Genomic DNA, 113,861 nt, shown 5'->3' on the forward strand with positions numbered 1-113,861 from the left:
GCGTATTCCCGAGCTGGCAGGTATCCGTGACGTGACCGATCACACCGATACCACGAACGCCTACTACCGCTGAGCGTATCCGGCAGATGCCAAAAAGAGCGTGGTCGCATGAGCTAGGTTTACTAACCTGCCAGCGCTAAACGTCGCTCTTGATAGCGAATAGCCATCCCACTATTGGGGTGGCTTTTTTGGTTGGGCCGGGTCATTGGCAGGCGGCGTGAGTGCTTCTGGTAGTGCCGCCAACTGAGCTTGCAAGGACGCCATACGCTGCCATAGCTGTTCTTGCCACTGATCGCTATCGCGTGCTTGTTGTTGCTGTGCCTCTAATGCCTGATTCGCCCTGTCCAGCGCTACCTGCAGTTCTCTGCGCTGCGTTTGTAGCTCGGCATTGTGGCGCTCGAGCTCTGCCAAGCGCTGCTGCTGAGAGGCGCTTTCCTGCTGATAGCGATGTAGTTCATCGGTCACCTGCCGAACCTCTTTGGATAGCGCTTCTGCTCGCTCTTCCCGCTGCTGTAGACGCTTTTGCAGCACTTTCTCTTCTTGTGCCCGCTCTTGACGCAGCGTGTCCAATAACGCCATCAATTTGCCTTCTGACGCCTCATTGCGCTGTTCCTCTTGGGCCAAGCGCTGCTCCCAGGCAGTTTGCTGCGCGGCCTGTTGCTCACTAAAACGCTGCTGATCCGCTTTGAGAGTTTGCTGGGCTTGCTCGAATTGCCCTCGATAGTGGCTAACTTCTTCAGCGGCTTTCTCTGCCTGCTGCTGCCAGTGACGTTCATGGGTCTGGCTTTCGCCCAGGTCACGCTGAAGCACCTCCAGGCGTAGTTCAATGTGGCGAAGGTGCTCGGCCAGGGCGCTCTCACGCTGTTCGGCATTGGCAGCCTGTTGACGTGCTTCGGCCGCTTCTTGCTGCGCGCCCTCCACCTGACGATTGGCCTCTTCTCGGTAGTGCACTAGGGCTTGGTAGGCCGACTCTTGCGCTTCCCGCCATAGCTCACTGGCTACATTGACGACGACTTCTGGTACCCCTTTGGGAGGCGGTACATCGCGATTTTGCTCACGCTCGGTGCGCCATTGCCGGAAGTGTTCGCTGATGGTGGTAAAACTGCCGGTGCCAAGCACTTCGCGGATACGCTGCACGCTGGGGGCGTCCCCTTGAGCAAGCAGCGTGTCGATTGCTTGCTGAACGTCACTGTACTGAACTCCGTTGCGCGCCATGGCGTCCTCCTCATGCGTTGAGTGGCGTTACTTGAGGGGCATTGTCCTGTCTTTGTGAGAAAAAAACAATTATTACGTAAAACATAAAACGTAATATTATTTATTTAATAACAGTAAAATTCAAGATTACGCTCATTATCTTGAATTTATAACGCTGTAACGCCACACTGCTCACAGCGATATAGACCACGGCTAGCAAGGAGCCAGCATGCCCCCTTCAATGACTCGATTTGGCCCGGACGAGCACGCACCCATTGGTGCGGAGACTGGCATCAGCGATAAGCGGGAGGGGAGTCACTGGCCAGCGAGCCAACGAGCGCTGTCTCCTCATCTGCGTTCACGAATCGAAGCGGACAACGACCACCAGGCCGTGCTGCTGTGGTTAACGGAGTATCGAGACAGCCCACAAACACTCAAAAGCTACCGGCGAGAAGCCGAACGACTGCTGCTTTGGCTAGCCAGCCAGGATAAACGGCTGCCCGATATGAACCGTGAATTACTGCGCCAGTTCGAAGCTTTTCTAGAGAACCCGCAGCCCCGGGCAGTATGGGTGGGGCCTTCAAAACCCCGAGAGCATCCTGAGTGGCGGCCGTTTAGAAACGGTCTTTCTCCCACGAGTCGTCGGCAGAGCCTGATCATTCTGCAGGGCTTGTTTAGCTGGCTGGTGGAGGCCGGCTGGGTAGGGCACAACCCCTTTGCGCTGATGCGCGACAAAGCGCGGCGAATGAACAATCAGGGGCAGCGCATAGAGCGCTATCTGGAGCAGCCGCTATGGGCTTGGTTGTGGCAGTGGCTAAACCAGCCGAGCCATAGCAATGACGCACGGCTCGTTTATGAGGGTGCCCGAAGACGGTTTATCTTTAGCTTTGCCTACCTACTAGCGCCACGAGTTAGCGAGATGGCCAATGCTCAAATGAGTGACTTTCACGAAGTCGAAGGTCGCTGGTGGTGGCGCGTGATAGGGAAGGGCAGTAAGCAAGCCCGCATACCCGTGCCCGTGGACATGCTCGAAAGCCTGCAAACCTGGCGAGAAGCGCTGGGTCTCGTATCATTGCCAGGCTATCACGAGCCAACCCCGGTGATTCGCGCGCTGGATAAGCGCAGAGGTATAAGCGACAACCAGCTTTACCGATTGATCAAAGAGACGTTGGCCAACGCTGCTGACGCACTCGAAGAGAAGGGCGGCAAGCCTGCTTATGTCGAGGCGCTTCGGCGAGCAACGCCTCACTGGCTGAGGCATACGGCGATTACCCACCAAGCGCAATCAGGCGTTAGCTTACGCTACTTGGCGGAAAGCGCCCGCCACGCCAAGCTGGATACCACCCGTCGCTATTTACACACCGAAGCCGACGAGTGGCATCACGAGCAGCAGCGACACCGCTTGAAAACGCCCCCAAAAAAACGGGCTGAACCGTTATAATAGCGGCTATAAAGACTCATCAACCCAAAGGATACGCCATGGCGACTTCAGGCGCAGAGCTAGCCCAGCAGGAGCTGGTGGAAGAGTTCGAGATGTTCGATAACTGGATGGACCGCTATCAATACATCATCGATATGGGCAAGCAGCTTCCTGACTTTCCCGAAGAGCGGCGAACCGACGAGTTCAAAATTCAGGGCTGCCAATCCAATGTATGGATGTGCCATGAACAGGCGGGTGACAAGCTCGTGTTTAAAGCGACCTCGGATGCGGCCATTGTCTCTGGACTGATCGCCGTGCTGCTACGCATCTATAGCGAGCGTACGCCAGAAGAGATCAGTCAGACCGAGCCGCATTTCTTGAAAGACTTGGGGCTTGATAAACATCTTTCGCCAACGCGCAGTAATGGCTTACACGCGATGCTAGAGCGTATTTATCAAGTAGCCAAGCAGTGATAAACGAGGAGCACGCGATTAGTGATGGCCGCAGGTCGAGCAGCAGCGCTTTGACGTTTGCTCCTGATCATCACGGCATAACGCTTCGCTGCGCCCACCGGGTACCGGATCCATGCCCCCTGGATGGCCAGGGTGGCATTTTACGATGCGCTTGGCGGCCATCCAGCCTCCTTTGATCGGACCATGCACCTGGAGCGCTTCGATGGCGTAGGCAGAGCAGCTTGGCCAAAAGCGGCACCGCGGGCCCAATAATGGGCTGAGAGTGTATTGGTAGATGCGTATGCAGCCCACCAATATGGCGGTCAGTAATCTATGACAGCCTCGCTGCAGGAGCCGCCATACGTTTTTCACGGTGTTTTTTTACCGTAAAGCGTTGCCGGATCGATCATCGGCTCGCTGGTGATCTTTGCGCCGTCTGCCCCTAACGAGACATAGAAACAGCTGCGACGTCCAGTGTGACAGGCAGGCCCCGTTTGATCGACCTGTACGAGCAGCGTATCGCCGTCACAGTCCAGCGCCGCGTTAATGAGGCGCTGTTGTTGGCCCGAGGTTTCGCCTTTGCGCCAAAGCTTCTGGCGCGAGCGCGAGTAGTAGCATACTCGCTGCGTGGTCAACGTCTCCTCAAGGGCTTCGCGGTTCATCCATGCCATCATCAGCACCTCTTTGGTATCGTGCTGCTGGGCGATGGCGGGGATTAGGCCATCTTCGTTGAATTGGACAGCATCTAACAGTGTGGCCAATGAGGGCAAGCTATCGGTGGGTGAGGCGGACTCTAGCGCCTTGAAAAATTGCTTGGGAGTCATTGAGTCAAGTTGAGACATTAGGCATTACTCGCTGTTCGGCACGCTTGGCACAAACCCTGAAGCTCGATGGTTTGACGCTCGACGTTGAAGCCTTGGCGCTTTGCCAGGGCCGCAAGCTGATCGCTGATTTCATCCAAGTGCAGCTCTTCGACGTAACCACATTGACGGCAGATGAGCAGCTGGAAGCCGTGGGTATGCTCAGGGCAGGCGCAGGCGACATACGCATTCTGCGATTCGATACGGTGCACCAACCCCTGCTCGATAAGAAATTCCAGCGCGCGGTAGACGGTGGGCGGGCGAGCGGCAGCGTGCTCCGTAGAAAGCTGGTCCAGCAGGTCATACGCTTTCAGCCCTCCGCCATGCTCTGCGATGAGCTCAAGCACCCTGCGGCGTATCGGGGTGAACCGAACACCGCGGGTGTGGCACTGAGATTCTGCTTGCTGCAATAGCGTATTGGCTTCTGTCATTGGATCACTCGTTGGGCATTAGACAAGCAGTCTACGCCGTTGCCGAAGGTGTGTCAGGGGTATCGACCAGCTCGCTCTTGCGCGCAAAGTGGTGCTGGGCAAACGCGACACGCTTGGCCACCGGGACGTTGTCGGGTTGACGCTCGATGAGATCCAAGCGACGGCGCAAGCCTTCGCCGTTGGTCATCTGAATCGCCAAGCCGGGTCGGGCATTGAGCTCCAGCAGCATTGGTCCGTGTTGACGATCCAACACCATATCGGTCCCCAGGTAGCCAAGGCCGGTCATCTCGTAGCAGCCCGCCGCTAGGTGCAGCAGTGTTTCCCACTGGGGTACGACCAGACTGGCCAAGTCGTGCCCCGTATCGGGATGGCTGTAACAAGGACGGTCGAACTGCACGCCACGCAGCGCTGCCCCGGTGGCAATGTTCAACCCCACGCCGACGGCGCCTTGGTGAAGATTCGCTTTACCATCGGAGGCGGCGGTGGAGAGGCGCATCATCGCCATGACTGGGTAACCCTTGAAGACGATGACGCGAATATCGGGAACGCCTTCGTAGGTATACTCCAATAAGCTCTCTTCGAAATTGATCAGCGTTTCGATCACGGCCACGTCGGGTGAACCACCAAGCGAATACAACCCCGAGAGGAGGTTGGAGACGTGACGTTCGATATCGCTGATCGTTAGGCTCGCACCGCTGGGTTTGTAGAACAAACCATTCTCTACTTTCTCGATGACCAAAATACCTTTGCCACCGCTCCCTTTGGCAGGCTTGATCACGAATCCCGCATGGCCATCTAGCATTTCGCTAATGTGTTGAACACCAAACTGTGTCGTGACCGTGCCAATCAGCTCAGGGGTGGTAATGCCGTACTGCTGAGCCAGCAGTTTCGTCTTTAACTTATCATCCACCAGCGGATAGAGCCGACGTGCGTTATACCGCCCTATGTAGCGAATGTTACGCCGGTTCATACCCACGATGCCTTTATCCCGAAGACGGGTAGGCCACGTCCAGTTTTTCAGCCAACTCATGACGGCTTCTCGTCTTCGGTGATGGGTTTGAAACGGCGCAACTCCAGCAGGCGATAGCCGGTGTAATTACCCAGCAGCAGAATGAATGCCATCAAGATGAGCTGCACGCCCAGGAAGTTGAACGTGATATGGCGTACCCACGGGTTGTTCATTGCCAGGAAAGCCAACACGGCGGTCAGCAGGCTACCACCGCCCTGGATTAGCACCTGCTTGGGCCCTTCCTCCTCCCAAAGGATCGACATCCGCTCGATGGTCCACGCTAGGATGATCATCGGGAAGAACGTGACCGTCAATCCGGCACTCAGACCCATACGGTAGGCCAGCACAGTGAAGATCGAGATGATCGCGATGACCGTAATGATGACCGCCGATACCCTCGCCACCAACAGCAAATTCAAGTAAGAAAGGTAGTTACGGATGATCAAGCCAACGGCGACGATCAGCAAGAATCCAATCAAACCGGTGAGCAGCGTCGTTTGAATGAAGGCCAGCGCAATCAGTACCGGCATGAACGTGCCCGATGTCTTTACGCCCACCAGCACACGTAGGAACACCACGACCAGCGCGCCAATCGGTATCAAAAGGATAGTTTGGAACAGCGCTTGCTCTTCTAATGGTAGGCTGTGAATCGAGAAATTCAGCAGCGTATCGTCCGAGTAGTGGTTACGGACCGCCGCGGATGCTGGCTGATAATGGGTCAACATCGAGAACGATACGCGAGAGTTAGTGCCACCTTGAACTTCGAGTACGGCACGACCACCGGTTTCCCACAGCAGCAGGTTATCAGGCTGTCCCTGCTCGCCAGTGGCAGGGTTGAACAGCGCCCACTCTTCGGCGGTTTGGTCGAACACTTGAATCCAACTACTCAGCGTTTGGCGGCGGCGACCGTCCTCGAGGAGCAAACCGCTGACTTCTCTTGCCTGCACGCCTGCCTGATTCAAAAGGCGAACGATCAGCGCGGAAGGCTGCATCTGAGTTAGCAGCAAGCGGGCGTTTTCACCTTGTCGCTCGCCATTGATATCCAAGATAAGTTCACGAGCGAACGTGGCGTTATTGGCGCTACGCCCCCAGGCGCGCTCGATTAGCTGGTTGGCCGCCGTGTCGTAGGGGCTTTCCCAGGGAGTGACGGCTGGAATGCCGGGCGGCGTTTGTACGGGCGCACGCGAATCAGGGGATACCAGCATCTGCACGGAGTAATAAAGTTGCTGGCTGCCTGCTGCCTCACGGATGGTCCACTGGGCTTGCCGACCCAGCTCATCCGCCTGATAGGCAAGCCCATAACCGGATGAGGCGGTGTTTTCAGTCAGTACGCGAAACCCGGCCTGGTGAGATGGCAACGCCAAATCGACCTGCACTGGACCATTTTGTGCGTTGAAGTTAATGACTGCTTCAATTTCCCACACTTGGCGCTGTTCTCCTGGAAACCAGGGAATCTCGAACTGTAAATGGCGATGCACGCTGGCGACGATCCCGACCAGCAGTAGTAACCCAACGATAAAATAAAACGGCAACCGGGACATGGTGATTCCTTTCAGCGTAAAGCGGCAGGGGAGTGGTATTACTCTTCGGTATCGTCTTGATCGGCCGCTTCATCGTCAGCCGCTTCTTCAGAGGGCTCACCACCTGGAAATTCCGGGCGGTCATGCAGATACGTTTCGGCCACATCGATCGTGGCAATATCCATCATGAAGCGACGACCCAGTAGCACCGGGTAATCCAAATGCGTACGGTCGTTCAAGGTGAATTCGACATTTTCGCGGATGGGGCCCAATGTCATGAGTAGAGAAATGACAGGACGGGACTCTTCGCCAGAAGCCTGCACGATTTTGACGCGTCGCTCGATAGGCGCCTCGATCCACTCATCGCGCACTTGATCGACGACGACGTCGTCATCATTGAGCGCTAACTTGAAACGCACCCAGTCTTCACCGTCACGCTCAAAACGCGTGATGTCAGCGGCAGACAGGGAAGAGGTGTTGGCCCCTGAGTCCACCCGAGCCTTCAGATAAGTACCAATGCTGGGTAATCCCACCCATTCGCTGCGTCCCAGCAGCGTTTTGTTGTCTGCAGGCTCTGTGACACTGCACTCTTCACGTATGATGACGGGCTCTTCACCGCGTGCTTCCAAGCTCGCAATATCTTGGCGCATTAGCCGCAACAAGCTGCCTACCTCGCGAACGTCGGCCGTTAGCACCTGCTGCTGACTACTCTGCTGTTCATGCAATTGCGTCGTCGCTTCACAACGTTGTGAAAGGGACGCTTCAAGTTCAAGGATGCGGTTATTGAACGAGGCCTCGCTCAACGGCGGCGGTTCATTCGACTCTGGCTGTGTCACTGCGCAGCCTGCAAACGACATTGACAAACCGGCCATTAGCCATAAAACACCTGAGCGCATAACGAGGGATATCCTTGGACAGTAAGAGCACGAATGATAAGGAGAAGGCAGTCCGCTTGTCCAACATGGTAGCGGTTTTTCATCAGACCATTTCACTTGATTTAACATAATATATATTATGCGAACTGCGGATAACGTCTAGGATGGCATAGCGCTAACGACATCTATTGAACCGCCATATTTTCTCCTACAATAACTATACACTTCGACATTGATATCAAGGATTTCCTCAATGAAACTCTCACGAAAGCGCCTGCGTGCCTTCTTGCTCGTATCTAGTGTTGTGCTGCTTACTGGCTGTACCAGCGTCAACATCGAGGAGTATGCTGATACCGCCCCCCGCTTAGACATTGCGGAGTACTTTACGGGCCAAACTCGCGCTTGGGGAATGGTGCAAGACTACTCAGGTGAAGTACAGCGGCGTTTTACAGTCGATATCACGGGTACTTTCGAGGGCGACACGCTAACGCTAGATGAAGCCTTCGTATTTTCCGATGGTGAAACCGACCAGCGCGTTTGGGAATTCGAGCGTGTCGACGAGCACCGCTGGATTGGTACCGCCAATGACGTCGAGGGCCAAGTCGATGCCCGGCAATATGGCCACGCGTTTCACATGCGCTACCCACTCGACATCGACGTGGGAGGACGTACGCTCAGTTTCACCATGGATGACTGGATGTACCTTCAGCCCGACGGGCGACTCATTAACCGCACCGCCATGCGCAAATTTGGCCTGACACTGGGAGAAATAACGCTCGTATTCGAACAAGTCGACCGCTAGGCAGCCATTAAAAAAGCAGCTTGGCGGCACGCCAAGCTGCTTTCACTAGCGACATCAAAGCAAGAGTTTATTCATCAGCAGGCGCGTAAGAGCCATCTTCACGATGAACTTCGTTGCCAGTGATCGGCGGCGTGAAAACACAGGCCAGATGCATCGTCTTATGGGCACGCAGCAGGTGTTCATCGTGCTGATCCAGTATATAGATATCGCCTGGTTTGATGGGCCAAATTTTGCCATCCGCCAGGGTTTCTACCTCGCCCTCCCCTTCGATGCAGTAAACGGACTCGTAATGATGCTTGTAGTGAATATGCGTCTCGGTGCCTTCGAAAATACGCGTGATGTGGAACGAGAAGTTTCCGCCATCGTTGGCCAGCACGAGACGGGTGCTATCCCAGTTGCCGTTTTCCGCGGTGACTAGGCGGTCCGTTTGACGAGCTTCTTCAATATTACGAACGATCATATAACGTGCTCCGTTGCATGGCAGCCCGTACAGGCTGCCCGTTCCTATTCAAGGACGTAATGGCGTTAGGACGGTTAGACTAACGCTCAACTACGCGCTAATGACAGTCTTAACTGACGTTTCCAGAATATCCAGTGCTTCCAACAAGTCTGCGTCGGTAATGGTGAGCGGACATAGGCACTTCACGACTTCCCCGTCTTGACCGCTGGTTTCAATGATCAGGCCATGTTCGAAGGCCGTGCTGGTAATCTTATCGGCGATATCACCCGACACGACATCGATACCGCGCATCAAACCGCGACCGCGCTCAGTTGCCGGCATGCCGTTTTCAGTCAGCAGTGCCGCTAGCTTCTGAAAACGCTCTTCAACGATACGCGCCTTACGCTGCACGTCACGCTCGAAGGTATCGTTCGACCAATATTTTTTCAGCGCTGCAGTCGCCGTCACCATGGCTAGGTTAAAGCCGCGGAAAGTTCCGTTGTACTGACCGGGCTTCCACTTATCCAGTTCAGGACGCATCAACACATGAGCAAATGGCAGTCCAAAGCCCGACAGCGATTTCGAATTGGTTACGATATCCGGCGTGATACCTGCATGCTCGAAGCTGAAGAATTTACCCGTACGGCCACACCCTGCCTGGATGTCATCGACGATCAATAGAATATCGTGGGCGTGGCAAATGCCCTCCAAGCGCTTGAGCCAATCCAGACCGGCAACGTTGATGCCGCCCTCGCCTTGCACGGTTTCGACGATGACACCTGCAGGAATGTCCAAACCGCCTGACTTGTCATTCAGCAGTTTCTCAAAATAGTCCAATGTGTCCGCGTGCTCGCCCATGTAGCCATCGAACGGCAGGAAGCTGGCACCTTGGGTGGGAATCCCCCCGGTAGCTTCACGGAACTTGCGGTTGCCGGTGGTAGCCAGTGCGCCCATGGTCACGCCGTGGAAGCCGTTGGTGAAGGTCACAATGTTATGGCGACCTTTAGCAACACGCGCCAAGCGGATGGCTGCCTCAACGGCGTTCGTGCCCGTCGGACCTGGCAGATGCACTTTGTAATCGAGCCCGCGGGGCTTGAGGATCACGTTCTCCAGTGTTTCCAGATAATCGCGTTTGGCACTGGTCCACATATCCAAGCCGTGAACCACACCGTCACTGGACAGGTAGTCAATCATGGCTTCTTTTAGGTGCGGATTGTTGTGGCCGTAGTTCAGCGTGCCGGCACCGGCCAGAAAGTCGATATACTCTCGGCCATTTTCATCGGTCAAACGTGCATTCTGTGCCTTCGTAAAAACAACGGGAAACGAACGTGAGTAGGTACGAACGTTGGATTCCATGCGTTCGAGTGTCTGGGTCTGCATTTGCGACCTCCATATCAGTGTTGTGAGCCAAGCGAGAAAAGCAGCTAGGTCAACACGAGCGGGAAAACGCTCGCTCAAGACGACAGATCAAATATGGTTCGTCTGAAACGGCCCGATGCGGACGAGGTTTTCCGGGTCGTGCTCTCCACCTAACTGCTCAGTGGAGAAGTATTCCCGGCTATTGAGGGGAGCCTGCCAGCGCGCTGCCAAGCGTCGAAACAGCCCCCAAGAAGCCTGGTTATCAGGTGTGATGGTGGTTTCGAGGTGGTGGACATCATCCAGTTCGGGGCGCGACATGATGGCTTCTACCAAACGGCGTGCTAACCCCGTTCCACGCGCTTTCTCACCCACCGCTACTTGCCATAAGAAATAGGTATCTGGCGCGTTGTCTTTGACATAACCCGAAACGAATCCCACGACTTCGCCCTCTTCATTGGTGGCAACGGCGCAGGTATCTCGGAACTGGGTCGCCAGCAACAGGTACGCATAGGCTGAGTTCACGTCGAGCGGTGGACACGCTTTGATCAATTCGTAAATGCCCCAACCGTCGTCGGCATTAGGCTTACGAATAAACAGTGGCATTTCTGCATGGCCTACCACGGCGTCTGCAACGGTAGGTCGAGCCAGCTCGGCAGAGGGTGTAAACGGCTTGATGGGCGTACTCATGGTTATGCTTCGCTGTAGCGAATTTGAGTTTCATTATAACAGCTGATTATGAGCAATTCAAAAGCCATATTATTCATCTCCCTACTTTCCATAAATTTTGGTTATCAAACAGGCCGACTCCCACGCCTGCTCTTGGCGAGATCACTCAATGAGTTTAGATCAGGCTGACCGCTACGCGAGACAAAAAAGGCGAGCCGATGCTCGCCTTGCATAAGCAAAAGGCCGTTCAATAACGGGAGGGAGTGCGCATGGTCACGAACTCCTCTGCTCCGGTGGGATGGATGCCAACGGTAAGGTCAAAATCTTCTTTGGTCAGCCCAGCGCGTACCGCGATGGCGATACCTTGAATCAATTCACCGGCCTCCTCGCCCACCATATGGGCACCTACGACTACGTCGCTGGCGTCATCGACGATAAGTTTCATCAGCATGCGTTCCTGACTTCCGGAAAGCGTATGCTTCATGGCTCTAAAATCGGTACGGTAGACGCGGATTTTATCGAATTTTTCCCTTGCAGCCTCTTCCGAAAGTCCCACAGTGCCAATGTTAGGATGGCAAAAAACGGCGGTGGGGATGGTGTCGTAATTCAACGGCCTTGGCGCTTTTTGGTGGAAGTGAATGTCTACTAATTGCATGGCTTCTGCCAGCGCTACCGGCGTCAATTCAGGCCCCTCGATCAGATCTCCCAAGGCGAGAATCGAAGGCACCGTGGTTTCATAACGCTCATTGACCGGCAGTTTGCCATCACCATTTAATGTGATACCCAACGACTCGACGCCCAGACCGGTCACGTTGGCTTGGCGGCCAGTGGCCGCCAAAACGGCATCTACTTCCAGCGTTTCACCCGTGGTGAGTGCCACTTGCAGCGCGCCGTTCGACTGTTCGATACGCGCAATGTTGGCAGCAAAATGTAATTTCACACCTTTCTTAGCCATCTCGTCTCGGGTGAATTCTCGTACTTCCTGATCGAAGCCTTTCAAAAAAAGATCGCCTCGATAAATCAGGTGCGTCTCACTACCTAAACCGTTAAAAATGCTCGCAAACTCAACGGCGATATAGCCGCCCCCCAGCACCAAAAAACGCTCGGGGAAGGTTTCCAGGTCGAATATCTGGTTGGAGGTCAAGGCAAGGTCGCTGCCAGGGAACTCAGGCACCCAAGGCCAGCCGCCGGTGGCCAGCAAAATCTTGTCGGCACTGATGCTGACGTCGCCCTCGGCATTGGACAAAGTAACCGTATGCGGATCGGTCACCCGGGCGCGCGCGTTGAAGAGCGTCACCCCTGCTCCCTCCAACATGCGCTGATAGATACCGTTGAGTCGTTTGATCTCGCTGGTTTTGTTGTCTCTCAGAGTCGGCCAATCAAAGGTTGCAGGGGATGGCAGCTGCCAGCCAAACCCCGCTGCGTCATCGAAACTGTCATGAAAGTGTGCCGCATATGAATAGAGCTTCTTGGGCACGCAGCCCACGTTCACACAGGTGCCTCCTAAGTAACGATCTTCTGCAATCGCCACGCGAGCTCCAGCCGCCGCCGCCATACGTGCCGCGCGAACGCCGCCGGAGCCTGCGCCAATCACGAATAAATCGAAGTCATATGCAGCCTCTGCTGACATGGTTATCTCCTGTCCTCTGCCGAACTTACCACGGTTGGGTAAGCGCTAATAAGATTGACCTTGCGGGCAAGGGAGGTTAAAAACGCCTTCCTTAGTTTGTTAACAACAGTTTGTTAACAACGCCGTTGGCCCCCGAATAAACTCAACTAACAATGCCGCCTGGAGATTGGATGCCTCATCGAATTGCAACGCTGCTAGAGAACAACCGCACATGGGCTGAGCGCATGCGCAAAGAGGATCCGGACTTTTTCAAACGGTTGGAGAACCAACAATCCCCAGACTATTTATGGATCGGCTGCTCGGATAGTCGCGTACCGGCCAACCAGATCATTGCTCTGCCGCCTGGCGAAGTGTTCGTTCACCGTAACGTCGCCAACCTGCTTCACCATACCGATATGAACGCGCTCTCGGTGGTCCAGTACGCAGTCGATGTGCTCAACGTGCGCCATATCATGATCGTGGGCCACTACGGGTGTGGCGGCATCAAAGCAGCCGTGACCGGCGGAGAATGCGGGGTGGTGGACTACTGGCTACACTCGGTCCGCGAACAGTACACACGCCATCGTGACACCCTGGAGCATCTGCCGTTAGAGGAGCAGATCGACCGCATGTGTGAGCTAAACGTCAACGCCCAGGTCAGTAGCCTATGCCGGACGAAAATCTTGCAGCGAGCTTGGCAACGCGGCCAGTCGATCTCGGTACACGGCTGGGTATATGGCTTGAGCGACGGCCGCGTCAAAGACTTGAACTGTACGGTCAGTGGCCTCGATCAAGTCGAAACGCTGTATCGCATCGACCGTGTTCAGCCTAGCGACTGATGGCGATTTTCCTCTCGGTCCCTAATGCAACAGCTCCACCATCGCCACGATCCGTTGCCGTCAGTCGTAGCGGTAAGCTCGGTGGCAGCTACGACAGCTCAGTCCAACATCGGAAAACGCGCGCGTCGCTGCTCGGTAATCTTCCCGTTCTGCCGCTTCTACCAAAACGCTCACTTTCTCTTCCAGGTCGGTGAACCCGGCAGCAAAATCTTCCCACTCTTCCCAGATGTCTGGCTTGGCGTCAGAGCCACGTCCATCGGTTCCTGCAATAAAGGCTGGCAAAAAATGGGCTTGGGTCGCTTTCTCTTGCAACTCTGCCAGTCGCGGGGCTGCTCCACGAGCATCCTGATTGTTGACCAAGTCGAAGCGAAGCTGCCGGAGCAGACGCTCCAGGTCTTTGAGTTCGTCTTGGCGCCAAATGACCGCCTCACGTTCGCTCGCAAACGGCGTATCTTCTGCCGTCTGCGGCATTGCAGGGAGAGACTGCTCAGCCTTTGCACTCATGGCAAAAAGCCCTAGTAGCGTCATGACGCATGCCCACTGGGGGGCTCTTCGCCCCCTTGAAGATCGATGCTGCATAATGATGTCCTTTACCCTATGGCGCAGGTGACGCCTGTGCCTTTCAAGCCGCAGTATCCCCCCGGATTTTTATCGAGGTACTGCTGATGATACGCCTCGGCATAATAGAAAACGTCCAGCGGTCTGATTTCTGTGGTGATAGTGCCTTTACCGGCTTGTGTAAGGGCCTGCTGAAAGGCTTCGGCACTCTGCCGAGCGACCGCCAGCTGCGCGTCCGTGGTGGTAAAGATGGCTGAACGGTACTGGCTGCCGATATCGTTACCCTGGCGATTACCTTGCGTTGGGTCGTGCTGCTCCCAGAAAATTTGCAGCAGAGTCTCTAGAGGGACCTGTTTGGGATCAAAAATGACCCGGACGACTTCGGTGTGGCCGGTCAGGCCAGTGCAGGTTTCTTTGTAGGTCGGGTTGGGCGTCGTGCCACCGGCATAGCCAGCCGCCGTGACATATACCCCCGGCTGCTGCCAAAAAAGGCGCTCAACTCCCCAAAAGCAACCCATACCGAACACGATCTCTTCATGTCCTTCCGGATAAGGAGGATGGATCGAGTGTCCGGTAATGGTATGAAGGTCGCTTGTCTCGATAGGTGTGTGGCGCCCTTCTGGTGCGCTTTTTTTCGTCAATAGCGTCATAACACCCTCTCTATTGCTGGGGATAAATATAAGGATCGCCCGAACGGGTGAATCTATAGATCAGGTCCACTGCCTGGTTAGCTCCAGACACTGCTTGAACATACAGGTTCCGCCAAAGCGTGTAGCGTAACGTAAGTTCCGCGATGGGAGAGAAAATACCTACACCGTAGCTAATGCGTAAGTCATCAGTGAGCTGACCGCTCACGGCGACCTGGCTATCATCACCGGCACCGGTGGTATCCAGCGTAAGATCGTCGATACCGAATGCTTCCCCAATCGAGCCCACGGCGCCGCCCGTCCGTCCTAATGACATTCCGATCAGCGCCGTGGTCAACGCGCTGTCGATCCCGCCACCCGACGCATCCGGTGCCCGGCCGCGCAGCAGGTACGAAAGGGAGCGCGTTTCGTCCATCGCAGGTTCGGAGAAGATCATGACGTTCGGCTGCTCTGCGTTGCCGGTGACCCGCAAGCCAGCAATCACGTCATCTTCGGTGACTTCAGGGTTTCGAATGGCTTCGAAGTCCAATACCGGAAGTCCAGGTGGCCCACTGAAAATAAGCTGACCACGACGAATCAACAGATCCTGGCCAAAGGCTTGGAAACGGCCATCGACGAGATTGACATCGCCAAATAGCTGCAGCGCGCCGCTGTCTTGGCGAACTTCGAGACTGCCGCTCAGCCCTGATTCCAGCCCGTAAGCTGAAATCTGCATATCCCGGCCAAGATTGAGCGTGATCAGAACGTCAAGCACCATGCCGGTGGATGCTAACTCGTCGGCCGCGCTGGGGTCGTTGCCTGCTTCTGCGGCCAGACGTGCTTGGCGCTCGGCCTCGCGGTCATCTCGCTCGGTGATGATGATCTCATCGGGGCTAGGTGATGTTGCTGACGCTGGTAAATCACCGACCTCCAGACGCGCCCAGGGGAGGTCCACGTTACCACGAACTTGAAGACGCTCAGGAGTGACGCGTATGCGAATGTCCGGCGCTGCCTCCAAGCGGCCAAACTGCGGGAGAACGACGAGCAAGGGTTCTTGTGTTGCATTGAGATCGACCCCGATTCGCCAGGCGTCACCGGTGGGCCAATAGGCGTTACCGCTGATGTTAAGGCGTCCGCGTTCTGCGGCAATGAATCCATCGATCTCCCCCTCTTCACCATCGAAGGCAACGGCTAGTTCACCATCCACGATCGCAATGGGAATGTCTGGCCCGCTCACTTTTAAACGACGCAGAGCAAGCTCACCCTGTAAGTCCGGCTGGCTAGTCGAGCCGCCAATGGTAACGGTGCCATTCAGGCCGCCTTCTAACTCGTCCATACCCACTACCATGGGGCGATACGGCGCTAGAGTGATGTTATTGGCGCGCAGCTGACCGTCTAGGGCACCCTGACCTAGAGGGTCGTTAACCGCCAAGTTGAGCGTCAATTCTCCCGCTTCGGAGAGGGATAACAGCACGTCTGCCTGCGCTTGCGCTTGATTGGCTTCGATTCGTGTATCGAGATCGATCACCGGTAGCTCGACGGGCTGGCCATAATCGTTAACCGCAGTGATGGCCAACTCACTCAATAATTGAAGATTGGCTTGCCACTGTGCGCCGCCCTGACGCCAACTAGCGACTAGATCGGCCGTGGTGTCCCCCTGGAAGCTCCACTCCTCTGGCAGGAACGGCTCCAACATTTCCATAGGCACCTCGCGCACGCTCAGCACGGCGCGCCCTTGGTCAGCAGAGGCCGTTATTGGCTCTTCAGAGCACACTAGCCCTCCCTGCAAGCGACGCAGACAAAACGGGCTGAGGTTGGCCTGCCCATTGGCCAGGTTGTAAGTAATGTCCAGAGGCTCTTCCAGTCGGATGTCCCCAGCCTCCGAATCGACTTCCAGAGGTGTCAGCCGGGCTTGATAACGCTGAGCTTGTTGGTTGAAACGGCCATTGAGCGCCACGTTCGCGCGGCTTAGAACATTGTTGGTGTCGCCGGTGGCATCAAGGCGTAGGGCATGCTCTGAGAGTCGGCCGGTCAGATCCAACGCGACAGAGGCCAATGATTGACCTGCTGCGTTGACGCCTTGGGCATCCAGGTCGATGCGTAGGTCAGGATCATCCAGACCTTCCACTCTTCCAGATAGCGAAAGCACCGCTAAGCGGTTCTCGGCAAAACGCAGATTGCGGCCGTTCACATTCGCTACGATGTTAGGCTGCGTAAAGCTGCCTTGTGCCTGAATGTCGCCGGTCAGCTCCCCGGCTAGATCAGGATGGAGGCTTTGCAATTGGTTGAGCGCGATATTGGCCTCTAGAGACATTGCCTCTTGGCTCATTTGACCAGACGCGGTCAGGCGATTATTGCCTTGGGTGAATAGCAGCGTTTGGATATCGACTTCTAGATCACTGTTGGCGGCGAGTTCTGCTTGAAGAGTGAGAGGATACTCCTGCAATCGCCCCTGAATATCGAGTTCAGGCACGCTGACGTCCCAGCGCGCTCCCCGCTGGCGGACACTCGCCACGATGCTGCCGCTGAGATTGCCTTCCAACTGGGGGACGAAGAGTGAAGGATCCAACGCATCCAAACGTACCTGTGCGTCCACGGCGATGGCCTCGGACCAGTTCACTTCGCCTTCACTGCTCACAACGCTCTCATCGACGGTGATCGCGAGCGGGAGCCAGCGGAAAGAAGACAAATCCCCTTCACCCTCCAATTCGATGGCGGTCGTTGGAACTTGAGGGCCTTGCGCCACCGTGGCCAAGTTCACTCGATACGACGCTAGGCTTCCACTGACAGCGAGATCGAGGTTCTCCAGTATATAGGGGTCGCTTTGGCTTTCATTGCCACTATCGGTCTCTTCGCTGCCTGCACCTTCGCTGGAAGGGTCGCTCAACGGCCACTGCAGGCGATCACTTTCGAGACGTGCCTCGAAAGGCAGCGTGGGTGCAAGCGCATCGACTTGAGCCGTCAACGTGGCTCCCACCTGACCGGAGAACCTGAGATCAGCCGTCAAGTCGGCAAGGCTACCCGAGAGATCGAGGGCTACCTGCTCTCCCCTTAGCGCGGGAAAAATGTCGGGCAACCATAGCTCTGCGCGAAGCGCCGCATCCAGGGGATAATCACCGTTCAAACTGATGTCGGCCGTTAAACTGGCATCGGCATCTGGGGTGGCAAGCTCCAATGTACTGAGCGTGATACGACTTTCCCGTGCCTGCGCTTCTAACAACAGTCGCTCGACCTGGTACTCGAAGGCACCTGAAATATCGACATCCGTGACGAGCAAGGAGGCCAACTCGACGTCGGTTGGCATTGTGAATTCGGGTAGCGACAGGCGCTCCCGGTCGCTCAGCGCAATTAACGGCGCTCCATCGTCAGCTTCGACGGGGCGAGTGGCCTGCACGGCAGCGTCAATGGCAATTGCGCTCAATGCTGTGTTGGTGTCTTGCGTCAGCAGTACACCTGGAGATGGCGGCAAGTAGATCGACGGCGATTCGAGCGTCGTGGGTGCAATGGTGACCTGCTGCCCTTCAGCAGAGATCGAGGTGGTAAATGCTGTCCATTCGATACGAGTACCATCGCCCAGGGTAAGCCGCACGTCATTCAATGCGATGTCGCGCAGCTCAATGGGAAACGGCAGCGTTATATTTAAAGGCCCCGGTTCTTCTTGAGGCGGCTCTTCCGCCCCTGACCCGCTGGAGAGACGAATGTCAGCCTGTTCTATCCGCAGTGACTCCAGGCAAAGCTTACCGGAGAGTAAACAGTCTTCTGCCCACGCAAGCTCGACATCATCAATCTCGATCCGAGTGCCTGCAACGGCCATCTGAAAGCCTTGAAGACGAAAACGATCGAGAAGCGCGCCCTCTTGTTGTTCATAGGTAAAGAAACCGCGCTGTTCGCCCTGCGAGAACAGCTGCTCCGTCCCCCAAGGCGACAAGGCAACGCCGAGCATAATGATGATTATGCCCAGCACCCATAGCGGGAAGACGATGAGCAGACGCAGCAAGCTCCATAGGGCTAACCAGAGGCGGCGTTTGGCCGAGAGCGGCTGACGCTGTGGGGCTGTTGGTTTATCGACCTGAGTCAAGGCGCTCTCCTAGAATTCCGGACCGATAGAGAAGTGCACGCGGAAAGCGTCGTCCACATCGAAGGGGTGGGCTATATCGAAGCGAATAGGCCCTACAGGAGAGATCCAGCGAACCCCTACCCCTGCGCCTGTTTTGAGATCATTGGGCCCCCAATTATCGAATGCATCACCGGCATCGATGAAGGTGGCGCCCCACCAGTCTCCGGTCACACGGCGCTGGTACTCAAGCGTCGACGTCAGCATTTGCTGGCCACCGCGTAAACGCCCTTCTGGGTTGCGGGGGGACAAACTCTCGTAGGAGTAGCCACGTACGCTGCGGTCACCGCCGGCAAAGAAACGTAGCGAAGGCGGTAGTTTGTCAAAGTCATCCGTCTCAATGGCCCCTATGCTCAACCGTGCAGAAAAGCGATTATCGTTACCGATCATACGAATCCACTCAGTATCCCCCGTGAGCCGGGTGAATCGCGCATCGGATCCCCAGGCGCGGTCGGAGTATTCGATCGACAGCTGCTGGCGGTCGCCCCATAACGGAAAACGTTGAGGGCGCGTGCGGGTTCTCGACCACTGAATACCGGGGTAGAACAGCCAAACTTCGTCTGCCTGACCACCTTGAGTAAAATCTTCATAGGTCGTTCTGAAGTAAAGCGTTTGCACCCAGCGGTTATCGAACTCCCAGCGCCGCGCCACTTCCACCGTGCCTTCTAACGACTGGGTGTCGCTATCATCGACGTTTCGCACGCCGTATTGGAGACGGTAGCTGTCACGTAGGGGATCTTCGAGAGGAATGTTGTACACACCGGTAAACCGCTGCTCTGGAGCAGATACATAGAGATCATGGTTGAGGCTATGGCCAAACCGGTTGATCCAGGGCTGTTGCCACCCAAAGCGGAGACGGGGGCCCACGTCGGTAGCAAAGCCCACACCCACTTCGAATTGGTGTCGATCAGCGGGCTCTACATTGATGTCGATGGGAAGCCGAGTGTCATTGTGGCTGTGAATGCTCAGTGCGCTGGCCAGTGCTGCGCTGCTCAGTCGCGGACGCTGGGGCTGCGATGCCGTCGCTTCGTTCCACCAGGGAGATCCACCGCTGGGAGGAGCGATCGTCAATTCTTGCGCGGTTTCCAAGCGTGGCCGCACAGAAACAGAACTGAACCAACCTGTTTCCGCCAGCCGCTGATTATAGCGGGCTAGCGACTCGGCGAGGTAAGGGTCCCCTGTTTCGAAGGTTTGCATTTCACGTAACCGCTCGGGCTGGATATGGCTGCCCGTGATCAACGTCTCGCCAAACTGATAACGAGGGCCGCTATCGAAGGTCATGTAGAGACGCGCGCTTTCCAAATAAGGACGGACTTCCATTCTACGGTCGGAGAAGCCCCAGTCGAAATAGCCGCGTTCGATCGCTAACCCAGCGAACTGCGAGCGCAAGTTATCCCATGGAGCATGACGTAAAGGGTCGCCTTCTTTGAGAGGAAAGTCATCTAGCGCTTCTTGGAACGGTGGATCGTCGTTAGCATCTCCATTGAGGGTGATGTCGAGCACTTCGATCGTGACTTGTGGGCCTGGTTCTATGCTTATGGAAATAGGCGTCGCGTTTAGATCCACCGTGACGTCGGGCTCATAGTAGCCATATACGCGCATGGCCTCTTGGGTACGCTGGCGAATTTCCCCCTCTAAACGCGTGTCGGTGTATTGTTCGGCGTCGATAGTTTCCAAGTAAGCACCGATGTTATCGGAGACTTGACCGCTGACACCGCTAATAGCCGCCTCTAACGCCCATGTGGAGGTGGCAACCGATAAAAGTGGCAGTGTCACTACACAGGCCATTTGTTTGGCCGAGGGCCAATGCCGTTGTCTTCCCATACCGTGATATCCCTAACCCCATGACCGGCTGTGTGGCGACTACACTTGACCGCATAAACAGGTACTTAATTTCTCAGCATCTCCATCTGCGCGCTAAAGGCAAGCTGCGCTTGGCGGACCTGCCTGACGTCGCTTTCGAGTGTACTCAAGCGTTGAGACCACTGCTCCTGAAGGGCCGATAGCTCCGCCTGAGTGGCAGATTCATCGGCTGATGCAACGGCCGTCACGTCGTTTGATAGCTGAGTCAACTGCTGCTCGACCTCTGCCTGCCAGTTTTGAAACTGTGCCTCTAGTGCTTCTCGGTCGCTGGAAACTTGGCGCTCCATGGAGGTCAGACGCTGCCCCAGAACGTTCTCCAAATGCGCTACTTCTTCGACCAAATTTTGCCGCCCTGACGTTCCTGCTTGCTCCAACGCATCCAACGAAGAGCGTATCGAGGCGAGCTGGCGGTCGCGTAACTCGGCTTGCTCTTGGACTTGTTCCAACTGTAAAGCGAGTGGCTCCAGTGCTTCATCGGAGACTAGCTCCTCATTATCCGTCAGCAGCCCATAGAGCTCTTCCCGGGTATTGGTGAGCGCAATGGAGAGCTGCTCCTGCTCTTGAAACAGCGTCGTCATTTGAGCTTGTACAAAGGTTAACGCATCCTGAGCATCCGTGTCACCTGAGTCCAGCCTGGCGTGTAGATTAGAGACTTCACCACTAACGCGATGTACTTCGCCCAGCAGCCGTTCTCTCTCGTACCACAATCCCGCCGCCGCAGCTCCCAAGAGAAGTAGAATCAACACTAACATGAGCCACAGGGGCCAAAGCTTCGGGCCTCTGCGATGACGTAAATGATGCGCCGTCAGGCTTTGATCCACATCGGGAACGATACGCTGAGATGAAGTCGCGTCAGACATGATGTTTCCTTAAAGCGTCGTTGGATCGGCGCGGCGCCCAATCCCTCGGTAATGCAGGCCACAGCTCGCCACAAAAGCCGGATCGTAAATGTTACGACCGTCCAAAATAAGCCTTGCGTTGAGGAGACTCGCTAAGCGATGCCAATCGGGGTTCCAGTAGGCCTTCCATTCGGTCACTAACATCAACGCATCCGCATCTTGGCAAGCCAAATAGGGATCTGCGTCGAAAGTCATTAGACCGTCCCGCTGGCCAACGGTAGCGTGCAGCGCATGAGTGGCGGCCGGGTCGTGGAGCTTGACCGTGACGCCCTGTGCCCACAAGGCTTCGAGCAACGTGAGCACCGGCGCGTGGTCGATGCGTGCGGTGCCGGGCTTGAAGGCCGCTCCCCATATCGCCACGGTTTTACCCGCTAGATCGCCTTCGAAGAACCCCCATAGTTTTCTGAACAGAGTCTCTTTCTTCTGCTCATTGATGTCCATGACTTGCTCGAGCAACGCCGAGTAACGTCCGCTAGCGGACTGTACGTCGGCTAGGCGCATCAAATCCCTCGAAAAATTGGGCCCGCCGAAGCCGCAGCCCGGATAGAGGTACTCAAAACCGATACGTGTATCGGCCCCCATTCCCTGGCGAACGTGTTCGACATCGACTCCCAGCGTGTCCGCCAACCCAGCAATCTCATTCATGTAGCTAATGCGTGTCGCGAGCATGCCATTGATGGCCAGCTTGGTCAGTTCCGCTGCCCGACAAGGCATACACTGAAACACTTCGCTACGACGGTTGAAAGCGCGCAGTAGCTCTCGAGTCACCTGTTCGCCCTTGGCGTCATCACAACCCAGCAGCCAGCGCATGGGCCGCGTAAACGATTGCCATGCACGTCCTTCCTCTAATGTATCAGGCAGGGCAACACGACTATGCTGCTGCCCCATGAGAGAGTGCAGCCGTTCCGTCTCGCCTACCGGGAACGTCGAGTTATTGACCAATACTGCCCCACTGTAGGCGTCGAACATGCCGTGCCCGAGAAGCGTGCTGGCCGCTTGTCGCTGGCTAGGAGAGAGCCCTAGCCAAACAACATCGGGCGTCTTACACATCTCCGGGGCGTCGATGACACGTAAGTTACCAGCAGCCATGGCCTGTTCGATATGCCCCATGAGAGAAGGCTCGCGCCGCAGCCAATCTGCATTGACCAGAGTGGACCACGGAACGCTGTCGTGGAGCAGCCAATCTACACGGTGTCCGACCCAGGCCAGGGCGGCCGCCGCCGTGGCCGCGCTGAGCTCACTTCCATGCAGCAGTACCTTCATCAGCGGCTCTCCTTATCCGATAAGCGCCGGTAAAATAAAGTGTTAGGCCTCATGCTGCGTTCCTTTCCATGCGTTCCACGCCAGGAGTGGTTAGAATAACCATCATACTCAACGTAAGAGTGGATGGCACCTCGCCTAACAATGGCCAAGGGCGCATCGACTACTCACCATTCATCGCTGATAGGGGTTACACCATGCCAGAGACACTTCAGGATAGCACTACTGGGCGCCACCAAGACAACGTCGACGCCGCAGAAGTTGCGAAATTTGAAGCACTTGCCAGTCGCTGGTGGGATCCAAACAGTGAATTCAAACCGCTCCACGATATCAATCCACTGCGACTTGATTTTATCGATGCCAGAGCGGGGCTTGCCGGAAAAAAGGTCTTAGACGTTGGCTGCGGTGGCGGCATTCTGAGTGAAGCGATGGCCCATCGAGGTGCCCATGTGACGGGTATCGACCTGGGCGAAGCACCGCTTGGCGTTGCCCGCTTGCATGCTGAAGAAAGTGGGGTCGAGGTCGATTATCGCCATGTTAGCGTCGAAGGCTTAGCAGCCGAACAGCCTGGTCATTACGATGTGGTGACCTGCATGGAGATGCTGGAGCACGTCCCTGATCCTGCTTCGGTCATTCGTGCCTGTAGCGTACTGGTGCGTCCCGGTGGTTATGTGTTTTTCTCTACGTTGAACAGAACACCAAAATCCTACGCGTTTGCCATTGTAGGCGCAGAGTACGTGCTCAAATTATTGCCCCGCGGCACTCACGATTACTCGAAATTCATCCGCCCTTCTGAGATGGCCCAATGGGCACGCTCGTCAGCGCTAGAAGTACGCGAACAAACAGGGCTGACGTATAACCCCATTACGCGTCATTATCGCTTGGTGCCCCACGATGTGTCGGTTAACTATATGATGTATTGCCGTAAAGTGAGCGAATGATGACGTCAGCTACTCCCCCCATTGCGATTCTATTCGACTTGGACGGCACGCTGGTCGACACCGCACCGGATCTCGCGGCGGCGACGAATGCACTGCGTGCGCATCACGGTTTAGATCCTTTGCCGTTTCACGTCATACGCGCCCAAGTCTCGAATGGCGGCAGCGCATTGGTGACGTTGGCACTCGGACTGGAGGCGGGTAGTGCTGAGCACGATGCGGCCAGGCAGTTCTTGTTGGATGCGTACGAGCAGGCCTTGGCCGTCGATAGCAGACTGTTCGCTCCCCTAGATGAGTGGTTGATTACCTGGGAGGGGGAAGCACGTAAGTGGGGAATCGTCACCAACAAACCACGCCGCTATACCGAACCATTGATCGAGGCGCTGGCGCTTACCCCGGGGGCTTTGTTGTGTGCTGATGACTTGAGGGTCAAAAAACCAGCGCCTGAACCACTTTGGGAAGCAGCAAAGCGATTGGGCATTCCACCCGAGGCGTGTTGGTACGTCGGCGATCATGTGAGAGACATGGAAGCCGCCAAAGCGGCTGGCATGACCGCCGTGGCCGTGGGCTATGGCTATATCAGTGAAGAGGAGGACTATCAGCAGTGGCCCGCCGACCTATGGTTTGCGACCTGCGCTGAGCTGGTGGCCGCTTTGCACGGCCACCGAACGACTTAAAAAGAGAAACGGTCAGGCGCGTGGCGGCTGGGCATCGAATTTCTGGCCGCTGACGCCTTTACTATCGGGCCCCATGAGCCATAGATATGTTGGCATGATCTCTTCAGGCGTGCGCAGCGTGAAGGGATCTTCTCCAGGGTAAGCGGTACGGCGCATTTGTGTCCGCGTTGCCCCAGGGTTCAACGTATTGACCCGCACGTTGGGCTGCTTATCCAGCTCGTCAGCGAGCACTTCCACAAAGCCTTCCGTTGCAAATTTGGAGACCGAATAGGCTCCCCAGTAAGCGCGGCCCTTCCGCCCTACGCTAGACGACGTAAAAACTACCGAAGCATCATCGGATGCTTGCAGCAACGGCAGCAGCGCCTGTGTCATCCAAATGGGACCATTGATATTGACCTGCATCACCTGTTCCCACAGCTCAGGATTATACTGCTCGAAAGGAGTGATACGGCCCAGCAATCCCGCATTATGCAATAGGCCATCCAAACGCCCGAACTCTTTGTCCAGCGTTTCTGCCATGTCATGGAAGTCCTTGAGGGTCGCGCCTTCGAAGTTGAGCGGAAAAATGGCGGGCTGTGGGCCTCCCGCTGCTTCGATTTCATCATAAACGCGTTCAAGCTTGGCAATCGTGCGCCCTAACAGCACCACGGTAGCCCCATGGCGGGCATAGGCTAATGCCGCCGCGCGACCAATCCCATCTCCCGCACCGGTTACCAACACGACGCGATTTTCGAGCAGATTGGGCGCTGGTTGATAGTCGATTTTACAGCTCATGAGGTTTCCTTGAGGCGTTTCTCTTCACACTTGTTAACCTGCGGATTGGCGTAAGAAATCGTTGGCCAACCCTGCGGCACTGCTTTGCGGATAGTCGTCGCGGACCTGCTCTAACAGTTCACGACTGCGTTGAGCTTCCCCTTGACGTGCTTTGACCAAGCCAAGCTTGTAGAGCGCATCGGGCACTTTGGTACTGCCGCTGTACTGCTCGATGACACGGGTAAACGCTTGGTCTGCAGCGTCCAGCTCACCCTCCGCAGCGTAGAGCTCGCCAAGCCAGTAATGACCGTTCGCGGTCAAGCTGCTATCGGGGTGGTTGGACACAAAGGCCTCGAACGCCGCAATAGCGTCCCCAAATTGGCGGGCTTGTACATGGGCAAAGGCAGCTTGATAGTCGGCCTGGGCATCTTCGGAAACGTTTCGCGAGGAAGGTGCCTGTACGACCTGCTCTGCAGCCTCGGGCTCGACCTCAGGAGTGGCCTGCTCGATTTGACTTGGCGCGCTGCTCATCAAGCGATCTTCGATATCCAGGTATTGCTGCTGCGACTGGTTTCGCAATTGCTCCAATTGATGCCGCAGCTCTTCGATTTGGCCCCGTAGCTGCTGGATTTCCTGCTGATGTTCCTGCACTTGATTGAACAGCACCAGATTGCCACCCGATGCTTCTTGCCGCTGCGTTTGCTGATAAAAGCCGCTGGAAGAACCAGAAGAGAGATCTTGCACGAGGGGCTGTTGTGCCAACGCTGTACCGGACAAAAATGATAAGGGCAATACGGAAAGCGGGAGCGCCAGGGCTCCCGCACCGCACAGCCTCTCAACATAGCGCTTGAGACTGTGATTCATATTAGCTCCGAGCGATGCGATTGGCGTGCCTGCACACGCCAATACGATCAGTAGTTAAAGACGACGCGACGGTTCTGCGAGTAAGCACTTTCGTTTTGGCCGCTCGCTGCCGGACGCTCTTCACCGTAGCTAACTACGCTCATTTGTGACGGAGAAACGCCCTGAATGTTCAGGAAGCGCTGCACGGCGCCGGCACGACGCTCGCCTAGTGCCATGTTGTATTCACGAGTACCACGTTCGTCGGTGTGGCCGTGCAAAACCACACGGGCATTCGGGTTGGCACGCAGGTAGCGCGCATGCGCCATCACGACGGATTCATACTCGCTCTTGATCGTGTCACGATCGTAATCGAAGTAGATCGTACGCACTTCAGGAATGCGCGAATCGGCCTGCTGGCCAGCGCCTGAACCCGATGTTGAACCATACTGACCACCTGTGCCCACACCCGACGTGTTAGCACCCATACTGCTGCCATCCTGGCTTCCGTACGAGTCACCGTCCTGGGTTCCGCCGGTGCTGGAACAGCCAGCGATCACTACGATAGATAACGCGACTGCCAATGAGCGAGCCAACGGCTTAAGTTGCATAATCAGACTCCTTGCCTGAAAACAGAGATTAGTGCTGTTCATCTATTAATTTAAGAAAGGCGACCACGCAGGGTCACGTACATCACCTTGTGCTGCGGGCAACCTAAATGACGAGCGGCCATCGGCTGAAACGGCACTTAGTACTCCGCTATTACCCTGTTGGGTAGCGAAGATTACCATGGTCCCGTTCGGTGCAACACTAGGAGATTCATCTCTTGTGGATTCGCTCAACACCACCAAGCGACCGCCATCAAGATTTTGCTTGGCCACTTGGAAACCGCGGCTCGAACGGTGAATCATAAAGATCTCTTCACCGTCAGGTGAAAAGCGTGCACGGGCGTTATAGTTACCCGTGAAGGTCAATCGGTTGGTCTCTCCACTACCCAGCGAGGTTTGATAGATTTGTGGGCCGCCGCTGCGATCGGAGGTAAAAATCAAGCTGCGACCATCCGGAGACCAAGCGGGTTCGGTGTCGATACTATTGCTTTGAGTGATACGCTCCAAAGAACGACTGGCCACGTCCAGCACGTAAATTTCCGGCTGACCGTCTTTAGAAAGTGACATGGCGATACGGCGGCCATCGGGAGACCACGTCGGTGCGCCATTGATGCCGTCGAACGAGGTGGCTTGAACGCGCTGGCCTGTATTGACGTCCTGGATGTAAATAGATGGCTTGCCAGTCTCGAACGAGACGTAAGCGAGTTTGCGGCCATCCGGAGACCATGCCGGTGACATGATCGGCTGATCGGATGTCAATACTTGCTGACTGCGGCGGCCATCGGCATCGGCAACGTACAGGCCAAACTGCATGTTGTCGCCCAGCCCCTGAGCCGTCACATAGGCAATGCGCGTCGAAAATGCACCGCGAATATCCGTAATGGCTTCGAAGATTTGATCGCTGATGTAGTGCGCTGCGCCGCGAAGATCGTTACTGCTCGCCGTGACGGTTTCACTGATCATGGGGCGCTGGCCACTAATGTCGACCAAATCGAACTGTAACTCATACCCCCCACCTGTTTGATGGGCACGCCCCACGACGAGGTAGCGAACGTCCAGCGACCTCCAGGTGCCAAACTCGACGTCCGACGCTTGGCTGGGACGGTCAAACATGGCGCTACGCTCGAGCGGTGCGAAAAAACCGCTACGCTCGAGGTCGTCTTGCACGATTTGAGCAACGTCCTCGGGTAAGCCTTCGTTGCCTGCAAAGGGAACGACGCCAATGGGCAGCGCTTGATCACTGCCGCGGGTAATTTCAATGGTTAGATTGGCACTTGCTACGCTGCTGATCAGTAGCAGTACGCAAAAGAGCCACACTTTGCTTAACGTTTGCATCAGCGAACATCCCCCGGGGTAAATCGCAGATTAAATTGACGTAAAGTACGCTGCTGCTCCGCTGGCAAGTCACGTAACTCGCTGAACGGGGCAGCATGCTCGACCGCTTGCATGGCCGAACGATCAAATGCACTGTCGCCGCTGGAGGCGGCCACAGAAGTCGCTAACAGCTCACCCGATGGGCCAAGCCGTACTTGTATCGTAGCACTCATCGAATCACTCGCAGCGGGCGGAATCAGCCACGCCTGCTCAACGGCACGGCGCACGATGTTGATGAAGCTGTTCGCTGCTTGCTGTGCTTGCTGAGCATTGGCAGCCGCCTCTGCTTCTCCAGCGAGCTGGCGCTGCATAGCGGCTTCTGCCGCCTCTGCGGCGCGACGCTCTTCGGCTTCCCGTTGGCGCTGGGCTTCTGCCTCACGCGCGCGCTGCTCCTCTGCTTCTCGTTGGCGACGAGCCTCCTCTTCGCGCTGACGCTCCGCCTCTGCCTCCCGAGCACGTTGCGCTTCGGCTTCTTCACGTGCGCGCTGCTCTTCGGCTTCGCGCTGACGTCTAGCCTCCTCTTCGCGAGCACGCTGCTCTTCCGCCTCGCGCTGACGTTGAGCTTCTTCCTCGCGTTGGCGCTGTTCCTCGGCCTCACGCTGACGCTGAGCCTCCGCTTCCGCTCGTGCACGCTCTGCTTCCACCTCTCGCTGACGCTGGGCTTCTGCTTCTTCGCGAGCACGCTGCGCTTCGGCTTCGCGAGCCTGAGCTTCGGCTGCCTGCTGTTCGGCCAACCGTTCAGCCTCTTCAGCACGACGCTGCGCCTCGGCTTCGGCCTCTGCTTGCGCTTGTTCGAGGGCGCGGGCTTGTTCAGCCGCTTCGGCCTCCGCTTGTCGCTGGGCTTCGGCGGCGGCCTGCTCCTCTGCAGAGGGCTCTTCGCTGGGCGGTTCTGGATCGGGCGTTTCAGGCTCAGTGGCACTGTTCATAGCCGCCTGCTGCTCGGTGACTTGCTGAGCCTGATCGGTAAACGTTTCCGTGCTCACGAACGTCGCTTGTACGATCGAAGAGGAGTCAGGCTCGGCCGTCATACTGGGTAGCTTTATCAAGCTAAACACGATGACGAGCAGGTGCACGGCAATGGCCAAAATCGTCGGCCACGTATAGCCAACGTCTTGAGGGTCACGCGGTGGTTTCACAGCCATGTGCGACTCGCCCTTAACCATCTTGCGGCGGCTCGGAAAGCAGCCCCACGTTGGCGACACCCGAGCGCTGCAGCGTGCTCATCAGAAGAACGATCTGGCCATAGGGTACATTGCGGTCACCCCTCACCATGACCGGTGTTCCCGGGCGGCGTTGCAGAATGGCCACGACCCTTTCCGACATCTCGTCGAGCGTCACGGCCGTCGAGTCCTCACCCAACGTAATGAAGTAGCCGCCCTCTCGATCGACTGAGATGATGATCGGGTCATTATCTTCCTGAGTCTCAATAGGCTCGGAGGTGACCTGTGGAAGGTCGACCTGCACACCCTGCGTCAGCATAGGAGCGGTAATCATAAAGATGACCAACAGCACGAGCATGACGTCGATGAAGGGGACGACATTGATTTCCCCCATCGGCTTGCTTTTGCCACTACGATTGAACGGACCTTGCATGGCAGACTCCCTTAACCAGCGCTAGGTTTGCCGTCACGCCCTTGCAGATTACGATGCAAAATGGCGTGAAACTCCTCAGCAAAGTCTTCGTATTTGCCCAGTAGGCGGGACGCATTGTTGGAGAGACGGTTATAAAAAATAACGGCGGGAATCGCAGCGAAGAGCCCCATGGCGGTGGCAATCAGCGCCTCTGCAATCCAGGGGGCCACCGTGGCGAGCGTGGCTTGTTGCGTCATGGAGAGCGACTGGAACGACCCCATGATGCCCCACACCGTGCCAAATAGGCCGATATAGGGACTGGCAGAGGCGACCGTTGCCAAGAACACGAGATGCTGAGTCAGACGATCCTCTTCCCGCGACCAGGCAACGCGCATGCTGCGTTGAACGCCTTCGAGAACGGTGTCAGCACTGCGAGTCTTGGGCATCAAGCGATTGAACTCACGAAAACCAGCTTGAAAAATATGCTCTGCGCCGTGCCGAGGATCGTCCGCAGGAATCTCACGGTAGAGTTCGTTCAAGTCAACGCCAGACCAAAACGACTCTTCGAACTGGTTGTACTCCTGCTTGGCTCGTCGTAGCGCGATACTGCGCTGAAAAATCACCACCCACGAGAGAATTGACCCCACCACGAGCAGCAACATGACCAGCTGTACGACCGTGCTGGCGCTCATTATCAAGTGGGGAATGGACATGGCGTTATCGTTCACAGTTGCCCTCTTCAATCAATTAGTGTCGTTATCGACGGGATACGGTGTTAAGTGATGATGGCCACGCTTTGGGGCGCAGTGTTGCTGCGTGCAAGCAGGCTATCTCGACTGTGGCAGAGCACAAGAGTTCCTTTTCACGAAAAACCTGCTGCGCGAACGTCATTCGGCAGCGTCCCTGCTCCGCGATGCTGGCCGTCACCGTGAGCGCCTCATCTAACCGGGCCGGTTTGGCATAGTGACAGGCCATGCGGTATACCACTAGCTGCGTACCTTCGTCTAGCAGCGTTTGCTGGTCGAGGCCTAAATCTCTCAACCACTCACTGCGTGCACGCTCCATAAACTTCAAGTAGTTAACGTAGTAGACAATTCCCCCCGCGTCAGTATCTTCCATATAAACCCGCACGGGGATGCTAAATGTTTCGCTCATGGTCGACGCTCTCCCTCGGCATTGATCGAATGCTCGTGGGGCACGCGGTCGAAGTGCAACCAAGCTTGGCGGGTAACCACGCGTCCCCTGGGGGTACGCATCATTAGGCCTTGCTGAATCAAATACGGCTCGATAACGTCTTCGATGGTATCGCGCTCTTCGCCAATGGCGGCAGACAGTGAGTCGACCCCGACCGGACCGCCATCGAACTTGTCGATCATGGCCAGCAGCAGGCGTCGGTCCATATGATCCAACCCGTGATGATCGACGTTTAGCATATTGAGTGCCGCATCGGCGAGCGTCACGTCCACCACGCCGTCGCCCTTGATGTCGGCGTAGTCGCGTACCCTGCGCAGCAACCGATTGGCAATACGAGGCGTCCCACGAGAGCGCCGGGCGACTTCGATGGCCCCTTCACGGCTGGTTTCCACGCCAAGCAAACGGGCGGAGCGCGCGACGATTTCGGTTAGCTCTTCGAGGTTATAAAATTCGAGGCGTTGCACGATGCCAAAGCGGTCGCGTAGCGGAGACGTGAGCAGTCCTGCTCGTGTCGTGGCACCTACCAGTGTGAACTTTGGGAGATCCAGCTTGATGGATCGCGCTGCGGGGCCTTCACCGATCATGATATCGAGTTGAAAATCCTCCATCGCCGGATACAGAACTTCCTCTACCACGGGAGAGAGGCGGTGGATTTCATCGATGAACAGCACATCGCCAGGCTCGAGATTCGTGAGCATGGCGGCAAGGTCGCCGGCGCGCTCGAGCACCGGACCAGACGTCGATTTCAACCCGACGCCCATTTCGGTGGCAATGATGTTTGCGAGCGTCGTTTTGCCCAACCCTGGCGGGCCGAAGACCAGGGTGTGGTCCAGACTCTCCTCGCGCAGCCGTGCCGCCCCAATGAAAATCTCCAACTGCTCGCGCACCCGTGGCTGGCCAATATAATCCTTGAGGTGCTTGGGACGAATCGCATGGTCGATGCGCACTTCGCCTTGCTCGGGCTCGGCGGCAATTAATCGGTCGTGTTCTAACATAGTGACTCTTCTGGAGTGCTTACCAAGGCGTACTCATGATACCCGTACAGCTCAACCAGACATTCGCTTGGTCAATGCGGCTTTGATGAGGGCTTCGGTGCTCTGGTTCGGATCAACATCGGCGAGCATTTTGGCCGCCTCGGTCAACTTATAACCCAGGCTGACGAGAGCGGCTTCTGCGTCTGCCAAATGGTCTCTAGGCGCGGCTCGTCCACTGGTAGCTTCTAAAGCGAGGGGAGCATGACTGCCCTGCTCCCAATCCGGAAAGCGGTCGCGCATTTCGATGATCAAACGCTCCGCCGTTTTTTTACCCACTCCTGGCAGCTTCGTCAGTGCTTTGCTGTCGTCGTCTCGCACGCAGCGCATAAAAGCGTCTTCATCCATACCGGATAGAATCGCCAAGGCAAGCTTGGGGCCGACGCCGTTGACTTTGATTAGCGCACGAAATAATGCCCGTTCATGCTCGCGTCCAAAGCCATAAAGCAAATGGGCATCGTCACGTATTGTCAGATGGGTATATAGCATCACCTGCTCGCCAGGGGCTGGCAGCGCCACGAAGGTGTTCATTGAGGCTTCGAGCTCGTAACCTACCCCGTGAACGTCAACCACCATCCACGGCGGCTGTTTTTCCAGCAATAAGCCCGTCAAACGTCCAATCATCCTTTGCCTCACAGCCATTCGAAGTAGCGGTCACTATAAAGCTACTCTGTACAGATGACCAGTAACCCTAAAGCCGCCAACGACCGGTAGCGCGGCGTTTACTGCGAGATGGCGTCGCCATGACGAGCGCACTCCCTGCATAGGCGTGCGTCAAGGCAATCGCCAGCGCGTCGGCAGCATCCGCTTGGGGGGTGGCCGATAGGCCAAGCAGCGTAGTGACCATGTGCTGAACTTGGCTTTTATCGGCTCCCCCTTGCCCGGTTACCGCCTGTTTGATCTGCCGCGCTGCGTACTCGGCAATGCTTAATCCATGGTTCGCTAGGCAGACCAGCGCCGCTCCACGGGCTTGACCGAGTTTCAGCGCGGAGTCTGCATTTTTGGCCATAAACACCCGCTCGACGGCGACGGCATCGGGGCGATGAAGCCCTATCACCTCGCCAATCCCTGCATAAATCTGAGCCAGGCGCTGCTCTAGCGCTCCCTCAGCCGTTCGAATGCAGCCGCTGGCTACATAGCGTGGCTTCATCCCTACTAGGTCAATCACTCCATACCCGGTGATCCTGGAACCTGGATCGATCCCCAGAATTCTAATCGTCGCAGGGGGCTGTCTTTCGTCCATGGACACTTCTCTTCGCCCTCTTCCTTTAGTACTACCTGAAACAAAAACACCGACGCTGGCGCGTCGGTGTTTGACTCGTCAATGCGATAAGGCGATCTTATTCGCCCGCAGCATCCGCCTTTACTTTTTGGCGCAAGCGAATGTTGAGCTCTTTGAGCTGGTCAGCGCTGACCTCACCCGGGGCGTCGGTCATCAAACAAGCCGCACTTTGCGTTTTCGGGAAGGCAATGACTTCACGAATGGTTTTTGCGCCCGCCATGAGCATGACCAGACGATCCAAACCAAAGGCAAGGCCGCCGTGGGGCGGTGCGCCGTACTGCAGCGCATCCAGCAAGAAGCCGAACTTCTCTTGCGCTTCTTCTTGCCCAATACCCAAAATCTCGAACACGGTGCTCTGCATGGTTTGGTCATGGATACGGATAGAGCCACCGCCAAGTTCCGTACCATTAAGCACCATGTCGTAAGCGCGGGAGAGCGCTTTGGCCGGGTCGGCCTTCAACGCTTCCGGCGAACAAGACGGTGCCGTAAACGGGTGATGAAGCGGGCTTAAGCGGCCATTGTCGTCGGCTTCGAACATGGGGAAGTCAACGACCCACAGGGGCGCCCACGCCTGGGTGTAGAGGTCAAGATCGGCCCCGAGCTTGACGCGCAGCGCACCAATGGCTTCATTGACGATACGCGCTTTGTCGGCACCGAAGAAGATGATGTCACCATCCTCGGCCCCCACACGGTCCAGCAGCTCTTCGACGACGTTCTCCATGAACTTGACGATCGGCGACTGCAAGCCATCCAGCCCTTTGGCACGTTCGTTGATCTTGATCCACGCCAGGCCTTTCGCACCATAAATACCCACGAACTTGGTGTATTCATCGATCTCTTTACGAGAAAGCTTGGCGCCACCCGGCACTTTGAGCGCCGCCACACGACCGTCGTCTGCGCTGGCCGGGCCGGAAAAGACCTTGAAATCCACCTGCTTCATGAGGTCATCGACATCCGTCAGCTCCAACGGAATACGCAGGTCGGGCTTGTCGGAACCAAAGCGGTCCATGGCTTCTTGCCAGGTCATGCGCGGGAACTCGGGAAGTTCGACACTCAACACTTCCTGGAACAACTGACGAATCATGGCTTCGGTAATGCCCATGATGTCGTTCTCTTCCACGAAAGAGGCTTCGATATCGATCTGCGTAAACTCCGGCTGACGGTCAGCACGCAGGTCCTCGTCACGGAAACACTTGGCAATTTGGTAGTAGCGATCGAAACCCGCCACCATCAACAGCTGCTTGAACAGCTGGGGGGACTGCGGCAGCGCAAAGAAGCTGCCTGCATGGGTGCGGCTAGGTACCAGATAGTCTCGCGCGCCTTCAGGTGTGGCACGGGTCAGTACCGGCGTTTCGATGTCCAAGAATCCTTGGTTTTCCAGGTAGGCACGAACGCTATGTGAAATACGCGAACGAAGACGCAGTTTCTCGATCATATCGGGCCGACGTAAATCGATATAGCGATGCTTCAAACGCACTTCTTCACCGACTTTGCCATGCTCGTCGAGCTGGAAAGGCGGCGTTGCGGCGGTATTGAGCACCTCGACGTCTTTTGCCAGCACTTCGATCATGCCGGTGGGCATGTTGGGGTTCTGAGTGCCTTCGGGGCGCAGCCGAACGCGGCCAGTGATGCGCAGAACGTATTCACTGCGAGCACGATCGGCATTAGCAAACGCCTCGGCGGTATCGGGGTCGACGACGAACTGGGCGATACCGTCACGGTCGCGCATGTCGAGAAAAATAACCCCACCGTGGTCACGACGGCGGTGAACCCAACCGCAAACGGTGACCGTTTGATCCACCAATGTTTCGTTAAGCTGGCCGCAATAATGGCTGCGCATGTCACATCCTGTTCTGTTTCGTGGCAATTAAGTTGTCTTGGGCCATGGCCCTGACAGCCGCGGCTATGCCGCGGCGCCTTTGTTTGTTGACGTGCTGCTGGCATCGCTTTTCGCGCTACCGGAAGCTTGTCCTTCAGCAGCAAGATTCTTTTTGCTGCCTGTCTTGAAATCAGTTTCGTACCAACCGCCACCCGCTAAGCGGAACCCGGCTGCAGAGACCAAGCGCTCCAGATCATCTTGCTGACATGCAGGGCAGCTTTTTAACGGATCTGCGCTAATTTTCTGAAGTTTTTCCATGCGATGGCCGCAGGCCTTGCACTCGTACTCATAGATGGGCATGTTGATGGCTCCTGAAAAAGCTCAACTCCAACAGGTTTCGTCTTGTCGGTATCGCGGTTCACCCGACGTTATCAGGCTGACAATATGTGGCCTGCCAGGATAAATTCCAAGACTGCGGTCGATAGAGCGGTCATTATACCCTTTTGTGCCCCCTGCCGAGCAAGGCCAAGCGGCTTTCGGCAATGAATGGAGAACATGCAATGCCCAACGCGGTCATACTGGATGCCCAAAGCCTTGGCCCAGACATCGATTTGACGGCGATTCGTAACGCTGTCACGCACTTAGAGATCCATCAGCAGAGCACCACGACGCAAGCTCGTGAACGCTTGGTCGAAGCAGAGATCGCGATCGTCAACAAGGTCAAACTCGACGCCGACACGCTCGCTCAGCTACCTTCTTTGCGACTCATTTGTGTGCTGGCCACTGGGCTGAACAACATCGATCTGGAGGCCGCTAAAGCGCATAACATCGCCGTCAAGAACGTCTCGGCCTATGGCACAGCCAGTGTCTCGCAACATACCCTCATGCTCATGCTGTCATTGGCCAATCGCCTCCCCCGCTATCAAGCGGACATTGCCGATGGAAAATGGCAGGACAGTGACTTTTTCTGCTTGCAGGAACATCCCACACTGCAGTTGTCTGGCAAGCAACTGGTCATGGTCGGCCAAGGGGAACTGGGGTCTGAAGTGGCACGTTTAGCCGAAGCCTTTGGTATGCAAGTCACGTTTGCCGCCCGACCCGGCAATGAGCACAACGATCAGCGGCCGTCCTTGGACGAACTGCTGCCCACCGCCGACGTCATCAGCCTACACTGTCCGCTGAACGAGGCTACGAAACACCTTCTCAACAAGGAGCGTCTTGCCAAGGCCAAGCCGTCACTCTTGATCGTCAACTGTGCCCGTGGCGGCATCATCGACGAAGTGGCGGCGCTCGAGGCCCTTCGTAACGGGGACATTGGTGGGTTAGCGGTCGATGTGCTGCCTACCGAGCCGCCCAAAGACGGGCATCCGCTCCTCGATGCTCTGGCAAAAGCAGAACCGCTCAATTTGATCGTAACGCCTCACAACGCTTGGATAACGCCTGAAGCACGGCAAAACATCGTTGGCCTCACTGCCGACAATATCCGCGCTTGGCAAACCGAGGCTCACTAACTTTTTCACCCAGTGCCAGTAGCACGTATCTAGTAGGTCGAGAAGTGGTCAGGGGCGTATTGGTTCTCGAGTGTCTCCAGCGTGACATGAGTGACCTGCGCCCCTTGTGGACCTTGCCATAGCCATTGACCAAGCTCTGAGACGGCCGCAACCTGGCCACACATGAGCACTTCCACACGACCATCAGGCAAGTTTTTCGCATAGCCGGTGACGCCTCTCAAGAGTGCTTGCTCTTGAGTAGCACGGCGATACCAGACGCCCTGCACTTTTCCCGTTACGAATGCACGTACACAGCATTGAGCCATCGTCCACTCCTTAACATCAAAGCAGTTCTCGCTTGACCAGCACGGCGCTATTGCGTGGCACTAGCGGACGTCCACGGCGTAACAGCAGCGAGCGCGTAAAAGCAGCACCAAACAGCAAAATAAGCGAGCTATAGTACACCCACAAAAGAATCATGACGACGGACCCCGCCGCTCCATAGGTCGACGCCGTCGCGGTATAAGCCAAGTAGATCGCAATCACGCTGCGCCCAATGGTGAAAAGCACGGCAGTGACGACAGCGCCAATCAATACATCCTGCCAGCGTAACACGACATCCGGCAGTACTTTAAAGATAGTGGCAAAGAGTAAAGCGACCATGGCCAGTGAAATCAAAGATTCTGCGGTCGTCGTCAGTAGACTTGCGAAAGGGAGAAGATCATTAGCAGCGTGAAGCATCCCTCTGAGCATGACACCGAGCACAAGCGAGACGAGCAGAATAAAGCCAATCGAAAGTACGACGGTCAGCGAGAGCAGTCGGTTTTTGATGAAAATAAATGCACTGTTACTGGTCGGTTTAGCGGTCACTCCCCAAATGGTATTGAGCGAGAACTGCATCTGGGCAAAGACGGTCGTGGCACCGACGAGTAACGCAATAAAGCCAAGTAAGGTCGGCAGGATACCCGACTCTTCAATGCGCGATTGCGCCACGGCTTGCTCGACCGCCAAGGCCGCATCCACTCCTAAAGTGCCTTGTAATTGGGCGACAATTTGGCCCTGGGCGGCCTCTTCTCCTAACACCACACCAATCACGGTAACGGCAATGATAACCGTCGGTGCGAGCGAAAACAGCGTATAAAATGCCAATGATCCGGCATAACTGAACGCATTGCGCTCGAGCCATAACGACGTTGCATCCTGAACCACGTTCCACCAAAACGTGAGTGTCTTTTTAATCATAGTGTTTCCCTTCAACGCAGTGTATAGCGTTCTTTTGCAACGCCGGTCTGACAACGAATGAATAAGCATACCTAATCAAAGCGTTGAGCGCAGTCATGATTGCATTGCAGGGATGTAGGGTGGCGATCATAATGGCACCGCTCTATTCTTCATTTTCCGCAATCAGGAAATGCGATGAACTCAGATGCAGCCCGATCTGCCACATCTTACGACTTTGATTGCTTAGTGTTCATAGGTCGATTTCAGCCACCCCACTTGGGGCATCTGGCCATTATTCGAGAAGCGCTCAAAAAAGCGCGCCAAGTGATCGTCATGGTGGGCTCATCCTGGCAAGCACGGTCGTTACGCAATCCCTGGCATTTCAATGAGCGCCAATCGATGCTTCGCTCAGGATTTGACGATGCGGACAATCAGCGGCTTGAAATCACTCCCCTGTTGGATGCGCTTTATAACGATGATGTGTGGGTGAGAGACGTACAGCGCAAGGTGCGCGATCTGGCTACCCCCGCCAATGCACGCTTACCGCGCATTGGGCTCATTGGTGCGAGTCGCGGCCAATCAAGCTACTATCTCTCGCTTTTCCCCCAGTGGGAGTCCGTCAGTGTCCCGTTGGTCGAAGGTATTTCAGCTAGTCACATTCGTGAGCGGCTGTTTCGTTCCCCTGGCTCTACCGATGACTACTTGAGTACCGGTGCTTACCATGACTTGCCACCCGGCGTCGTAGAGAGCGTCAGAGATTTTTGCAAAGGAAATGCTTACCATCGGCTGCTGGAAGAGCAGCAGCTTCTAGACCAATATCGTCACGCCTGGTCCCAGGCACCCTATCCGCCTATTTTCGTCACGGTGAACGCTGTTGTCGTTCAGTCGGGTCATGTGCTGTTAGTCAAGCGTACGGCGGCGCCGGGCAAAGGATTGTTCGCCCTCCCCGGTGGTTTCATCAACCCCCATGAGCGTTTGCTAGATGCTTGCTTGCGTGAACTTCGCGAACGGCTCCGGCTGAAAGTACCAGAGCCCGTTTTGAAAGGCTCGCTAAAGGGTCAGCGGCTGTTCGATGAGCCACACCGCAGCTGGCGAGGTCGCACGTTGGCCGAGGCGTTTTACTTTGCTTTGCGGCCCGACCAGCAGTTGCCCCGCCTTAAACCCGTCAAGGGCGGCGATCACGCACGCTGGGTGGCGCTTGCCGACCTGGAGCCCGAAAGCCTCTTTGAAGACCATTTTTTCATTATCCAAAACTTCCTCGGCCTGCCCGCAGATTTTGGCTCTCTTTAGAGCTACACGTTTAGGCCTGCAAGAAATCACGCGGCAGTTTCATCATCTGCCGCCACAGCCGCTCTACCCCCGGCTTGTGCACTAGCGAACAGCGATAGAGACGTATTTCTAGCGGTATATCCCAACTCTCATCCCCAGCTCTCACGAGCTTGCCGGTTTTTAACTCGTCGCGTATACAAAAATCAGGTATCCAAGCAACACCAACGCCTTGTAATACCATGCCCTTCAAACCTTCGGCCATCGCCGTCTCATAAACGGTTCGAAGTTTCATTCGTAATGGGTCATTTTTCAGCAGCATGCGCACGCTGCGGCCTAGAAAGGCCCCTTGGGTATAAGCCAAATACGGAATCGAGCTATCACGCTGCAGCGAAAATAGCGGCTTACCCTGCGTATCAGGTAGCGAGACGGGCAACATCTTGACCTTACCGATGGAGAATGATGGAAAGACCTCTGCATCTAACTGCATCGTCGCGAAAGGGTCGTAGTAGGCCAGCATCAGGTCGCAGTTACCCTCGCGAAGCACATGAATGGCTTCACCGACATTCATGGCGACCAAGCGCGTCGGCAACTCCCCCAGTCCTTTTTGCAGTCTTGAGATCCAGGGGGGGTAGAAACTCAGCGCGAGCGAATGCGCCGCGACGATGTCCAGCGCTTCGTTGGCAATCGACAAGCCGCGTAAATGACTCAACGATTCATTAAGCTGTTCGACTAAATTGCGTGCAGTCACCAAAAAGAGTTGCCCTTCCGAGGTCAACCCAATGGGGGTGGTGGATCGATCCACCAGGGTGACGCCAACGGCCTGCTCCAAGGCCCTGATACGCCGACTGAACGCGGGCTGGGTGACATGGCGCTGTCGGGCAGAGGCTGAAAAACTCCGAGTGTTTGCAAGGGCGACAAAGTCTTCCAGCCATTTTGTTTCTAGGTTCACCCATGTCTCCTATTGTTTGTTCGTTGAGAGTTTCGTCCGTTGGTGACGCTGAGACTCTATTGCACGGGGGCCATTAAATAAGCAGCGCGAGAAACGACCTTTTTCCACATAGGTCGCTGGCTCACTTCATCGAGCGTTACACGGCGACACCTTGCAAAATCGGCTTCTAACATGGTGGCCACATCGGCAGCAAAATCAGCACTTGGCACGAATGCCGTAATCTCAAAATTTAGCCGAAACGAACGATTATCTAAGTTCACTGTGCCGACTGTTGCTGAAGAGTCATCGATGAGCATGATCTTTTGGTGCAAGAACCCAGGTTGATAACGGTATATTTTTACGCCTGCCCTTAACATGTCAGGCAAAAACGAAAAGGCGGAAAGAAACACCAGTAAATGATCTGGCCGTTCTGGAATCATCACACGTACATCAACACCACGCATGGCGGCTAGTCGTAGCGAGTCTTGTACGCCTTGATCGGGTACGAAATAGGGACTTGTAACCCAAAAGCGGTGATTGGCACTATGAATCAGCTGCTGTACGAGTAACCCTGCGGTATCCTGCTTGTCGGCTGGGCCAGAAGGCACGATGACTACTTGCTGATCTTGCTGTGGGTGGCACTCTGCATGCCAGTTCAAGGTAATGACGTCTCCCGTTGCCCAGTGCCAATCTTCCCAAAAGGCTTCTTGTAATCCCAACACGCAAGGGCCTTGCACGTTTAAATGGGTATCTCGCCAAGGGCCATGTTTGGCGCTCTTACCTAGATACTCGTTCCCCACATTGAAGCCGCCAATCCACCCTTGCTTACCATCTACTACAGCAATCTTGCGATGGTTTCGGAAATTGAGCTGGAAACGGTGTTTGAGTCCGCGTGACGAACGGAATGGCGATACTTCGACGCCGCTTTCTCTCAACTCGTTAAAGTAGCTGTCGTTGAGTTTACGGCTGCCAATTTCGTCATACAGAAAATAGACGCGCACTCCTCGCTTGGCCGCCGCGCTCAATTGTCGGTGGAGCTGTCGACCCAACTCGTCGTCACGGACGATGAAGAACTGGATGAGCAGGTAGTCCTGCGCTTGTTCGATACCTTGGAACAAACTCTCGAACGTTGCTTTGCCATCGATCAAAAGCTTGGTGCTATTGCCCTTCGTCAACGGCATCATGGCCAACTGCTCGACGGCCTGTATGTCGGTATTGTTAGAGTGTGCAACGTGAGGTTTTACGTTATGCCTATAACGTACGAGCACCCGGCGCAGTACCGAATCGCGAGCGCCTCTTGCGGTCACATAACCATAAAAACGTGGACGACCAAATAGCCAGTAGGCAGGGACTGCGGCGTAGGGAAACGTCAGTAATGAAATGATCCACGCGACTGCACCTTGTGACGTGCGACTCGACATCAGAGCCATCACGGCCGAGATCATACCCAGCACGTGAATCAACATAATCCCTGTCCCTAGCAACCAAGAGGTCATGGGCTATTCCTCAACATCCGTTAGGTCTCACGACGTCGCTCCATACACAGGAGCCCCGCTAAAACGGGGCTCCTGTCGTGATACAACGTCTATTGCATCAGCCTATCACGCTTTTTCAGCAATGATCTCTTTCCATTTGGCCGGACCGGTCTGGTGCACCGATGTGCCTTGGCTATCCACCGCAACGGTAACGGGCATGTCTTCCACTTCGAATTCGTAGATGGCTTCCATTCCTAGGTCCTCGAACCCTACGACCCGCGATTTCTTGATGGCCTGCGCCACTAAGTAGGCAGAGCCACCCACCGCCATGAGATAGACGGCTTGGTTATCACGAATCGCCTCGATGGCAGCTTGACCACGCTCGGCCTTACCCACCATGCCCAATAGCCCCGTCTCCTCCAACATCGTACGGGTAAATTTGTCCATTCGCGTCGCCGTCGTAGGGCCAGCCGGGCCGACCACCTCGTCACCCACCGGATCGACCGGCCCAACGTAGTAGATGAAACGACCTTTCATATCGACAGGCAGCGGCTCGCCTTTGGCGATCATATCGACCATGCGCTTGTGAGCCGCATCACGGCCCGTGAGCAGTTTACCGTTCAATAACAGCGTGTCGCCAGGCTGCCAGGTTTTCACTTCCTCGGGGGTGACGGTATCCAGATTGACACGCTTCACGTTGTCGCCCGCTTCACGGGTAATTTCCGGCCAGTCTTCGAGCTTAGGCGCCGGTAAGGCCACAGGGCCGGATCCGTCCAGCGTGAAATGGGCGTGGCGGGTAGCGGCACAGTTGGGAATGATCGCCACTGGCTTGTTCGCCGCGTGGGTGGGGTAATCTTTGACTTTGATATCCAGCACGGTGGTCAAGCCCCCCAGCCCCTGCGCGCCGATACCACTCTTGTTCACCTTGTCGAATAGCTCGAGACGCAGCTCTTCGGCACGGTTGCTGGCACCGCGAGCCTGTAGTTCTTGGATATCGATAGGGTCGAGCAGCGCTTCTTTGGCAATCTCCATCGCTTTTTCAGCGGTGCCACCAATCCCAATACCCAGCATGCCCGGTGGGCACCAGCCCGCCCCCATTTTGGGAAGCTGCTCCATTACCCAATCGACTACGCTGTCGGAAGGGTTAAGCATGGCGAATTTCGATTTTGCTTCGCTACCGCCTCCCTTCGCGGCCACATGGATGTCGACTTTATCGCCCGGCACGATTTTATGGTGGATGATGGCGGGCGTGTTGTCTTTGGTGTTTTGACGCTTGCCGTCCGGATCGGCCAGAACCGAGGCTCGCAATACGTTATCCGGCAACTGGTATGCACGACGCACGCCTTCGTTGACCATGTCGTCAAGGCTCATCTCGGCGTCCCATGTGACGTTCATGCCCACATGTACGAAGACCGTCACGATGCCGGTGTCTTGGCAAATCGGGCGGTGACCCGTAGCGCACATGCGGGAATTGATCAAAATCTGTGCGATGGCATCTTTGGCTGCCGGGTTCTCTTCCCGCTCGTAGGCCGCCGCCATGGCGTCAATGAAATCTTTGGGATGGTAGTAAGAGATGTACTGCAGAGCATCGGCAACGCTTTGGATCACGTCGTCCTGGCGAATCACGGTCATGGATTAACAGCTCCTCGGTTAACGTCTAGGCTGCAGCCTTGGCGGCCGTCTAAGTGTGCGGGAAGTATACCGTATTGAGGCCCAAGGCGGCAGCCAATCCAGTGGGCTACGCGCTTTGTTCACTTAGCTCTTTGGTAGGATTATGAATCATCAAAATTGAGATAACGGTATAAAATTTACGGCGAAGGAGGTGGCTGACACCGAGGGCACCAATAGAGTCGCCGTGACCCTATTGTCGTACGCTCAATCACATAACCACAGCGGTGGCACGATAATCCGGCACGCTCGAACACGCTGAACCGCCATTGGCGGCGAGACTCACCAGAGGCAACGGCTTGTTCGATCCACGCGTCCTGATTGGTGACACCTGCTGTTCGGTAAGCCGTGCGGGTAATATCGATGATGCGCGACGACAACACCGCTAGCTGCTCACTCGTGAGGTCACAAGGACGCTGCTTGGGATGCAACTGGGAAAAAAACAGAATCTCAGAACGTAAGTAGTTACCCAGGCCGGCGACCAGCCCCTGGTCGAGCAGTAGTGCTCCCAAACTTCTGCGCCTAAACGCCGGTAACAAAAGACGTTGCTCTACGTCGGCAGCACTGACTTGCTGGCTCAGCAAGTCAGGTCCTAAACGGGATAAAAACGGATGATGCGCCAGCCTGTCCTCTTCCCAAAGCGAAACGTCAGAAGCACTGTATAAACTGGCAGCACGCCCTTCCGCCACCAAACGAACTCGTAAGGAGCGCGACGTATTGGGTGGCTTGTCGTCAGCATGCAGTTTCCATACGCCATAAAGCTGGTTGTGCGAGTAAAGCACACGACGGTCGGCAAACCGAATCAGCATGGCTTTTCCCCACGAGTCCACTGCCGACACCCTGACACCGATCAGCGAGCTGGCTTGACTGGCAAGCTCGGGAAAGGCGAACCAGGCATCCTCGAGAATTTTTCCACCAATCTGCTTTTCAATGCGATCCGCCGCTCGGCGGATCTCGGGACCTTCGGGCATCGGTTATCCTAGCGCCAGCTGTTTTTCTTTCATTTGATGCAGCTGGTCGCGGAGCCGGGCAGCCTCTTCGAACTCCAGGTTTTGCGCTGCTTCGAACATGGCATCTTCGATCTTGCTGATGGCGGCCAGAAGCTCCTGCTGGTTCATGGACGCCACATCGTATCCGCCTGATGGCTCAGCCACTTTACGCTCGCTACCCTTACGGCGATTGCCCTTTTTACCCGGCGTTTGGGCCGCTTCGAGGATGTCCGCCACGGAGCGCGTGACCGTTGTGGGCGTAATACCATGCTTTTCATTATGCGCCATCTGTTTGGCACGGCGTCGCTCGGTCTCATCGATCGCTTTACGCATGGAATCGGTGATTCGATCACCGTACAGAATCGCCTTGCCGTTGGCATTGCGTGCGGCACGACCAATGGTTTGGATCAACGAGCGTTCAGCGCGCAGGAAGCCTTCTTTGTCGGCATCCAAAATGGCGACCAGCGATACCTCAGGAATGTCCAACCCTTCCCGAAGCAGGTTGATACCCACCAGGACATCGAACTTACCCAGCCGCAGGTCTCGGATGATCTCGACACGCTCGACCGTATCGATATCGGAGTGCAGGTAGCGCACCCGGATATCGTGCTCGTCGAGGTAATCCGTCAGGTCTTCCGCCATGCGCTTGGTCAGCGTTGTCACCAGCACGCGCTCGCCAACGGCGTTACGTAAGCCAATCTCCGACAGCAGGTCGTCCACCTGCGAACTGGCCGGGCGCACTTCGATCTGCGGATCCAACAAGCCCGTTGGTCGCACGACCTGCTCGACGATTTGACCTGCGTGCTCGGCCTCGTAAGGCCCAGGTGTCGCCGACACGAAAATCGTTTGGGGTGAGATCGACTCCCACTCCTCGAACTTCATCGGCCGGTTATCCAACGCGGACGGCAAGCGAAATCCATACTCCACCAGCGTTTCTTTACGCGAACGGTCGCCTTTGTACATCCCTCCCACTTGAGGCACGCTGACGTGTGACTCGTCGATAAACAGCAGCGCATCATCCGGCAAGTAGTCGAAAAACGTGGGAGGCGGCTCGCCAGGAGCACGGCCTGAGAGGTAGCGCGAGTAGTTTTCAATCCCGTTGCAGTAGCCCAATTCGAGCATCATCTCGATGTCGTAGAGCGTTCGCTGCTCTAGCCGCTGAGCCTCTACCAGACGCTCGTGATGACGCAGCCACTCCAAGCGCTCTTTGAGCTCGGCTTTGATGGCGTCGATAGCTTCAAGAATGGTTTCTCGGGGCGTCACGTAGTGGGACTTCGGGTAGATCGTCATGCGAGGTACTTGACCACGAACATCGCCGGTCAGCGGGTCAAACAAACGAATAGAGTCGATTTCGTCGTCGAACAGCTCGACGCGCACCGCCTCTTCGTCCGAGTCCGCTGGAAAAATATCGATGACATCGCCCCGCACGCGGTAGGTACCGCGACGGAAATCCATATCATTACGGGTGTACTGAAGCTCGGCCAAACGGCGCAAAAACGCACGCTGATCGATCAGTTCACCGCGTGTAAAATGAAGACGCATCTTCAAGTACTGATCGGGGTCCCCCAAACCATAGATCGCCGATACGGAAACGACGATCAGCGCATCCCGACGCTCTAACAGGGCTTTAGTAGCGGACAAGCGCATCTGCTCGATATGGTCATTGATCGAAGCGTCTTTCTCGATGAACGTATCTGAAGAAGGCACGTAGGCCTCTGGCTGGTAGTAGTCGTAATACGAAACGAAGTACTCGACGGCGTTATCAGGAAAGAACGACTTGAACTCCCCGTAAAGCTGGGCTGCTAGCGTTTTGTTGGGCGCCATGACGATCGTGGGTCGTTGCAACTGCTGAACCACGTTGGCCATAGTGAAGGTTTTACCCGAACCGGTGACACCAAGCAGCGTCTGATGGGCAAGCCCGGATTCCAAACCGCTAATCAACCCGCGGATGGCCGCAGGCTGATCGCCCGCAGGCTGAAATTTTGACTGCAGACGAAATTCCTTGCTCATCTTTGCTCCTATTGGTGAATGGGCCTACACGGTGTGGGTGGCTATCTCGATCGTCGCCTGGGTCATCAGGCGTTGGATCGGGCAGCGATGGCTTATCTCCTCCAGTTTAGCGCGTTGCTCTGGAACGCTGATGCCATGAAGCTCTAACGTCACGTCCAGCTTGTAGTGACCTTGGCGTTCGCCGCTGTCATCGCGCTGCACTGTGACGGTCACCCCTTCCAACGGCCACTGCTTACGTTTGGCGTACATTTGGACCGTGATCGCCTTGCAGGTTCCCAGCGCAATATCAAAATAGTCATGGGGATCTGGAGCGCTTTCATCTCCTCCTACCACCGTAGGCACGTCCGCGAAGAGGTCATCCATGCCGTTGACCTCGACGCGCTGACGAAAGGCGCTATTTCGTTCACTGATCACCACGATAGGCAGATGCATTTACGATACCTTGATGCGCAGGTTGAGTTTTTCAATGGCCTTGATGAGAGCGTCTCGTTTCGCGCGCCCCTCCACTTCTGCACCATAGCGCCCCACTTCAGCGCTATCGACGCCATCCAACATCATCAGAGCGGTGGTAATTTTGTTGACTTGTTCTGCGGTGGTAACACCCTGAAAACTCAATGATTGAACTGCCATGAAACGTCCTTTTGAGGAAAAGTGTTTGCCTAGGTTGCGTCGTGGTAACCGGCAACGACCATTACCTATGCAAACCTGATACAGAATGAAGAGTCTAGCATGCCGTCAAGGCCTTGCAATCCAACAAGTCTGCCCACATTTTGATAAAGATCGACGATGCTTACCCACAATGTTCAGGAGCGACCATGACCATGGAGAAGACGCCGCCCTCTAGTGCCGTACGTTTGGATCAATATGCTGCACTGGATATCAAAGGGGCCGATGCGGAGAAATTCTTGCAAGGTCAAACCAGCGCGCAAGTGGGATTGGCAAACGGCTCGTTTGCGCCGCTTACCTGTTTTTGTACCCCAAAGGGCCGCATGTTGGCCAACGGACAGCTGTGTAGGCTCGAGATGAATCATTATCGGCTGATTCTCGACGCCTCTCTGGCGAATGATCTGGCCAAACACCTGAACAAATTTGCCGCTTTTTACAAAGCGGAGTTATCAGTGGCACAAAACATCATTTTCGCAGGCGCCAGTGAGTCAGCCGAAAACTTGGCCTATTGTCTGGGCGTGACGTTGCCAAAGCAGCCCTACACCCACGCCACTAGCACGTCTGGCACGGTGCTACACCTCCCAGGGTCTCCTCGTTGGCTATTCATGTTCGAAGAAGAGCCTCAAAATCTCTTGACAGACAGCGAGGCATTGCTCAACGCCTGGAAGCTGTCAGATATCCGTAGCGGACTGGCGTGGCTCACGGCCGCTCAGCAGGACCAGTTCCTACCACAAATGCTGAATTGGGAAGCGTTGGGCGGGATTAGTTTCAAGAAAGGGTGCTATACCGGCCAGGAGGTCGTTGCCCGCGCCCATTTCCGCGGCCAAGTCAAGAAGCGCCTCGTGCACGCCCGCGCGCACACTGCCTCGCTGCCCGAGCTGGGTGCCACCCTAATGGATGAGAGCGGTAAATCGTTAGGCGAAGTCGTCAGCAGTGCAACCAGCGATGATCAGCACATCGAGCTTCTGGCCGTAATGAATACCAAGGTGATGGAAGACGGCGTGACCGTCTATTGGCAGACAACACCTCTTACCTTGCAGGCGCTTCCCTATCCGATCGAGCGCTTGGACCCTGAGCAGATAGCCGCTCAGCTTGCTCAGAACTGATCGTCTAATGCAAACAGCCGGGCGGCGTTGGCACTGCTCAATGCCGCCACGGTTGCGAAGCGCTGTTTTCTCAACTCTGCCACTACCTTCGCCACCTGCGCCACGTGCGAAGGTTCGTTGCGCTGGCCTTGGTAGCCACTTAACGGCATATCGGGGCTATCGGTTTCCAGCACGAACCCATCATCAGGCAATTTTGTCACTACGCGGCGTAACTTTTGAGCACGCTCATAGGTCACCGCCCCCCCCAATCCCAGCATGTAGCCCATATCCAAAAACTTGGCGGCCTGTTCGTAGGAGCCAGAAAAGGCATGAACGAGCCCTGCCCTTGGCAACGCTTGTTGGCGCAACCGCTGACTGACATTGTCATTGGCCTTGACGCAGTGAACCACGACCGGTAGACGGCTTCGCTTGGCGATAGAAAGCTGGGCATCGAAGTAGTGCCACTGAGCGTCCAGACTATCAATAAAACGACCATCGATACCGCACTCACCAATCGCCACCGGCCGGTCCTTAGGCGCCCCCTCGAGCTGCTGGGTGACCAGCGCCTCGAGAGCCGTCAAATCATCTGGGTGATGGTGCTCAATGAAGTAAGGATGAAGCCCGAGACAGATGCGGACATCGTCACGCTCGCCGAGCGCCAGCACATGCGGCCAACGCTGCCGCACCGTCGCAGGCACGATGAAGCGGCAGACGCCCACGGCCTTCGCAGCGGCGATGACGGCATCACGGTCCGTCTCGAACTCCGCAACGTCCAAATGACAGTGGGCGTCTATCAGCATCTATCCCCCTTGCGGATATTAATGCTCGCGGGTTGGCTGGAAACGAATGTCTGGCCAGCGCTCCTGGGTCATTTGCAGGTTGACCCGCGTCGGCGCGATGTAGGTTAGATAGCCACCACCGTCGATAGCCAAGTTGGCGCTTGCCTTACGCTTGAACTCTTCGAGCATTTTCGCGTCGTCACAATAGACCCAGCGTGCGGTTTGCACATTGACGCCCTCGTAAAGGCAGTCGACCTTGTACTCCTCTTTCAAACGGTGGGCGACCACATCGAACTGAAGCGTACCCACGGCCCCCAGAATCAGGTCGTTGTTGTCCATCGGCATGAATACCTGCGTAGCGCCCTCTTCAGAGAGCTGCTGCAGGCCTTTTTGCAGCGCTTTCATCTTGAGAGGATCCTTTAGGCGAACCCGCTTGAAAAGCTCAGGAGCGAAATGAGGGATCCCCGTAAAGCGCATATCTTCACCGACGGTGAACGTATCGCCAATCTGAATCGTGCCGTGGTTATGTAAGCCGATGATATCGCCAGGCCACGCCTCCTCTACCTGAGAGCGGTCCGAGGCCATGAACGTCAGGGCATCGGCGATCTTGACGTCTTTACCAATGCGCACATGGCGCATTTTCATGTTCTTTTCATACTTACCCGAACAGACGCGCAGAAACGCAATGCGGTCACGATGATTCGGATCCATATTGGCTTGAATTTTGAAGACGAAACCAGTGAATCGCTCGTCTTTCGCGGTCACTTCGCGGGTATCGGTCTCGCGAGGTTGTGGTGATGGCGCATGCTCAACGAAGCCATCCAACATTTCACGCACGCCAAAGTTACCCATGGCGGTACCAAAATAGACCGGCGTTAGTTCACCACGACGATAGGCTTCTAAGTCGAATTCGTGAGACGCGCCGCGCACCAAATCGACCTCCATGCGAAGCTCTTCGGCTTGCTCCTCGCCCAGGATCGCGTCTACCTCAGGGTTATCCAATCCCTCAATTCGCTTATCCTCAGGAATACGGTTGCCTTGCCCTTGCGTGTAAAGATGGATGACATCATTGTAGAGGTGATACACCCCTTTGAAATGGCGCCCCATCCCGATCGGCCACGTCATCGGCGCACACTGAATATTGAGGACCGTTTCGACCTCATCCATGACTTCGATGGGATCGCGTATATCGCGATCCATTTTATTGATGAACGTCAGAATGGGCGTCGTGCGCAAACGACATACTTCCATCAACTTGATCGTGCGATCTTCGACGCCTTTCGCGCCGTCGATGACCATCAGCGCAGAATCCACCGCTGTCAGGGTACGATAGGTATCTTCGGAGAAATCCTCGTGACCCGGCGTATCCAGCAGATTGACGATACGGCCGCCGTAAGGAAACTGCATCACGGAGGTAGTGACCGAAATACCGCGCTCCTGCTCCATCTTCATCCAGTCGGACGTTGCGTGGCGATCATTACGTTTACTTTTCACCGACCCCGCCAGCTGAATGGCATTCCCGAACAGCAGCATCTTTTCTGTGATCGTGGTTTTGCCGGCGTCAGGGTGCGAAATAATCGCAAAAGTACGGCGCAGCTCGGCTTCGCGCGCTATTTGGGCGTCAGACATGGAGTTCTCTAAGAAGGTGCAACGTGATGACTTAAAACTTGGCGCCAAATCCTCGACGCAATAGGCCTATGGTAACGCAAGTCGCCTACAACGGCATACCACCACGTGAGTAACGTCCAGTGCACAAAAAAACGCCGACAGTGTCGGCGTTTGGGTCTATTGAGGCAAGCACTCAACAAGAGCAAGCGTTAGGCGTAGGTATTCACTTGGGTGCCCACGCTACCCTCTTGAGCAAGGTTCGGCTGAGCACCGGTGTCAGCAGAGGCCAACACTTCAGTGATTTGCTCAGCTTGAACGTCCAGAGCCTCGCGGAACATTTGCATTTGCGCTTGCTCAGCGGTTTGCGCCTGATTCATGTACAGCGCTGTGCTGACGGCATTACTTGCAGCTACATCCATACTACACCTCGCTCCTATAGATGACATTCATAGCCTAGCAAACCCAAACCGACGGAGCCATGTTTCTCCCGCGTGATTATGTAAAGACGTGCGACAAGGCGTTTAAAAGCGATCCGCACGGAAGGGGCTCATATCGATGGCCGTTGGTTTATTTTCCATCATATCCGCTAGTAATTGGCCAGTCGCAGGTCCCAGAGTAAATCCTTGGTGGCCATGGCCAAACGCAAGCCAAAGGCCGGGATGGCGCGGTGCTGGGCCAATGACGGGTTTCATGTCCGGCAGGCATGGACGAGCCCCTTTCCATGCCGCACTGTCCTTGCGTTCCCCAAGTGGAAAGATCGAGCGCGCGACTTTCTCAGCAGCGCCCAACTGCTCTTCATCGGCAGGGGATTCAAGACGGTCCAGCTCCGCGCCAGTGGTCAAGCGCACTCCCGCATTCATAGGTGCCAGCAAATAACCAACTTCGGCATCCATCAACCAGTAATTCAGCTTCGCTTCTGGCTGAGTCGCATAGTGCATGTGGTAGCCGCGCTTTACGAACGTTGGGAAATGGTAGCCCAGCGGCTTCATCCACTGGCCCGCCCACGGCCCCAAGGCCATGACGACTTGATCTACCTCTAACGACGCTGCGTTGGTCGTTACGGTCCAGCGCTCACCGTGCTGGGTGACGCCGGTAATATCGGCCTGTAACAACTCCCCACCCATGGCCTCGAATGACGTCGCATACCCCGCCACCAGGCCACCGGGGTCAGCAACGGTCCAGGGGTCGAGCCAGTGAATGGCACCAATAATGTCATCACCAAGCTGCGGTTCTTTAACGCTTAACGCAGCGCGGTCGAGCACAGCAAATTCGACGCCATAGAGTTCGCGGGCCTCTTCAGCTTCTTGAATGCGTTTATCGAGCTTCGCTTGAGTGCGATATATCTCCAACCAGCCCTCCTTACGCACCAAATGATCGGCCTTTGCCGCTTCGATCATCGGGCCATGGGCGTTTAGGCAAAGCTGAATCAGTGAAGCGTACTCGGGCACGATTTTTTTATAAAGCCGAGATGAGGAGTGGTGCCAGTAGCTCAGCAGCGGTGAAGCGGCATTGACCATTCCGGCGGGCCGGTAACGGATATCGACACGACGATTAGGCAACACGCTAAGGATGGTCTTCATATCGCGAGGAAACGGATAGGGCCGAACCGCCTCTCGCTGAATGATGCCCGCGTTACCAAACGAGGTTTCTCGGCCAGGTTGGCGACGATCGACCAGCGTGACTTGATGGCCACGTTTCTGCAGCTGCCAAGCAATACTGACCCCTACCATGCCTGCCCCCAACACCACCGTTTGACGCGCCATTTTGATGCACTCCTTTCTATCTGGATATTGTTCAGACTCATACTGTGAGCAGCATGGTTAACATATTGAAAAATATCACCAATCAAACCGCATTTGCACAGTCATAAAAACTGTTTTATCTATCATTTTTAGTCATTTATCACGCTTAAAGCGCAATAAAGGATGACTTCACTATCTGCGGCACAACAATTGCTTCATTACCATTAACACTACCTGAGCCACTCCATCGTTATGGACACTTTTAGGCTGGACGCTGCGTTCATGAGAAGCAACTCGACATTCTTTGCACCCCCTTCATGTCTGCGATGCACCAAAACAGTACAAGGAAAACACCATGGCCGATAGCTTCGACTCCACCTTGATCGACACGCTTTGGGTGCTATGGGCGGCAGCGCTCGTCTTCGTCATGCAAGCAGGTTTTCTCTGTTTGGAAGCGGGCACTACGCGCACGAAAAACGCCATCAACGTAGCAATGAAGAACTTGGCGGATTTTGCTATTGCCGTTAGCGTTTTCTGGCTAGCCGGTTTCGGCATGATGTTTGGCATTTCGCAAATGGGATGGCTAGGCAGCTCCCTGTTTGGCTGGCAATTGGAACCTACCAACGCATGGCTCATGACGGTCTTCGTCTTTCAGGCCATGTTTTGCGCCACGGCCGCTACCATCGTTGCAGGCGCCGTTGCCGAGCGCATGCCCTTCCTTGGCTATTTATGGACCGCCTTTTGGATTGCCCTATTGATTTACCCGGTGTTCGGCCACTGGGCCTGGGGCGGCTTACTGGGAGGCATGCCTGGCTGGTTGGCCACACTTGGCTTCATCGACTTTGCCGGGGCGACCGTGGTGCACAGTGTTGGCGGCTGGGTAGCCCTCGCAGCCGTAATCGTCATTGGTCCGCGCCAAGGGCGCTTTCAGATCGATCATCCCCCCACCGCGTTTCCAGCGGGGAACTTGCCGCTGGCAATGCTGGGGGCGCTCTTCATGATACTGGGTTGGTTTGGATTTAACGGTGGTAGCACACTCGCGCTGAATAGCTCCGTGCCTGGGATTATCGCCAACACCATGCTGGGTGCCGTAGGCGGCATTTTATCGGCCCTGCTGGTGGGCTGGCGGGTGCGCCGCTACGCCGATGTCATGTATGCCATCAACGGGGCCATCGCTGGTCTGGTGGCCGTCACGGCAGGTGCTCATGCGCTGTCACTCCATGCCGCCTTTTTACTGGGTAGCGTAAGCGGCGTGCTGATGGTACTGGCCAGCGAATGGCTGCTGAAAAAGCGTATCGATGATGCAGTAGGCGCCATCCCAGCTCATTTGGTTAGCGGTGTGTGGGGCACCCTCGCCCTTCCTTGGTTCGCGGACATGAGCAGACTCGGCAACGATGTTAGCCGCATGGAGCAATTTGGGACTCAACTACTCGGCGTGTTGACCTGCGGCCTTTGGAGTTTTGGCATGGCCTGGATGCTGTTTCGCATCACACGTCGCTTTCTTCCTCTGCGGGTCTCTGAGGACGCGGAAAAAATGGGGCTCAACCTCGCCGAGCATGGCGCCAAGAACGAACTCCACCAACTCCTCGAGCATATGCGCCAGCATGAAAGGCAGGGCGATATGCGCCAGCGGATCGAAGCGGACCCGTTCACCGAAGTAGGCGAAATCGCCGCTAGTTACAACCGTGTATCAGCGGCGCTGGAACGCGCAGTGGGACATACGCAGGTCATGCTGCGCAACCTGCGCGATGGTGTCATTACTTGGCAAGCCGATGGAACACTGACGGGACTGAATCCCGGCGCAGAAGCACTGTTCGACGTGGACGCCGAACAGCTGGTTGGTCGTCCGGTGACCACGCTGCTTCCCCATACCCCCCTCGCCCCTGGCGCTAAGCATGAAATCAAGCTTCGACTGGAGGACCAGCAAGTGCGTTACTTGGAACTCCAAATAAGTGAAGGTGCTATCGGCTCGGCTTCAGAGTGTTCTGGCATGGTGCGCGACATCACCGAGCGCAAGCAGCTTCAGGAGCAGTTGAATAGAGAGCGAGACTTGGCCCGTACCACGCTAGCGTCCATTGGCGACGGCGTGATCACCTGTGATGCCAGCGGTAACATTACCTTTATCAATGGTGAGGCCGAACGGCTAACAGGGTGGACGCTCACCGAAGCGACGAACAAACCGATTCACACCGTTTATCAGCTTCGCGACGAGCTGAGCGACGAGCCCATCAGCAATCCCGCGCGACAGGTATTGACCCAACATCGTGCGGTGCATTTCAGCGAACATTGCCAGCTACTGCACCATAGCGGCAAACGCGTGCCCATTCAGCACAGCGCTGCCCCGATTCGTTCGAGGGGTGGCCTGACTCTTGGTGCCGTGGTGGTGTTTCAAGACGTTAGTTTGACCCGACAACTTTCGGAACAGCTCAGCTACCAGGCGACCCATGACAATCTGACAGGGCTCCTCAATCGGCGAGCCTTCGAGACGCTGATGACCAAACTGCTCACCCAGGAGGAGAAGCACCACCACGTGCTCTGCTATCTCGATCTGGATCAATTCAAGATCGTCAACGATACCTGCGGACACCTGGCGGGGGATGAGCTTTTGCGACAGATAGCGTTAAAACTGAAAGCACACGTTCGGGATAGCGATACGGTTGCTCGTCTAGGCGGGGACGAATTTGCGCTCGTCTTGACTCACTGCCCGATGAAGAAGGCCAATATCATCTGTGAAGCGATTCGTCGCGATATCGAACATTTTCGCTTTGCATGGCAAGGCCACACCTTTGGCATTGGCGTTAGCATCGGCTTGGTCGCGATGACGCCCGAGCACGCCATGCGTCTGTCGGACATACTCCACGCCGCCGATGCTGCGTGCTATACCGCCAAGGAAGCGGGTCGAAATCGTCTTCATTGCTACCAACCGGACGATCATCTGCTACTAGAGCGTCATGGAGAGTTGCAGTGGGTTCAGCGGCTGCAAAATGCCTTGGATAACGATACATTTCGCTTGTTCGCACAGCCTATTACCGCGGTTAACGGTCATCACTCAGGCTATCGAGAGATCTTGCTGCGCTTGGAGGAGAACGGCACACTGATCGCTCCTGGCAGCTTTCTACCTGCCGCTGAACGCTATCACTTCATGCCCCGCATCGATCGCTGGGTGGTGCGCAATACGCTCGCCTGGCTGAGTGACCGCCATCGCTGCGCTGAGGGAGATACCATTGGCCAGTGGGGGATCAATTTATCGGGGGACTCCCTATCAGACAGCGATTTTTGTCAGGAGCTGATACAGCACGTGCGTGGTGCCAGTCTGCCTGACGGCACCCTATGTTTCGAAATTACCGAAAGCGCTGCGATTGCACAGCTCTCCAAGGTGAGCGAACTGATTCAGTCGCTCAAATCTCTAGGCTGCCGATTTGCCCTCGATGACTTCGGCACCGGTCTCTCTTCTTTTAGCTACTTGAAGCAACTCTCCGTCGACTACCTCAAAATCGATGGCAGCTTCATCCGCAATATTCATACCGATCCTATCGATCGCGCGATGGTAGAAGCCATTCATGCGGTTGGGAAAGCTCTGCACATCGACACGGTAGCCGAATACGTCGAACATCAATCGACATTGGACACGCTGCGTTCACTGGGAATCGATTACGCGCAGGGGTATTTACTGGGTCAACCGGAGCCCATCACCGTGACAGCGGAGGGACGGATAAAAGTCATGCCGAGATAAACAAAACGGCCGAACAAATAAGAAGAAGCACAAAAAGGAAGGAGAAGAAAAGAGGGAAAATATGAGAGGCAAGAAAACAGCGATCAGGTTAATGGGGTGGATGATGGGGATCGAACCCACGACCACCGGAGCCACAATCCGGGGCTCTACCACTGAGCTACATCCACCACAACCTGTAAAACAATACGCTTGTTCGTCAATGGGGTGGATGATGGGGATCGAACCCACGACCACCGGAGCCACAATCCGGGGCTCTACCACTGAGCTACATCCACCACTGACGAAAGCGCGCTTGATAACATCCGACTGGAAAACAAACACGGATACGTATTTGATTGGCACGCCCAGCAGGACTCGAACCCGCAACCTACGGCTTAGAAGGCCGTTGCTCTATCCGGTTGAGCTATGGGCGCACATGATGTATCCAAAGAATACGGATGAGCACTTGACCACAACCAAAATTTGGAGAAGCAGATTAACACCTTCCGTTTTAGGCAAGTGGTCGGGATGGAGGGATTCGAACCCCCGACATCCTGCTCCCAAAGCAGGCGCGCTACCAGACTGCGCTACATCCCGATTGCTTGCTTTAGACGCTGCTGCGTGTCCCGTCTCAAGCGAGGCATATATTACTATTTCTGATTTTAAAGTCAACACTTAAAGTGATTGATTCGCTGGGCGCTTTGCCTTGATGTCCTACCATGCGAAAATCGCCTTCTCTTTAAAACGCGCCTTGTCGTCGGCGCTTGTCATTGCTTCGCTTTTAAACCGCATAGGGATCTCATTACATGACCGCCCAACTCATCGATGGTAAAGCCATCGCCGCTAATGTCCGTCAACGCGTGGCCGATCTCATCGCGGCGCGCCAGCAAGCGGGCGCTCGCGCTCCCGGACTAGCCGTTGTCGTGGTCGGCGAGGACCCCGCCTCTCATGTTTACGTCAACAACAAGCACCGTGCCTGCGAACAGGCAGGCATCCTCTCTTTTCAACATGCGCTACCTGCCGACACCTCGCAAGAAGCGCTCGAGACGCTGGTGGACCAATTAAACGCTGATCCCACTGTCGATGGCATCCTGGTTCAGTTACCGTTGCCAGCCCATTTGGATGCTCGACCCATTCTCGAACGTATACGCCCAGATAAAGATGTCGACGGCTTCCACCCCTACAACTTGGGTCGACTGGCTCAGCGACTCCCTTCGCTACGCCCCTGCACGCCCAAAGGGATCATGACCATGCTGGCCCAAAGCGGTGTCGAAGTGCGCGGACTCGATGCCACCATCGTAGGCGCTTCCAATATCGTTGGTCGCCCCATGGCGTTGGAACTCATGTTGGCGGGCTGTACCACGACGGTATGTCACCGCTTTACACAAGATTTGGCCAGTCACGTCAGCCGCGCTGACTTAGTCGTCGTCGCCGTGGGCAAACCAGGTATCGTCAAGGGTGAGTGGATCAAACCGGGTGCAGTGGTCATCGATGTAGGTATCAATCGCCAGGCAGATGGCACTCTCGTAGGTGATGTAGATTTTACCGCCGCTGCCGAGCGCGCTAGTCACATCACGCCTGTTCCGGGGGGGGTGGGCCCCATGACGGTCGCCACACTGTTAGAGAACACGTTAGAAGCGGCTGAACGCCACGACCAGCAATCGTAAAGACCGAATGCCCTTCGATTGTACTCAACGCATCAGGACGGAGAATACCCGTGCAACGCATTGGAATTATTGGCGCTATGGCGCAGGAAGTGAGCATCTTAGCGGGACAGCTCGAAAACGCTGAACGCTACGAACACGCCGGTTTCGTCTTTCATACCGGCACGCGCCATGGCCTAGAGATCGTCATTTTGCAATCGGGTATCGGCAAAGTGAACGCAGCGGTAGGCACGGCCATTTTACTCGAGCGTCACCAGCCGGATGCCATTATCAATACGGGCTCAGCAGGCGGTTTTGCCACCGATTTGGCCATTGGTGATGTGGTCATTTCCGATGAGCTTCGCCATCACGATGTCGATGCCGTCGTCTTTGGCTACGAATTAGGCCAGGTGCCCGGCATGCCCGCCGCTTACCCTGCGGATAAGCGCCTACGCGAGATCGCTCGTGGCGCCATTGCCGCTCTGGGAGAAGTCAACGTGCGTGAAGGGATGATTGCTACAGGCGACGCGTTCATGGCCGATCCAGATCGAGTAGCCGCCACACGCGCTCAATTCCCCTCCATGCTTGCCGTCGAGATGGAAGGCGCGGCCATTGCCCAAACGTGCTACCTCTATGACTGCCCTTTCGTGGTCATTCGCGCCCTCTCCGACATCCCCGGCAGCGGCGACAATCACCTCTCTTTCGAGCAGTTTCTCGATACCGCGGCCGACCACTCTTCGCGCATGGTCGATCAAATGCTGTTGACATTAGGACAGCAGTAAACCCGGCTCATATTCGTCGCTCGCCCATGCATAAAAAAACGGAGCCACCCAGGCTCCGTTTTCCATTGAAAGTGCTTTGTTAAGAGCACTTTATGTGAGCACTTATGCTACTTAGCCGCTACTTCTTCATCGCCCAGGCCAACGTCTCGCCCGCCAGTAATGGCACGATGGTTTGTCCAGACGCATAGGGATAACTCGCTGGCAGCGTCCATTCACGACGCTCGAGAGTGATGCTATCCGCATTCGGGGTAAGGCCGTAAAAGCGTGGCCCATTCAAGCTCGCAAACGCTTCCAACTGGTCGAGGGCCTGCATCTGTTCGAAGGCAGTGGCATAGAGCTCGATGGCGGCTGGGGCGGTGTAAGCACCCGCGCAGCCACAGCTGGACTCTTTGTCGCCCTTGGCATGGGGCGCGCTATCGGTGCCTAAGAAAAATTTATGGCTTCCGCTCGTAGCGGCTCTCAACAGCGCTTGGCGATGCTGCTCGCGCTTTAAAATGGGCAGGCAATAGTAGTGAGGGCGGATACCACCAGCCAACATCTGGTTGCGATTGAAAAGAAGGTGGTGAGCAGTAATAGTAGCCGCCACGTTATCAGGCGCGCTAGCCACGAACTCCGCCGCCTGCTGCGTGGTGATGTGTTCGAATACGACTTTCAAGTTAGGGTGTCGCGCCAACAACGGCTTCATAACGCGCTCGATGAACACCGCTTCCCGGTCAAAAATATCGATCTCATGATCGGTGACCTCTCCATGCACCAACAGCGGCATACCCAGCTTTGCCATCATGGCAATGGTGGCGTCGCAGTGAGCAATATCTGTCACACCCGAGGCAGAGTTGGTCGTGGCCCCTGCTGGATATAGCTTCACGGCTTTGACGATACCACTCTCGACGGCACGCTCGATCTCCTCGGGCGGTGTCGTATCCGTCAGGTAAAGGACCATCAACGGCTCGAAGGTGCTGCCTTTGGGCAAAGCGGCAAGGATGCGCTCGCGGTACGCGACGGCCTGCTCTGTCGTGGTCACCGGTGGTTTTAGGTTCGGCATGATGATCGCGCGACCCATTTGTGCGGCGGTGTGCCCCACCACGGCACGAAGTGCCTCATCATCACGCAAGTGTAGGTGCCAATCGTCAGGGCGGGTCAAAGTAATAGCGTCCACGGCGAATCCTATTGATCTGGGTGAAGGGGATCTGCGAGCGGCCACAGTATACCCAATACGCCGTTAGGATAAATCTGCGCGTGCTCCCACAGGTCCGCGCAAGTGTCGTATCATGACGCCACGCTGTAAGATCAAGGATTCAGTTGTTTATGCAGAACGTACGCCGCTATGCAGATTTCATTGCCAGCCTGGAAGGGTTGGCATGGCTGGGGCTTGCATGGTCCATTTCCATATCGATGCACCGTCAAAGCACCGAACCGACACTTGCGGTGATGTTCGTCGTGGCAACGCTGGTACTCTTTAGCTGGGCACATAGGCCGCTACGCCACTTACTGCGTCGCTATCACATTCGCAAACGCCGCACCGACATGTGGATCCACACGCTTGCCTTGCCGCTATTGCTAGCCATGTTTTTTCATATCATGCTGGAGGCACTCCTCGGTTCGGCGTGGCTTCCTCCCAAAATATTGCTGTTCAACCTGCTAGCATCGGCGGGTTGGCTGACGTTTGTCATGACACTTTTCATCAAGTTCGTCATTCATAGCGTCAAAACATCGAGCAAATAAGTCGAACCATGCCTACTGCCCTGCCCTTACCGCTCTCTACGCCCAATCGTAACCTGGTTCGGCTTACCATCGTTCGGGGGATCACCTGGACGGGCTTTTTGATGGCCATCATCGTTGGCATCGAACTCCTGGCATTCGACCTACCCGTCACGGCCGTAGTGAGCGTGGTCATTGCCATGGGGCTGCTCAACATTGCCACTTGGTGGCGGTTAGGCCGACCCAAGGCCGTAAGCCATGGCGAGTACCTATCGCATCTCTTGGCCGATATCGCCGGATTGACACTGCTGTTCTATTTTTCGGGTGGTTCTACGAACCCTTTCATTACGTACTACTTGGTCCCTGTCACCATTGCAGCTGCAACGCTGCCTTGGCGGCACGCCTGGATCATCGCAGCCTGTGCCATGGCCGGTTACAGCTTCTTGATGTTTTACTATCACCCGATTCCACAGCTGGGCCATATCAGTAGCGAAGGACCGCTGAGCCTGCATATCTTGGGCATGTGGCTCAACTTTGGACTGTCGGCTGGGCTCGTGACGTTTTTTATCTATAAAATGGCGCATGCACTGCGCAGTCGTGACAAAGCGCTATCGCGTACTCGTGAAGCCGCCCTTCGTAACGAGCAGGTACTGGCCGTTGCCACCCAAGCGGCGGGCACTGCCCACGAGCTGGGCACACCTTTGTCGACGATGGCCGTCCTGCTCAAGGAGATGCAGGCCGATGCAACAAGAGATAGCGCACTGGAGGAGGATATCGCGCTGTTACGTCAGCAGGTCGATATCTGCAAGTCACGCCTGCAGCATTTGGTGACGAGTGCCGACCGTCGGCGCATGGCCGAGCCCGAAGTGCTGGACGCCGAAGTATGGCTAGCGGGCGTGGTGCAGCGCTGGCTGGTCATTCGTCCCGATGTCAGTCATCGCTTCGACGTCGCAGAGCGCCGCGGCCGACCCTGGCTAGCGGTAGATGCCACGCTGGACCAGGCGCTGACCAATTTATTGAATAACGCGGCAGACGCCAACCCTGAACACATCGCGATTCGTTTGGATTGGCAAGACGACAGCGTGATCATCGATATACGCGACCACGGCCCAGGCGTGGCCATGTCGATTGCCGACCAGCTAGGTGATACGTTCGTCTCGACCAAAAGCAAAGGGTTGGGCATTGGCCTGTTTCTCACCCATGCCACCATCAACCGCTTCGGCGGCGGCGTAAGCCTGTACAATCATCCCGAAGGTGGAACGCTGACCGAGGTCACGCTGCCACGCGGCTCAGCGCCCAACTAAGCGGAGGCAACAGTGATCAAGACAAACGAGGGAAGTATGCAGAACCAAGCGCAGCGCCTGCTGATTGTCGATGACGATGAGATGTTTTGCCACGTACTGAGCCGCGCCTTGACCCGGCGAGGATTTGAGGTCATGGTCGCGCATGATGCCGATCAAGCGCTGAGCACTGCGTCACACTTCAAGCCGACCATGGCCACTCTGGACCTGAAGCTGGAACACAGCTCTGGACTCAAACTGCTGCCCGATCTCCTGTCTGCCGTGCCCGATTGTCGTATCGTGGTGCTGACCGGCTATTCCAGTATCGCGACGGCAGTCGAGGCCATCAAACTGGGCGCCATCAACTACCTATGCAAACCAGCGGATGCAGATGATGTGATGACAGCGTTCGAGCATCCTGATGCCGATCCCAATGTGGAATTGGCAGACAACCCTCCTTCCATCAACCGGATCACCTGGGAGCATATTCAAAAAGTGCTACAAGAGCACGACGGCAATATCTCAGCGACAGCTCGGGCACTGGGCATGCACCGCCGCACGCTGCAGCGCAAACTGCAAAAACGTCCGGTTCGCCGCTAAGCTTTTGAGCCTGCTCCCCCATGAGTCTTTTAGGAGAGCAGGCAATCGGCACTGTTTAGTGCGCCGTCCAACCAAGGTCGATGTTCCAGCTAGCCCCCGTCACGGCCCCTGCCGCGTCCGAGGTCAGATAAGCCACCAGCTGAGCCACTTCGGATGGTTCGATGAGGCGTTTGACGGCGGCATTTTTGAGCATGATCTTCTCGATGACCTCTTGCTCATCCATATGATTGAGCTTCGCTTGATCCGCGATCTGATTATCGACCAGCGGCGTTTTCACGTATGCTGGGCAAATCGCATTTGCTGTAATGCCCTGCTCGCCACCCTCCAGCGCTGCGGTTTTGGTCAACCCGATCATGCCATGTTTGGCGCTGATATACGCCGCTTTGCCTGGTGACGCCACCTGCGCATGAATAGAAGCGATGTTCACCACACGGCCCCAACCCTTCTCACGCATGTAAGGCCAGGCGGCCTGGGTGAGCAGGAAAGGGGCTGTCAGCATCAGATCGATGATTTGGCGCCACTTCGCTTCAGGAAAAGTCTCGATCGAAGCAACATGCTGAATGCCTGCGTTATTGACGAGAATATCCACGCCACCAAAACGCTTGACCGCCTCGGCGATCGCGCCACGACACGCATCGGGATCGGTAAGATCCGCTTGATAGAACGCGGCACCTGCTGCCTCCGCAATCTCTTTACCAGCCGGGTTGAAGTCGACGGCCAATACTTGATGCCCCTGCTCACAGAAATGTCGAACGACGGCTTCCCCGATGCCACTGCTGGTACCCGTTACCACGGCAACCCGTGGTGTTGTCGCTTTTTGCGATGCCATCCCAGTTTCCTTTTATGACGTACATGAAAATGAAGAGATAAACGTTGGTGAGTATAGGAGCCACCTACTGCTTCTGCCTACTCGGGCGACGCATAAGCAGCGCTGGGCTGCGTCATCAACTGCTGCATCATGCGCTGGGCGAAGCGAGCCGTTTCTTGCAAAGACTCTAGATCGCTCAAGTCATCCAGTATTTTTCGCTTGTAGAGCTCGATACCCGTAGACAAACGCTCCAACACCAACGCATAACGGCCAGATGGCAGCGCCAGCACACACTGCGAATCCAGCGGAGCCTGTAACGTAGCCTGTTCCGGTAACGCCACCAACCACAGCTCACAGGGGGTAATCAGTGCACCCGCCATGACGCTAGCACCGCTAATCCGCGTGTCGAGATGTTGAAAACAGAGAGCATCCACCCCTAATCGAGGGTTGAAGTGCGGCTGCTGCTTCAGCGTTGCCAAATGATCATCGCGATAACACTTAGCCAGCTCGGCTAAATGTCCATACTCATGCGGTGCCAAGGTCTGCATGGATTCTCCTGATCTATGTCGCTGATTGGTGTGCTTTATAGCAAACGTAGCGTGGCGCTATTGGCTAAAAAGCGCTCCCTACGCCACAATGAGCATCGATTTTCATTTAACGCTCATATCGTAAAGGAGTCACTGCCATGTTTGTGGTCATTTTTGGGCGCATGTCGTGCCCTTTTTGCGTTCGCGCCAAACAACTTGCCGAGCATCTTGAAAACAGCGGCAAGATCGACGGTTACCGCTATGTGGACATGCCCTCAGAAGGGGTCACCAAGGACGATATCGCCAAAACGGCGGGTAAGCCCATCCATACCGTTCCTCAAATCTTCGTCGATCAGCAGCACGTCGGCGGCTATACCGAATTTGATCAGTTCGTGCGTGAAAAACAGCTGCTGGCTTCCTAATAGGCGTTAGATTGGCCGTTTAAGCCCGTTGAACCTGTCAATTCCTTGCTTGCCTATACTGACCTTTCAACTATCCGTTGACTTACGGACGTCTTTAGGCGGCGAGGATTCCCCATGCAGCGCGAGGAGTTTTTACAACAGCTGTGGCTGGACTACGTCCACACCCACCCCGATATCGGCAACTTAAGGTTATGGCCGCTCAACACCCAGGCAGAATACTTGACGCTGGTCACGCTGAATTACGGCCCCTTCGCCATGAATGCTCTAGGACTCCCTTTGGCACGCATGGGCTACCGCTCGGCGGGGTATTACGCCATGGCTGACAAAGGGCTGCTGATTCACTTGATGGCTCCCAGCGACGATACCAGTTGGCTGGTCCTTGCTGAGCTACAAATAGGCACGCTTTCGAAAGCACCCAGAGAAGCGTTGACGACGCTGGTGCATCAAAGCCACCCGGCTGATTGCAAAGGCCATAATCTTTTGTGCCGAGGCAGGCCCTGGCCGATGCCCTCATGGACACTCTACCGACAGCTATACAGCGCGCACCCACTAGCCGCTTGGCTTGCCGTCATGGGGCCTCGGCTGCATCATGCCGGTTTCGACTGCCATCGAATGCAGGCGCCCCTCGCCACCCTAAACGAACAGTTAGAGAAGGCCGGCATGCCGCCACTAAGTGGCCAACAAAACGGTGTCTTTTCCGTTTCCAATCTACTCGAGCACCGTTTTTACCCGGCGATGCCGCAAAAAATGGTCTTCAACGACGGCGACGAGCACCGCTTGTGCTTGGGTGGATTAGCCCTGATTCAAAAACAGGTCAGTGATGATCACGAACGTGTGGCAGAGATTTTGCTGCCCTTTCACACTCGCTGCGAAATGGCGTGAGCGCTCGCCCACGCCTTATGCTACTGAAAAAAAATGCTTATTCGTCGAACGTCATTTCCGGGACGTGATCTGGAACGATCAGTTTACCAGCGGTTTTCTCGACGATCTCTTCGACGCTAATGCCTGGCGCTCGCTCCTTGAGAATGAAGGCGCCATCTTTGATCTCCAAATAGGCTAGGTCCGTCAACACACGATTGATGCAACCAGCACCTGTCAGAGGCAAGTTACACTTTTCTAGCAATTTGGATTCGCCGTGTTTCGACGCATGGGTCATGGTGCAAATGATGTTTTCTGCACCTGCTACGAGATCCATGGCGCCGCCCATGCCTTTGATGAGCTTTCCGGGTATCATCCAGGACGCAATGTTGCCCTCTTGGTCGACTTCAAACGCACCCAGAACGGTCAAATCCACATGACCGCCGCGAATCATGGCAAACGACTCAGCGGAGGAGAAAATCGCCGCCCCAGGGCGGGCAGTAACGGTCTGCTTACCCGCATTGATCATGTCTGGATCTACTTCTTCCTCGGTGGGAAACCGCCCCATTCCTAACAGCCCGTTTTCGGACTGGAGCATGACATCCATGCCATCCGGGATGTAGTTGGCCACCAGCGTAGGAATACCGATACCTAGATTGACGTAGAAACCATCCTGCAATTCACGCGCTACACGCTGCGCCATTTGTTCACGAGTTAAAGCCATGGTGCCACCTCTTGTCTTAGTCCTGAGTTGATTGTTGGCGTTCTTCGCTTAACTGCGCACGGTGCGCTTCTCGATACGTTTCTCGAACGTACCTTGAATAATGCGATCGACGTAGATTCCCGGTGTATGAATCTGGCTGGGTTCCAGTTCACCTGGCTCAACGATCTCCTCAACTTCAACGACGGTAATTTTGCCTGCGGTTGCCGCCATGGGATTGAAATTCTGTGCCGTATGGCGATACATGACGTTGCCATATCGGTCGGCTTTCCAGCCTTTGACGATTGCAAAATCGCCTTTGATCGCCTCTTCCAAAATGTAATGACGTCCATCAAAGACCCGTACTTCTTTGCCTTCACCAATCGGCGTGCCATAGCCGGTGGCGGTATAGAATGCAGGAATACCCGCCCCGCCTGCCCGCATCTTTTCGGCGAGCGTCCCTTGTGGCGTCAGTACGACATCGATTTCGTCGTTCAACATCTGCTGTTCGAACAGGGCGTTCTCGCCCACGTACGAGGCGATAATCTTACTGATTTGGCGGTCCTCGAGCAGTACGCCCAAACCAAAACCATCCACGCCACAGTTATTGGAAACCACGGTAAGGTCTTTGACGCCACGACGTTTGATCTCGGCAATCAGGTTTTCAGGGATACCACATAACCCAAAACCACCGGCAATTACGGTCATACCGCTCTCGATGCCTTCCATTGCTTCTTCGTAGGAAGCCACACGCTTATCGAATCCTGCCATTGTCATGCCTCACGTTGTTGTTGAATACGGTTCGGTGTCGAGAATGCTGATTGAAACAGTGTAAGCAGCGTTAGCTCGGCTGTCGCCCTATTGCCAGTGTTGTCTCGGATGATATATTTGTTAAGTTTGTTTTTCTTATTAATTTATTTTAACAACTTATAAAGAGACGCCATGACCGTTAAGCAGCTTCGCGCCTTCTTGGCTGTAGCGCAAACCCTCAGCTTCACTCAAGCATGCGAGCGTCTGCACCTTTCACAGCCCGCCTTGAGCCTTGCTATCAAAGGGTTAGAGGATTCTCTCGGTGGAAAACTACTCATCCGCAGTACGCGAAGCGTGAGACTTACCCCCGAGGGAGCGTCCCTACTCCCTCTCGCCAAGCATTTGCTAGCCCAATGGGACAATACCGAAGAGCGGCTGCGTCAGCGCTTCACCCTCCAGCTGGGACGACTCAGCGTGGCCGCCATGCCCTCTTTTGCCGGTAACTTGTTGCCAAGCGCGCTGATCAAGTTTCGCCAGCAGTACCCTAAGATCAACGTCACCGTTCATGACGTCATCAATGAAGAGGTGATGGAGATGGTTCGCTCTCGGCAGGTAGAAATTGGCATTGCCTTCGCTCCGGAAGGCACTGGTAGCTTGAATTTTACGCCGCTTTTTGAGGATCGATTCGTTGCCGTCGTCTCCTCCTCCTCCCCGCTGGCGGGCTCCACCTCGCTCTCTTGGCAGCAGCTCCTGGCGCAGGACTTCATGACACTTCAGCGCCCTTCGATGGTACGGCGTTTATTGGAACAGGAACTCGGGAAGCGCCAAATGGCGCTTCCCGTCGCCTTCGAGAGCCATCAGCTAGCCACGGTGGGCCGTATGGTGGCGGAGGGGCTGGGGGTTAGCGCTGTCCCATCGATGTGCATTCGGCAAATGCATGAACTAGGGGCTCACTGCGTGCCCCTTGAAGCACCCAGTATCGCTTGTCGAGTGGGCATCCTCACGCAAGAAGAACTCTCGGTAGCCGCCCATGCGCTGCGCAGCGTTCTGTTGGAATGCATCAAAACACCCTCGCTGTTGGCGTCGTCCTAACATCTTGATGCGGTTATGCTGGGCAGCGTGACGTTGATCCATTAGCATTTATCCTAGAGCGCGTGTCGAGTAAGACAGGACACGCTGTCAGGTCGCTGTGAGGATTGTGGTATGCCAATCATAAAAGGGGGCGTTAGCATCTTGTTGCTGACGTTGTGCACGCTGTTTTGGGGCGTTCCCCTCATTTTGTTGACACTGCTGAAAGTCATCGCTCCTGGGCGGCGACAAAAGGAGTGGCTGCTGAAAGGGCTTTGTGCCGTGGCGCTAAATTGGATTGGCGTCAACTTATGGTGGATGCGACGCTGGCTCAAGCCCGATGTATCGATTGACGTGCCCGATACATTGAGTCCAGAACAGTGGTGGCTCGTCATTTCCAACCACCGTAGTTGGACCGATATTTTCATTCTTTTCATGGCGCTGCATCGTCGTATTCCCATGCCGCGCTTTTTCCTCAAGCATCAGCTCATTTGGATTCCCATCGTCGGCCTCGCTTTTTGGGCGCTCGAGTTTCCTTTCATGCGCCGCTTCAGCCGTGAACAAATTGCGCTAAATCCTAGACTGGCTACCGTGGATAGAGAATCCACCGAGCGGATGTGCCGCCGGGCACGACATGCGCCCATTGCGATCTTTAATTTTGTCGAGGGGACCCGCTTCACCGTCGCCAAGCGAGACGCTCAACAAAGCCCTTTTCAGCACCTGTTGCGCCCTAAAGCAGGCGGTATTGCCCAAGTATTGAGCCTTTTAGGCGACCAGTTAGATGGCATTCTGGATGTCACTATCAGCTATACCAACCCATCGCCCACGTTCTTAGGCTTTTTATGTGGCAAAGAAGCCCCCATTACGCTTAAAGCTCGGCAGATCGACATTCCGGAGTGGATGTCGACTGCTCATTACCATGACGAACCGCAGCACAAGGAACGCTTCCACGCATGGATCAATTCACTCTGGCAGGAAAAAGATACCTTGCTGGACCGCCTCAGCGACCACGTTTAAGCCACTGGCTGACGATTTGCGTATTGGCGAGCATGCTCGTTGGCTGTGCTGGCTCGTCGCCCTCTTCTTCGGGACAGCGCGTGCCTGCCGCCAGCTCGACGAGCAGTATCAGTGGTGACTGGGTAGTCGTTAGACGAGGCGATACGCTTGGTCAGCTCGCGGCGCGAGCCAACGTACCGCTGGAGCGACTCGAGCGCTTCAATCCGGGCGTCGACCCACGCCGTTTAGCGGTGGGACAGCGTCTACTCATCCCCACTCAGCAGGAACGAGCGCCTTCTGGCGGCCCTTACCGCTATCAAATTCGCCCTGGGGATACCTTTTCAGGCATCGCACGGCATTTTGGTACCACGTCCGGACGTATACAGAGCGCGAATCAGGGCACGTCGCCGACCGGGCTGCGCGTCGGACAAATTATCAGCGTTCCTCTCAGCAGTGCGGCCAGAACCACGCCGTCAAGCCAGCGTAACGGCTCACGAAGCACCAGCTCGTCGAGTGCTTCATCGGCGCCGACACCCGCACCCAGCGCGAGCCTGCCCGCGTCAGCGCGTCGTTGGCCATGGCCACTGGAGGATTACCGCGTAGTGCGCCGCTTTGGGGCGGATAGCCGCGGCACCCTGCAACCCATGTTACTCGCCACGCAGGAAGGTGCCCGAGCTAAGGCCGTCGCCCCCGGGGAGGTTCGTTTTGCAGACAGCATGCGGCAGCTTGGCGATGTCGTCATCGTTCACCATGCAGACAATTTGCAAACCGTCTATGCCCTTTGCGAACGAATATTGGTCCGCGTAGGCGATCAAGTCAGCGCGGGCGACGAGCTCTGCGAAGTGGGACAAAGCAACGCAACACAGCGCTATGATTTGTTGTTCGATTTACGCCAAGGAGGCAAACCCATCGATCCGCGCCAAGTACTGCGCTGACAACAAGTACTGCGCTGACAACAAGTACTGCGCTGACAAAAAGCCCCTCCACGATGAGGGGCTCTTCCACTATCTGAACGACTATCCTCGATAGTAGCCGGGCGTTACGAAAGGCATGGAAGTGACGTTCATCGGGAGCTGCTTGCCGCGCACCAGTGCATAGACGGCGGTACCGGGAGCCTCCCATTCTCGAGTCACATACCCCATGGCGACGGGTTTACCGACGCTAGGTCCGAAGCCCCCCGAGGTCACCACACCGATCTCGTTACCCGCTTCGTCAACTAGCAGGCTGCCTTCACGGACCGGCGCTCGTCCTTCTCCGACCAAGCCCACGCGCTTTCGGGGATGATCTTTGGCATCCACTTGATGCAGAATCACATCGGCACCCGGAAAACCCGCTGCGCGCTCGCCACCGCGCCGACGGGACTTACCAATGGCCCAAATCAAACCGGCTTCGACGGGCGTGGTGTTCTGATCCATATCGTGGCCATAGAGACATAAGCCTGCTTCAAGGCGCAGAGAATCCCGAGCCCCTAAGCCAATTGCTTCGACTTCCGGCTCAGCCAGTAGCGTCTCTGCTAACGCTTGGCTCTCGTCGGCAGCGACAGAGATCTCGAAACCATCCTCACCGGTGTAGCCGCTGCGGCTGACCCAAACGTCATGCCCCGCCAGCGTATAACGCCCATGCTGCATGAACGTCAATTCGCAAACCTGGGGGCAAAGTCGCTGCATAACTTCCCGAGCTTGGGGTCCTTGTAGTGCCAGCAACCCGCGGTCGAGCACGTCAATTTGGTGGCTATTCCCCAAATTGGCACGCAAATGGGCAATATCTTGCTCTTTGCATGCCGCATTCACCACCAGATAGAAGTGATCCCCTGCATTGACGGCCATCAGATCATCGAGAATGCCACCGTCGGTACTGGTGAAAAGACCATAACGCTGCTGCCCTTTTTGCAATCCCACCAAATCAGCGGGAATCAAGCTTTCCAGCGCTTCAGCGACTTGCTCACCCGACACTAGAATCTGTCCCATATGCGACACATCAAACAAACCGCAGTGCTGACGGGTATGCTCGTGCTCTTTTTTTACCCCTAACGGGTACTGCACCGGCATCTCGTACCCAGCGAAAGGTACCATCTTGGCACCCAGTTGTGTGTGCAGCGTGTGAAGTGGCGTTCGGTTCAGATCAGTCATGGCATATCCTCTATCAAAAAAGAGAAACGGGAAGCCTAACTAGGCTTCCCGGCTCTACTACAACGTGCATGGCCCTTAAGCGCAGGCCTTACTTGTCATGATCCAGGGCTTCGCCCGGCAGCACGTCCTTACCTGCAAAATAATCCCGAGTCAGCTTGAAGACAACGGGAGAGAGCAGCGCCAACGCAATCAGGTTGGGAATAGCCATCATGGCGTTGAAGGTGTCGGCCATCAGCCAGATAAAGCCCAGCTGAGCAATGGCACCCAACGGAATGGCCAGCACGAACAATACGCGGTAGAGCATGATGGAGCGAGTGCCAAACAGAAACTGGCAGCACTTCTCCCCATAAAAAGACCATCCCAAAATCGTGGTGAAGGCAAAGATCGCCAGCGCAATGGCCACGATTTGGTTACCAAAACCAGGCAGCGCTGCATCGAAAGAGAGCGCGGTCAGTGACGCTCCCGCCTCTCCTTCCATCCACACCGTCGAGGTCAAAATGACCAGCGCAGTGATGGTACATACGATGATGGTATCGATGAACGTCCCCAGCATGGCAATCAAACCCTGACGTACCGGATTTTTCGTTTGTGCCGCTGCGTGGGCGATAGGTGCGCTCCCCAAACCGGCTTCGTTGGAGAAGATACCGCGCGCCACACCAAAGCGGATGGCAGCCATCACCGCGGCACCAGCAAACCCACCGGCCGCTGCCATGGGGTTGAAGGCGTAGTAGAAGATCAGCCCAAAGGCATCGCCAATTTGGCCTGCATTGACGACCAGTACCAGCAAGCCCGCAATGACGTAAGCAATGCCCATCACCGGCACCAGTTTACCAGCAACCTTGGCAATACGTTTGATGCCGCCGAGAATCACCGCGCCTGCCAGGACCATGATGATGACGCCGGTTAACCAGTGAGGAACACCAAAAGTGGCATCCATGGCGTCCGCTACCGAGTTGGACTGAACGGTGTTACCGATTCCAAACGCCGCCACTGCGCCAAAGAAAGAGAACAGGCCGCCCAACCAGAGCCACTTACGGCCTAGGCCATTTTTGATATAGAACATCGGCCCGCCCACATGATAACCGGTGCTATCGGTCTCCCGGTAGCGCACCGCCAGCACTGCCTCGGCAAACTTGGTCGCCATACCCACTAACGCGGTGATCCACATCCAAAAAACGGCGCCAGGGCCACCGAGCGCAATGGCGGTTGCCACACCGGCGATATTACCGGTACCAATCGTTGCCGATAGCGCGGTCATCAGCGCGTTAAAGGGAGAAATTTCCCCCTCATCGCTGGGCGTTGACGATGCCTTTGCAGACGGTTTGGCATCTCGTCCTTGCCACATTAGCTTGAAACCCATGCCGAGTTTGCGTATCGGCATCAGTTTCAAGCCAATTTGCAGATAGATACCGACCCCTAGCAACAGGATCAGCATCAACGGGCCCCACACAACCCCGTTAATAGCGCCTAATAGGCTGGTCAATGTTTCCACACGACTCTCCTTACCCAATTCGATTGATGCGTTTGTTATGAAGGTTAGGTTGCTCACCCACCACCCATCAGGCAGATGAAAACACCAAGCGTCTCTACCATAGCGCTTAATTCTCGCTGGAAAAACGCATGATGAGTATGTTTTACACCATTTTCTTAGTGGGCATCCACGCCCGTGTCGCTTGCTAGCAGAGAAAGCTTCTCTTTATGAAATCGACAAACGACCGGAGGCTAGGAAAAGGCGCTCCACAAGTGAGGTTTTAGTACCAATGAAGAAACTTGTTTCCGATAAGAAACACGGTACCATAGAGAGACTCATACGCTCCATCGAGCTGGCTACAGTCGCCAAGGCGAACGACAAGCGCTAGTATGCCGTTGTTCCGTCCACTGAATGCAAAGGGAAACATCATGAGCAATCTTCCTGCCAATCTTCGTTACGCTGCCAGCCACGAATGGGTGCTGGACAACCAAGACGGCACCGTGACCGTTGGGATCACTGACCACGCACAAGAAGCATTAGGCGATGTGGTGTTTGTCGAGCTACCCGAGGTCGGTCAAGCCCTGAATAAAGGCAAGGAGTTTGGTGTCATCGAGTCCGTCAAAGCGGCTTCCGACCTTTACTCCCCCGTCGATGGCGAAGTGGTGGAAGTCAACGAAGCCCTCGAAGACGCCCCTGAAACGGTCAATGATGCCCCTTACGAAGGTGGCTGGATCATGAAAGTTCGTGTCACCGACCAAGCCCTTGAAGGCTTATTAGACGCCGATGCGTATCAAGCGACGCTAAGCAACGACGACTGATCAACGTCGCCTCAGCGCCTGCCCATCTGACAGGCGCTGATCGATCGCCTCTGCACGGTTTTCTCATCACGTCCGGAATCTCCCCATGCCTTTCGAATCACGCCGTTTGGCCGAATTGGCCGACCACGATGCTTTTATCAAACGCCATAACGGGCCAAGCCCCGACGATGTCGCCACCATGTTAAAAGCGCTCAACATGCAGCGCATGGAAGACCTGATCGAGCAAACCGTGCCAAGCGATATTCGGCTTGGTCGTGAACTTGCCCTTGACGACCCTCGCAGTGAAGCGGAAGCGTTGGAGTACTTGAGCCAGCTTGCCCGTCAAAACCGCGTCACCAAGAGCTATATTGGCCAGGGTTACTACAACACCCATATGCCAGCAGTGATTCAGCGAAACGTGCTGGAAAACCCAGGCTGGTATACCGCCTACACGCCTTACCAGCCGGAAATTTCTCAGGGCCGCCTGGAAGGTCTGCTCAATTTCCAGCAGGTCATCATGGACCTAACCGGCATGGAACTGGCCAATGCCTCCTTGCTGGATGAAGCCACGGCCGCCGCAGAGGCCATGGCGCTTTGCAAGCGTGGCAACAAAAAGAGCAAGTCGAACGCCTTTTTCGTCGCCGACGACCTCTTTCCGCAAACGCTAGACGTCGTGAAGACCCGCGCAGAGTTCTTCGGCTTCGAACTGATCATCGCTCCTGCCGAGCGCCTTGCCGAGCACGATGTATTTGGCGCACTGGTGCAGTACCCCTCTGCTAGCGGCCGCGTTATCGATCTCGCCCCAATGCTCGAGGCGGCGCAAGCGCGCGGTATCATGACATGTGTAGCGACCGATTTGCTCAGCCTGGTACTCCTCAAAGAGCCGGGCGCAATGGGCGCAGACATCGTCGTCGGTAACTCGCAGCGATTTGGTGTGCCTATGGGCTTTGGTGGGCCACATGCCGCTTTCTTCGCAACCTCCGACAAACTCAAGCGGTCGATTCCAGGGCGAATCATCGGTGTCTCCAAAGACAGCCGAGGCAAAACGGCGCTACGTATGGCCATGCAGACTCGCGAGCAGCACATTCGTCGTGAGAAAGCGACCTCGAACATTTGCACCGCGCAAGCGCTACTGGCCAATATCGCTGGTTTCTACGCTACCTATCACGGGGCTGAAGGTCTGCGAAAAATTGCTGGCCGCGTACACCGCCTCACCACGGTGCTGGCAACCGGCTTGAAGCGCGCAGGCGTTCAGCTAGCCAACGACACGTGGTTCGATACGCTGCGCCTCACGCAGGTGGACGCGGGTAAACTTCATGGCCGCGCCATGACCCACGACATCAACTTGCACTATTTCGCCAATGGTGACGTAGGCATCAGCCTGGACGAAACGACCACTGCTCACGATGTCGCTGCCCTTTTCGACGTTCTGCTGGGCGATGAGCATGGTTTGGCGGTTTCCGCACTAGATGAGCAGGTCGTTGCCGAGCAGCTAAGTTGGATTCCAATGGCGTACCAGCGAAACAGCGATTTCCTGACGCACCCAACGTTCAAGCGCTATCGCAGCGAAACCGAAATGCTGCGTTACCTAAAGCGTCTCGAAAACAAAGATTTGTCGCTAGCCCACGCCATGATTCCGCTGGGGTCATGCACCATGAAGCTCAATGCGACGAGCGAGATGATTCCTGTCTCTTGGCCTGCGTTTGCCAAACTGCACCCGTTTGCCCCCCGCGACCAAGTGGCGGGGTATCATCAAATGATCGATGAATTGGCGGCGTTTCTGGTCGAAGTCACCGGCTATGACCACATCTCGATGCAGCCCAACTCGGGTGCCCAGGGCGAGTACGCGGGCCTGCTGGCCATTCGCCGTTACCAAGCAGCACAAGGTGAAGCGCACCGTGACGTCTGCTTGATTCCTAGCTCGGCACACGGCACGAACCCTGCCTCTGCCGCCATGCTAAGCATGGAAGTGGTCGTCGTCGAATGTGATGCAAACGGCAACATCGATTTAGAGGATTTGACCCGCAAAGCCGAACAGCACAGCGAGCGTCTTTCAGCGGTCATGATCACCTATCCATCGACGCACGGCGTATTCGAATCTCACGTTCGCAAGGTATGTGACGTGGTACACCGGAATGGCGGACAAGTGTATGTCGATGGAGCAAACATGAATGCCCAAGTAGGCCTAACCCGCCCTGGTGACTTCGGTGGTGACGTTTCTCACCTCAACCTGCACAAAACGTTTTGCATCCCCCACGGCGGCGGTGGCCCCGGCATGGGCCCCATCGGTGTGAAAGCGCACCTTGCTCCGTTCGTCTCCAACCATGTGGTGACGCCCATTAACGGTGTCAATCCAGACAGCGGCGCGGTCTCGGCGGCGGCTTTCGGCAGTGCGTCCATTCTCCCGATTTCATGGGCGTACATTAAGATGATGGGAGCCCGTGGTCTGCGCGAGGCTACCGAGTTGGCCATTCTCAACGCTAATTACATTGCCAAGCGTTTAGAAGCCTCCTACCCGATTCTCTATCGCGGTCAGAACGGCACGGTCGCTCACGAATGCATCATCGATATCCGTCCGCTAAAGAGCGCCTCTGGCATTAGTGAAGAGGATATCGCCAAGCGCTTGATGGATTATGGCTTCCACGCGCCGACCATGTCGTTCCCGGTGCCGGGCACGCTGATGATCGAGCCGACGGAGTCAGAGTCACTTTACGAAATTGACCGCTTCTGCGATGCCATGATTGCGATTCGTGAAGAGATTGCGCGGGTTGAAAGCGGTGAGTGGCCGCTGGATAACAACCCGCTGGTGAATGCGCCGCATACGCAAGCCGACCTGATGGATAGCACCTGGGAACGGCCCTACGACCGTCAGCTTGGCGCCTTCCCTACCGAAGCGGTGATGGCGTCTAAATATTGGCCTTCGGTGAACCGGGTCGACAACGTCTTTGGCGATCGCCAATTGATCTGCTCGTGCCCTAGTATCGACGAATATCGCCAATAACGCTTGAACGTTTAGCAGCCAATAGCGCCCCTGGCCCGTTATTCGGGTACCAGGGGCGTCGTTTCTTGAAGACGCTGGTCGTGAAAACCGTTCAGCAGTTTTTCATAGCGCTTAGGCAGCACGGAGTCTTGGCGGCGCAATAGATAGAGAACTTCATTAATCGCTTGCGGCAGCGCTAACGCCTTGACCTGCCGCTGCCAAGGCGATGTTTCGAGCACTAGGCGCGACACCACCGTAAAGCCCAACCCACGTGCTACGGCGTCCAACACCATGCTGACCTCATTAGTGAAGCCCTGATGGCGAAAGTGTGTCATGGAGCGAAAATCATCGGGGTAATTCGCGCGCAACAGGGCGTTGGCGTGATTGATACCGTCGTAGTAATTGATGAAGCCAATGCCCATTAGCTCCGATAGCGTACTGCCTGCAAAGTCAGCGGGCACCACCAAGCATAGCGGCTCTTTGTGCCATACCGTACAGGTAAGCTCTGGATGATTGACCTGCTCGGTCACGATACCGATGTCGTACCGCCCTTCTAACAGGTCGTTGACGATCTCATGGTTGAACGCAAAGCTGTAATTGACCGTGAGATTGGGATGCATCTGTTGCTGCCCTAGGATATAGGGATAAAACATCAGTCCCACACTGCCGGGCGAGGCGATGCGGCACTCGCCGCTATCCAGCGAATCATCATCGAGACCATGGCGAAATTGCTCATGCTCGGCAAACAGCTTTAACGCATAGTCGTAGGCACGACGTCCCGATTCGGTCAGTGTGAAGCTCCTACCACGACGCTCGAGCAGCGTTTTGCCCAGATAGCTTTCCAACTTGCGAATATGCTGGCTAACCCCTGGCTGCGTCATTTCTAGGCGACGCGCCGTTCGTGTGAAACTGCCAGTTTCCACCAACGTTATAAACGTCCGAAAATATTGGGCATTAAACATAGGGTTCGAACAACATCCTCATTATCCATCATCGTTAGCCGCTCTTTGGCGTACTAACGTCACCGTCGCGGTTCGGCCTACCGTGCGCGCCGATGGCCTAGAGTAGCATAAACCCCGCGGGATCGGTCGCAGGCCCCACTGCTGAACCGTATTAAGCAGCGTGCTAGTATGCAGGCTCGTTATGAACACACTTAGGGATAGTTCAACTAATGACGCAGCCCCCAGCGCCTCGTGCCACGATTTCCAGCATTATTTCTCCCGAAGGCAGCCTTGAAGTCCTCTCTCAGCATGAGGTCAACCGGCTGAAGAGCACGTCCAAAAGTGGTTTGCACGATTTATTGCGCCGATGTGCGCTAGCTGTTCTCAATTGCGGCAGCCCCACCGATGACAGCTTGGCGATCCTCGAAGCCTACAAAGACTTCGATATCGAGGTCCTACAGCAAGACCGGGGCATTCGGCTAAAGCTGACCAATGCCCCCGCTGAAGCCTTCGTGGATGGGCGCATGATTCGCGGTATTCGTGAACATCTCTCGTCGATCATTCGCGACATCGTCTACGTCTATAACGAGATTCAGCAACATAACCGTTTTGACCTAACCACCGGCGAAGGCACGACCAACGCGGTGTTCCACATCCTGCGCAAGGCGGGCACGCTTAAACCGGGCCGCGACCCGAGTCTAGTCGTGTGCTGGGGTGGCCATTCGATTTCTCGCGAAGAGTATGAGTACACCAAGGATGTGGGTTACCACCTTGGGTTGCGCGATTTGGACATTTGCACCGGCTGTGGCCCCGGCGCAATGAAAGGCCCCATGAAAGGTGCCAACGTGGCGCATGCCAAACAGCGCCGTAAAGATGGCCGCTACCTGGGTATTTCGGAGCCGGGTATCATCGCCGCCGAAGCCCCCAACCCCATCGTCAACGAACTGGTGGTCATGCCCGACATCGAGAAGCGCCTGGAGGCGTTCGTTCGGCTAGGCCATGGCATCATCGTCTTTCCCGGCGGCGTGGGCACCGCCGAAGAGATCCTTTACCTGCTGGGCATTTTGCTGCACCCCAGCAACAAAGAGATTCCCTTTCCGCTCGTCTTCACCGGCCCAACCAGCTCGGCGGCCTATTTCCAGAAAATCGACGAGTTCTTGGTCTACACGCTGGGAGAGGAGATCCGCCGCTATTACACCATCATTACCGGCGACCCGGTGGCGGTCGCGCGCAAAATGCGTGAGGGCATCGATCAAATTGCCGATTTCCGCCGCCGACACCAGGATGCGTTCTATTACAACTGGCGCTTGACCATCGCGCGTGAGTTTCAAGCCCCCTTCGAGCCCACTCACGACGCCATGCGTGCGCTAGCACTCCACCGCCAGCAGCCCACGCATGAGCTAGCCGCCAACCTCCGCCGTGCTTTCTCTGGCATCGTGGCAGGTAATGTCAAAGAACCTGGCATCCGAGCCATCGAAGCCCATGGCCCATTCGTTCTGACCGCCGAACCGGCGCTCATGGAGCGACTGGACGCCCTGCTCAGCTCGTTTGTTGCTCAAGGCCGTATGAAACTGGATGGGCAGCCCTACACGCCCTGCTACGTGCTGAAATAGCACTATCGCCCAGGCAGGCACATCGGTGCCTGCCGACAGGTTCTGACCGTGATCATAGCTCTGCTTACTCTTGTCATTGCTGGCATCATCAAAGGTGCGATCGGCTCTGGCGTCCCCGTTGTCGTCGTCCCAGTGCTGACCATGCTCTACGATGTCAAATTGGCCATTGCGGTGTTGGTTGCGCCTAATTTATTTAGCAATGCCCTTCAGGTATGGCAATACCGCCACTCCCTTTTGCCCTGGCGCTTTTTGTTGACGTTCGCCATCGCTGGCGGCGTAGGCATCGTTCTCGGCACCTGGGGGCTCGTCGTCATCTCCCCAGACTATCTCTCGCTGGGAGTCGCGGGCGCCATTGCCATGTATCTTGCCATCAAACTTTCCAAACGTTCGGCCACGCTACCTTTATCCGTGGCCGAACGCATCGCTCTTCCCGTTGGCCTGTTGGCGGGAGTGCTTCAAGGCGCCGCAGGAATGTCCGCACCGGCATCGGTCACTTTCCTAAACGCCATGCGACTGGAGCGACGCGTCTTCATCGGGTCCATTTCGGTATTCTTCGTCGCCATCACCCTGGTGCAAATTCCTGCCCTTCTAAGCGCAGGCATTCTGACGGCTGAACGCACCCTCTACAGCCTGGGTGCGCTGATAGTGATTCTCACCGGCATGCCTTTGGGTGCTCGGTTAGGTAAGCGCTTGCCACATCGCTGGTTCGATAACCTGATCATGTGCCTGCTAGCCAGTATTGCATTGAAAATCATCATCGATACGTATTGGGCATGATCGACAGCCTCCTTCTTTCTGCAGAGTAGCCCAATTGCCGCTACACTAAGCCTGAGTTCGACGACCACACATCGCCGTCGGCCATGGAGTCATATCACCGCGTCTCAAGGAGAGAAATTCGATATGGAAATGATCGACCAACTGCAAGACGGTAAAACTAAAGCCTTCGCCAAGCACTGTTTCGAGCGTAACTCCCCCGAGGAGCTCAACAGCGCCGCAGAAGGCGCTCCCGATCAAGCAGAAATGGAGCACTGGGGTATTACCGCCGGTCAATGGGAAGAGGCCGTGGCGGCAGCGCTCGCCGATCACAAAGCGCAGGGATAATCATCTCGCTGCTGATGACGTTTCACACATACACAATTGTGACGCAGAGATGAGAACCGGAGACCGATAATTGGCGCACAGGAAACCCGGAGGTTTCTATGAGGAAATGGATAGTGATGGCCCTCGTCAACTGGCTTCGCAAGCCAGCCAATCGCCAGAAAGCCAAAGCAGCCTGGAATGACTTACGCGGGCAGCGAAAGCGTCCATCGGGCGCTTCCACTCCGATGTCAGGAAGAAGCACGCCTCGGCAGCCCAACTCCCCTAGCGACAGTCACCGCTAATCCTTTTATTACCCGGCGGGCCCTGAAACGGGGCCCGTTTTTATGTTGAGTGAAACACAAAAAAGCCGCTTCGATAAACGAAGCGGCTTTTCAGTATTGGTCGGAGTGACAGGATTCGAACCTGCGACCTTTGCAACCCCATTGCAACGCGCTACCAAGCTGCGCCACACTCCGATGTCTGTTTGGCATTTGCCTCAAGACGGTGCGTATACTAGCGCTTTATTAGCCAAATGAAAAGCCCTTTTTGCGCTTTCTTTTCAAATGGTTGCCGATGCGTCCAAGAGGCCGCTAACGATCCGACTCTTTTAACAGCTTGGCCATTGCATCATACACCTTCGGCGTGGTGATCAAGAGCTGTTCAGGATAAAGGTCGGCCGGCACCTCCTTGGGTATGTCTACCAGATGCCCCACGCGTGCGCCTGCCTCACGGGCAATGACCCAGCCAGCGACAAAATCCCAGGGGGAGACGGTTTCGTAGTAGGCGTCTAAACGTCCGCAGGCCACGTCACAAATATCCAGCGCCGCAGAGCCATTACGTCGTACGTCTTGGCAATGGGTCAGCGCCGCCTCCAAACGAGGCAACAGGGCCTTACGGGCAGCTTTATCGTAGGGGAAACCAGTGGCTACCAACGTATTGTCGAGGGACACTGCATGACTTGGTGCTATAGGCCGCTGATTGCAAAATGCCCCCAGCCCCTGAGCGGCACTGAACGTCTCGTTCAAAAACGGCGCGTGTACCACCCCCACTTTGCCGACACCCTGCTCGATCCATCCAATCGAGACGGCAACGTGACGAAGCCCTTGGGCAAAATTCACCGTACCATCGATGGGGTCCACTACCCATAACTGCTCGGCGGGGTTGTGTAAGGCCTCCTCAGGACGCAACTCTTCGCTAAGGCGTGCTTCCCCGGGAAAGTGCGCGTCTAATCGCTCACTGATGAGCTTATCGACGGCAACGTCGACATCGGTCACGAGCTCTATCCCCGCTTTTAACCGCTGGCTAAATGATTGCTGGTCACGAGCATGACGAATCATCTGCCCTGCTTCTTCCGCAATCGATATGGCCAGCGCCAAGCGCTCTTCCAAGGAAACGTTCGCCATAAGTGCTCCTGCTGTTTATGAGGTACATCACACATAAACTAGCATAAACGCTGCTCTTTTCGGCGGCTAGCGCAGTGCGTCGACCAGCACGTCGACCACGACACGCGTGGCTGCTTCGATCAACACCACATCCGCGCCAACACGCTCCCACTCATAGCCAGGGTATCGAGGTAACTGGTTGGCAAGCGGGCCATCAAAGCGCTTGGCGATACCAGGCGGCAGCGGCTTACCGCGCTCTAATTGGCGCTGAATGCCCGGCGGCAACGGCTCGGCACGGGGCGCATCGTACTGACTCAATAAGCGAAGCAGCTCACGCTCGTTGATACGTGGCAAATCGACCGAGCGATAATCCCGCTGATGATGTCGGCGAGACTCTTCGTGGCGCGACGAGTGCTCATGGGATCGCTGATCGTGGTGTTGGCGCGCACCGTGGGCTGGCGCATGGGCAGGCTGAGCCATCGCAGAGGTTTGCCAAAGTAGCGCGGTGATCACAATGCCTAAAGTGATGGGTTTCATCGCAAGCTCCTGAAGACAGTAATTCTAGCTAGGAGCTTTGAGTGTAAAAGGCAATTGCGCAGAGAGTGTGGAAAGATTAAAGCCGCTTGAGGTAAGCGGCTTATAGAATGACTTAGCGGCAGGCCTGCGGTAGCTGCGATGGGTTTGAAGTAGCCAACCCTGCGGCCGTTGAACCCGCTACTGGATCACAATTCCATGCGTTATCCGACAGTGTGTAAGTAAAGTTTTCCGAACTTAATACTGCTTGGCTGTCCTCTCCACCAAAGGAGGTTAAAGCTACATTTTCGCTGCCGTCTTCAGGTAAAGCAGTTGGGATTCCAAGGGCGCTTGCTACATCATCTTGAGAAGTATTATTGGACACTGCTTCAGCCTCTACTAAAGCCCTATACGAGTTCAATTCCCCATACTCAGCTGTGAGCTCAGCACGCTCAACATAATTCTGATACTGAGGCACCCCTACAGCAGCAAGCACACCAATAATCGCCACAACGATCAGCAGCTCGATGAGGGTGAAGCCCTGCTGCTTGAAGCGACGGGGCTGGTTGGATTGGATTGTTTGCATTGCGGGGTTCCCTTGCAGTGGTAGAGTCATCAGCAGACCAAAGGTAAGTGAACCTAGGCCTAACATACGGCTTACACTAGCCTACCGCCTTAGGGTTGGCAACCAGGTTTCTCAACCGCTCATCGACGTTTTTTCAGCCTATTTGGGTACGTTGCAAGCACCTCGTCAGTACCTCACGTCAGGCAAATATGGTACAACTCTCAGCACGATTCTTTAGCTTCCGAGTACGCCATGAGCCAAACCGCCCCAGAGTCGACGCTTAGCCATGCGGCCCTCAATGGAGGGTTGCGAGGCATTGCTAAGCGCCTGGTCAAGCATGGTCTTTTAACGGATGCGCAAGCGACCGTTGCAGAGACCACGGCGGCTGAACTCGAGATATCGCTACTGCAACATGTCATCGATAGTGGCTTGGTCGATGCGGATGCCGCAGCGGTGGCGGCTGCGTGGGAATATGGCTTGCCGGTGGTGGATCTCGAAGCCATACGTGTCAGCGCACTACCGCCTGCCAGCGACTACCCCGTCAAAATACTCGAGCGGCTGGATATTTTGCCTCTGGCTCGTCACGGTCACCGCCTGACCGTCGCCGTGCCCTACCCGGCCACATTGACCCAGCTCGATGAGCTGCAGTTCGCCACAGGGCTGAGTGTGGATGGCGTTCTGGCGCCTGCCGATCAACTGCGCAATACGCTAGTGCAGTACCTAGCGCAGAACGAGCGCAGCATGCTCGATGAGCTGGAAAATATCGATGATGCCGTCAGCGCGCTCAATATCGTTCAGCACGCTGATGGAGACGAGGTCGAACTCGACAAAGCCGCTCAAAATAGCGATGACGCGCCAGTCGTTAAATTCGTCAATAAAATCCTGCTCGATGCAATCAGCCGAGGCGCGTCGGACATTCATTTTGAGCCCTACGAAACGCAGTACCGGGTGCGTTTCCGTATCGATGGCATGTTGGTCGAAATCGCGCGACCACCTTTTGCGCTGCGCCACCGCATTGCGGCCCGCTTGAAGATCATGTCTCGACTGGATATTTCAGAGCGCCGCTTGCCACAAGATGGCGCCTTGAAGCTGCAACTGTCACGGACCCGCTCTATCGACTTTCGGGTGAACTCGCTACCCACGGTATGGGGGGAAAAAGTCGTACTGCGGATTTTGGATCCTACGTCCGCTCAGCTCGGGATCGACCAGCTCGGCTTTAGTCCTGAACAGCAGGCCGCCTATGAGTATGCGTTAAAAAAGCCCCAAGGAATGATTTTGGTGACGGGACCAACGGGTAGCGGTAAAACGGTGACGCTCTACACCGGCATCAATATCTTGAACCAAGTTCAACGCAATATTTGCACCGCTGAAGATCCGGTCGAAATCAAAGTATCGGGCATCAACCAGGTCAACGTGCTGCCTAAAATCGGGCTCAATTTTGCCAGTGCGCTGCGCGCATTTCTGCGCCAAGACCCAGATGTGGTCATGGTGGGGGAAATTCGCGATTTGGAAACCGCAGAAATTGCGGTCAAAGCGGCCCAAACCGGCCACCTGGTGCTCTCTACCGTGCATACCAACTCGGCGGCGGAAACGCTGACCCGTCTCGCGAACATGGGGGTGGCTACCTATAACATCGCCAGCTCGGTCAGCCTGATCATTGCACAGCGACTAGCACGCAAACTGTGTAATCAGTGTAAAACACCAGCCGACATTCCGGCGGAGGCGCTTCGTAAAGCAGGCTTCACTCAGCAAGATATCCGCAACGCGACGATCTATAAAGCGGTGGGCTGCAAGCAGTGCACCCAGGGGTACAAAGGGCGTTTAGGCGTTTACGAGGTGGTGCCGATTACCGATGACATGCGCCAACTGATCATGCGCGATGGCAACGCTATCGAGATCGACCAGCAGGCACGCCGCGAAGGTTACCCTAGCCTGTATCAGAGCTGCTTGAGCCGAGTTCTGGATGGCAGCACCAGCCTGGAAGAAGTCAATCGTATCAGCAAGGAGTAACGCCGCCCATGGCTAAAGCCAAGGCACGCCGCGCCAACAAACCCGCGCCGCTTCATCGCTGGAAGTGGGCGGGCAAAGGTCCGCAGGATCGCCCCATGCGAGGCGAGCTGATTGGTCGCACCAAAGCCGAGATCGTCGAGCAGCTGGCGAAACAGCGCATCGTGGCCAGCAAAATTCAAAAACGCAGCAGCTTCAGCGGACGAGGCAAAGTCACCAATGTCGATATCATGGTCTTCGCTCGCCAAATGGCGACCATGGTGCGGGCTGGCATTCCTATCTTGCAGGCACTTCAGGCCGTGTCGGAAAGCTTGAAGAAGCCTGCAATGGTCGCGTTGACACAACACATCATGGAAGACGTTTCCTCGGGGGACAGTCTCTCCAGCGCCATGGCCAAACACCCCAAGCAGTTCGACCGTCTGTTCGTCAATTTGGTGGATGCTGGTGAACAGGCTGGCGCGCTCGATCAGATGCTCGAACGCATCGCCAGCTACAAAGAGAAAGTCGAGTCGCTCAAAAACCGGGTTAAAAAAGCCCTTTGGTATCCCACATCGGTCATGGCCATCGGCGTGGGGGTAACCATGCTGCTGCTGATCAAAGTGGTACCTGAGTTCGAAAGCATGTTTCAAGGTTTTGGCGCCGAGCTACCCGCATTGACACAATTCACCGTCAATCTCTCTGATCTGGCCCAGCAGTACTGGCTGCACGCTTTGGGTTTCCTCGTCGGCAGCGTCATGCTGTTGAAAACGGCCTCTCGCCGCTCTCCCAAGGTGGCGTATCGGCTCGATGCCCTGCTACTGAAGCTCCCGGTGATTGGCGATATCATGCATAAATCTGCGGTGTCGCGGTTCACGCGCACGCTTGCCACGACCTTTGCTTCTGGGGTACCGCTGATCGAGGGGCTAGAAACCGCCGCCGGAGCGGCCGATAATCGTGTTTATATCAAAGCCATCAATGAAGTGCGCCAGGATGTGACGACGGGCCAGCAGCTACATTTTGCCATGCGGATGACGAACCGTTTCCCCGCCCTCGCCGTTCAAATGGTGAGCATCGGTGAAGAGGCCGGTTCGCTCGATGCAATGCTCAACCGCGTAGCAGATTATTACGAAGAGGAAGTCGATAATAAAGTCGACGCGCTGACGTCACTCATGGAGCCCATCATCATTGTCGTGCTTGGCGCCCTGGTTGGCGGTGTCGTAGTGTCGATGTATCTGCCCATTTTCGAAATCGGCACGGCGCTATAAAGCGCGCCACTCAATCTGTTAGGAGCACCATGGGTTTACCGCCACTACTATTGACGTTTTTTGCAGGAATGATGGGCCTATGTTTGGGTAGCTTTCTGAATGTGGTGATCACCCGACTGCCGGTCATGCTGATGCGACAGTGGCGAAACGAGGCGCTCGCTTCGCTAGAACAACCAACAGAGTCTACCCCGCGTTTCAATCTCGCTTACCCACCCTCGATGTGTCCTCGTTGCGAGCACGCGATTGCATGGCACGACAATCTGCCACTGATCGGTTGGCTAAAACGCCGCGGGCGCTGTGCGCACTGTCAAACGCGTATTAGCCCTCAGTACCCCATCGTTGAACTCATCGGAAGCGTGCTGGCAGTTACCGTTCTGGCACTGCATGGCTGGCAACTATCGAGCCTGTGGATCTACGCTGCTTGCATGACACTGCTGGCATTGGCAGTCATCGATTTGCGTACTTATCTGCTGCCAGACATGTTGACACTGCCGCTACTGTGGGCAGGATTGGCCTACCAACTTCTGTACCAGCCCGTCATGCTATCGAGTGCTGTACTGGGAGCGATGGCTGGCTATCTCGTGTTGTGGAGCTTTTATTGGCTCTTCAAGCTCGTGACGGGCAAAGAGGGCATGGGTTACGGGGACTTCAAACTCCTAGCCGCATTGGGCGCGTGGTTAGGGTGGAGTATGCTTCCCCTATTGCTTATCGTATCGGCAGGACTCGGGGCGCTCATTGGCCTAGTGGTCCAAATGCTGATGCCTAGGCTACGTGGCCAAGCCATGCCTTTTGGGCCTTTTTTGGCATTGGCGGGTTGGGTGGGCTTGCTCGTGGGGGATGATCTCATGGCGCTCTATTTGGCTTTGCTCTACTGACCGACATAGTCACTTTTCACTCAAGGGATGACATGATTATTGGCGTTACTGGCGGTATTGGCTCAGGCAAATCGACCGTTGCCCGCCTGTTCGGAGAGTTAGGGATAGGCTGGGTGGATGCCGATGACGTAGCGCGTGACATCGTGGCGCCTGGCGAGCCAGCGCTCGATGCCATCATCGAACGCTTTGGCCCCGAGGTAATGCACGAAGACGGCACCCTGCACCGAGCCGCACTGCGCGACATCGTTTTTGAAGACGCCAACCAGCGTGTTTGGTTGGAATCCATCACCCATCCACGCATCCGTGAACGGTTGGTTGAGCACCTAACGCGGCTAGGGGCTCATTCGCCTTATGTGTTGCTTGTCTCTCCACTACTCTTCGAATCCGGGCAGGACGCGCTAGTAGATCGCACGCTCGTCGTAGATGTCTCCGAAGCCGAGCAGATTGCGCGCACGTTGGCCCGGGATCATGTGAGCGAACAGCAGGTGCGTGCTATTCTCGCCGCCCAACTACCCCGCGACGAGCGATGCGCTCGTGCCGACGATATTATCGATAATAGCCGGGGGCGTGACGACACCCGCCGCCAAGTGCTCGCACTGGACCGGCAGTATCGAGACCCTATAACTTGAAGGAGATTTACCCTGTGACGATTCCCGCCAATGACGCCCCTCTAGAGGTCGATTGCCCGCAGTGCAGCAAACGGGTAGTTTGGGAACCCAATAGTCTTTATCGTCCTTTTTGCAGTAAACGGTGCCAACTTCTCGATCTTGGGGCTTGGGCTGAAGAGTCGCACCGTATATCTGGAGAGTCCGCCATGGATGAGGCCGATATCGAAACGCTTTTGGCGCAAGCCGATAAAGACGCACCACTCACTTGAGTCGCCCCCTTGCCCATGCCTAACGCCACGCCTGCGCACTACCGGTTGCTGCATGAACTGGATGCTCACTTCGACCAGCTAACGGCGGCCATTCATCGTGCTGCAACGCTCTATGAAACCCGCACACCTCCGACATGGCATTTGGAAGGCACCAGTGATCCCCATTGGTTGAGGAACGCACTGCTCGACATGTGGCATCAGCAAGATCAAGACGGGCGAGAAACACGTAATTACATTGCCCTCATTGCCGCAGATGAGCCACTGATGGACGCCTTCAACGCGGTTAATACGGTCAAGAGCACCATTAGGGCCCTACTGCAACGGATCAAGCAAAGTCAGCCAAGTGGGCTCAGTGAAGTAAAACGACGCCTTCCTCAACGTCACCCAGGGGTCGATAGTGTGCTACGCCAAGGGGGGATGGCGCGCTTACATTTAAAACAGTGCTGGCGTCAACTTCCCATTGCCGATGCGCCTGTCGCGCGAGTTCGGTTAGCGTGGTACAGCAGCGGACGCTCCATCAAACGCATTACTGTCCAGCAAGCAGAGCAGAAGCTATTGCAGCTCGATAGCGATGCCCCGCACGTTCGCATACAGCTACGTAAGCTCGCTGGCATTCCCAGTAGTGAGCCATTGGCTCAGGTACAGAATCAGGCGCCTTTGATGCGGGCTAACCTCTTTTATACAGAGCCTCTCGAAGACGGACACACGCGGCGGGCGCTAAATATTGCCATGCCGCTGATCGTGCCTGCCCACGAAGGACGCCTGCCACACATAAAGGCGCCTCCTTCAGAACCACCTGCACACCGAACACGAGCCAAACGGCGGGATGAAAAGTTAGAAAGTGATGTGTTTTTGCCTAGCTTACGCGTTTACCGCTACCGCTAGTGGATCACTTTTTACCACCGGTAACTGATCTATTTCCCATAAACCGTAAGCAAGTAGCGTCTCGATGAGCTCTTTCACTTCACGGTCTGACTGACCGTATTCGATCATGAGCGCTGTCAGGCGCTCTGCAAAGCGCGCTTGCTGCGTTCTTTCGTGCGCTGCCTGATCATCCGCTTCAAGTGCCTCTAACGAGCGCACAGGCGGCCCAGTGGGGATATCAACATCACTATCAGGATCGTCCAACTGACGCAGTGCTTGCGCAAAGGCGTCATCCAGCTCACGAAATTTACGTAGCTTTTCACGCTCATCCAGTTGCTTTTGAACCTTTTGATATTTCATTGATGTTTCATTTACACCTTACAGAAATGGTCGATACGTCTGCCTAATAGGTCAATCTCACGAAAAACTGTGCACAAACGCGTAAACATGCAGAGCAAACTTGCCTTTGCTTGAGCTTAGCAGCATAAAGACAATACCGTTCTAGCAACACTAATCGGTAACAGTGGTTTACCGATAGCGTATCAATGGTGACATTTTGCGCTATCGACGCCATGAATATTAGCTCTCTCCTCAACATTCTGCACAGAGAATTGGGCTGAAGAGCTACCAGCACTTGCACCATACGCACCGGGACGGTGCTCTACAGGCAAATACTGACCTGTATGACTGACGCATAGGAGGCCAGATAATGTTCATTGCCATGTCACGAGCTGAAATCTGGCTACAGGACACGCTCGATCAATCATTGAGTATCGAAGACTTAGCCAATCACCTGGGCTATTCCGCATCGCAGGTACGCCGACAATTTCGACAATGCTTTCATCTATCCCCAAGTGCTTACCGAGAGCAACGTCGTTTGGAGCGCGCCGCCGTTTTATTATCGCTGACGTCGCATCATATAGCTCGCATCGCCTTACGTTGCGGGTACGTCAATCACTCTTCTTTTTCGAGAGCCTTTCAAAGACGCTACCAGCTAACGCCACGGCATTATCGCCAGGCACTCAGCGGTATGCGACATTTGACTGCCCATCGACATCAGTTTATCACTTCTATAGAGAAGAGCCGCCCGCGCCAGGCCGTTTTTATGCGTGTCTATGAAGCGCCCGACACCATCTTAGGGCTGGGAAACAAAAAACACCACGCTAGTCACCTAAGCTGCTTTGAGGCACAGCTGGGACGTGCCACGCCGACCGTTGCTTTGCCAGACCTACTGGCCGACACCGTGTCTGCATTAGATACGTCACAGCACCATAGCAAAGCAAGAACCGATGTTGGCCTCTATTTAGAACCCACAGCAACCATGGAAAATTTGGCACTTCCATTGGCTTATCGAAGGGTAGACTCGCCTGCTCAACACTATGCCAGCAGTCGCTTTGAGCAATTCGAACAGCTTTCTGATGTATTGGCTTCCACCCTCTGTCGCGTCACTCAACAAGAAGAGGCGTTTCAAATCAGCGGCGAGCCACCAAGAGTGCTATGGCACCCAAGTCATTTAGAGCTACGCGTTCCCTTAGAGTACTGCCAGGGCTTATAGCGTTTTGGCACGTCGTTCTTTCATTACCCTTTAAGCAAATCCGGCACTTCTTTGCAGAAGTGCCGGTACGGCGACCTTAATCTTCCATACGAACGAGCCAAGACTCGACGGTATCGTCACCGTGTTCGTCTTTCCAGCTACGCAGCCCTTTATGGTTGCCGCCACGTGTTTCGATGACTTCGCCCGTGTGCGGGTTCTTGTAAATCTTCAAACGACGCTTGCGGCGTGAGGCAGAGGCAGGTGCTTTAGCATTGACACGCTGGTCCGCTGAAGGGTCGAGCAGCGCAATGACGTCGGCAGGACGTTTACCAAACTCGTTCATCAATGCTTCAAGTTTAGCTTTAAATTCTAGCTCGCTCTTAAGACGCTGATCACCTTCTAAGCGCTGCAACTCTTCTTGTAGCTGCTTGAGCTGTTGTTCTTTCTGGATGTAGTCGTTTAACAAAGACATGAGGGGTCCCTTTCTGCTTAGATTCAACGGCAATGGTATTCAGCTGGACAACTCAATACCGACGAGTTCAGGATGCGATGACATTATTGCCTTAATTATGCTAATTGACAACAGTCTAGTTGATTTTGACCTACTTACTAAACATTTTTTTAAGCGACAACTTCGACAACGAGGTAACGCTTAAAGCCACTTTTTCAAAAAAACACCGCGATTAATACCGAACAAACACTCAGAACGAGACAAAATAAATATTTGCTAAAAAAAACGCCGCCCTTAGGGGCGGCGCTTTCATAGGCAATAGACTAATGAATTAGTCTTGACCCATCTGCTGCTTGATCAGATCACCGATGGTCGTCGGGCCGCCGGCAGCTTCCGGCTCTTGCTCACGCAGTTTTTTCAAGTTCTGACGAGTATCGTCTTGCTCTTTCGCTTTCACCGACAGATTGATCTGACGGCTCTTACGATCGACACTCACGATGCGCGCTTCGACGCTGTCGCCTTCATTCAGAACGTTGCGTGCATCTTCAACACGGTCAGCGCTGATTTCAGAGGCTTTGAGGATAGCGATAACGTCTGTCGCCAGCTCAACGTGCGCTTCTTTGGCGTCAACTTCCACAACGCGGCCAGTCACGATGCTGCCCTTGTCGTTGACAGACAGGTACTCGGCAACCGGATCGGAATCCATTTGCTTGATACCCAGGGAGATGCGCTCGCGCTCCGGGTCGATAGACAGAATAACCGCTTCTGCTTCATCACCCTTCTTGAAGTTACGAACGGCTTCTTCGCCTGTTTCAGTCCAGGAGATGTCGGACAGGTGAACTAGACCGTCGATACCGCCTTCAAGACCGATAAAGATACCGAAGTCAGTGATGGACTTGATGGTACCGGAAACACGGTCACCCTTGTTGTACTCGGCGTTGAAGGTTTCCCACGGGTTAGCAGTGCACTGCTTGATACCCAGAGAAATACGACGACGCTCTTCGTCGATATCAAGAACCATCACGTCAACGTCATCGCCCACTTGAACGACTTTAGACGGATGAATGTTCTTGTTGGTCCAGTCCATTTCGGACACGTGAACCAGACCTTCGACACCCTCTTCCAGCTCAGCAAAGCAGCCGTAGTCCGTCAGATTAGTGACGACCGCGTGCACTTTGGTGCCTTCCGGGTAACGGTCTTTGATGTTGACCCACGGATCTTCGCCCAGCTGTTTCAGACCCAGTGATACGCGGTTGCGCTCACGGTCGAACTTCAGCACTTTGACGTTGATTTCGTCGCCAACGGCAACGATTTCAGACGGATGCTTGATGCGCTTCCACGCCATGTCGGTGATGTGCAGCAGGCCATCGACGCCGCCCAGATCAACGAAGGCACCGTAATCGGTCAGATTCTTGACGATACCTTTGATTTGCTGACCCTCTTGCAGAGTGGCCAGCAGCGCTTCACGCTCGGCGCTGTTTTCTGCTTCCAGCACGGCACGACGCGATACGACGACGTTGTTGCGCTTCGGATCGAGCTTGATGACTTTGAAATCCAGCTCTTTATTTTCCAGGTGCGCAGTGTCACGAACCGGACGAACGTCAACCAGAGAGCCCGGCAAGAAGGCACGGATAGAGTCGACGTCGACAGTGAAGCCGCCTTTGACTTTACCGTTGATCACGCCCTTGACGATTTCGTCTTTCTCGAAGGCTGCTTCCAGAATCTTCCAAGCTTCTGCACGCTTGGCTTTTTCACGGGACAGACGTGTTTCACCGAAACCATCTTCGACGGCTTCCAATGCAACGTGAACGTCGTCACCGATGGCGATGGTCAGTTCACCGTTTTCATCGCGGAATTGTGCCGCAGGAATTTGTCCTTCGGACTTCAGACCCGCGTTAACGGTAACCCAGTCACCGTCAATGTCGACAACCTGAGCCGCGACGATGGCGCCTGGCTCCATGTTGATGTCGTTAAGAGACTGTTCAAACAGTTCAGCAAAGCTTTCGCTCATGGTTTTCCTACGTGATCAACGTTGTTGAGGCATAACTGCCTTCTCCGTACCACCAGCGAGTACGGGCCTAATGTCACTCAGCTTTTGGAGGCGTTAGCGCTGGTTAGACCTGACCGGGCTCACTGAGATGAGGCTGTCGCCCTGCCACGTCGTGACACCTTTCCAAAAACGCCGCAAGGGAGAATCAAATGCCGTCAGCCATGCCGCGTTGGGCAAGCAGTTCGGTCAGCCGATCAACCACTTCCGGTATGCTCAGGCGCGTGGTATCAAGCGTGATGGCATCGTCTGCCGGCTTGAGAGGAGCCACACTGCGCTGCGTGTCGCGTGCATCGCGTGCCTGAATCTCCTTTAAAAGACTCGACAGACTAGCATCCACCCCTGCTTCCTGCAACTGTAGATACCGTCTGCGTGCCCGTTCTTCGGCACTGGCCGTCAAAAAAATCTTCAAGGGGGCATCGGGGAAGACGACCGTTCCCATATCGCGCCCATCTGCCACGAGCCCAGGCGCTTGACAAAAATCGCGCTGGCGCTGGAGCAGTGCCGAACGCACTTGCGGCAAAGCGGCCACCTTGGAGGCGCGTTCACCGGCTTGCTCGGTACGGATGGCGCGACCAACGTCCTCACCCTCTAAGAGCGTGCAAGGCAAGCCATCCTCTACCGGAAACTCGACATCCAACGATGCCGCGATACTCGCCAGTGCCGCCTCATTCTCCAACGAGACGCCATGTTTGACGGCGGCTTGCGCCGTCAAACGATAAAGCGCCCCACTATCCAGCAGATGCCAACCCAACCGCTCGGCCACGAGGCTGCTAATCGTGCCTTTACCGGCACCGCCGGGGCCATCGATCGTCAGCACAGGTACCTTAGTGGTCATTGGCACCCTCCACCTCGACGCTCATCCCAATCCGTTGAGCGAGCGCGACGAAATCGGGGAACGAGGTCGCCACGTTGGCACAGTCATCGATGATGATCTCGGCACCCGCACGTAGCGACGCAATGGCAAACGCCATGGCAATACGGTGATCGCCCAGACTATCGATACGACCACCGCCATAGCTCGGGCCACTGTCATTGCCGTTACCGACAATGTCGATACCATCCTCTACCACCGTATGTTCAACGCCAAGCACCGCAAGGCCATCAGCCATTGCCTGAATACGGTCGGACTCCTTCACGCGAAGCTCTTCTGCGCCGCGCAGGCGCGTCGTCCCGTACGCATTGGACGCCGCAATGAACAGCGCGGGGAACTCATCGATGGCCAGCGGCACTTGATCGACTGGAATATCGATGCCTTTCAAAGGCGCGTAACGAATACGAATATCGGCAACCGGCTCGCCTCCCACTTCGCGCTCGTTTTGAAGCGTTAAATCAGCGCCCATGAGCTGCAAGATATTGATAACGCCAATCCGCGTCGGATTGATGCCCACGTGCTCCAAAACGATATCGGAGCCTGGCGTAATCGCAGCAGCGACGAGAAAGAACGTCGCCGAAGAGATATCGGAGGGAACGTCGATGGGCCCTGCAGTGAGTCGGCCGCCGCCTTGCAGCCAGCAGGTATCGCCTTCACGGGACACCTCATAACCAAACCCATTGAGCATGCGTTCGGTATGGTCACGGGTCGGCGCCGGCTCACGCACACGGGTTTCGCCCTCGGCATAAAGCCCCGCGAGCAGCAGACAAGACTTCACTTGGGCGCTGGCCATGGGCATATCGTAGTGAATGCCTTTCAGCGCTTTGCCACCGTGGATTTTCAGCGGCGGGCGACCGCCTTCGGCGGTGTCGATCATTGCGCCCATCAGGCGCAGCGGGTCGGCCACTCGGCCCATTGGACGCTTGGTTAGCGACTCATCGCCAGTCAATTCGCTATCGAACGCCTGACCCGCCAGCAGCCCGGCAAACAGGCGCATGGCGGTGCCAGAGTTACCTACATACAGCGGGCCTGCCGGCGCCTTGAGACCGTGCATACCAACACCGTGAATGGTCACGCGCCCCTGGTGCGGGCCTTCGATGGCCACCCCCATTTCACGAAAGGCCTGTAAGGTGGCCAGACTATCTTCGCCCTCCAGGAAGCCTTTGACTTCCGTCACGCCTTCGGCCAGAGCGCCTAGCATGATCGAGCGGTGGGACATGGATTTATCGCCCGGCACGCGCAAGCGCCCCTGCGCCTTGCCGCCTGGCTGCACCCGATAAGTCACTTTACCGTGTGGTTGCATATGATATTCCGCCTGATAACTGGTTTTGTTCAATAACGTATCGAAATAGTGACGCGCATGACTGGCCCGGTCGAAGGTGGCGATGAGTGCATCGCTATCCCCCTCCTCCACGGCTTGACGCAGACGCTTTAGACCGGCCTCAAAATCATCCAGCGACGATAGCACTGCCTCTCGGTTGGCAATGAAAATATCCCGCCACATGACCGGATCGCTGCCCGCAATGCGCGTGAAGTCTCGGAACCCGCCTGCGGCATAACGAAAAATATCCAGCCGCTCATCCTGACGCGCTAGGGTATCCACCAGGGAAAAGGCCAACAGGTGGGGCAGATGGCTGGTGCGCGCCAATACTTGGTCATGGCGCTCCACACTCATGTGGAGAACGTCCGCGCCACAGGCCAGCCATAACGCTTCTACTCGCATCAGCGCCTGCTCGTCGACGTTGGGCTCCGGTGTCAAAATCACCTTATGATTCACATACAGCGTGGGGTTGGCCGCCGCCACACCGCTCTTTTCGGACCCTGCGATAGGATGACCTAGCACCATGTTAGGCGGCATGCTGCCAAAGACCCGCTCGGCACACTCGCGGATCGTTGCCTTGGTACTGCCCACGTCGGTAATGACGACGTCGCGAGCCGCACGAGGGAGCGCCGCGGCCAACTGGGCCATGACGCTCTCCATAGCCAGCACAGGCACTGCCAGGACGACCATTGAGACGCCTTCGAGCAGCTCGTCAAGCCGAGTGCCCCCAGAATCGACGATCCCAAGCTCGATGCCGAGCGCGATCTCATCTGGATTGGGATCGCAGGCCACGACATGGCCCTGATAGCCGTCGACGCGAAGCGCAGCGGCCAATGACCCTCCTATCAATCCAAGACCCACTATCAGCACACGTGATTCGAGGCAGGGAGTGTGCTTACTCGAGCGCGCCGACACTGTCACAGCACGCCCTGAGGGTAGGAGCCCAACACGCGAAGCTCGGATGCGCGCAGACGCACCTCTTCTAGTACCGCCGCCACTTGTGGCTCGTCGCGGTGGCCTTTGAAATCGATGAAGAAAACGTAGTTCCAAACCCCCGTACGTGACGGGCGCGTTTCGATACGCGTTAAATCGATCTTATGACGATGAAAAGGCTCCAACAGGTCGTGCAGCGCACCCGGCTGGTTACGCATGGCCACGACGATGGAGGTTTTGTCTTCACCCGACATGGGAATATCTTGATTGCCAATGATCAAAAAGCGCGTGGAGTTATCCGGACGGTCTTCGATTTTATCGGCGATGCGCTCCAAACCGTAAAGCTTGGCGGCCATGTCCCCAGCAATCGCAGCGCTGTGCCACTCGGTTTTCACTAGCTTCGCTGCTTCTGCGTTGGACGACACCGGCACACGCTCGGCGTGGGGATAATGCGCGTCCAACCATTTGCGGCACTGGCCAAATGACTGCGGATGCGAATAGATCCGCGATACTTTGTCTTGACGCGTGGTTTCGCTGATCAACAAATGATGATGAATACGCAGCACCACTTCGCCACAAATTTTGATGGACGACTCCATGAAGGTGTCGAGCGTATGATTGACGACGCCTTCGGTGGAGTTCTCCACCGGGACGACGCCATAATTCACCGCGCCCGCTTCCACTTCACGAAACACTTCGTCGATCGCGGCCATGGGCAAGCTGACCGCGCTTTCACCAAAGTGCTTCAGCGCGGCTTGCTGGGTAAATGTGCCTTCTGGGCCGAGGTAAGCCACTTTGACCGGCTGCTCTAGCGCGAGGCAGGCCGACATGATTTCACGGAACAAGCGAGCCATCTCTTCGGAGTCCAGCGGTCCCTTGTTCAGCGCCATGATGCGTCGCAGCACCTGCGCTTCCCGCTCAGGACGATAGAAGACGGCATCTTTATCTTGAGCAAGCTTCACATGAGCGACCTGCTGAGCACAGTTCGCTCGCTCACTGATCAAGCGCAGAATATCGCCATCCAACTGGTCGATACGTTGACGCAAGTCGTCTAAATGGATCGGCGTATCGGACATGTTGGTTAGCCTCTTCGTTGTTCGAAATCCGCCATGAAGGCAATTAAAGCATCGACCGCCTCTTCGGGAACGGCGTTATACAAACTAGCGCGCATGCCGCCTACGCTACGATGCCCTTTCAAGTTGAGCAGCCCAGCCTCGTCGGCCTCCCGTAAGAACAGCGCGTCCAGACGTTCATCTGCCAGTACGAACGGTACGTTCATACGAGAACGGTTCTGTCGCGCAATGGGATTGCTGTAAAAACGACTGCCGTCGATCGCGGCGTATAGCTTTTGCGCTTTACGCTGATTCTTCGCATCCATCGCTTCCAAGCCACCCACATCGTTTTTCAACCATTGAAAAACAAGGCCCGATAAATACCACGCGTAAGTAGGTGGCGTGTTGACCATGGAACCCGCTTCCGCCAGCAGTTGATAATCGAATAGTGACGGGATGGTGCTGGGCGCGCTTCCCAGCAGGTCATCGCGAACCAAAACGATGGTCAAACCTGCCGGACCAATGTTCTTCTGAGCGCCCGCATAAATGACGCCAAACTCACTGACATCAATGGGGCCAGAGAGGATGTTCGACGACATGTCGCACACCAGCGGCACGTCGTTGCCATCTACTCGAATCGCCTGCGGGATATAGTCGAACTCCAACCCTCCAATGGTTTCATTGGAGGTGTAATGCAAGTAAGCCGCATCATCGCTGATCGTCAGTGATTCCTCACCCGGGACGGCCGTATGCCCATTTGCCTCGCTGCTGGCCGCGACGTGGCAGGCAAAACCCAGTCGCTTGGCCTCATTCAGCGCTTTCTTCCCCCAAATCCCCGTTTGGATGAAATTGGCACTGCCCCCTTGGCCCAGCAGGTTCATCGGAATCATCGAGAACTGCATGCTCGCGCCGCCTTGAAGAAAGAGCACGCGGTAGTGACTAGGAATGGCTAACAGGTCACGAAGATCGGCTTCGGCGCGCTCTGCAATCGCAACGAACTCGTCGCTGCGGTGACTCATCTCCATGACCGACAAGCCGCGACCTTGATAGTCCAGCAGCTCGCTACGGGCGCGCTCGAGTACGGCGCTAGGCAGGGCTGCGGGCCCTGCACAAAAATTATAATGACGTGTCATCGGTTCCCGGTTCCTGTGCGCCATTGTCTGCGTCTGCTGGTTCGCCCGTGTCTACGTCATCCGTCTCTTCAGGCTCGTCCACGCGAACGGTTTTCACCAATTTCTCTTCTTTCCCCAAACGAATCAGCATGACCCCTTGCGTGTTTCGGGAGGTGATGGAGACCTCCTCTACGCGGGTACGTACCAACGTACCACGATCGGTGATCAACATCATTTCGTCGCTGTCGTAGACCTGCATCGCCGCCACTAGCGAGCCGTTACGCTCACTGGTTTGCATGGCGATGACGCCTTGTCCACCCCGGCCGCGCAGCGGGAACTCTTCGAGGCGTGTACGCTTGCCGTATCCATTCTCACTGGCCGTCAGGATATATATCTGGCCCTCGCTTTCGCTTGAAGCAAGGGCTTCTTCTGGGGCATCCACATCTGCGTCGGTATCGGCTTCGGCATCGATCTGCTGACTCTTGGGAATGATCAGGCTGATCACTTCCGCCTCATCGGCGAGACGCATGCCACGCACGCCGCGGGCGGTACGGCCCATGGCGCGCACGTTGCCCTCTTCGAAACGGATCGCTTTACCGTTGGAGGAGAGTAGCATGGCGTGATCCGATCCCGAGGTAATCGCCGCCCCTACCAAACGATCGCCCTCTTCCAGGTCGATCGCAATCAAGCCCACGCTGCGCGGACGAGAGAACTGTTCGAGACTGGTGCGCTTCACCGTACCCTTGGCCGTGGCGAAGAAGATGTAGTGCTCCGGATCGTAGTCGCGCACCGGCAAAATGGCGTTGACCGACTCGCCCTCTTCCAGCGGCAGCATGTTGACCAACGGCTTGCCCCGCGAGCCGCGGCTGGCGTTGGGCATCTCGTATACTTTCAGCCAGTACACCTTGCCGCGGTTGGAGAAGAGCAGCACGGTGTCGTGGGTCGAGGCCACCAGCAGGTGCTCGATAACGTCTTCGTCTTTCATGGACGTCGCCGACTTGCCACGACCACCGCGGCGCTGCGCCTGATAATCCGACAGCGGCTGCGTCTTCGCGTAGCCCGAACGGGAGACGGTCACCACCATGTCCTCTTCCGCGATCAGATCTTCGATGGAAAGGTCCAGGTGGCTGGCCTGAATTTCCGTGCGACGATCGTCGCCGAACTGGTCACGCACCGCATGCAGCTCTTCGCGGATGACTTCCATCAGGCGATCGGCGGAGGCCAAAATCTCGGTAAACTCGGCGATCTTTTCCAGGATCGAGAGGTACTCATCGAGCAGCTTCTCGGTCTCCAGCCCGGTCAGCCGGTGCAGACGAAGCTCTAGAATCGCCTGCGCTTGGGCGGGGGAGAGCCGATACTCCGTGGCCGATGGGTTGAGGCCAAAGCCCTCTTCCAAGTCCTCTGGCTTGCAAGAAGTCGCGCCCGCACGCTCCAGCATGGCGGTCACTTGCCCCGGCTGCCACACTTTCGCCAGCAGCTTTTCTCGCGCCTCCGCGGCATTGGGAGAGGCCTTGATCAGCTCGATGACTTCATCGATGTTAGAGATGGCCACGGCCAGACCTTCCAACAGATGGCCTCGTTCACGGGCTTTCTTGAGCTCGAAAAGCGTCCGCCGTGTGACGACTTCGCGGCGATGGCGAATGAACGCCTCGAGCATCTCTTTGAGGTTGAGCGTCCGCGGCTGGCCGTTTTCCAGCGCCACCATGTTGATGCCGAACACGTTCTGCAGCTGGGTTTGCGCAAACAGATTATTGACGACGACGTCGCCGGATTCACCGCGCTTGATTTCGATCACCACGCGCAGGCCATCTTTGTCCGACTCGTCGCGCAGCTCGGCAATGCCGTCGATCTTCTTCTCTTTGACCAGCTCGGCAATTTTCTCGATCAGCCTCGCTTTGTTCACCTGATACGGCAGCTCGGTGATGATGATATGGTCGCGGCCGGTTTTATCGTCGTGCTCGATGGTGTGGCAAGCGCGCACGTAAATACGCCCGCGGCCAGTGCGATAGGCATCGAGAATGCCCGCGCGCCCGTTGATGATGCCCCCGGTGGGGAAATCCGGCCCGGGGATGTACTGCATCAAGTCATCCACCGAGAGCGTGTAGTCGTCGATCAGCGCCAAGCAGCCGTCGATCACTTCCCGCATGTTGTGGGGCGGAATATTCGTCGCCATGCCCACCGCAATCCCCGACGACCCGTTGATCAACAGGTTGGGGACTTTCGTGGGCAGTACGTCTGGAATGCGCTCGGTGCCGTCGTAGTTGTCGACCCAATCGACCGTATCTTTTTCGAGATCCGCCAGCAGCTCGTGGGCCAGGCGCGCCATGCGCACCTCGGTATAACGCATGGCCGCCGCGTTATCACCGTCGATGGAGCCAAAGTTACCTTGTCCATCGACCAGCACATGGCGCATGGAGAAGTGCTGCGCCATACGGACGATGGTGTCATACACCGCACTGTCACCGTGCGGGTGGTATTTACCGATGACATCGCCGACGACACGCGCCGACTTCTTGTACGGTTTGTTCCAGTCATTGCCCAGCTCGTGCATGGCAAACAGCACACGCCGGTGAACGGGCTTTAGGCCGTCGCGCACGTCGGGGAGCGCGCGACCGATAATGACACTCATCGCATAGTCGAGGTACGACTGTTTGAGCTCGTCTTCAATATTGACGGGCAAGATTTCTCTGGCGATGTCACCCATGAAAGTCAGATCCTTTGCACTGCATTGGCACTGCGAGAGTTGAAAGCGCTTGAAAATGCCGTCTTTTGCCGTACGAGACTTAGCACGGGAAGACGGCGCGCAGAGACCAGGCCATCATACCACTGCATACGCATCAAGGGCAGTCGATGACACCACCATTACCACTCAGGGCGTGAACGACTCCTTGGCCACGACCATCCCCTGCAGCACATCGCGCACCTCCCCTTCGATGGCGGCGGCTTTATTGGCCTTCACATCCAACAGAACGAAGGTGAGGTCGGCCTGGGCGATCAAGGTGCCGTCAGATCGAACGATGCGGTGATGGCAGAGCGCACTTCGCTCACCCACGTCGACGATGCCTGTGAACACCTGCAAATCGTCCCCCTGCACGGCTGCCGCGCGATAGTCGATGTTCAAATTGACGACGACGAAAGCGCGACCAGCACTGTGAAGCTGCCCAATGAGCCGGGGATGTTCGTCAAAGAACGCCCATCGCCCCTCCTCCATGAACTCCAAGTAGCGCGCGTTGTTGACATGACCATAGCCATCCAAATGGTAACCACGAACCCGCATACCGACTTGGGAAATTGATTCAGACATAGCATCCTCTTGTTCACTGCTTATGGAAATGGGCAAGGAATCGTTAATACCTTGCAAATCAAACACAAGTTTTAAACTAGTGCAACAGCAAGTCGCCGCGCCAAGGTGCTGGTAGGACAGGCCGCGTTTCGACATAATGTGCCACCTTTTTCATAGGATCGGTGACATGTGGTTTAAGCACCTGCATTTATATCGCCTGCACGGCGCTCCCGAGCTAGATAGCCAAACCCTGGCCAATGCACTGGATGAGCACGCGGCCAAGCCGCTAGGCAATGCGGATGCACGCCGCTTGGGCTGGACGGCTCCTGCCGGACGGCTAGGCGGCGACCAGCGTGTCCATGAGATTCAGGGGCACCGCCTACTCTCGGCCTTGCGCCAGGAACGTCTGCTTCCCGCCTCGGTCGTCAAAGAAGAAGTCGATGAAAAGGTCGCTGACATCGAGGCCAGCGAAGGGCGTAAAGTGACTCGTAAAGAAAAAATGGCACTCAAAGAGCAAGTTACCGAAGCGCTCTTGCCCCGCGCCTTCGTCCGCAGCCAAAAAATCGACCTCTGGTGGGATACGAAGCGTCAGCTCATTGGCGTGAATGCCAGCTCGCGCAGCCGCGCTGAGGATGTACTGGACCTGCTGCGCGAAACCCTTGGCAGCTTGAAAGTCACGCCGCTCAGTAGCCAAACGTTGCCCATCCGCGCCATGACCACTTGGCTTGGCGACCCGGCCAGCCGCCCTGCCGACCTCCAGCTTGGCGACCAAGTGGAGCTCAAGGCCAAAGGTGACGACGGCGTACTGCGCGCGCGCCAGGTCGATCTCGACAGCGACGAAATTCAACAGCTTCTCGAAAGCGGGCGCCAAGCCAGCAAACTGGCGATGAGTCTCGACGGCCGTCTAAGCTTCGTGTTGCACGACGATCTAGCACTCAAATCGCTACGCTTTGGCGACGCGCTCATCGAAGAAGCGGATCATGCCGATGACGGCGACGATGCGCTGGCTCGATTGGAAACCGATTTTATTTTGTTGGCACAGGCATTGTCCGAGGACGTATCCCGCCTACTCGAATGGCTCGGTGGCGAAACTCAGCGGGAACCGACGACTCCATCAGACGCCTAACGAACGATACGCACAGATACCGTCACTCGATTATTTAGTAGATACCCAACGGATCGCATGACTCAACACAATAACGCACCACACGCTGACACGCCGAATGACCCCTGGGCCGACATTCGTCCTTATGCGGATCATGAGGTAGCCGATGTACTCGAAAGGCTTTCTCGCGACAGCGAGCTGCTCGATGCGCTAACCCGCTTCCGGCTGCCCCGCATGGCCAAGTGGGCGCCACCGCTGGCGCGCGCGCTGGCAGGCCATGCCGTTCGAAGAGAAGTCAAAGGAGTGACCAGCGTCCGAGAATTTCAGATGCGCATTGCCAGCTATATGGTGCGCATGATCCGCACGACGACCGATGCCTTCGATGTGTCGGGCCTCGACAAACTCGACGATGACGGCGCTTACCTCTTCATTGGTAACCACCGCGACATTTCACTGGATCCTGCCTTCGTCAATTATGCGCTTTATGAAGCGGGACGAGACACCGTGCGCATCGCCATAGGTGATAACTTACTGAAAAAACCCTATGTCACCGACCTGATGCGCCTTAACAAGAGCTTCATCGTGCCTCGCAGCGCGCGCGGCAAGCGGGCCATGCTGGCCGCCTATCAGCAGCTCTCTTCGTATATCCGCCACTCGATTACCGAAGACAACCACTCCATATGGATGGCTCAGCGCGAAGGCCGTGCCAAAAACGGCATTGACCGAACGGACCCTGCCATCATCAAAATGCTCATCATGGCCAAACGTCACACCGAACGCGACATGGTGTTTGGTGACGCCATTGCCGAGCTCAAGTTGGTGCCGGTCTCGATCAGCTACGAGTATGATCCCTGCGACGTGCAAAAAGCCCAAGAGCTGCACGATATCGCCCACCAGGGCAGCTACGCCAAAAGTGAGTTTGAAGACATTCGCTCTATCGTAGCAGGCATCACCGGGTCTAAAGGGCGCGTTCAGCTCAAATTCGGCACGCCGGTCGGTGCCGACATGGCCACCCCCGACGAGGTGGCCGCTGAAATCGATCGGCAAGTCATTGGCGGCTATCGCCTCTTCCCCAGCCACTATTTGGCGCTGGAAGCACTAGGCGAGTCACCCGAGCTGGTCGCCCGTAAAGCGATTACTCGACAAGATCGTGAGCGGTTCAAGGCGCGCTTGGCCAGTGTCCCCGAAGCACTGCGTCCGTATTGGCTCGAGCAGTACGCCAACCCTGTGAAACACAAGGCAGGCAGGCTGAGTCTTTAGCCGTCAATCTGCGCATGCTGACGAGTAGAAAAAGTGCTATGGTCAAGGCATTCATTGGTCACGCTTGGTCGTTTTGCCAAGCGCGGTCTTAAGGAGACTCCCCATGTCCGCATCAGAAATTCAAAAAACACGTATTATCAATGAGCTACGCGGCTTTATCCGCAAACTACTACAAGATCCTAAAATTCTCGAGCAGTCTTTGGCCATTGCCCGTTCGCAGCTCACCGAAGGCAGCAGCCCAGCCGTCATGGCGCGCATTGCCAATGAAATTTCTGACACGACCAGCGTGCATATTCCCGAAGACCCTGCCGAGCACTCCGAGGCTGATAAACTGTTCTTAGAATTATTGCGCGAAGTGGTGCAAGAAGAGCAGGCGCTCTACTAAGCCGTTGTTACTGGCGACTAATTCGCATTCAACCTGACGTTACCGGCGAAGCACCTCCCCTTCGCCGTCTTTATTTGTATTGTCTAACCGGAATTTTCACTCACCATGTCCAATACTGCCCCGCGCAACATTCTGGTGACGAGCGCCCTGCCCTATGCCAATGGCGCCATTCATCTCGGTCACCTGCTGGAGTATATCCAAACAGATATATGGGTACGCTTTCAAAAAAGCCGTGGCCAGCGGTGTTACTACGTTTGCGCCGACGATGCGCACGGCACGGCGATCATGCTGCGTGCCGAGCAGGAAGGTATCTCGCCAGAAGCGCTGATCGAGCGCGTCTCACAAGATCATCAGGAAGATTTTGCCCGCTTCGGTGTAGGGTTCGATAACTATCATTCCACGCACTCGGACGAAAACCGCCACTTTAGCGAATTGATCTATACCCGCCTGCGTGACAAAGGCCATATCGCGACTCGCGATATCGAGCAGATGTTTGACCCGCAGAAAGGCTTGTTTCTTGCTGACCGCTTCATCAAAGGCACCTGCCCGAAATGCCATTCGGACGATCAGTACGGCGACAACTGCGAAAAATGCGGCGCGACCTACACGCCAGCAGACTTGATCAATCCGGTGTCCGCCATCTCTGGTGCAACGCCCGAGGTGCGGAGTTCTACCCACTACTTCTTCAAACTGCCGGACTTCGCTGATTTTCTACAGGAGTGGATCAACGACGGCCACGTGCAGCCGCAAATCCGTAACAAACTAATGGAGTGGTTCGAGTCCGGTTTCAACGAGTGGGACATTTCCCGCGACGCGCCCTATTTTGGGTTCGAGATCCCCGACGCCCCAGGCAAGTACTTCTATGTCTGGCTCGACGCTCCGATTGGCTATCTCGCCAGTTTCAAAAACCTATGCGAGCGCGATGGGCTCGATTTCGACCGTTTCTGGAAAAAGGACTCCGACGCCGAGGTCTACCACTTCATCGGTAAAGACATCGTCTACTTTCATGCGCTGTTCTGGCCCGCCATGCTCCACGGTGCCGACCTGCGCACTCCCACCGCGGTCAACTGCCACGGTTTCTTGACCGTCGATGGCGCGAAGATGTCGAAGTCCCGCGGCACCTTTATCAAAGCGGCCACCTACGCCGAACACCTCAATCCTGAGTACCTGCGCTACTACTTTGCTGCCAAGCTTACCTCGAAAGTGGATGATCTCGACTTGAACCTCGAGGATTTCGCCGCACGCGTGAATTCGGATCTCGTGGGTAAGGTCGTGAATATCGCTAGCCGCTGCGCCGGTTTCGTCAAAAAGCTCGGTGGCGGCACGCTCTCGCCGCATTGCGCCGAGCCGCAAATGGTCGCGCGTTTCATCGCTGCAGGCGACGAGATCGCCGCCGATTTCGAAGCCCGCGAATTCAGCCGCGCCATGCGTAAAATCATGGAATTGGCCGATGAAGCGAATACCTACATTGCTGAAAAAGAGCCCTGGGCGCTGGCCAAGCAAGAGGGACGTGACCAGGAGGTGCTGGACATCTGCTCGGTCGGCATTAATCTGTTCCGCCAGCTGATGGTCTACTTGGCACCCGTCGTCCCCGCCATGGCCGAGCAGGCACGCGAGTTTATAAATGTTGACACTCTGGATTGGGGAAGCCGTGGTAACGTACTCGTCAATCATTCGATCAACAAATTCAAGCCGCTCATGACTCGCGTCGAGCGTGAGAAAATCGATGCAATGATCGAGGCATCGAAAGAGGATCTGGTCGAAGAGCAGAAGTTGAAAAGCGCACCCAAGGGCCCGCTGGCCGAGACGCCCATCGCTGCGGAAATCGACTTTGACGCGTTCGCCCAAGTGGACCTGCGTATTGCACGCATTGCCAAAGCGCAGTATGTCGAGGGCGCTGACAAGCTCCTCCAGCTTACCTTGGATTTGGGCGGCGAAACCCGCAACGTCTTCTCGGGCATTCGCTCTGCGTACTCGCCCGAAGCGTTGGAAGGCCGCCTGACCGTCATGGTCGCCAACCTAGCGCCTCGCAAGATGCGATTTGGCATTTCCGAAGGTATGGTACTCGCCTCGGCTAACAAAGAGGGCATTTATTTGCTCTCACCGGACGCTGGCGCGGAACCAGGTCAACGTGTAACGTAACGCCGCCGTTCATGGACGAAAGGGGCAAGGCGATGAGCCTGCCCCTTTCGTCTTTAAGGGACTTTCATTCACACCGTTAGTGGCCTTCATTCATTAACAACAACATGAGTCTGCTCTATGGGCCAGCGCTTCTCCTTGTCCTTGCGTTTTCGTTTCTTTGCCGTACTGGGCGGAGTATTGATCGTGGCCATGGTAGCACTCGCAGCCATCAGCAAATGGCTGATTTTTCCAGCGCTGAAAGCCGAAGAGCGCACTGCGGTGCAGCGTGAACTCGACCGGGCGACGCGTAGCCTCGAGCTCAACCAGGAAAGCCTGCTTGCTCAGGCGCAGGACTGGGCACACTGGGATGACACCTACCAGTTCATCGAGGGCAGCTATCCTCGCTACGCCGAGGTCAATTTTAGCCAGCAAATGTTCGAAGATATGAACTATCACCTCATGGCGTTCTTTACGCTACAAGGTGAGGTTCATTTCTTGGCGGGGTTGGAGCCGACCACCGGGCGCTACCAAACCTGCACCGCCGCCGTTGGTCCCTGCGCGTGGATGGCACCCTGGGTCGATACCATGCAGTCGGCCATCGCTACCCAGGTAGCGCCAATGGCCATGTACATCGAACAGTGGCCCGCCCTTGTCGCCGCCAGCCACATACTCCACACCGACGAGAGCGGTCCGCCTAACGGCTGGCTATTCAAGGTCCGCGCCCTGGATGATGCTTGGCTCGAAAGAATGACGGATTACACAGGGCTCTCTCTATCGCTGCAGGTCGAGCCCTTTGCCGCTGCCCATTCAACCGAGCTCACGTTCTCGGGGGATCAGGTAACGGCCTCTCACTTGTTCGCTGCCTACGGCACTTCCGAGGCCGTGTCGTTGACGATAGAACTCAATCGCGTGCAGTACCTGGCAAGTCTTACTACGTTTCGCTATCTGTTGGTGTGGACGGCGGGTTTGATGCTGCTCGTCATTGGTTTGGTACTGTTTTTGCTAGAACGTATGGTGCTGAAGCCTTTGCGCCAGCTCACTGCGTTCACACAGTTTGCGGGCCAATTCGATGACAGCGAGGGGTTGACCGAGCGTCGCGATGAAATCGGTCTCCTTTCCAGGGCATTTCGCGAGCAGCTCGCCTGCCAGCACCAGCTCAATGCGGAGCTATTGCGTATGTCCACCCACGATGCGTTGACAGAGCTACCCAATCGGCGGCTGTTCGACCAGCGCTTGACGGCTGCGGTGAGTCAAGCCACGCAGGAGGTGGCACCGCTGGCGGTCATGATGCTCGATATCGATCACTTCAAGCTCTACAACGATGGCTACGGCCATCAACAAGGCGACGAATGCTTAAAACGAGTAGCCGCTGCACTACAGGACGTGGCAAGCCGTCACGGCTTTTTCATCGCACGCACCGGCGGCGAGGAGTTCAGTGCGTTGCTGCCAGGCGTCACCTCACAGCACGCCAAGACACTTGCCAACGCGCTGGTCGATGCCGTGGATCAGTTACACTTACGCCATGAACGCTCCCCGGTCTGCGAACATGTCACCATCAGCGTTGGGATTGGCATGCTAGACGATAGCGAGGCATCACTCCCCAGCGCCATCATGACGACCGCCGACCAAGCACTCTACCTTGCCAAAGCACAAGGTCGCCACTGTGTCATCCTCTTCGAGCCGTCTCTAGTCAGCTGCCCAATTTCGAAGCAAAATACGCCGTCATGAATGAACTCTTCGTCATCCTGATCACCACCGCGCTGGTGAACAATTTCGTGCTGGTCCAGTTTCTCGGGCTTTGTCCCTTCATGGGCGTGTCGAACAAGCTCGAATCGGCTCTGGGCATGTCACTGGCGACCACGTTCGTTTTGACCCTCGCGTCCGCCGCGAGCTACGTGGTTTACCATGGCTTGCTCGTTCCGCTGGACGTCACCTACTTACGAACCATCAGTTTCATCGTCGTGATTGCCGCTGTCGTGCAATTTACCGAGATCATGGTGCGCCAGCTCAGTCCGTTATTGCATCAGGTATTAGGTATATTTCTGCCGCTCATCACCACCAACTGCGCCGTGCTAGGCGTAGCACTACTGTCGCTCAACCGCGAGCTAAGCTTTTTCCATACCACGCTGTATGGTCTAGGCGCGGCGTTAGGCTTCTCGCTAGTGTTGGTGCTATTCGCTGCCATGCGCGAACGCTTGGCCAGTGCAGATGTGCCCAAACCCTTTCGCGGTGCGGCCATTGCCATGATCACTGCCAGTCTGATGTCGCTGGCGTTTCTTGGTTTTTCTGGATTGGCACAGGGGTAACGACCATGAGCGAACCTTTTTCATGGTGGGGCGTGCTGAGCGCCGCTGGCGTCCTTACCGGCCTGGGCATCGTGTTTGGCGCATTGTTGGGTATGGCAAGCGCTCGCTTCAAAGGCGAAGAGAACCCCCTCGTCGAGAACATCGATGCGCTGCTGCCTCAAACCCAATGTGGCCAGTGTGGCTACCCCGGTTGCCGCCCCTACGCCGAAGCGATCAATCAGGGCGACGCCATCAATAAGTGCCCTCCCGGGGGCGATACGACCATACAAGCACTGGCGGACCTGCTGGGCCGTGATCCCGCTCCACTGGACGGCGAAGCCACTGATGAGGATACGGTGGCCTACATTCGCGAAGCCGAGTGTATCGGCTGCACCAAGTGTATTCAGGCGTGCCCGGTGGATGCCATTGTCGGCGCGGCCAAACAGATGCATACGGTGATCGAGGACGAATGTACCGGCTGCGACCTCTGCGTGGCGCCCTGCCCGGTGGATTGCATCGATATGCTGCCCCGACGCAAACCGCTGACTCAGTGGGACCCGATCGTGAGCGACCGCCAACCACTTAGGAGCGTGCATGCGAGCCAATGACTTTCCAGGCGGCATCTACCCGCCCGAACGCAAAGAGCGCTCGAATCGAGCGCCGCTGCGCATCGCACCGCTGCCCAATGTGGTCGCGCTACCGCTGTCGCAACACACCGGTAAAGCGGCGCTGCCCTGCGTGAACGTGGGCGATGCGGTCGACACAGGCACGCCAGTCGCCCGTCGCGACGGAATGGTCTCAGCCAATGTGCACGCCAGTATCAGCGGCACCGTGATCGAGATCACCGATAGCGACATCGTCATTCAAGGCGATGGTGAAGATCGCCGGATAACGCTACCGCCATTGGATTGGCGCACCACCCATTGCGACGCGCTGCTATCAAGACTGGACGAGGCGGGGCTGGTGGGCCTGGGCGGTGCAGGCTTTCCAACCTACCTCAAAGCCAATGTCAGCCAGCAGCACGCGATTGACACGTTAGTGGTCAATGCCGCCGAGTGCGAGCCTTACATTACCGCCGATGACCTGACGCTACGTTACCATGCGGCGGATGTGCTCGAGGGAGCTCAGTTGCTGGCCCGTCTATGCGGAGCCGCACACATCATCGTCGGTATCGAAGATAACAAGCCTGAGGCCTGTCAAGCGCTCCAAGCCGTTCTCGCTGACCTTGGGCGGCCCGCCAAGGTGGCACTCAAGGTCATCGAGACGCGCTACCCCAGTGGGGGGGAACGCCAGCTCATCAAAAAACTGCTGAATCGCGACGTGCCCAGCGGCGGTCTACCCGCCGATATCGGCGTGCTGTGCCACAACCCCGGAACGCTGATGGCGGCACTGCAAGCGGTTCGCGATGGGACGCCAGTGGTAGAAAGAATCGTCACGCTCACCGGTGATGCCATTGATCATCCTGGCAACTACTGGGTGCGTGTAGGCACCTCGGTCGCGTCGCTTCTGGAGCAGGTGGGCTTAGTGCAAGAACGGCTCCATCGCGTGGTAGTCGGCGGGCCGATGATGGGTACGCCTCTAACCTCATTGGCCGCCCCCGTCACCAAAACCACCAACTGTCTGATTGCTGCCACACAAGAGGAGCTGCCGCCAGCGCCAGCGGAAGCCCCCTGCATTCGCTGCGGAGCGTGTGAAAGCGTGTGTCCTGCTCAATTGCTTCCCCAGCAGTTGCACTGGTATGCCCGCGCCCAAAACGACACCGCCCTCGACGCTCACCATCTGTTCGATTGCATCGAGTGCGGTGCCTGCAGCTACGTTTGCCCGAGCGCGATCCCCCTGGTGCAGGACTACCGCTCGGCGAAACAGCGCATTCGACATAAACGCATCGAGACCGCCAAAGCGGAACACGCCAAACATCGCTTCGAATTTCGTCAGGCACGGCTGGCCAGGGAAGAGGCAGAGAAGAAAGCGCGCCGCCAGGCTCGTCTTGCCCAACAGTCGCCCAGCGCGAATGGCACCATGGACTCGCCCTCCCTCCCCGTGGCGGATCTGCGCAGCTTGCGCATTGCTCAAACGGCTGCAAAAGCGGCCGTGCGTAAAGCGGAGAAAGTATTGGCGCGGGCTGCCGCTGAAGACCCGCAGCAGCGCCACGACGACTTGGAGACCCAACTCGCCACTGCTCAAGAGAATCTCAAAGCGGCAGAAGCGCGACTGGCCGAAGCCCGCGCCGCCAGTGAGAATAAGGAAGCCCCATGAGCATGATGCACGCCTCTCATCTAGCGGGCACCCCCTCGACAGCTCATATCATGCGCTGGGTCATCGCCGCCATGCTACCCGGTCTCGGGATGATGACGCTCTATTTTGGGCTCGGGGTGCTCAGCAACGTACTGATCGCGGCGCTTTTGGCCGTCGCCGCTGAAGCGTTCATTCTGAGACTACGCCGTCGCCCCGTCTGGCCAACGCTCAATGACGCCAGCGCCCTGCTCACCGGGGTATTGCTAGGTGCGTCGCTACCGCCTGCCAGCCCATGGTGGCTAATAGGCGTGGGTGTGATCGCCGCCGTCGTCGTTGCCAAGCAACTTTACGGTGGCTTGGGCCACAATCCGTTCAACCCTGCGATGGTGGGCTATGCGCTTCTGCTCGTATCGTTTCCCACGCAAATGACGCTCTGGGCGCCTCCACAAGCACTCTGGCCCGATACGTTATGGCCGCAAATATTAGGAACCGTGCCCATGACCACGCTGGATGCACTCAGCGGCGCTACGCCACTCGATGCCTTCAAACACAAGGGCGAGGCCGTGCTCGCCAGTGAGTTCTGGGCATCGTCGCCACTTCCAGAAGGCACGTTGGCGGCTTGGCGCAATATCGCCCTGGCATGGCTGATAGGGGGCTTGGTATTGATCGTCAAGCGGCTGATCAGTTGGCATATCCCGGTTGCCATGCTGGGCAGCATGCTGCTGCTCTCTGCGCTGTTTTACGCCAGCGACACCAGCCACTTTGCCTCTCCGCTGTTTCATCTTGTCACTGGGGCAACGCTGTTTGGCGCCTTTTTCATTGCCACCGACCCGGTGTCGTCAGCCACCAGCCGCCGGGGAAAGCTGCTCTACGGCGCGGGAATTGGGGTACTGATCATCCTGATTCGACATTTAGGCGGTTATCCCGATGCCGTCGCTTTTGCGGTGTTGCTGATGAACCTCTGCGTGCCACTGCTGGATACTGTCAGCGTACCACACCCAGTGGGGCAATCTACCGCTCACTCCGGAACCAAGAGGAGCGCGCCATGACGCCCCAGCACGCCATGCGACGCGGTGCGTTGGCTCTAGGCCTGTTTGCCCTCGTCACTGCCGGTAGCGTCACCCTCATCCGCGCCGTGACGGAGGAACGTATTGCCGCGCATCAGCTCGCCTATCAGCATCGTCAGCTGCAGGAAGTACTCCCCGCGCCACTGTCCACGGCACCGGTTCAAACCGTTCTAGAGGGCACGTTTTCGTTACCCGCTCCCTCATTATTGGGCTACAAGATGCCACAAGAGGGTTGGCGGGTGCAGCAAGGCGGCGACGCCGTCACCATTCTGCCGGTCGTTACCCGCCAAGGGTATAACGGCGAGATTCGCCTGCTAGTAGCCATTGACCAGAGCGGCGAGATAACCGGTGTGCGCGTCACTCACCATCAAGAGACGCCAGGGCTTGGCGACGATATCGAACGCTCCCGCAGCGACTGGATCACATCGTTCGACGGATTGAGCCTACAAAGCCTATCCCCCAGCGGCTGGGCGGTTCGTAAAGAGGGCGGCGACTTCGACAGTTTTACCGGCGCAACGATCACGCCACGGGCCGTGATCAACGCCGTACACGATACGTTACGCTATTATCACCAACAGCTCGCCCGGCAGGAGTCAGCCCTATGAGCCAATGGAGAGAGCTGGCCCGTGAAGGGCTTTGGTCGAACAATCCAGCGCTGGTGCAATTACTCGGACTATGCCCACTGCTGGCCGTCAGCGCCAGCCTGGTGAACGCATTAGGCTTGGCGCTGGCGACACTGTTGGTGCTGGTGGGATCCAGCACGACGATCTCGCTGATTCGCCACCAAGTGCCCAGCGCCGTGCGCTTGCCCGCGTTCGTCATGGTGATTGCCGCCTTCGTGACCTGCGCCGAGCTGCTGATGGCCGCGTTTGCTTATTCGCTGTATCAAATACTAGGCATCTTCATTCCGCTTATCGTGACCAACTGCGCCATATTGGGTCGCGCGGAGGCGTTTGCCTCCCGCCAACCCGTGCTGCCCGCGGCGATCGATGGTTTGATGATGGGATTGGGATTTGGTGCCGTGCTGGTGCTCATGGGCGCGATTCGCGAGCTCATGGGCCAGGGCACCCTATTGAGCGACATGGCGCTGCTGTTGGGGCCCGTGGCCGCTGACTGGCAGATCACCCTGGCGGCGGATTACCAGTTTCTCTTTTTCCTTCTTCCGCCTGGCGCTTTCTTCGTGGCCGGGCTTTTGATCGCACTCAAAAATGCGCTGGATGCGCGGCGTGCTTTCCGGGCAGCGCCGACGACGAGCACCCCGCGCGCCGAGCGGCGCGTGCGAGTGACCGGCACCATCAAGTAACCAAGAGAACACACCATGAATGCCCAAAAGCGTCATGAGATTTTCGCGCGCCTACAGGCGGAAAACCCGCACCCCACCACCGAACTCAACTGGAGCACGCCGTTCGAACTGCTCGCGGCGGTACTGCTTTCCGCCCAAGCCACCGACGTAGGCGTCAACAAAGCAACGGCCCGGCTTTTTCCGGTCGCCAATACGCCCCAAGCCATTATCGAACTAGGTATCGACGGCCTAAAACAGCACATCAAAACCATTGGGCTATTCAATACCAAGGCAGACAATCTCATGAAAACCTGCCACCTGCTGGTCGACCAGCATGGCGGTCAGGTCCCGCAAACTCGCAAAGCGCTTGAGGCGCTACCCGGGGTGGGTCGCAAGACCGCCAATGTGATTTTAAATACGGCCTTTGGTCAGCCTACCATTGCGGTGGATACGCACATTTTTCGCGTATCGAACCGCACCGGCATCGCCAAGGGCAAGGACGTCATCGAGGTCGAACGAAAGCTGCTGCGCCATGTTCCCAGCGCCTTCAAGCAAGACGCCCATCATTGGCTGATACTACATGGGCGTTACACGTGCATTGCGCGAAAACCTCGCTGCGGTAGCTGTATCATCGAAGATCTGTGCGACTATAAAGAAAAGACCGAGCTTGCCTAACCGCATGCCACCGCCAGGATCGTCCCATGCCAAGCACCACTGCTGACCTCTACCGCCAGCCTATTACCCAGCGTATCGATGCCCTGCTGCAACTTTCCAGGCAGCACGCCGAACGTTTTTGCAGCCCAGATGCCTGGCTGGCCCGCCAGCGCTATATGGCCAAGCATCCGACGTCGATTGTGGTGATGAAATGTATGGATGGCCGAATTCATATTCCTCACGCCACGCAGACACCGCTTGGAATCATCACACCGTTTCGTAATCTAGGCGGTATTTTCGACCTAGGCTGGCCTTATCTCGGCGAGCTGCTCACCGAGACTGTCTTGCAAGCCACTCAGAGCGGTCGCGCCACGCTGTTGCTGATTACTTACCATTTTTCTAACGGACATCCCGCACGGGGATGCGCCGGGTTCAACTGCGATGCCGACGCGGCCAAAGCCCACGCGTACGCCATTGCTCAGCAAGCAGGCCAGCTGTTTGGCCACGACCATCAGCAGGTCTACCCGCTCGTGTGCGGCTTTGAAACCGACAGCGACGCCATGATTCTTCACGGCCAAGGTGGCGAGGTGCTCGATATACGCGACTGGATCGATCGACCAGCGAATGATTTACACGCCACGTTAGCGAGCCTTTGTCCCGACATGCCTGATGATGTTCAACGAGATCTGCTGCCGCTGCTGGCGGGCAACATGGCTCATGTAAGCGAGCTAAGCGGCGTGACCCGAGAGCTCGACATCGAGCATCGCGAGTGGGTCATCTGCATAGGACGCGGCTTCGACTTCTTGCACCTACCTAACACCGCGTTGATCATCGGTCCCTACGGACCAGACCTGGCGGCCCCATTGTCGACCGCCGCAAGCATTATCGAGGCCAACATGCGTGCGGGGCGAATTCCCAAAGACGGTTTTATGCTTTTGGCGTCAACGCCTTACCAAGATAGCGGTGTGGACCGTGCGAGGGCCGTATTGAAATCGCGATTTTTATCGAATTTTGCCGAGCAGGTGATTCGCGATCATCACCCTGGGCTTGCCGACAAGATGCGCCGCCATACGGCGATCGTTCACTGGCCCACCCGGCGCATGGAGTCACTCGACGCCCCTTGCATCAGCAGTTGACGATATACGGCTTGCCAACGCGGCCACTCCCAGGAGCACGTGTCAAGCAACGCAGGCTGGCACGTCGGATCCAATAACCACGCTTTTAAACGATGAAACAGCCCCTCTTGCGTGCCATCATAGCGATATTCATTTGGGTAAAGCTCCGGGAAACAAAGCCGGTCCGGCACTAGCGGCGTGGCACCTCGTTGGGTGGCTTCCATGATGGCCAATCCTTGGAACTCATGCCAGGTGGTCGATACGACGATGCCGCCGCTTTCGAGCAGCGCGCGATACTTTTTTTCTGGCTGCGCCCCCCAGCAAACGATATGTGCCGCCAAACGCTCCTGGGCCTCGGCGAAAATCCCCGGCACCTCGCGAAACTGCTGTCCCAACACCGCCAACTCGAACGGCACTTGCTGGTCGCTAAGCTTGAACAGTACCTTGAAGAAATCCTCTGGGTTTTTGTCATACTCCCAGCGGTGGTTCCAAATCAGTCGCTGCGGATTGGAGTTGACGACCGCACGACCACCGGCGGCAGCAATCGGCACGGGCACGATGCGGGCCGCTCTCCGCAAACGCTCAAGGGGTTGGGCCGCGGGCAGATTCTCCGGCATTTTTTTCAAGAAACGTCGCGCGCCATCGAAAAAGGAGTCACGGTTGTAGGCCGTGTTGAATACCAGCTCATCTGCCGCCAGCGCAGCGTACAGGTTGACCATCTTTGCCTCGACTTGGGGAATTTGCTCGCTG

The 113,861-nt window shown here is 56.1% G+C and carries 110 protein-coding genes and 5 tRNA genes (2 of these 115 cut by a window edge); 46 read left to right on the forward strand and 69 right to left on the reverse strand.

Features of this window, described 5'->3' with window-relative positions; translation table 11 throughout:
* On the forward strand, positions 1-73 hold the 3' end of the coding sequence (gene nfuA, locus MHM85_RS00275) for a Fe-S biogenesis protein NfuA (protein ID WP_139527610.1). 533 nt of this gene lie to the left of the window's left edge; 73 of the gene's 606 nt are visible here — the last part of the coding sequence; its start codon lies beyond the left edge, outside the window; its stop codon occupies positions 71-73.
* A 98-nt stretch (positions 74-171) separates the two neighbouring features.
* Here nfuA and MHM85_RS00280 read toward each other — a convergent pair whose 3' ends face one another.
* Complete coding sequence (locus tag MHM85_RS00280) at positions 172-1,215, reverse strand: DNA-binding protein (RefSeq protein ID WP_219863733.1); 1,044 nt, start codon at positions 1,213-1,215, stop codon at positions 172-174.
* Positions 1,216-1,423: 208 nt separating this feature from the next.
* Here MHM85_RS00280 and MHM85_RS00285 point away from each other — a divergent pair, with 208 nt between their 5' ends.
* A complete protein-coding gene (locus tag MHM85_RS00285; protein WP_239286378.1) occupies positions 1,424-2,635 on the forward strand; it encodes a site-specific integrase in 1,212 nt (403 codons plus the stop codon).
* A gap of 38 nt (positions 2,636-2,673) precedes the next feature.
* A complete protein-coding gene (locus tag MHM85_RS00290) occupies positions 2,674-3,087 on the forward strand; it encodes a SufE family protein (RefSeq protein ID WP_139527606.1) in 414 nt (137 codons plus the stop codon).
* An 18-nt stretch (positions 3,088-3,105) separates the two neighbouring features.
* Here the strand turns inward: MHM85_RS00290 and yidD are convergent, their stop codons facing one another.
* From yidD to MHM85_RS00320, 6 genes are read right to left on the reverse strand one after another with little or no spacing between them, the layout of a single operon-like run.
* Positions 3,106-3,417, reverse strand: a complete 312-nt coding sequence (yidD, locus tag MHM85_RS00295; protein WP_239286386.1) for a membrane protein insertion efficiency factor YidD — start codon at positions 3,415-3,417, stop codon at positions 3,106-3,108.
* Between the two features lie 17 nt (positions 3,418-3,434).
* Complete coding sequence (gene hisI / locus MHM85_RS00300; protein ID WP_139527603.1) at positions 3,435-3,908, reverse strand: phosphoribosyl-AMP cyclohydrolase; 474 nt, start codon at positions 3,906-3,908, stop codon at positions 3,435-3,437.
* Positions 3,908-4,357 carry a transcriptional repressor gene (locus MHM85_RS00305; protein ID WP_139527601.1) on the reverse strand — a complete coding sequence of 150 codons (450 nt, stop codon included), beginning with the start codon at positions 4,355-4,357 and terminating at the stop codon, positions 3,908-3,910. Before MHM85_RS00305 ends, hisI begins: the two co-directional genes overlap by 1 nt.
* A 31-nt stretch (positions 4,358-4,388) precedes the next feature.
* Positions 4,389-5,387: an alpha-L-glutamate ligase-like protein gene (locus MHM85_RS00310; RefSeq protein ID WP_139527600.1), complete on the reverse strand. Its 999-nt coding sequence runs from the start codon at positions 5,385-5,387 to the stop codon at positions 4,389-4,391.
* Positions 5,384-6,907 (reverse strand): inactive transglutaminase family protein, encoded by a 1,524-nt coding sequence (locus tag MHM85_RS00315; RefSeq protein WP_139527598.1) that lies wholly within the window; start codon positions 6,905-6,907, stop codon positions 5,384-5,386. Before MHM85_RS00315 ends, MHM85_RS00310 begins: the two co-directional genes overlap by 4 nt.
* Positions 6,908-6,945: 38 nt before the next feature.
* Positions 6,946-7,782, reverse strand: coding sequence for an ATP-dependent zinc protease (locus MHM85_RS00320; RefSeq protein WP_139527596.1), 837 nt, complete (start codon positions 7,780-7,782; stop codon positions 6,946-6,948).
* Positions 7,783-8,014: 232 nt separating this feature from the next.
* Between MHM85_RS00320 and MHM85_RS00325 the strand changes: the two genes are divergently transcribed.
* Complete coding sequence (locus MHM85_RS00325; RefSeq protein WP_139527594.1) at positions 8,015-8,563, forward strand: DUF3833 domain-containing protein; 549 nt, start codon at positions 8,015-8,017, stop codon at positions 8,561-8,563.
* 67 nt (positions 8,564-8,630) lie between these two features.
* Here the strand turns inward: MHM85_RS00325 and MHM85_RS00330 are convergent, their stop codons facing one another.
* The 4 genes from MHM85_RS00330 to gorA form a co-directional block, all read right to left on the reverse strand.
* The gene (locus tag MHM85_RS00330; protein WP_139527592.1) at positions 8,631-9,023 is read right to left on the reverse strand and encodes an ectoine synthase; all 393 of its coding nucleotides are present in this window, start codon (positions 9,021-9,023) and stop codon (positions 8,631-8,633) included.
* Positions 9,024-9,113: 90 nt separating this feature from the next.
* Complete coding sequence (ectB, locus tag MHM85_RS00335; protein WP_219863737.1) at positions 9,114-10,382, reverse strand: diaminobutyrate--2-oxoglutarate transaminase; 1,269 nt, start codon at positions 10,380-10,382, stop codon at positions 9,114-9,116.
* An 87-nt stretch (positions 10,383-10,469) separates the two neighbouring features.
* On the reverse strand, positions 10,470-11,048 hold the full coding sequence (ectA, locus tag MHM85_RS00340; protein ID WP_139527588.1) for a diaminobutyrate acetyltransferase: 579 nt from the start codon (positions 11,046-11,048) through the stop codon (positions 10,470-10,472).
* 226 nt (positions 11,049-11,274) lie between these two features.
* Positions 11,275-12,657: a glutathione-disulfide reductase gene (gene gorA / locus MHM85_RS00345; RefSeq protein ID WP_219863739.1), complete on the reverse strand. Its 1,383-nt coding sequence runs from the start codon at positions 12,655-12,657 to the stop codon at positions 11,275-11,277.
* A gap of 170 nt (positions 12,658-12,827) precedes the next feature.
* Here gorA and can point away from each other — a divergent pair, with 170 nt between their 5' ends.
* The gene (can, locus tag MHM85_RS00350; protein ID WP_139527584.1) at positions 12,828-13,475 is read left to right on the forward strand and encodes a carbonate dehydratase; all 648 of its coding nucleotides are present in this window, start codon (positions 12,828-12,830) and stop codon (positions 13,473-13,475) included.
* Between the two features lie 60 nt (positions 13,476-13,535).
* On the opposite strand, the gene MHM85_RS00355 is transcribed toward can, so the two are convergent.
* The 6 genes from MHM85_RS00355 to MHM85_RS00380 all read right to left on the reverse strand — a co-directional run bounded on the left by MHM85_RS00355 (position 13,536) and on the right by MHM85_RS00380 (position 22,798).
* Positions 13,536-13,979 carry a cytochrome c gene (locus MHM85_RS00355; protein ID WP_231125611.1) on the reverse strand — a complete coding sequence of 148 codons (444 nt, stop codon included), beginning with the start codon at positions 13,977-13,979 and terminating at the stop codon, positions 13,536-13,538.
* A gap of 86 nt (positions 13,980-14,065) precedes the next feature.
* Positions 14,066-14,683 (reverse strand): peptide-methionine (S)-S-oxide reductase MsrA, encoded by a 618-nt coding sequence (msrA, locus tag MHM85_RS00360; RefSeq protein WP_139527580.1) that lies wholly within the window; start codon positions 14,681-14,683, stop codon positions 14,066-14,068.
* Between the two features lie 10 nt (positions 14,684-14,693).
* Entirely contained in the window at positions 14,694-18,737 is a 4,044-nt protein-coding gene (locus tag MHM85_RS00365) for a translocation/assembly module TamB domain-containing protein (protein WP_239286379.1), read from the reverse strand.
* Between the two features lie 9 nt (positions 18,738-18,746).
* Complete coding sequence (locus MHM85_RS00370; protein ID WP_139527578.1) at positions 18,747-20,597, reverse strand: autotransporter assembly complex family protein; 1,851 nt, start codon at positions 20,595-20,597, stop codon at positions 18,747-18,749.
* Between the two features lie 65 nt (positions 20,598-20,662).
* On the reverse strand, positions 20,663-21,496 hold the full coding sequence (locus tag MHM85_RS00375; RefSeq protein ID WP_219863741.1) for a hypothetical protein: 834 nt from the start codon (positions 21,494-21,496) through the stop codon (positions 20,663-20,665).
* A gap of 9 nt (positions 21,497-21,505) precedes the next feature.
* Positions 21,506-22,798, reverse strand: a complete 1,293-nt coding sequence (locus tag MHM85_RS00380; RefSeq protein WP_139527574.1) for a nucleotide sugar dehydrogenase — start codon at positions 22,796-22,798, stop codon at positions 21,506-21,508.
* 194 nt (positions 22,799-22,992) lie between these two features.
* Here MHM85_RS00380 and ubiG point away from each other — a divergent pair, with 194 nt between their 5' ends.
* Together ubiG and MHM85_RS00390 are read left to right on the forward strand one after the other, a co-directional pair.
* On the forward strand, positions 22,993-23,736 hold the full coding sequence (gene ubiG / locus MHM85_RS00385) for a bifunctional 2-polyprenyl-6-hydroxyphenol methylase/3-demethylubiquinol 3-O-methyltransferase UbiG (RefSeq protein WP_139527572.1): 744 nt from the start codon (positions 22,993-22,995) through the stop codon (positions 23,734-23,736).
* On the forward strand, positions 23,736-24,410 hold the full coding sequence (locus MHM85_RS00390) for an HAD-IA family hydrolase (protein WP_139527755.1): 675 nt from the start codon (positions 23,736-23,738) through the stop codon (positions 24,408-24,410). The genes ubiG and MHM85_RS00390 overlap by 1 nt, the downstream gene beginning before the upstream one ends.
* Positions 24,411-24,422: 12 nt before the next feature.
* On the opposite strand, the gene MHM85_RS00395 is transcribed toward MHM85_RS00390, so the two are convergent.
* From MHM85_RS00395 to MHM85_RS00455, 13 genes are all read right to left on the reverse strand, one after another.
* Entirely contained in the window at positions 24,423-25,184 is a 762-nt protein-coding gene (locus MHM85_RS00395; protein WP_139527570.1) for a YciK family oxidoreductase, read from the reverse strand.
* Between the two features lie 33 nt (positions 25,185-25,217).
* Positions 25,218-26,027, reverse strand: a complete 810-nt coding sequence (ybgF, locus tag MHM85_RS00400) for a tol-pal system protein YbgF (RefSeq protein WP_139527568.1) — start codon at positions 26,025-26,027, stop codon at positions 25,218-25,220.
* Positions 26,028-26,074: 47 nt separating this feature from the next.
* The gene (gene pal / locus MHM85_RS00405) at positions 26,075-26,614 is read right to left on the reverse strand and encodes a peptidoglycan-associated lipoprotein Pal (protein WP_139527566.1); all 540 of its coding nucleotides are present in this window, start codon (positions 26,612-26,614) and stop codon (positions 26,075-26,077) included.
* Between the two features lie 45 nt (positions 26,615-26,659).
* A complete protein-coding gene (tolB, locus tag MHM85_RS00410; RefSeq protein ID WP_239286380.1) occupies positions 26,660-27,946 on the reverse strand; it encodes a Tol-Pal system beta propeller repeat protein TolB in 1,287 nt (428 codons plus the stop codon).
* Entirely contained in the window at positions 27,946-29,127 is a 1,182-nt protein-coding gene (gene tolA / locus MHM85_RS00415; protein WP_139527562.1) for a cell envelope integrity protein TolA, read from the reverse strand. Before tolA ends, tolB begins: the two co-directional genes overlap by 1 nt.
* Before the next feature lie 13 nt (positions 29,128-29,140).
* Positions 29,141-29,578, reverse strand: coding sequence for a protein TolR (gene tolR / locus MHM85_RS00420; protein WP_139527561.1), 438 nt, complete (start codon positions 29,576-29,578; stop codon positions 29,141-29,143).
* A gap of 11 nt (positions 29,579-29,589) precedes the next feature.
* Positions 29,590-30,285, reverse strand: coding sequence for a protein TolQ (gene tolQ / locus MHM85_RS00425; RefSeq protein ID WP_139527559.1), 696 nt, complete (start codon positions 30,283-30,285; stop codon positions 29,590-29,592).
* Positions 30,286-30,313: 28 nt separating this feature from the next.
* Positions 30,314-30,712: a tol-pal system-associated acyl-CoA thioesterase gene (ybgC, locus tag MHM85_RS00430; RefSeq protein ID WP_139527557.1), complete on the reverse strand. Its 399-nt coding sequence runs from the start codon at positions 30,710-30,712 to the stop codon at positions 30,314-30,316.
* Entirely contained in the window at positions 30,709-31,746 is a 1,038-nt protein-coding gene (gene ruvB / locus MHM85_RS00435) for a Holliday junction branch migration DNA helicase RuvB (RefSeq protein ID WP_139527555.1), read from the reverse strand. The genes ybgC and ruvB overlap by 4 nt, the downstream gene beginning before the upstream one ends.
* A 51-nt stretch (positions 31,747-31,797) precedes the next feature.
* On the reverse strand, positions 31,798-32,406 hold the full coding sequence (gene ruvA / locus MHM85_RS00440) for a Holliday junction branch migration protein RuvA (RefSeq protein WP_139527553.1): 609 nt from the start codon (positions 32,404-32,406) through the stop codon (positions 31,798-31,800).
* Between the two features lie 67 nt (positions 32,407-32,473).
* The gene (gene ruvC, locus MHM85_RS00445) at positions 32,474-33,025 is read right to left on the reverse strand and encodes a crossover junction endodeoxyribonuclease RuvC (protein WP_139527548.1); all 552 of its coding nucleotides are present in this window, start codon (positions 33,023-33,025) and stop codon (positions 32,474-32,476) included.
* A gap of 97 nt (positions 33,026-33,122) precedes the next feature.
* Positions 33,123-34,904, reverse strand: coding sequence for an aspartate--tRNA ligase (gene aspS / locus MHM85_RS00450; protein WP_139527546.1), 1,782 nt, complete (start codon positions 34,902-34,904; stop codon positions 33,123-33,125).
* A 63-nt stretch (positions 34,905-34,967) separates the two neighbouring features.
* A complete protein-coding gene (locus MHM85_RS00455) occupies positions 34,968-35,243 on the reverse strand; it encodes a zinc ribbon domain-containing protein (protein ID WP_139527544.1) in 276 nt (91 codons plus the stop codon).
* Between the two features lie 200 nt (positions 35,244-35,443).
* On the opposite strand from MHM85_RS00455, the gene MHM85_RS00460 reads away from it, so the two are divergent.
* Complete coding sequence (locus MHM85_RS00460; RefSeq protein ID WP_153843336.1) at positions 35,444-36,394, forward strand: D-2-hydroxyacid dehydrogenase; 951 nt, start codon at positions 35,444-35,446, stop codon at positions 36,392-36,394.
* A gap of 29 nt (positions 36,395-36,423) precedes the next feature.
* On the opposite strand, the gene MHM85_RS00465 is transcribed toward MHM85_RS00460, so the two are convergent.
* Positions 36,424-36,699: an acylphosphatase gene (locus MHM85_RS00465; RefSeq protein WP_139527540.1), complete on the reverse strand. Its 276-nt coding sequence runs from the start codon at positions 36,697-36,699 to the stop codon at positions 36,424-36,426.
* 16 nt (positions 36,700-36,715) lie between these two features.
* Entirely contained in the window at positions 36,716-37,615 is a 900-nt protein-coding gene (locus tag MHM85_RS00470; RefSeq protein WP_139527538.1) for a YihY/virulence factor BrkB family protein, read from the reverse strand.
* Between the two features lie 174 nt (positions 37,616-37,789).
* Here MHM85_RS00470 and MHM85_RS00475 point away from each other — a divergent pair, with 174 nt between their 5' ends.
* Complete coding sequence (locus tag MHM85_RS00475; protein WP_139527536.1) at positions 37,790-38,884, forward strand: bifunctional nicotinamide-nucleotide adenylyltransferase/Nudix hydroxylase; 1,095 nt, start codon at positions 37,790-37,792, stop codon at positions 38,882-38,884.
* A gap of 10 nt (positions 38,885-38,894) precedes the next feature.
* On the opposite strand, the gene MHM85_RS00480 is transcribed toward MHM85_RS00475, so the two are convergent.
* The 7 genes from MHM85_RS00480 to MHM85_RS00510 all read right to left on the reverse strand — a co-directional run bounded on the left by MHM85_RS00480 (position 38,895) and on the right by MHM85_RS00510 (position 46,563).
* Positions 38,895-39,812 (reverse strand): LysR substrate-binding domain-containing protein, encoded by a 918-nt coding sequence (locus tag MHM85_RS00480; protein WP_139527535.1) that lies wholly within the window; start codon positions 39,810-39,812, stop codon positions 38,895-38,897.
* A gap of 56 nt (positions 39,813-39,868) precedes the next feature.
* Complete coding sequence (cls, locus tag MHM85_RS00485; protein ID WP_139527533.1) at positions 39,869-41,287, reverse strand: cardiolipin synthase; 1,419 nt, start codon at positions 41,285-41,287, stop codon at positions 39,869-39,871.
* A 105-nt stretch (positions 41,288-41,392) separates the two neighbouring features.
* Complete coding sequence (locus tag MHM85_RS00490; RefSeq protein ID WP_139527531.1) at positions 41,393-42,898, reverse strand: fumarate hydratase; 1,506 nt, start codon at positions 42,896-42,898, stop codon at positions 41,393-41,395.
* Positions 42,899-43,074: 176 nt separating this feature from the next.
* On the reverse strand, positions 43,075-43,905 hold the full coding sequence (gene nei / locus MHM85_RS00495; RefSeq protein ID WP_139527529.1) for an endonuclease VIII: 831 nt from the start codon (positions 43,903-43,905) through the stop codon (positions 43,075-43,077).
* A gap of 3 nt (positions 43,906-43,908) precedes the next feature.
* Entirely contained in the window at positions 43,909-45,933 is a 2,025-nt protein-coding gene (gene uvrB, locus MHM85_RS00500) for an excinuclease ABC subunit UvrB (RefSeq protein ID WP_139527527.1), read from the reverse strand.
* A gap of 24 nt (positions 45,934-45,957) precedes the next feature.
* On the reverse strand, positions 45,958-46,365 hold the full coding sequence (locus MHM85_RS00505; RefSeq protein ID WP_139527525.1) for an OsmC family protein: 408 nt from the start codon (positions 46,363-46,365) through the stop codon (positions 45,958-45,960).
* Entirely contained in the window at positions 46,366-46,563 is a 198-nt protein-coding gene (locus MHM85_RS00510) for a hypothetical protein (RefSeq protein ID WP_139527524.1), read from the reverse strand. It abuts the gene before it with no gap.
* Between the two features lie 185 nt (positions 46,564-46,748).
* Here MHM85_RS00510 and MHM85_RS00515 point away from each other — a divergent pair, with 185 nt between their 5' ends.
* Positions 46,749-47,705, forward strand: coding sequence for a folate-binding protein (locus MHM85_RS00515; protein ID WP_239286381.1), 957 nt, complete (start codon positions 46,749-46,751; stop codon positions 47,703-47,705).
* Here the strand turns inward: MHM85_RS00515 and MHM85_RS00520 are convergent.
* The 4 genes from MHM85_RS00520 to MHM85_RS00535 all read right to left on the reverse strand — a co-directional run bounded on the left by MHM85_RS00520 (position 47,696) and on the right by MHM85_RS00535 (position 51,834).
* Complete coding sequence (locus MHM85_RS00520) at positions 47,696-48,484, reverse strand: TatD family hydrolase (protein WP_239286382.1); 789 nt, start codon at positions 48,482-48,484, stop codon at positions 47,696-47,698. The genes MHM85_RS00515 and MHM85_RS00520 overlap by 10 nt on opposite strands.
* A gap of 18 nt (positions 48,485-48,502) precedes the next feature.
* Positions 48,503-50,092 carry a peptide chain release factor 3 gene (locus tag MHM85_RS00525; protein ID WP_139527518.1) on the reverse strand — a complete coding sequence of 530 codons (1,590 nt, stop codon included), beginning with the start codon at positions 50,090-50,092 and terminating at the stop codon, positions 48,503-48,505.
* Between the two features lie 188 nt (positions 50,093-50,280).
* The gene (locus MHM85_RS00530; RefSeq protein ID WP_139527516.1) at positions 50,281-50,490 is read right to left on the reverse strand and encodes a putative motility protein; all 210 of its coding nucleotides are present in this window, start codon (positions 50,488-50,490) and stop codon (positions 50,281-50,283) included.
* Between the two features lie 102 nt (positions 50,491-50,592).
* Positions 50,593-51,834, reverse strand: a complete 1,242-nt coding sequence (locus tag MHM85_RS00535; RefSeq protein ID WP_239286383.1) for an FAD-dependent oxidoreductase — start codon at positions 51,832-51,834, stop codon at positions 50,593-50,595.
* A 334-nt stretch (positions 51,835-52,168) separates the two neighbouring features.
* Between MHM85_RS00535 and amt the strand changes: the two genes are divergently transcribed.
* Positions 52,169-55,546: an ammonium transporter gene (gene amt, locus MHM85_RS00540; RefSeq protein WP_139527511.1), complete on the forward strand. Its 3,378-nt coding sequence runs from the start codon at positions 52,169-52,171 to the stop codon at positions 55,544-55,546.
* A gap of 92 nt (positions 55,547-55,638) precedes the next feature.
* On the opposite strand, the gene MHM85_RS00545 is transcribed toward amt, so the two are convergent.
* The 4 genes from MHM85_RS00545 to MHM85_RS00560 all read right to left on the reverse strand — a co-directional run bounded on the left by MHM85_RS00545 (position 55,639) and on the right by MHM85_RS00560 (position 56,122).
* Positions 55,639-55,713 (reverse strand) — tRNA-His (locus tag MHM85_RS00545).
* A gap of 33 nt (positions 55,714-55,746) precedes the next feature.
* A tRNA-His gene (locus MHM85_RS00550) sits at positions 55,747-55,821 on the reverse strand.
* A gap of 61 nt (positions 55,822-55,882) precedes the next feature.
* Positions 55,883-55,959, reverse strand: a tRNA-Arg gene (locus MHM85_RS00555).
* Between the two features lie 86 nt (positions 55,960-56,045).
* Positions 56,046-56,122: transfer RNA gene (locus MHM85_RS00560), tRNA-Pro, on the reverse strand.
* A 209-nt stretch (positions 56,123-56,331) separates the two neighbouring features.
* On the opposite strand from MHM85_RS00560, the gene folD reads away from it, so the two are divergent.
* Positions 56,332-57,192, forward strand: coding sequence for a bifunctional methylenetetrahydrofolate dehydrogenase/methenyltetrahydrofolate cyclohydrolase FolD (folD, locus tag MHM85_RS00565; protein WP_139527509.1), 861 nt, complete (start codon positions 56,332-56,334; stop codon positions 57,190-57,192).
* Positions 57,193-57,242: 50 nt separating this feature from the next.
* On the forward strand, positions 57,243-57,950 hold the full coding sequence (gene mtnN / locus MHM85_RS00570; RefSeq protein WP_139527507.1) for a 5'-methylthioadenosine/S-adenosylhomocysteine nucleosidase: 708 nt from the start codon (positions 57,243-57,245) through the stop codon (positions 57,948-57,950).
* A 118-nt stretch (positions 57,951-58,068) separates the two neighbouring features.
* Here mtnN and pyrC read toward each other — a convergent pair whose 3' ends face one another.
* Positions 58,069-59,106 (reverse strand): dihydroorotase, encoded by a 1,038-nt coding sequence (pyrC, locus tag MHM85_RS00575; RefSeq protein ID WP_139527505.1) that lies wholly within the window; start codon positions 59,104-59,106, stop codon positions 58,069-58,071.
* 149 nt (positions 59,107-59,255) lie between these two features.
* Here pyrC and MHM85_RS00580 point away from each other — a divergent pair, with 149 nt between their 5' ends.
* Genes MHM85_RS00580 through MHM85_RS00590 form a run of 3 tightly spaced genes read left to right on the forward strand, consistent with a single transcriptional unit; the run spans position 59,256 to position 61,528 of the window.
* Complete coding sequence (locus tag MHM85_RS00580) at positions 59,256-59,672, forward strand: hypothetical protein (protein ID WP_139527503.1); 417 nt, start codon at positions 59,256-59,258, stop codon at positions 59,670-59,672.
* Between the two features lie 8 nt (positions 59,673-59,680).
* Positions 59,681-60,952 (forward strand): ATP-binding protein, encoded by a 1,272-nt coding sequence (locus MHM85_RS00585; protein ID WP_139527501.1) that lies wholly within the window; start codon positions 59,681-59,683, stop codon positions 60,950-60,952.
* Positions 60,953-60,988: 36 nt separating this feature from the next.
* Entirely contained in the window at positions 60,989-61,528 is a 540-nt protein-coding gene (locus MHM85_RS00590) for a response regulator transcription factor (protein WP_139527499.1), read from the forward strand.
* 55 nt (positions 61,529-61,583) lie between these two features.
* Here MHM85_RS00590 and MHM85_RS00595 read toward each other — a convergent pair whose 3' ends face one another.
* Positions 61,584-62,357 carry a 3-hydroxybutyrate dehydrogenase gene (locus tag MHM85_RS00595; RefSeq protein ID WP_139527497.1) on the reverse strand — a complete coding sequence of 258 codons (774 nt, stop codon included), beginning with the start codon at positions 62,355-62,357 and terminating at the stop codon, positions 61,584-61,586.
* A gap of 77 nt (positions 62,358-62,434) precedes the next feature.
* A complete protein-coding gene (gene hybE / locus MHM85_RS00600) occupies positions 62,435-62,884 on the reverse strand; it encodes a [NiFe]-hydrogenase assembly chaperone HybE (protein WP_239283283.1) in 450 nt (149 codons plus the stop codon).
* Between the two features lie 137 nt (positions 62,885-63,021).
* On the opposite strand from hybE, the gene MHM85_RS00605 reads away from it, so the two are divergent.
* Together MHM85_RS00605 and MHM85_RS00610 are read left to right on the forward strand one after the other, a co-directional pair.
* Positions 63,022-63,285, forward strand: coding sequence for a GrxA family glutaredoxin (locus MHM85_RS00605; protein WP_139527494.1), 264 nt, complete (start codon positions 63,022-63,024; stop codon positions 63,283-63,285).
* 114 nt (positions 63,286-63,399) lie between these two features.
* The gene (locus tag MHM85_RS00610; RefSeq protein ID WP_139527493.1) at positions 63,400-64,167 is read left to right on the forward strand and encodes a DUF1338 family protein; all 768 of its coding nucleotides are present in this window, start codon (positions 63,400-63,402) and stop codon (positions 64,165-64,167) included.
* A 37-nt stretch (positions 64,168-64,204) separates the two neighbouring features.
* Here MHM85_RS00610 and MHM85_RS00615 read toward each other — a convergent pair whose 3' ends face one another.
* Positions 64,205-64,867: a CoA transferase subunit B gene (locus tag MHM85_RS00615; protein ID WP_139527491.1), complete on the reverse strand. Its 663-nt coding sequence runs from the start codon at positions 64,865-64,867 to the stop codon at positions 64,205-64,207.
* A gap of 48 nt (positions 64,868-64,915) precedes the next feature.
* Positions 64,916-65,614 carry a CoA transferase subunit A gene (locus MHM85_RS00620; RefSeq protein ID WP_139527488.1) on the reverse strand — a complete coding sequence of 233 codons (699 nt, stop codon included), beginning with the start codon at positions 65,612-65,614 and terminating at the stop codon, positions 64,916-64,918.
* Positions 65,615-65,785: 171 nt separating this feature from the next.
* Here MHM85_RS00620 and MHM85_RS00625 point away from each other — a divergent pair, with 171 nt between their 5' ends.
* The 3 genes from MHM85_RS00625 to MHM85_RS00635 all read left to right on the forward strand — a co-directional run bounded on the left by MHM85_RS00625 (position 65,786) and on the right by MHM85_RS00635 (position 68,592).
* Entirely contained in the window at positions 65,786-66,685 is a 900-nt protein-coding gene (locus tag MHM85_RS00625; protein WP_239283284.1) for a LysR family transcriptional regulator, read from the forward strand.
* A gap of 111 nt (positions 66,686-66,796) precedes the next feature.
* Positions 66,797-67,678 (forward strand): acyltransferase, encoded by an 882-nt coding sequence (locus tag MHM85_RS00630; RefSeq protein ID WP_239283285.1) that lies wholly within the window; start codon positions 66,797-66,799, stop codon positions 67,676-67,678.
* Positions 67,679-67,710: 32 nt separating this feature from the next.
* Positions 67,711-68,592 carry a LysM peptidoglycan-binding domain-containing protein gene (locus MHM85_RS00635; protein ID WP_219863852.1) on the forward strand — a complete coding sequence of 294 codons (882 nt, stop codon included), beginning with the start codon at positions 67,711-67,713 and terminating at the stop codon, positions 68,590-68,592.
* Between the two features lie 81 nt (positions 68,593-68,673).
* On the opposite strand, the gene gcvT is transcribed toward MHM85_RS00635, so the two are convergent.
* Entirely contained in the window at positions 68,674-69,786 is a 1,113-nt protein-coding gene (gene gcvT, locus MHM85_RS00640) for a glycine cleavage system aminomethyltransferase GcvT (protein WP_239283286.1), read from the reverse strand.
* A gap of 88 nt (positions 69,787-69,874) precedes the next feature.
* Positions 69,875-71,278, reverse strand: coding sequence for a sodium:alanine symporter family protein (locus tag MHM85_RS00645; protein WP_139527480.1), 1,404 nt, complete (start codon positions 71,276-71,278; stop codon positions 69,875-69,877).
* A 407-nt stretch (positions 71,279-71,685) separates the two neighbouring features.
* On the opposite strand from MHM85_RS00645, the gene gcvH reads away from it, so the two are divergent.
* Together gcvH and gcvP are read left to right on the forward strand one after the other, a co-directional pair.
* Complete coding sequence (gene gcvH, locus MHM85_RS00650) at positions 71,686-72,075, forward strand: glycine cleavage system protein GcvH (RefSeq protein WP_139527479.1); 390 nt, start codon at positions 71,686-71,688, stop codon at positions 72,073-72,075.
* Positions 72,076-72,160: 85 nt separating this feature from the next.
* A complete protein-coding gene (gene gcvP / locus MHM85_RS00655; protein ID WP_239283287.1) occupies positions 72,161-75,055 on the forward strand; it encodes an aminomethyl-transferring glycine dehydrogenase in 2,895 nt (964 codons plus the stop codon).
* A 38-nt stretch (positions 75,056-75,093) separates the two neighbouring features.
* Here gcvP and MHM85_RS00660 read toward each other — a convergent pair whose 3' ends face one another.
* Positions 75,094-75,996, reverse strand: coding sequence for a LysR family transcriptional regulator (locus tag MHM85_RS00660; RefSeq protein ID WP_219861036.1), 903 nt, complete (start codon positions 75,994-75,996; stop codon positions 75,094-75,096).
* A gap of 209 nt (positions 75,997-76,205) precedes the next feature.
* Between MHM85_RS00660 and ppnN the strand changes: the two genes are divergently transcribed.
* The 3 genes from ppnN to MHM85_RS00675 all read left to right on the forward strand — a co-directional run bounded on the left by ppnN (position 76,206) and on the right by MHM85_RS00675 (position 78,689).
* Positions 76,206-77,588: a nucleotide 5'-monophosphate nucleosidase PpnN gene (ppnN, locus tag MHM85_RS00665; RefSeq protein WP_275443246.1), complete on the forward strand. Its 1,383-nt coding sequence runs from the start codon at positions 76,206-76,208 to the stop codon at positions 77,586-77,588.
* A 48-nt stretch (positions 77,589-77,636) separates the two neighbouring features.
* On the forward strand, positions 77,637-78,365 hold the full coding sequence (locus MHM85_RS00670) for a sulfite exporter TauE/SafE family protein (RefSeq protein WP_139527472.1): 729 nt from the start codon (positions 77,637-77,639) through the stop codon (positions 78,363-78,365).
* 123 nt (positions 78,366-78,488) lie between these two features.
* A complete protein-coding gene (locus tag MHM85_RS00675) occupies positions 78,489-78,689 on the forward strand; it encodes a hypothetical protein (RefSeq protein WP_139527470.1) in 201 nt (66 codons plus the stop codon).
* A 378-nt stretch (positions 78,690-79,067) separates the two neighbouring features.
* Here MHM85_RS00675 and MHM85_RS00680 read toward each other — a convergent pair.
* From MHM85_RS00680 to MHM85_RS18335, 4 genes are all read right to left on the reverse strand, one after another.
* Positions 79,068-79,144: transfer RNA gene (locus MHM85_RS00680), tRNA-Pro, on the reverse strand.
* A gap of 114 nt (positions 79,145-79,258) precedes the next feature.
* On the reverse strand, positions 79,259-80,071 hold the full coding sequence (locus tag MHM85_RS00685; RefSeq protein WP_139527468.1) for an inositol monophosphatase family protein: 813 nt from the start codon (positions 80,069-80,071) through the stop codon (positions 79,259-79,261).
* Between the two features lie 66 nt (positions 80,072-80,137).
* Positions 80,138-80,587, reverse strand: coding sequence for an anti-virulence regulator CigR family protein (locus MHM85_RS00690; RefSeq protein WP_153843349.1), 450 nt, complete (start codon positions 80,585-80,587; stop codon positions 80,138-80,140).
* Between the two features lie 112 nt (positions 80,588-80,699).
* Positions 80,700-81,149, reverse strand: coding sequence for a pilin (locus MHM85_RS18335; protein ID WP_275443247.1), 450 nt, complete (start codon positions 81,147-81,149; stop codon positions 80,700-80,702).
* Between the two features lie 231 nt (positions 81,150-81,380).
* Between MHM85_RS18335 and pilB the strand changes: the two genes are divergently transcribed.
* The 6 genes from pilB to MHM85_RS00725 are packed head-to-tail and all read left to right on the forward strand — an operon-like array spanning position 81,381 to position 87,016.
* Entirely contained in the window at positions 81,381-83,138 is a 1,758-nt protein-coding gene (gene pilB, locus MHM85_RS00700; protein WP_239283288.1) for a type IV-A pilus assembly ATPase PilB, read from the forward strand.
* An 8-nt stretch (positions 83,139-83,146) separates the two neighbouring features.
* The gene (locus MHM85_RS00705; RefSeq protein WP_139527461.1) at positions 83,147-84,379 is read left to right on the forward strand and encodes a type II secretion system F family protein; all 1,233 of its coding nucleotides are present in this window, start codon (positions 83,147-83,149) and stop codon (positions 84,377-84,379) included.
* Between the two features lie 29 nt (positions 84,380-84,408).
* Complete coding sequence (locus tag MHM85_RS00710) at positions 84,409-85,254, forward strand: A24 family peptidase (RefSeq protein WP_239283289.1); 846 nt, start codon at positions 84,409-84,411, stop codon at positions 85,252-85,254.
* Between the two features lie 32 nt (positions 85,255-85,286).
* On the forward strand, positions 85,287-85,883 hold the full coding sequence (gene coaE / locus MHM85_RS00715) for a dephospho-CoA kinase (RefSeq protein ID WP_219861042.1): 597 nt from the start codon (positions 85,287-85,289) through the stop codon (positions 85,881-85,883).
* Between the two features lie 14 nt (positions 85,884-85,897).
* A complete protein-coding gene (gene yacG, locus MHM85_RS00720) occupies positions 85,898-86,131 on the forward strand; it encodes a DNA gyrase inhibitor YacG (protein WP_139527455.1) in 234 nt (77 codons plus the stop codon).
* 15 nt (positions 86,132-86,146) lie between these two features.
* A complete protein-coding gene (locus MHM85_RS00725) occupies positions 86,147-87,016 on the forward strand; it encodes a DNA replication terminus site-binding protein (protein WP_139527751.1) in 870 nt (289 codons plus the stop codon).
* Here the strand turns inward: MHM85_RS00725 and MHM85_RS00730 are convergent.
* Complete coding sequence (locus MHM85_RS00730) at positions 86,993-87,355, reverse strand: hypothetical protein (RefSeq protein ID WP_153843355.1); 363 nt, start codon at positions 87,353-87,355, stop codon at positions 86,993-86,995. The two genes, MHM85_RS00725 and MHM85_RS00730, sit on opposite strands and share 24 nt — an antisense overlap.
* 349 nt (positions 87,356-87,704) lie before the next feature.
* Between MHM85_RS00730 and MHM85_RS00735 the strand changes: the two genes are divergently transcribed.
* Positions 87,705-88,550 carry a helix-turn-helix transcriptional regulator gene (locus MHM85_RS00735; protein ID WP_139527451.1) on the forward strand — a complete coding sequence of 282 codons (846 nt, stop codon included), beginning with the start codon at positions 87,705-87,707 and terminating at the stop codon, positions 88,548-88,550.
* A gap of 76 nt (positions 88,551-88,626) precedes the next feature.
* On the opposite strand, the gene MHM85_RS00740 is transcribed toward MHM85_RS00735, so the two are convergent.
* The 8 genes from MHM85_RS00740 to MHM85_RS00775 all read right to left on the reverse strand — a co-directional run bounded on the left by MHM85_RS00740 (position 88,627) and on the right by MHM85_RS00775 (position 99,623).
* On the reverse strand, positions 88,627-89,001 hold the full coding sequence (locus tag MHM85_RS00740) for a histone-like nucleoid-structuring protein, MvaT/MvaU family (RefSeq protein ID WP_139527449.1): 375 nt from the start codon (positions 88,999-89,001) through the stop codon (positions 88,627-88,629).
* A 310-nt stretch (positions 89,002-89,311) separates the two neighbouring features.
* A complete protein-coding gene (gene rpsA, locus MHM85_RS00745; protein WP_139527448.1) occupies positions 89,312-90,991 on the reverse strand; it encodes a 30S ribosomal protein S1 in 1,680 nt (559 codons plus the stop codon).
* A 184-nt stretch (positions 90,992-91,175) separates the two neighbouring features.
* Complete coding sequence (cmk, locus tag MHM85_RS00750) at positions 91,176-91,865, reverse strand: (d)CMP kinase (protein ID WP_139527446.1); 690 nt, start codon at positions 91,863-91,865, stop codon at positions 91,176-91,178.
* The gene (locus MHM85_RS00755) at positions 91,855-94,137 is read right to left on the reverse strand and encodes a bifunctional prephenate dehydrogenase/3-phosphoshikimate 1-carboxyvinyltransferase (protein WP_219863859.1); all 2,283 of its coding nucleotides are present in this window, start codon (positions 94,135-94,137) and stop codon (positions 91,855-91,857) included. The genes cmk and MHM85_RS00755 overlap by 11 nt, the downstream gene beginning before the upstream one ends.
* 2 nt (positions 94,138-94,139) lie before the next feature.
* Complete coding sequence (gene pheA / locus MHM85_RS00760) at positions 94,140-95,231, reverse strand: prephenate dehydratase (RefSeq protein ID WP_219861043.1); 1,092 nt, start codon at positions 95,229-95,231, stop codon at positions 94,140-94,142.
* Positions 95,232-95,236: 5 nt separating this feature from the next.
* Positions 95,237-96,340 (reverse strand): 3-phosphoserine/phosphohydroxythreonine transaminase, encoded by a 1,104-nt coding sequence (gene serC, locus MHM85_RS00765; protein ID WP_239283290.1) that lies wholly within the window; start codon positions 96,338-96,340, stop codon positions 95,237-95,239.
* Positions 96,324-99,023 carry a DNA gyrase subunit A gene (gyrA, locus tag MHM85_RS00770; RefSeq protein ID WP_239283299.1) on the reverse strand — a complete coding sequence of 900 codons (2,700 nt, stop codon included), beginning with the start codon at positions 99,021-99,023 and terminating at the stop codon, positions 96,324-96,326. The genes serC and gyrA overlap by 17 nt, the downstream gene beginning before the upstream one ends.
* A gap of 165 nt (positions 99,024-99,188) precedes the next feature.
* A complete protein-coding gene (locus tag MHM85_RS00775; protein ID WP_239283307.1) occupies positions 99,189-99,623 on the reverse strand; it encodes a thioesterase family protein in 435 nt (144 codons plus the stop codon).
* A 166-nt stretch (positions 99,624-99,789) separates the two neighbouring features.
* On the opposite strand from MHM85_RS00775, the gene MHM85_RS00780 reads away from it, so the two are divergent.
* The 13 genes from MHM85_RS00780 (at position 99,790) to MHM85_RS00840 (ending at position 113,132) form a co-directional block, all read left to right on the forward strand.
* Entirely contained in the window at positions 99,790-100,728 is a 939-nt protein-coding gene (locus MHM85_RS00780; RefSeq protein ID WP_239283324.1) for a recombination-associated protein RdgC, read from the forward strand.
* A gap of 57 nt (positions 100,729-100,785) precedes the next feature.
* Positions 100,786-101,967, forward strand: coding sequence for a 1-acyl-sn-glycerol-3-phosphate acyltransferase (locus MHM85_RS00785; RefSeq protein ID WP_239283332.1), 1,182 nt, complete (start codon positions 100,786-100,788; stop codon positions 101,965-101,967).
* Positions 101,968-102,070: 103 nt separating this feature from the next.
* Entirely contained in the window at positions 102,071-102,352 is a 282-nt protein-coding gene (locus tag MHM85_RS00790) for a hypothetical protein (RefSeq protein ID WP_139527432.1), read from the forward strand.
* A 105-nt stretch (positions 102,353-102,457) separates the two neighbouring features.
* The gene (gene metG, locus MHM85_RS00795) at positions 102,458-104,494 is read left to right on the forward strand and encodes a methionine--tRNA ligase (protein ID WP_239283339.1); all 2,037 of its coding nucleotides are present in this window, start codon (positions 102,458-102,460) and stop codon (positions 104,492-104,494) included.
* Between the two features lie 117 nt (positions 104,495-104,611).
* The gene (locus tag MHM85_RS00800) at positions 104,612-106,201 is read left to right on the forward strand and encodes a diguanylate cyclase (protein ID WP_239283348.1); all 1,590 of its coding nucleotides are present in this window, start codon (positions 104,612-104,614) and stop codon (positions 106,199-106,201) included.
* Positions 106,198-106,779, forward strand: a complete 582-nt coding sequence (rsxA, locus tag MHM85_RS00805) for an electron transport complex subunit RsxA (RefSeq protein WP_139527427.1) — start codon at positions 106,198-106,200, stop codon at positions 106,777-106,779. The genes MHM85_RS00800 and rsxA overlap by 4 nt, the downstream gene beginning before the upstream one ends.
* 5 nt (positions 106,780-106,784) lie before the next feature.
* A complete protein-coding gene (gene rsxB / locus MHM85_RS00810) occupies positions 106,785-107,366 on the forward strand; it encodes an electron transport complex subunit RsxB (RefSeq protein ID WP_153843361.1) in 582 nt (193 codons plus the stop codon).
* Positions 107,353-109,014: an electron transport complex subunit RsxC gene (gene rsxC, locus MHM85_RS00815; RefSeq protein WP_239283350.1), complete on the forward strand. Its 1,662-nt coding sequence runs from the start codon at positions 107,353-107,355 to the stop codon at positions 109,012-109,014. The genes rsxB and rsxC overlap by 14 nt, the downstream gene beginning before the upstream one ends.
* Complete coding sequence (locus tag MHM85_RS00820) at positions 109,011-110,042, forward strand: RnfABCDGE type electron transport complex subunit D (protein WP_239283357.1); 1,032 nt, start codon at positions 109,011-109,013, stop codon at positions 110,040-110,042. The genes rsxC and MHM85_RS00820 overlap by 4 nt, the downstream gene beginning before the upstream one ends.
* Entirely contained in the window at positions 110,039-110,665 is a 627-nt protein-coding gene (gene rsxG / locus MHM85_RS00825; RefSeq protein ID WP_239283359.1) for an electron transport complex subunit RsxG, read from the forward strand. The genes MHM85_RS00820 and rsxG overlap by 4 nt, the downstream gene beginning before the upstream one ends.
* Positions 110,662-111,363 carry an electron transport complex subunit E gene (locus MHM85_RS00830; RefSeq protein ID WP_239283361.1) on the forward strand — a complete coding sequence of 234 codons (702 nt, stop codon included), beginning with the start codon at positions 110,662-110,664 and terminating at the stop codon, positions 111,361-111,363. The genes rsxG and MHM85_RS00830 overlap by 4 nt, the downstream gene beginning before the upstream one ends.
* A gap of 15 nt (positions 111,364-111,378) precedes the next feature.
* A complete protein-coding gene (nth, locus tag MHM85_RS00835; protein ID WP_239283363.1) occupies positions 111,379-112,017 on the forward strand; it encodes an endonuclease III in 639 nt (212 codons plus the stop codon).
* A 26-nt stretch (positions 112,018-112,043) separates the two neighbouring features.
* Positions 112,044-113,132: a hypothetical protein gene (locus MHM85_RS00840; RefSeq protein WP_239283370.1), complete on the forward strand. Its 1,089-nt coding sequence runs from the start codon at positions 112,044-112,046 to the stop codon at positions 113,130-113,132.
* Here the strand turns inward: MHM85_RS00840 and MHM85_RS00845 are convergent.
* Positions 113,078-113,861, reverse strand: partial view of a DUF3524 domain-containing protein gene (locus MHM85_RS00845; RefSeq protein WP_239283372.1) — the 3' portion only. It continues 308 nt past the right edge of the window; only the last 784 of its 1,092 coding nucleotides appear in the window; its start codon lies off the right edge, out of view; it ends in the stop codon at positions 113,078-113,080. The genes MHM85_RS00840 and MHM85_RS00845 overlap by 55 nt on opposite strands.

The sequence above is a fragment of the Halomonas sp. McD50-4 genome (assembly GCF_022348135.1).
GTDB classification, from domain to species: Bacteria; Pseudomonadota; Gammaproteobacteria; order Pseudomonadales; family Halomonadaceae; genus Vreelandella; species Vreelandella piezotolerans.

Bases quoted from the DNA above. Each gene is read 5' to 3' on its own strand.
- coaE (WP_219861042.1), top strand. From the start codon at position 85,287: ATGATTATTGGCGTTACTGGCGGTATTGGCTCAGGCAAATCGACCGTT.
- rsxA (WP_139527427.1), top strand. From the start codon at position 106,198: ATGAATGAACTCTTCGTCATCCTGATCACCACCGCGCTGGTGAACAAT.
- MHM85_RS00310 (WP_139527600.1), bottom strand. From the start codon at position 5,387: ATGAGTTGGCTGAAAAACTGGACGTGGCCTACCCGTCTTCGGGATAAA.
- MHM85_RS00775 (WP_239283307.1), bottom strand. From the start codon at position 99,623: ATGTCTGAATCAATTTCCCAAGTCGGTATGCGGGTTCGTGGTTACCAT.
- MHM85_RS00630 (WP_239283285.1), top strand. From the start codon at position 66,797: ATGCCAATCATAAAAGGGGGCGTTAGCATCTTGTTGCTGACGTTGTGC.
- rsxG (WP_239283359.1), top strand. From the start codon at position 110,039: ATGACGCCCCAGCACGCCATGCGACGCGGTGCGTTGGCTCTAGGCCTG.
- rpsA (WP_139527448.1), bottom strand. From the start codon at position 90,991: ATGAGCGAAAGCTTTGCTGAACTGTTTGAACAGTCTCTTAACGACATC.
- MHM85_RS00635 (WP_219863852.1), top strand. From the start codon at position 67,711: ATGCTCGTTGGCTGTGCTGGCTCGTCGCCCTCTTCTTCGGGACAGCGC.
- ectA (WP_139527588.1), bottom strand. From the start codon at position 11,048: ATGAGTACGCCCATCAAGCCGTTTACACCCTCTGCCGAGCTGGCTCGA.
- MHM85_RS00510 (WP_139527524.1), bottom strand. From the start codon at position 46,563: ATGGCAGTTCAATCATTGAGTTTTCAGGGTGTTACCACCGCAGAACAA.
- MHM85_RS00820 (WP_239283357.1), top strand. From the start codon at position 109,011: ATGAGCATGATGCACGCCTCTCATCTAGCGGGCACCCCCTCGACAGCT.
- gorA (WP_219863739.1), bottom strand. From the start codon at position 12,657: ATGTCAGCAGAGGCTGCATATGACTTCGATTTATTCGTGATTGGCGCA.
- MHM85_RS00590 (WP_139527499.1), top strand. From the start codon at position 60,989: ATGCAGAACCAAGCGCAGCGCCTGCTGATTGTCGATGACGATGAGATG.
- MHM85_RS00830 (WP_239283361.1), top strand. From the start codon at position 110,662: ATGAGCCAATGGAGAGAGCTGGCCCGTGAAGGGCTTTGGTCGAACAAT.
- MHM85_RS00280 (WP_219863733.1), bottom strand. From the start codon at position 1,215: ATGGCGCGCAACGGAGTTCAGTACAGTGACGTTCAGCAAGCAATCGAC.
- MHM85_RS00380 (WP_139527574.1), bottom strand. From the start codon at position 22,798: ATGAAGGTACTGCTGCATGGAAGTGAGCTCAGCGCGGCCACGGCGGCG.
- can (WP_139527584.1), top strand. From the start codon at position 12,828: ATGCCTCATCGAATTGCAACGCTGCTAGAGAACAACCGCACATGGGCT.
- MHM85_RS00355 (WP_231125611.1), bottom strand. From the start codon at position 13,979: ATGAGTGCAAAGGCTGAGCAGTCTCTCCCTGCAATGCCGCAGACGGCA.
- pilB (WP_239283288.1), top strand. From the start codon at position 81,381: ATGAGCCAAACCGCCCCAGAGTCGACGCTTAGCCATGCGGCCCTCAAT.
- MHM85_RS00490 (WP_139527531.1), bottom strand. From the start codon at position 42,898: ATGACCGTGATTCGCCAGGACGACGTGATCCAAAGCGTTGCCGATGCT.
- MHM85_RS00800 (WP_239283348.1), top strand. From the start codon at position 104,612: ATGGGCCAGCGCTTCTCCTTGTCCTTGCGTTTTCGTTTCTTTGCCGTA.
- MHM85_RS00790 (WP_139527432.1), top strand. From the start codon at position 102,071: ATGTCCGCATCAGAAATTCAAAAAACACGTATTATCAATGAGCTACGC.
- MHM85_RS00515 (WP_239286381.1), top strand. From the start codon at position 46,749: ATGACCATGGAGAAGACGCCGCCCTCTAGTGCCGTACGTTTGGATCAA.
- tolB (WP_239286380.1), bottom strand. From the start codon at position 27,946: ATGCAAACGTTAAGCAAAGTGTGGCTCTTTTGCGTACTGCTACTGATC.
- MHM85_RS00785 (WP_239283332.1), top strand. From the start codon at position 100,786: ATGACTCAACACAATAACGCACCACACGCTGACACGCCGAATGACCCC.
- pheA (WP_219861043.1), bottom strand. From the start codon at position 95,231: ATGTCCGATACGCCGATCCATTTAGACGACTTGCGTCAACGTATCGAC.
- MHM85_RS00535 (WP_239286383.1), bottom strand. From the start codon at position 51,834: ATGGCGCGTCAAACGGTGGTGTTGGGGGCAGGCATGGTAGGGGTCAGT.
- MHM85_RS00740 (WP_139527449.1), bottom strand. From the start codon at position 89,001: ATGTCTTTGTTAAACGACTACATCCAGAAAGAACAACAGCTCAAGCAG.
- MHM85_RS00730 (WP_153843355.1), bottom strand. From the start codon at position 87,355: ATGAAATATCAAAAGGTTCAAAAGCAACTGGATGAGCGTGAAAAGCTA.
- MHM85_RS00615 (WP_139527491.1), bottom strand. From the start codon at position 64,867: ATGGCTTTAACTCGTGAACAAATGGCGCAGCGTGTAGCGCGTGAATTG.
- ppnN (WP_275443246.1), top strand. From the start codon at position 76,206: ATGACGCAGCCCCCAGCGCCTCGTGCCACGATTTCCAGCATTATTTCT.
- rsxB (WP_153843361.1), top strand. From the start codon at position 106,785: ATGAGCGAACCTTTTTCATGGTGGGGCGTGCTGAGCGCCGCTGGCGTC.
- MHM85_RS00330 (WP_139527592.1), bottom strand. From the start codon at position 9,023: ATGATCGTTCGTAATATTGAAGAAGCTCGTCAAACGGACCGCCTAGTC.
- ruvC (WP_139527548.1), bottom strand. From the start codon at position 33,025: ATGGACGAAAGACAGCCCCCTGCGACGATTAGAATTCTGGGGATCGAT.
- ruvA (WP_139527553.1), bottom strand. From the start codon at position 32,406: ATGATTGGACGTTTGACGGGCTTATTGCTGGAAAAACAGCCGCCGTGG.
- nei (WP_139527529.1), bottom strand. From the start codon at position 43,905: ATGCCCGAAGGTCCCGAGATCCGCCGAGCGGCGGATCGCATTGAAAAG.
- hybE (WP_239283283.1), bottom strand. From the start codon at position 62,884: ATGCAGACCTTGGCACCGCATGAGTATGGACATTTAGCCGAGCTGGCT.
- MHM85_RS00315 (WP_139527598.1), bottom strand. From the start codon at position 6,907: ATGTCCCGGTTGCCGTTTTATTTTATCGTTGGGTTACTACTGCTGGTC.
- folD (WP_139527509.1), top strand. From the start codon at position 56,332: ATGACCGCCCAACTCATCGATGGTAAAGCCATCGCCGCTAATGTCCGT.
- gcvT (WP_239283286.1), bottom strand. From the start codon at position 69,786: ATGACTGATCTGAACCGAACGCCACTTCACACGCTGCACACACAACTG.
- MHM85_RS00325 (WP_139527594.1), top strand. From the start codon at position 8,015: ATGAAACTCTCACGAAAGCGCCTGCGTGCCTTCTTGCTCGTATCTAGT.
- tolA (WP_139527562.1), bottom strand. From the start codon at position 29,127: ATGGCTGTGAAACCACCGCGTGACCCTCAAGACGTTGGCTATACGTGG.
- MHM85_RS00610 (WP_139527493.1), top strand. From the start codon at position 63,400: ATGCAGCGCGAGGAGTTTTTACAACAGCTGTGGCTGGACTACGTCCAC.
- MHM85_RS00530 (WP_139527516.1), bottom strand. From the start codon at position 50,490: ATGGATGTAGCTGCAAGTAATGCCGTCAGCACAGCGCTGTACATGAAT.
- aspS (WP_139527546.1), bottom strand. From the start codon at position 34,904: ATGCGCAGCCATTATTGCGGCCAGCTTAACGAAACATTGGTGGATCAA.
- MHM85_RS00780 (WP_239283324.1), top strand. From the start codon at position 99,790: ATGTGGTTTAAGCACCTGCATTTATATCGCCTGCACGGCGCTCCCGAG.
- MHM85_RS00525 (WP_139527518.1), bottom strand. From the start codon at position 50,092: ATGTCTGACGCCCAAATAGCGCGCGAAGCCGAGCTGCGCCGTACTTTT.
- MHM85_RS00390 (WP_139527755.1), top strand. From the start codon at position 23,736: ATGACGTCAGCTACTCCCCCCATTGCGATTCTATTCGACTTGGACGGC.
- tolR (WP_139527561.1), bottom strand. From the start codon at position 29,578: ATGCAAGGTCCGTTCAATCGTAGTGGCAAAAGCAAGCCGATGGGGGAA.
- MHM85_RS00710 (WP_239283289.1), top strand. From the start codon at position 84,409: ATGGGTTTACCGCCACTACTATTGACGTTTTTTGCAGGAATGATGGGC.
- MHM85_RS00660 (WP_219861036.1), bottom strand. From the start codon at position 75,996: ATGTTTAATGCCCAATATTTTCGGACGTTTATAACGTTGGTGGAAACT.
- MHM85_RS00725 (WP_139527751.1), top strand. From the start codon at position 86,147: ATGCCTAACGCCACGCCTGCGCACTACCGGTTGCTGCATGAACTGGAT.
- uvrB (WP_139527527.1), bottom strand. From the start codon at position 45,933: ATGAGCAAGGAATTTCGTCTGCAGTCAAAATTTCAGCCTGCGGGCGAT.
- MHM85_RS00375 (WP_219863741.1), bottom strand. From the start codon at position 21,496: ATGTCTGACGCGACTTCATCTCAGCGTATCGTTCCCGATGTGGATCAA.
- MHM85_RS00470 (WP_139527538.1), bottom strand. From the start codon at position 37,615: ATGATTAAAAAGACACTCACGTTTTGGTGGAACGTGGTTCAGGATGCA.
- hisI (WP_139527603.1), bottom strand. From the start codon at position 3,908: ATGTCTCAACTTGACTCAATGACTCCCAAGCAATTTTTCAAGGCGCTA.
- MHM85_RS00475 (WP_139527536.1), top strand. From the start codon at position 37,790: ATGAACTCAGATGCAGCCCGATCTGCCACATCTTACGACTTTGATTGC.
- MHM85_RS00305 (WP_139527601.1), bottom strand. From the start codon at position 4,357: ATGACAGAAGCCAATACGCTATTGCAGCAAGCAGAATCTCAGTGCCAC.
- gyrA (WP_239283299.1), bottom strand. From the start codon at position 99,023: ATGGGTGACATCGCCAGAGAAATCTTGCCCGTCAATATTGAAGACGAG.
- MHM85_RS00595 (WP_139527497.1), bottom strand. From the start codon at position 62,357: ATGGCATCGCAAAAAGCGACAACACCACGGGTTGCCGTGGTAACGGGT.
- MHM85_RS00685 (WP_139527468.1), bottom strand. From the start codon at position 80,071: ATGGCGAACGTTTCCTTGGAAGAGCGCTTGGCGCTGGCCATATCGATT.
- amt (WP_139527511.1), top strand. From the start codon at position 52,169: ATGGCCGATAGCTTCGACTCCACCTTGATCGACACGCTTTGGGTGCTA.
- nth (WP_239283363.1), top strand. From the start codon at position 111,379: ATGAATGCCCAAAAGCGTCATGAGATTTTCGCGCGCCTACAGGCGGAA.
- msrA (WP_139527580.1), bottom strand. From the start codon at position 14,683: ATGACGCTATTGACGAAAAAAAGCGCACCAGAAGGGCGCCACACACCT.
- MHM85_RS00580 (WP_139527503.1), top strand. From the start codon at position 59,256: ATGCAGAACGTACGCCGCTATGCAGATTTCATTGCCAGCCTGGAAGGG.
- MHM85_RS00690 (WP_153843349.1), bottom strand. From the start codon at position 80,587: ATGAAACCCATCACTTTAGGCATTGTGATCACCGCGCTACTTTGGCAA.
- metG (WP_239283339.1), top strand. From the start codon at position 102,458: ATGTCCAATACTGCCCCGCGCAACATTCTGGTGACGAGCGCCCTGCCC.
- MHM85_RS00505 (WP_139527525.1), bottom strand. From the start codon at position 46,365: ATGCATCTGCCTATCGTGGTGATCAGTGAACGAAATAGCGCCTTTCGT.
- MHM85_RS00705 (WP_139527461.1), top strand. From the start codon at position 83,147: ATGGCTAAAGCCAAGGCACGCCGCGCCAACAAACCCGCGCCGCTTCAT.
- gcvP (WP_239283287.1), top strand. From the start codon at position 72,161: ATGCCTTTCGAATCACGCCGTTTGGCCGAATTGGCCGACCACGATGCT.
- ubiG (WP_139527572.1), top strand. From the start codon at position 22,993: ATGCCAGAGACACTTCAGGATAGCACTACTGGGCGCCACCAAGACAAC.
- rsxC (WP_239283350.1), top strand. From the start codon at position 107,353: ATGCGAGCCAATGACTTTCCAGGCGGCATCTACCCGCCCGAACGCAAA.
- MHM85_RS18335 (WP_275443247.1), bottom strand. From the start codon at position 81,149: ATGCAAACAATCCAATCCAACCAGCCCCGTCGCTTCAAGCAGCAGGGC.
- MHM85_RS00620 (WP_139527488.1), bottom strand. From the start codon at position 65,614: ATGGCAGGATTCGATAAGCGTGTGGCTTCCTACGAAGAAGCAATGGAA.
- ybgF (WP_139527568.1), bottom strand. From the start codon at position 26,027: ATGAATCACAGTCTCAAGCGCTATGTTGAGAGGCTGTGCGGTGCGGGA.
- cmk (WP_139527446.1), bottom strand. From the start codon at position 91,865: ATGACCACTAAGGTACCTGTGCTGACGATCGATGGCCCCGGCGGTGCC.
- pal (WP_139527566.1), bottom strand. From the start codon at position 26,614: ATGCAACTTAAGCCGTTGGCTCGCTCATTGGCAGTCGCGTTATCTATC.
- MHM85_RS00455 (WP_139527544.1), bottom strand. From the start codon at position 35,243: ATGCCCATCTATGAGTACGAGTGCAAGGCCTGCGGCCATCGCATGGAA.
- MHM85_RS00675 (WP_139527470.1), top strand. From the start codon at position 78,489: ATGGAAATGATCGACCAACTGCAAGACGGTAAAACTAAAGCCTTCGCC.
- MHM85_RS00465 (WP_139527540.1), bottom strand. From the start codon at position 36,699: ATGGCTCAATGCTGTGTACGTGCATTCGTAACGGGAAAAGTGCAGGGC.
- MHM85_RS00320 (WP_139527596.1), bottom strand. From the start codon at position 7,782: ATGCGCTCAGGTGTTTTATGGCTAATGGCCGGTTTGTCAATGTCGTTT.
- MHM85_RS00290 (WP_139527606.1), top strand. From the start codon at position 2,674: ATGGCGACTTCAGGCGCAGAGCTAGCCCAGCAGGAGCTGGTGGAAGAG.
- MHM85_RS00585 (WP_139527501.1), top strand. From the start codon at position 59,681: ATGCCTACTGCCCTGCCCTTACCGCTCTCTACGCCCAATCGTAACCTG.
- MHM85_RS00625 (WP_239283284.1), top strand. From the start codon at position 65,786: ATGACCGTTAAGCAGCTTCGCGCCTTCTTGGCTGTAGCGCAAACCCTC.
- cls (WP_139527533.1), bottom strand. From the start codon at position 41,287: ATGACCTCTTGGTTGCTAGGGACAGGGATTATGTTGATTCACGTGCTG.
- MHM85_RS00285 (WP_239286378.1), top strand. From the start codon at position 1,424: ATGCCCCCTTCAATGACTCGATTTGGCCCGGACGAGCACGCACCCATT.
- MHM85_RS00840 (WP_239283370.1), top strand. From the start codon at position 112,044: ATGCCAAGCACCACTGCTGACCTCTACCGCCAGCCTATTACCCAGCGT.
- ybgC (WP_139527557.1), bottom strand. From the start codon at position 30,712: ATGAGCGAAACATTTAGCATCCCCGTGCGGGTTTATATGGAAGATACT.
- serC (WP_239283290.1), bottom strand. From the start codon at position 96,340: ATGACACGTCATTATAATTTTTGTGCAGGGCCCGCAGCCCTGCCTAGC.
- ruvB (WP_139527555.1), bottom strand. From the start codon at position 31,746: ATGTTAGAACACGACCGATTAATTGCCGCCGAGCCCGAGCAAGGCGAA.
- MHM85_RS00520 (WP_239286382.1), bottom strand. From the start codon at position 48,484: ATGCTGATAGACGCCCACTGTCATTTGGACGTTGCGGAGTTCGAGACG.
- MHM85_RS00735 (WP_139527451.1), top strand. From the start codon at position 87,705: ATGTTCATTGCCATGTCACGAGCTGAAATCTGGCTACAGGACACGCTC.
- ectB (WP_219863737.1), bottom strand. From the start codon at position 10,382: ATGCAGACCCAGACACTCGAACGCATGGAATCCAACGTTCGTACCTAC.
- MHM85_RS00395 (WP_139527570.1), bottom strand. From the start codon at position 25,184: ATGAGCTGTAAAATCGACTATCAACCAGCGCCCAATCTGCTCGAAAAT.
- MHM85_RS00370 (WP_139527578.1), bottom strand. From the start codon at position 20,597: ATGGGAAGACAACGGCATTGGCCCTCGGCCAAACAAATGGCCTGTGTA.
- gcvH (WP_139527479.1), top strand. From the start codon at position 71,686: ATGAGCAATCTTCCTGCCAATCTTCGTTACGCTGCCAGCCACGAATGG.
- MHM85_RS00460 (WP_153843336.1), top strand. From the start codon at position 35,444: ATGCCCAACGCGGTCATACTGGATGCCCAAAGCCTTGGCCCAGACATC.
- MHM85_RS00605 (WP_139527494.1), top strand. From the start codon at position 63,022: ATGTTTGTGGTCATTTTTGGGCGCATGTCGTGCCCTTTTTGCGTTCGC.